This is a genomic window from Streptomyces sp. NPDC051452 (genome assembly GCF_044454765.1).
Classification (GTDB): Bacteria; Actinomycetota; Actinomycetes; order Streptomycetales; family Streptomycetaceae; genus Streptomyces.
Window position 1 is genome coordinate 249,101 of the sequence record NZ_JBITEB010000002.1, and the last position, 90,089, is coordinate 339,189.

Annotated in this window: 76 protein-coding genes and 1 pseudogene; 27 read left to right on the forward strand and 50 right to left on the reverse strand. The window is 73.3% G+C overall.

Annotated elements, in window-relative coordinates:
- Positions 1-213: 213 nt before the first annotated feature.
- Complete coding sequence (locus ACIBA9_RS06385) at positions 214-1,059, reverse strand: LLM class F420-dependent oxidoreductase (protein ID WP_399360193.1); 846 nt, start codon at positions 1,057-1,059, stop codon at positions 214-216.
- A gap of 128 nt (positions 1,060-1,187) precedes the next feature.
- Between ACIBA9_RS06385 and ACIBA9_RS06390 the strand changes: the two genes are divergently transcribed.
- Entirely contained in the window at positions 1,188-2,582 is a 1,395-nt protein-coding gene (locus tag ACIBA9_RS06390; protein WP_399361232.1) for a CehA/McbA family metallohydrolase, read from the forward strand.
- A gap of 305 nt (positions 2,583-2,887) precedes the next feature.
- Positions 2,888-3,283, forward strand: a complete 396-nt coding sequence (locus ACIBA9_RS06395) for a nitroreductase family deazaflavin-dependent oxidoreductase (RefSeq protein ID WP_399360195.1) — start codon at positions 2,888-2,890, stop codon at positions 3,281-3,283.
- A gap of 34 nt (positions 3,284-3,317) precedes the next feature.
- On the opposite strand, the gene ACIBA9_RS06400 is transcribed toward ACIBA9_RS06395, so the two are convergent.
- The 6 genes from ACIBA9_RS06400 to ACIBA9_RS06425 all read right to left on the reverse strand — a co-directional run bounded on the left by ACIBA9_RS06400 (position 3,318) and on the right by ACIBA9_RS06425 (position 10,698).
- Positions 3,318-4,769 carry an aldehyde dehydrogenase family protein gene (locus ACIBA9_RS06400; RefSeq protein WP_399360197.1) on the reverse strand — a complete coding sequence of 484 codons (1,452 nt, stop codon included), beginning with the start codon at positions 4,767-4,769 and terminating at the stop codon, positions 3,318-3,320.
- Positions 4,766-6,496, reverse strand: coding sequence for a D-aminoacylase (locus ACIBA9_RS06405; protein WP_362158471.1), 1,731 nt, complete (start codon positions 6,494-6,496; stop codon positions 4,766-4,768). Before ACIBA9_RS06405 ends, ACIBA9_RS06400 begins: the two co-directional genes overlap by 4 nt.
- A 32-nt stretch (positions 6,497-6,528) precedes the next feature.
- Positions 6,529-7,647 carry an LLM class flavin-dependent oxidoreductase gene (locus ACIBA9_RS06410; protein WP_399360199.1) on the reverse strand — a complete coding sequence of 373 codons (1,119 nt, stop codon included), beginning with the start codon at positions 7,645-7,647 and terminating at the stop codon, positions 6,529-6,531.
- Positions 7,648-7,757: 110 nt separating this feature from the next.
- Positions 7,758-8,528, reverse strand: a complete 771-nt coding sequence (locus ACIBA9_RS06415; RefSeq protein WP_399360201.1) for an SDR family NAD(P)-dependent oxidoreductase — start codon at positions 8,526-8,528, stop codon at positions 7,758-7,760.
- Positions 8,529-8,545: 17 nt separating this feature from the next.
- Complete coding sequence (locus ACIBA9_RS06420; RefSeq protein ID WP_399361234.1) at positions 8,546-9,484, reverse strand: TIGR03619 family F420-dependent LLM class oxidoreductase; 939 nt, start codon at positions 9,482-9,484, stop codon at positions 8,546-8,548.
- Positions 9,466-10,698 (reverse strand): amidohydrolase family protein, encoded by a 1,233-nt coding sequence (locus ACIBA9_RS06425; RefSeq protein ID WP_399360203.1) that lies wholly within the window; start codon positions 10,696-10,698, stop codon positions 9,466-9,468. Before ACIBA9_RS06425 ends, ACIBA9_RS06420 begins: the two co-directional genes overlap by 19 nt.
- A 189-nt stretch (positions 10,699-10,887) precedes the next feature.
- Here ACIBA9_RS06425 and ACIBA9_RS06430 point away from each other — a divergent pair, with 189 nt between their 5' ends.
- Positions 10,888-13,878 (forward strand): AfsR/SARP family transcriptional regulator, encoded by a 2,991-nt coding sequence (locus ACIBA9_RS06430; RefSeq protein ID WP_399360205.1) that lies wholly within the window; start codon positions 10,888-10,890, stop codon positions 13,876-13,878.
- Positions 13,879-14,089: 211 nt separating this feature from the next.
- Positions 14,090-14,314 carry a hypothetical protein gene (locus ACIBA9_RS06435; RefSeq protein ID WP_399360207.1) on the forward strand — a complete coding sequence of 75 codons (225 nt, stop codon included), beginning with the start codon at positions 14,090-14,092 and terminating at the stop codon, positions 14,312-14,314.
- 77 nt (positions 14,315-14,391) lie between these two features.
- On the opposite strand, the gene ACIBA9_RS06440 is transcribed toward ACIBA9_RS06435, so the two are convergent.
- A complete protein-coding gene (locus ACIBA9_RS06440; RefSeq protein WP_399360209.1) occupies positions 14,392-15,987 on the reverse strand; it encodes a FadD3 family acyl-CoA ligase in 1,596 nt (531 codons plus the stop codon).
- Between the two features lie 83 nt (positions 15,988-16,070).
- Here ACIBA9_RS06440 and ACIBA9_RS06445 point away from each other — a divergent pair, with 83 nt between their 5' ends.
- Genes ACIBA9_RS06445 through ACIBA9_RS06455 form a run of 3 tightly spaced genes read left to right on the forward strand, consistent with a single transcriptional unit; the run spans position 16,071 to position 18,404 of the window.
- On the forward strand, positions 16,071-17,225 hold the full coding sequence (locus ACIBA9_RS06445) for a lipid-transfer protein (protein WP_362158489.1): 1,155 nt from the start codon (positions 16,071-16,073) through the stop codon (positions 17,223-17,225).
- Between the two features lies 1 nt (position 17,226).
- A complete protein-coding gene (locus tag ACIBA9_RS06450; protein ID WP_362158491.1) occupies positions 17,227-17,634 on the forward strand; it encodes an OB-fold domain-containing protein in 408 nt (135 codons plus the stop codon).
- 32 nt (positions 17,635-17,666) lie between these two features.
- Complete coding sequence (locus ACIBA9_RS06455) at positions 17,667-18,404, forward strand: enoyl-CoA hydratase/isomerase family protein (RefSeq protein ID WP_399361237.1); 738 nt, start codon at positions 17,667-17,669, stop codon at positions 18,402-18,404.
- On the opposite strand, the gene ACIBA9_RS06460 is transcribed toward ACIBA9_RS06455, so the two are convergent.
- From ACIBA9_RS06460 to ACIBA9_RS06470, 3 genes are all read right to left on the reverse strand, one after another.
- On the reverse strand, positions 18,401-18,997 hold the full coding sequence (locus ACIBA9_RS06460; protein ID WP_399360212.1) for a hypothetical protein: 597 nt from the start codon (positions 18,995-18,997) through the stop codon (positions 18,401-18,403). The two genes, ACIBA9_RS06455 and ACIBA9_RS06460, sit on opposite strands and share 4 nt — an antisense overlap.
- A gap of 19 nt (positions 18,998-19,016) precedes the next feature.
- Positions 19,017-21,359, reverse strand: a complete 2,343-nt coding sequence (locus ACIBA9_RS06465) for a PQQ-binding-like beta-propeller repeat protein (RefSeq protein ID WP_399360214.1) — start codon at positions 21,357-21,359, stop codon at positions 19,017-19,019.
- A 169-nt stretch (positions 21,360-21,528) separates the two neighbouring features.
- Positions 21,529-22,263, reverse strand: coding sequence for a VOC family protein (locus ACIBA9_RS06470; RefSeq protein WP_362158499.1), 735 nt, complete (start codon positions 22,261-22,263; stop codon positions 21,529-21,531).
- Between the two features lie 134 nt (positions 22,264-22,397).
- On the opposite strand from ACIBA9_RS06470, the gene ACIBA9_RS06475 reads away from it, so the two are divergent.
- A complete protein-coding gene (locus tag ACIBA9_RS06475; protein WP_362158823.1) occupies positions 22,398-23,033 on the forward strand; it encodes a TetR family transcriptional regulator in 636 nt (211 codons plus the stop codon).
- 79 nt (positions 23,034-23,112) lie between these two features.
- Here ACIBA9_RS06475 and ACIBA9_RS06480 read toward each other — a convergent pair whose 3' ends face one another.
- The 3 genes from ACIBA9_RS06480 to ACIBA9_RS06490 all read right to left on the reverse strand — a co-directional run bounded on the left by ACIBA9_RS06480 (position 23,113) and on the right by ACIBA9_RS06490 (position 25,330).
- On the reverse strand, positions 23,113-23,565 hold the full coding sequence (locus ACIBA9_RS06480) for an Lrp/AsnC family transcriptional regulator (RefSeq protein ID WP_362158502.1): 453 nt from the start codon (positions 23,563-23,565) through the stop codon (positions 23,113-23,115).
- 101 nt (positions 23,566-23,666) lie between these two features.
- Entirely contained in the window at positions 23,667-24,146 is a 480-nt protein-coding gene (locus ACIBA9_RS06485) for a nitroreductase family deazaflavin-dependent oxidoreductase (protein ID WP_399360216.1), read from the reverse strand.
- Positions 24,146-25,330, reverse strand: coding sequence for an acyl-CoA dehydrogenase family protein (locus tag ACIBA9_RS06490; RefSeq protein ID WP_399360218.1), 1,185 nt, complete (start codon positions 25,328-25,330; stop codon positions 24,146-24,148). The genes ACIBA9_RS06485 and ACIBA9_RS06490 overlap by 1 nt, the downstream gene beginning before the upstream one ends.
- 128 nt (positions 25,331-25,458) lie before the next feature.
- Here ACIBA9_RS06490 and ACIBA9_RS06495 point away from each other — a divergent pair, with 128 nt between their 5' ends.
- Positions 25,459-26,631: a thiolase C-terminal domain-containing protein gene (locus ACIBA9_RS06495; RefSeq protein ID WP_399360220.1), complete on the forward strand. Its 1,173-nt coding sequence runs from the start codon at positions 25,459-25,461 to the stop codon at positions 26,629-26,631.
- A gap of 163 nt (positions 26,632-26,794) precedes the next feature.
- The gene (locus tag ACIBA9_RS06500; protein WP_399360222.1) at positions 26,795-27,463 is read left to right on the forward strand and encodes a pyridoxal 5'-phosphate synthase; all 669 of its coding nucleotides are present in this window, start codon (positions 26,795-26,797) and stop codon (positions 27,461-27,463) included.
- Between the two features lie 28 nt (positions 27,464-27,491).
- On the opposite strand, the gene ACIBA9_RS06505 is transcribed toward ACIBA9_RS06500, so the two are convergent.
- Together ACIBA9_RS06505 and ACIBA9_RS06510 are read right to left on the reverse strand one after the other, a co-directional pair.
- Positions 27,492-27,881, reverse strand: a complete 390-nt coding sequence (locus ACIBA9_RS06505) for a Zn-ribbon domain-containing OB-fold protein (protein ID WP_399360224.1) — start codon at positions 27,879-27,881, stop codon at positions 27,492-27,494.
- A complete protein-coding gene (locus ACIBA9_RS06510) occupies positions 27,878-28,330 on the reverse strand; it encodes a DoxX family membrane protein (protein WP_399360226.1) in 453 nt (150 codons plus the stop codon). Before ACIBA9_RS06510 ends, ACIBA9_RS06505 begins: the two co-directional genes overlap by 4 nt.
- Before the next feature lie 145 nt (positions 28,331-28,475).
- On the opposite strand from ACIBA9_RS06510, the gene ACIBA9_RS06515 reads away from it, so the two are divergent.
- From ACIBA9_RS06515 to ACIBA9_RS06525, 3 genes are all read left to right on the forward strand, one after another.
- Positions 28,476-29,654: a flavin-containing monooxygenase gene (locus ACIBA9_RS06515; RefSeq protein WP_399360228.1), complete on the forward strand. Its 1,179-nt coding sequence runs from the start codon at positions 28,476-28,478 to the stop codon at positions 29,652-29,654.
- Between the two features lie 106 nt (positions 29,655-29,760).
- Positions 29,761-31,989: an acetate--CoA ligase family protein gene (locus tag ACIBA9_RS06520; protein ID WP_399360230.1), complete on the forward strand. Its 2,229-nt coding sequence runs from the start codon at positions 29,761-29,763 to the stop codon at positions 31,987-31,989.
- Positions 31,980-32,771 (forward strand): enoyl-CoA hydratase/isomerase family protein, encoded by a 792-nt coding sequence (locus tag ACIBA9_RS06525; RefSeq protein WP_399360232.1) that lies wholly within the window; start codon positions 31,980-31,982, stop codon positions 32,769-32,771. Before ACIBA9_RS06520 ends, ACIBA9_RS06525 begins: the two co-directional genes overlap by 10 nt.
- A gap of 23 nt (positions 32,772-32,794) precedes the next feature.
- Here the strand turns inward: ACIBA9_RS06525 and ACIBA9_RS06530 are convergent, their stop codons facing one another.
- Positions 32,795-33,544, reverse strand: coding sequence for a helix-turn-helix domain-containing protein (locus ACIBA9_RS06530; RefSeq protein ID WP_399360234.1), 750 nt, complete (start codon positions 33,542-33,544; stop codon positions 32,795-32,797).
- 284 nt (positions 33,545-33,828) lie between these two features.
- Here ACIBA9_RS06530 and ACIBA9_RS06535 point away from each other — a divergent pair, with 284 nt between their 5' ends.
- Positions 33,829-34,437, forward strand: a complete 609-nt coding sequence (locus ACIBA9_RS06535) for a flavin reductase family protein (protein WP_399361240.1) — start codon at positions 33,829-33,831, stop codon at positions 34,435-34,437.
- A 23-nt stretch (positions 34,438-34,460) separates the two neighbouring features.
- Here ACIBA9_RS06535 and ACIBA9_RS06540 read toward each other — a convergent pair whose 3' ends face one another.
- The gene (locus ACIBA9_RS06540) at positions 34,461-35,765 is read right to left on the reverse strand and encodes an MFS transporter (RefSeq protein WP_399360235.1); all 1,305 of its coding nucleotides are present in this window, start codon (positions 35,763-35,765) and stop codon (positions 34,461-34,463) included.
- 71 nt (positions 35,766-35,836) lie between these two features.
- Between ACIBA9_RS06540 and ACIBA9_RS06545 the strand changes: the two genes are divergently transcribed.
- The gene (locus ACIBA9_RS06545; protein WP_399360237.1) at positions 35,837-36,925 is read left to right on the forward strand and encodes a GlxA family transcriptional regulator; all 1,089 of its coding nucleotides are present in this window, start codon (positions 35,837-35,839) and stop codon (positions 36,923-36,925) included.
- Here the strand turns inward: ACIBA9_RS06545 and ACIBA9_RS06550 are convergent.
- The 3 genes from ACIBA9_RS06550 to ACIBA9_RS06560 all read right to left on the reverse strand — a co-directional run bounded on the left by ACIBA9_RS06550 (position 36,847) and on the right by ACIBA9_RS06560 (position 40,074).
- Positions 36,847-37,896: a Zn-dependent alcohol dehydrogenase gene (locus ACIBA9_RS06550; protein WP_399360239.1), complete on the reverse strand. Its 1,050-nt coding sequence runs from the start codon at positions 37,894-37,896 to the stop codon at positions 36,847-36,849. The two genes, ACIBA9_RS06545 and ACIBA9_RS06550, sit on opposite strands and share 79 nt — an antisense overlap.
- Positions 37,896-39,044, reverse strand: coding sequence for an acyl-CoA dehydrogenase family protein (locus ACIBA9_RS06555; protein ID WP_399360241.1), 1,149 nt, complete (start codon positions 39,042-39,044; stop codon positions 37,896-37,898). The genes ACIBA9_RS06550 and ACIBA9_RS06555 overlap by 1 nt, the downstream gene beginning before the upstream one ends.
- Positions 39,045-39,159: 115 nt before the next feature.
- The gene (locus tag ACIBA9_RS06560) at positions 39,160-40,074 is read right to left on the reverse strand and encodes an SDR family NAD(P)-dependent oxidoreductase (RefSeq protein WP_399360243.1); all 915 of its coding nucleotides are present in this window, start codon (positions 40,072-40,074) and stop codon (positions 39,160-39,162) included.
- A gap of 86 nt (positions 40,075-40,160) precedes the next feature.
- On the opposite strand from ACIBA9_RS06560, the gene ACIBA9_RS06565 reads away from it, so the two are divergent.
- Positions 40,161-41,087 (forward strand): cyclase family protein, encoded by a 927-nt coding sequence (locus tag ACIBA9_RS06565; RefSeq protein WP_362158541.1) that lies wholly within the window; start codon positions 40,161-40,163, stop codon positions 41,085-41,087.
- A 268-nt stretch (positions 41,088-41,355) separates the two neighbouring features.
- Here ACIBA9_RS06565 and ACIBA9_RS06570 read toward each other — a convergent pair whose 3' ends face one another.
- The 4 genes from ACIBA9_RS06570 to ACIBA9_RS06585 all read right to left on the reverse strand — a co-directional run bounded on the left by ACIBA9_RS06570 (position 41,356) and on the right by ACIBA9_RS06585 (position 45,663).
- Entirely contained in the window at positions 41,356-41,829 is a 474-nt protein-coding gene (locus tag ACIBA9_RS06570) for an ATP-binding protein (protein WP_362158828.1), read from the reverse strand.
- A 552-nt stretch (positions 41,830-42,381) separates the two neighbouring features.
- Positions 42,382-43,257, reverse strand: coding sequence for an acyl-CoA dehydrogenase family protein (locus ACIBA9_RS06575; RefSeq protein WP_399360245.1), 876 nt, complete (start codon positions 43,255-43,257; stop codon positions 42,382-42,384).
- Positions 43,258-43,315: 58 nt separating this feature from the next.
- Complete coding sequence (locus tag ACIBA9_RS06580; RefSeq protein ID WP_399360247.1) at positions 43,316-44,446, reverse strand: acyl-CoA dehydrogenase family protein; 1,131 nt, start codon at positions 44,444-44,446, stop codon at positions 43,316-43,318.
- Positions 44,446-45,663: an amidohydrolase family protein gene (locus ACIBA9_RS06585; RefSeq protein WP_399360249.1), complete on the reverse strand. Its 1,218-nt coding sequence runs from the start codon at positions 45,661-45,663 to the stop codon at positions 44,446-44,448. Before ACIBA9_RS06585 ends, ACIBA9_RS06580 begins: the two co-directional genes overlap by 1 nt.
- 47 nt (positions 45,664-45,710) lie before the next feature.
- On the opposite strand from ACIBA9_RS06585, the gene ACIBA9_RS06590 reads away from it, so the two are divergent.
- On the forward strand, positions 45,711-47,258 hold the full coding sequence (locus ACIBA9_RS06590) for a class I adenylate-forming enzyme family protein (protein WP_399360251.1): 1,548 nt from the start codon (positions 45,711-45,713) through the stop codon (positions 47,256-47,258).
- Here ACIBA9_RS06590 and ACIBA9_RS06595 read toward each other — a convergent pair.
- On the reverse strand, positions 47,237-47,749 hold the full coding sequence (locus tag ACIBA9_RS06595; RefSeq protein WP_393900799.1) for an EF-hand domain-containing protein: 513 nt from the start codon (positions 47,747-47,749) through the stop codon (positions 47,237-47,239). The two genes, ACIBA9_RS06590 and ACIBA9_RS06595, sit on opposite strands and share 22 nt — an antisense overlap.
- A 132-nt stretch (positions 47,750-47,881) precedes the next feature.
- Positions 47,882-48,262 carry an STAS domain-containing protein gene (locus ACIBA9_RS06600; protein WP_362158558.1) on the reverse strand — a complete coding sequence of 127 codons (381 nt, stop codon included), beginning with the start codon at positions 48,260-48,262 and terminating at the stop codon, positions 47,882-47,884.
- A 337-nt stretch (positions 48,263-48,599) separates the two neighbouring features.
- Here ACIBA9_RS06600 and ACIBA9_RS06605 point away from each other — a divergent pair, with 337 nt between their 5' ends.
- Together ACIBA9_RS06605 and ACIBA9_RS06610 are read left to right on the forward strand one after the other, a co-directional pair.
- On the forward strand, positions 48,600-49,169 hold the full coding sequence (locus tag ACIBA9_RS06605) for a sigma-70 family RNA polymerase sigma factor (RefSeq protein WP_399360254.1): 570 nt from the start codon (positions 48,600-48,602) through the stop codon (positions 49,167-49,169).
- Positions 49,166-50,494: a maleylpyruvate isomerase N-terminal domain-containing protein gene (locus ACIBA9_RS06610; RefSeq protein ID WP_399360256.1), complete on the forward strand. Its 1,329-nt coding sequence runs from the start codon at positions 49,166-49,168 to the stop codon at positions 50,492-50,494. Before ACIBA9_RS06605 ends, ACIBA9_RS06610 begins: the two co-directional genes overlap by 4 nt.
- Positions 50,495-50,763: 269 nt before the next feature.
- Here the strand turns inward: ACIBA9_RS06610 and purU are convergent, their stop codons facing one another.
- Both purU and ACIBA9_RS06620 read right to left on the reverse strand, forming a co-directional pair.
- Positions 50,764-51,642 carry a formyltetrahydrofolate deformylase gene (purU, locus tag ACIBA9_RS06615; RefSeq protein ID WP_399360258.1) on the reverse strand — a complete coding sequence of 293 codons (879 nt, stop codon included), beginning with the start codon at positions 51,640-51,642 and terminating at the stop codon, positions 50,764-50,766.
- 46 nt (positions 51,643-51,688) lie between these two features.
- A complete protein-coding gene (locus tag ACIBA9_RS06620; RefSeq protein ID WP_362158567.1) occupies positions 51,689-52,189 on the reverse strand; it encodes a hypothetical protein in 501 nt (166 codons plus the stop codon).
- Positions 52,190-52,306: 117 nt separating this feature from the next.
- Between ACIBA9_RS06620 and ACIBA9_RS06625 the strand changes: the two genes are divergently transcribed.
- Positions 52,307-53,632, forward strand: coding sequence for an ABC transporter substrate-binding protein (locus ACIBA9_RS06625; protein WP_399360260.1), 1,326 nt, complete (start codon positions 52,307-52,309; stop codon positions 53,630-53,632).
- Between the two features lie 71 nt (positions 53,633-53,703).
- Here the strand turns inward: ACIBA9_RS06625 and ACIBA9_RS06630 are convergent, their stop codons facing one another.
- Together ACIBA9_RS06630 and ACIBA9_RS06635 are read right to left on the reverse strand one after the other, a co-directional pair.
- Complete coding sequence (locus ACIBA9_RS06630) at positions 53,704-55,305, reverse strand: hypothetical protein (RefSeq protein ID WP_399360262.1); 1,602 nt, start codon at positions 55,303-55,305, stop codon at positions 53,704-53,706.
- A 200-nt stretch (positions 55,306-55,505) separates the two neighbouring features.
- A complete protein-coding gene (locus ACIBA9_RS06635) occupies positions 55,506-56,891 on the reverse strand; it encodes a transcriptional regulator (RefSeq protein WP_399360264.1) in 1,386 nt (461 codons plus the stop codon).
- Between the two features lie 295 nt (positions 56,892-57,186).
- Between ACIBA9_RS06635 and ACIBA9_RS06640 the strand changes: the two genes are divergently transcribed.
- From ACIBA9_RS06640 to ACIBA9_RS06650, 3 genes are all read left to right on the forward strand, one after another.
- Positions 57,187-57,852 carry a bifunctional DNA primase/polymerase gene (locus ACIBA9_RS06640; protein WP_399360266.1) on the forward strand — a complete coding sequence of 222 codons (666 nt, stop codon included), beginning with the start codon at positions 57,187-57,189 and terminating at the stop codon, positions 57,850-57,852.
- A 62-nt stretch (positions 57,853-57,914) separates the two neighbouring features.
- The gene (locus ACIBA9_RS06645) at positions 57,915-58,691 is read left to right on the forward strand and encodes an ABC transporter ATP-binding protein (protein WP_362158578.1); all 777 of its coding nucleotides are present in this window, start codon (positions 57,915-57,917) and stop codon (positions 58,689-58,691) included.
- Entirely contained in the window at positions 58,688-60,277 is a 1,590-nt protein-coding gene (locus ACIBA9_RS06650; protein WP_399360268.1) for a transporter, read from the forward strand. Before ACIBA9_RS06645 ends, ACIBA9_RS06650 begins: the two co-directional genes overlap by 4 nt.
- Here ACIBA9_RS06650 and ACIBA9_RS06655 read toward each other — a convergent pair.
- Positions 60,264-61,133 (reverse strand): class I SAM-dependent methyltransferase, encoded by an 870-nt coding sequence (locus ACIBA9_RS06655; protein ID WP_399360270.1) that lies wholly within the window; start codon positions 61,131-61,133, stop codon positions 60,264-60,266. The genes ACIBA9_RS06650 and ACIBA9_RS06655 overlap by 14 nt on opposite strands.
- Before the next feature lie 212 nt (positions 61,134-61,345).
- Here ACIBA9_RS06655 and ACIBA9_RS06660 point away from each other — a divergent pair, with 212 nt between their 5' ends.
- Positions 61,346-62,548 (forward strand): IS110 family transposase, encoded by a 1,203-nt coding sequence (locus ACIBA9_RS06660; protein ID WP_399360272.1) that lies wholly within the window; start codon positions 61,346-61,348, stop codon positions 62,546-62,548.
- A gap of 5 nt (positions 62,549-62,553) precedes the next feature.
- Here the strand turns inward: ACIBA9_RS06660 and ACIBA9_RS06665 are convergent, their stop codons facing one another.
- Together ACIBA9_RS06665 and ACIBA9_RS06670 are read right to left on the reverse strand one after the other, a co-directional pair.
- Entirely contained in the window at positions 62,554-63,543 is a 990-nt protein-coding gene (locus ACIBA9_RS06665) for an alpha/beta fold hydrolase (RefSeq protein ID WP_399360274.1), read from the reverse strand.
- A gap of 292 nt (positions 63,544-63,835) precedes the next feature.
- The gene (locus ACIBA9_RS06670; protein WP_362158587.1) at positions 63,836-64,528 is read right to left on the reverse strand and encodes a metal-dependent transcriptional regulator; all 693 of its coding nucleotides are present in this window, start codon (positions 64,526-64,528) and stop codon (positions 63,836-63,838) included.
- A 271-nt stretch (positions 64,529-64,799) separates the two neighbouring features.
- Here ACIBA9_RS06670 and ACIBA9_RS06675 point away from each other — a divergent pair, with 271 nt between their 5' ends.
- Positions 64,800-65,555, forward strand: coding sequence for an SIS domain-containing protein (locus ACIBA9_RS06675; RefSeq protein WP_399360276.1), 756 nt, complete (start codon positions 64,800-64,802; stop codon positions 65,553-65,555).
- A gap of 61 nt (positions 65,556-65,616) precedes the next feature.
- On the opposite strand, the gene ACIBA9_RS06680 is transcribed toward ACIBA9_RS06675, so the two are convergent.
- Together ACIBA9_RS06680 and pdxH are read right to left on the reverse strand one after the other, a co-directional pair.
- Positions 65,617-67,026 carry a PAS domain-containing protein gene (locus tag ACIBA9_RS06680; protein ID WP_399360278.1) on the reverse strand — a complete coding sequence of 470 codons (1,410 nt, stop codon included), beginning with the start codon at positions 67,024-67,026 and terminating at the stop codon, positions 65,617-65,619.
- A 446-nt stretch (positions 67,027-67,472) separates the two neighbouring features.
- A complete protein-coding gene (gene pdxH, locus ACIBA9_RS06685; protein ID WP_399360280.1) occupies positions 67,473-68,159 on the reverse strand; it encodes a pyridoxamine 5'-phosphate oxidase in 687 nt (228 codons plus the stop codon).
- Between the two features lie 177 nt (positions 68,160-68,336).
- Here pdxH and ACIBA9_RS06690 point away from each other — a divergent pair, with 177 nt between their 5' ends.
- Positions 68,337-69,437 (forward strand): citrate synthase 2, encoded by a 1,101-nt coding sequence (locus tag ACIBA9_RS06690; protein WP_399360282.1) that lies wholly within the window; start codon positions 68,337-68,339, stop codon positions 69,435-69,437.
- A gap of 106 nt (positions 69,438-69,543) precedes the next feature.
- On the opposite strand, the gene ACIBA9_RS06695 is transcribed toward ACIBA9_RS06690, so the two are convergent.
- From ACIBA9_RS06695 to ACIBA9_RS06755, 13 genes are all read right to left on the reverse strand, one after another.
- On the reverse strand, positions 69,544-70,575 hold the full coding sequence (locus ACIBA9_RS06695; RefSeq protein ID WP_399360284.1) for an isopenicillin N synthase family dioxygenase: 1,032 nt from the start codon (positions 70,573-70,575) through the stop codon (positions 69,544-69,546).
- A gap of 254 nt (positions 70,576-70,829) precedes the next feature.
- Entirely contained in the window at positions 70,830-71,462 is a 633-nt protein-coding gene (locus tag ACIBA9_RS06700) for a TetR/AcrR family transcriptional regulator (protein ID WP_393900810.1), read from the reverse strand.
- A gap of 49 nt (positions 71,463-71,511) precedes the next feature.
- Entirely contained in the window at positions 71,512-72,249 is a 738-nt protein-coding gene (locus ACIBA9_RS06705; RefSeq protein WP_399360286.1) for an enoyl-CoA hydratase family protein, read from the reverse strand.
- Positions 72,246-73,814, reverse strand: coding sequence for a 4-coumarate--CoA ligase family protein (locus tag ACIBA9_RS06710; protein WP_399360288.1), 1,569 nt, complete (start codon positions 73,812-73,814; stop codon positions 72,246-72,248). Before ACIBA9_RS06710 ends, ACIBA9_RS06705 begins: the two co-directional genes overlap by 4 nt.
- 26 nt (positions 73,815-73,840) lie before the next feature.
- The gene (locus ACIBA9_RS06715) at positions 73,841-75,004 is read right to left on the reverse strand and encodes an acyl-CoA dehydrogenase family protein (protein ID WP_399360290.1); all 1,164 of its coding nucleotides are present in this window, start codon (positions 75,002-75,004) and stop codon (positions 73,841-73,843) included.
- Positions 75,001-76,878, reverse strand: a complete 1,878-nt coding sequence (locus ACIBA9_RS06720; RefSeq protein WP_399360292.1) for a biotin carboxylase N-terminal domain-containing protein — start codon at positions 76,876-76,878, stop codon at positions 75,001-75,003. The genes ACIBA9_RS06715 and ACIBA9_RS06720 overlap by 4 nt, the downstream gene beginning before the upstream one ends.
- Positions 76,879-76,886: 8 nt before the next feature.
- Positions 76,887-78,485: an acyl-CoA carboxylase subunit beta gene (locus tag ACIBA9_RS06725; RefSeq protein WP_399360294.1), complete on the reverse strand. Its 1,599-nt coding sequence runs from the start codon at positions 78,483-78,485 to the stop codon at positions 76,887-76,889.
- The gene (locus ACIBA9_RS06730) at positions 78,482-80,158 is read right to left on the reverse strand and encodes an acyclic terpene utilization AtuA family protein (RefSeq protein ID WP_399360296.1); all 1,677 of its coding nucleotides are present in this window, start codon (positions 80,156-80,158) and stop codon (positions 78,482-78,484) included. Before ACIBA9_RS06730 ends, ACIBA9_RS06725 begins: the two co-directional genes overlap by 4 nt.
- Positions 80,155-80,949 carry a TIGR03084 family metal-binding protein gene (locus ACIBA9_RS06735; RefSeq protein WP_399360299.1) on the reverse strand — a complete coding sequence of 265 codons (795 nt, stop codon included), beginning with the start codon at positions 80,947-80,949 and terminating at the stop codon, positions 80,155-80,157. The genes ACIBA9_RS06730 and ACIBA9_RS06735 overlap by 4 nt, the downstream gene beginning before the upstream one ends.
- Positions 80,950-81,031: 82 nt before the next feature.
- Positions 81,032-82,744, reverse strand: a complete 1,713-nt coding sequence (locus tag ACIBA9_RS06740) for an NAD-dependent malic enzyme (RefSeq protein WP_399360301.1) — start codon at positions 82,742-82,744, stop codon at positions 81,032-81,034.
- 189 nt (positions 82,745-82,933) lie between these two features.
- Positions 82,934-83,878 (reverse strand): EamA family transporter, encoded by a 945-nt coding sequence (locus ACIBA9_RS06745; RefSeq protein WP_399360303.1) that lies wholly within the window; start codon positions 83,876-83,878, stop codon positions 82,934-82,936.
- A gap of 195 nt (positions 83,879-84,073) precedes the next feature.
- The gene (locus tag ACIBA9_RS06750) at positions 84,074-85,195 is read right to left on the reverse strand and encodes a lipid II:glycine glycyltransferase FemX (protein WP_399360305.1); all 1,122 of its coding nucleotides are present in this window, start codon (positions 85,193-85,195) and stop codon (positions 84,074-84,076) included.
- 383 nt (positions 85,196-85,578) lie between these two features.
- Positions 85,579-88,497 (reverse strand): FAD-binding and (Fe-S)-binding domain-containing protein, encoded by a 2,919-nt coding sequence (locus tag ACIBA9_RS06755; protein ID WP_399360307.1) that lies wholly within the window; start codon positions 88,495-88,497, stop codon positions 85,579-85,581.
- Between the two features lie 156 nt (positions 88,498-88,653).
- Between ACIBA9_RS06755 and serC the strand changes: the two genes are divergently transcribed.
- Positions 88,654-89,772, forward strand: coding sequence for a phosphoserine transaminase (gene serC / locus ACIBA9_RS06760; protein WP_399360309.1), 1,119 nt, complete (start codon positions 88,654-88,656; stop codon positions 89,770-89,772).
- Between the two features lie 62 nt (positions 89,773-89,834).
- Here the strand turns inward: serC and ACIBA9_RS06765 are convergent.
- Positions 89,835-90,089: pseudogene (locus ACIBA9_RS06765) on the reverse strand (hypothetical protein); the annotation flags it as partial.

A 90,089-nucleotide genomic window follows, 5' to 3' on the forward strand; every position in this document is an offset into this window, starting at 1 on the left:
AGACGACCCGGCAGAACCCACCCGGACGAGGGCCCCGCGCGGCCCGGGGACTCCCACGGTTCCGGGCGCTCCGCCCGGTCCGGGGGCCGCACGATCCCGCGCCCGCGCGGTGCCAAGGCCCCTGTGGGCCGGGACACCGCGCGATCCCTCGGCCGCGCGGGTCGAGGTCCCGTGTCGGAGGCGTCGCACGGTTCGAGTAGCCGCCGCGGGGGGCTAGATGAACGGCGCGTATGCGTCGAGGGCGTCCAGGACCTCCTTCTCGCTCGAGGAGGGGAGTTGGAGCACGACCTCCTCGATGCCCAGTTCGGCGTAGTGGGCGAGCTTGCCCGGGGTGGGCAGCACGGCGTACGGGACGACCTGGAGGGCGTCGGGGTCGCGTCCGGCGTCCGCCCACACCGAGCGCAGCGCGGGGATCGACTCGGACAGTCCCCGTCCGCCGATGGGCAGCCAGCCGTCGGCGTACTCGGCGATGTGCGCGAACAGCCGGGGCCCGGCGGCCCCGCCGACCAGGGTGCGGGGACCGGTCACCGGCCCGCGCGGCTCCCGCACCGGCTTGGGGTGGGCGAAGCTCGCCCGTACGCTCCCGAACTCGCCGTCGTAGGCGACGGGTTCGGGCGACCACAGCGCCTGCATGAGGCGTACCCGGTCCCGGACCAGCTCCCGCCGGCTGCGCCAGGCCACGCCATGGTCGGCGGCCTCCTCCACGTTCCAGCCATAGCCGAGGCCGAGGGTGAAGCGGCCGCCGGACAGATGGTCGAGGGTGGCGATCTGCTTGGCCAGGTCGATGGGGTCGTGCTGGGCCGCGAGAGTGATACCGGTGCCGAGGCCGAGCCGCTCGGTGACGGCGGCCGCCTGGCCGAGCGCGACGAAGGGGTCGAGGGTACGGCCGTACTCCCGGGGCAGGTCGCCGCCCGCCGGGTACGCGGTGGTCCGCTCGACCGGGATGTGGGTGTGCTCGGGCAGATACAGACCGGCGAAGCGGCGCGCCTCCAGTTCCCGGGCGAGCCGGACGGGGGTGATGGTCTCGTCGGTGAGAAAGATCGTGACGGCGATACGCATGGCCCATCTGTACCGGGTACGGCCTCAGGTGTCCATACCGACCGGTCGGCATTCGACCACGCGGAACACGTCCCGAATCCCACCTGCCCGGGCCCCCAGGGTGCGCCTACCGTGGCCGTGTGACGACGATGCGCGGCACGCTCGCACCCGGTTCCCCCGACTACGTCTACCTGCCCTTCACGGTCCCGCCCGGAACCGCCGCACTGCGCGTCTCCTACACCTACGACAAGCCCTCCGTGCCCCCCGGCACCCCCGGCAACGCCCTCGACATCGGGCTCTTCGACGAGCGCGGCACCGAACCGGGCGGCCGCGGCTTCCGGGGCTGGTCCGGGGGCGCCCGCACGGAGTTCGTCGTGCGGGCGGACGAGGCGACGCCCGGCTATCTGCCCGGCCCCCTCCACCCGGGCACCTGGCACATCGCGCTGGGCCCCTACACGGTGGCGCCGCGGGGGCTGGCGTACGAGGTGACGGTCACCCTGACGAGCGGCGCGCCGGGGGGTGAGGCGCCCCGGCCGGTGTATCCGCCGCCGCGCGCCCGGGGCCGGGGCCGGGCCTGGTACCGGGGCGACTGCCATCTGCACTCCTGGCACTCCGACGGGCGCCGCACCCCGGCCGAGATCGCCGCGCTGGCCCGCGCGGCCGGGCTGGACTTCATCAACAGCTCCGACCACAACACCATCGCCTCGCACCCCCATTGGGCCGACGCGGCGGGCGAGGACCTGCTCGTGCTGCTCGGCGAGGAGGTCACCACCAGGAACGGGCACGTCCTGGCCCTCGGCACCGATCCGGGGACGTTCGTCGACTGGCGCTACCGGGCCCGCGACCACCACTGGGCGCACGCCGCCCGGGAGATCCACCGGGCGGGCGGCTTGGTCGTACCGGCCCATCCGCACGCCGACTGTGTGGGCTGCGCCTGGAAGTTCGGGTACACCGAGGCGGACGCGGTCGAGGTGTGGAACGGGCCGTGGACACCGGACGACGAGGTGACCCTGGCCGACTGGGACGGCCGGCTCCTCGCGTCGGCGCGCGAGGGCGGGGCGTGGCTTCCGGCGATGGGCGACAGCGACGCCCACCGCGACCCGGACGTGGTCGGCCACCCGCAGACGGTCGTCCTCGCCGACGATCTGACCCGCCAGGCGGTCCTGGGCGGCCTGCGGGCGGGCCGGTCCTATGTGGCCGAGTCGCGGACGGTGTCCCTGGCGTTCGCCGTGCGCGCCGAGGGGGGCGCACGGGCCGGCATCGGCGAGCGGCTCGAGCTGCCCGCCGACACCCCGGTGACGGTCCGCCTGGAGGCCTCGGGCGCTCCGCGCTGCTCGGTCCGCCTCGTCACCGACCAGGGCGTGGTGTTCACCGGCGGTCCGCTGCCGGTGTCGGGCGCGGGCGTGGTGGAGTGGCGTACGACGGCGGCCGGTGCGGCGTATGTGCGCGCGGAGTTGCGGCACGAGACCGCCCTGGGCCCGCTGCCCGGGCCGATGGCCGCGTTCACCAACCCCGTCTTCCTGACCGCTGCCCGACCGGCGTGAGGGTGCCCGGTCCGGCGGCGACCGGCCTCGCGGTCACCGCTCCCCACGCGGGTCCCCACGGCCAGGCGCGCCGTGTGCGCGATCAGCCCCGCCCGGTGCGCCGCGCGTCGCACCGGGCGGGGCTGATCGCGTCGCGGATCGGATACGCCCGTCGCGCTCACCCGTTGCGCCGGATCCTGATCGCGGGGGAGGCTGACACATGGCGGTCGTACGGGCGCCGACGTCATCACACGCCCCGCGCGGGTGGGCACAGCCCTTCACGGGGCGGTGCCCGCCGCGGCCGGGGAGAGCGGGAGAGCCTGAACATGTCAGACCGTGCCGACCTCAAGCAGCGTCTCGTGACCCGCTTCCAGCGGCATCTGGCCAACCCGCTCAACCGGCGCCTGCCCTTCCAGACGCTCCTGGAGACCACCGGCCGCACCTCGGGCCTGCCCCGCACGACGCCGGTGGGCGGACGCCGGGTCGGGGACTCCTTCTGGCTGGTCTCGGAGTTCGGGTACAAGTCGCAGTACGTGCGCAACATCCAGGCCGACCCGAGGGTCCGGGTCCGGACCGGCGGCCGCTGGCACCACGGCACCGCCCACCTCCTGCCCGAGGACGACGCCCAGGCCCGGCTGCGCGCCCTGCCCCGCTTCAACAGCGCGGCGGTCCGGGCGTTCGGCACGGACCTGCTGACGGTGCGCGTGGACCTGACGGACTGAGCCCCCGCGGGCCGGCCCGGCGGCCCCGGCCGGTTCAGCCCGGCCACACCAGGGCCTGCACCTCGCTGTACGCGTGCAGGGCGTACACGCCGACGTCCCGGCCCACCCCGCTCTTCTTGAACCCGCCGAACGGCGCCTCCATGTTGCGGCCGACGGTGTTGACGCCCACGCCACCGGCCCGCAGCCGCCGCGCCACCCGGAAGGCCCTGGCCACGTCACCGGACCAGACGTAGTCCACGAGCCCGTAGTCGGAGTCGTTGGCGAGGGCCACCCCTTCCTCCTCGTCGTCGAAGGGGATCACCACCACCACGGGCCCGAAGATCTCCTCGCGGGCCACCCGCATGTCGTTGCCGCAGTCGGCGAGGACCGTCGGCCGGACGTAGAACCCGCGCTCCAGCGGCGGGCGTTCACCGCCCGCCACGACGGTGGCCCCTTCCTTCCGCCCGAGTTCGACGTACGCCTCCACGCGCGCCCGGTGCTCATGCGAGATCACCGGACCCACGACGGTGTCCGGCTCCCGTGGATCGCCGACCGTCAAACGCTCGGCGTAGGCGGACAGTTGCTCCACCAGGCGGTCGTACACCCCGCGCTGGGCCAGCACCCGGGTCGGCGCGGTGCAGATCTGTCCGCTGTAGAAGGAGAAGGTGGTGCCGATGCCGGCGACCGCCGAGGCGAGGTCGGCGTCGTCGAGAACCACGGCCGCCCCCTTCCCGCCCAGCTCCAGCAACTGCCGTCTCATGTCCCGCCCGCACACCTCGGCGATGCGCCGGCCGACGGCCGTGGAACCGGTGAAGCTGACCATGTCGACGTCCTCGCAGGCCACGGCCGCCTCTCCCACCGCCACATCCCGCCCCGAGACGACGTTCACCACGCCGGGCGGCACTCCGGCCGCCTCCAGCGCCTCCGCCATCCGGTAGACGGACAGGGGGTCCTGGGGGGCGGGCTTCACCACCACCGTGTTGCCCATGGCCAGCGCCGGGGCGATCTTCCCGGCGGGGTTGGCCCAGGGGTTGTTGTAGGAGGTGACGCAGGTGACGACCCCGACGGGCTGGCGTATCGCCAGCGCCCCCAGCACGGCCGCCCGGCCCATCGGGCCCGCCTCGCTGATCTGCGGCGGGATCGCCCACTCCGCGGGCTCGACCGTGGCATACCGGCGGAAGCGGGCGGCGGCCACACCGACCTGCATCGCGCGGGCCGTCCCGGTCGTCGCCCCGGTCTCGGCGCGGGCCAGGTCGGCGTACGGCTCCAGGGAATCGCGGATGATCCCGGCGGCCCGGCCGAGCACCGCCGCCCGCTCCTCGGGGCGGGTGCGCGACCACGCCCCGAACGCCTCCCGGGCCGCGGCGCAGGCGGCCCGCGCCTGTGCCGGGGAGGCTTCGGGCGCCCAGCCGACGAGCCCCTCGGTGGCCGGGTCGGTCACCGGGTAGTGCCCGCCGTCCGGCTCGATCCACTCCCCGCCGACGAACAGCGGCTGCCCCTGGCTCACCGGGTGCTCACGGTCCGCGTGTCCCGGCCGGAGCGCAGCACCCTGCCGGGTACGGCACCGGTCACCACGTCGTCCCGGATCGCCTCGACGCCGTTGACCCACACGGCCCGTACGCCGAGCGCCCGGGAGTCCAGCCGGGGGCTGCCACCGGGCAGGTCGTGCACCAGCCGGGCCTGGCCCGCGTCGATCCGCTCGGGGTCGAGGAGGACGAGGTCGGCGTGCCAGCCCTCCCGGATCCGGCCGCGCTCGCGCAACCCGAACAACCGCGCCGGGTCGTCGGTCAGCATCCGCACCGCCCGTTCCAGCCCGACCAGGGCGCGCCCGCGCAGACAGTCCCCGAGAAACCGGGTGGTGTACGGCGCCCCGCACATGCGGTCCAGATGGGCGCCCGCGTCGGAGCCGCCGAGCAGGACGTCCTCGTGCCGCCAGGTCTCGGCGCGCAGCGCCCAGGACGCGGGGTCGTTGTCGCTCGGCATGGGCCACAGCACGGTGCGCAGCCCGTCGTTGGCGCAGATCTCCACCAGGCAGCCGAACGGGTCCTGACCGCGCTCGGCGGCGATGTCCCGCACCACGCGTCCGGTCAGCCCGCTGTTGGCCTCGCTGTAGGTGTCGCCGATGACGTACCGGCCGAAGTCCGCGAGCCGCCGGAAGACGCCCGCCTCCTTCGAGCCGGCCCGGCGCAGCAGCTCCGCCCGGACGTCCCGGTCGCGCAGCCTGGCGATCCGCTCGGGCACGGGCAGCGCCAGGACCGGCCCCCAGCCCGGGATCAGGTTCAGGGCGCAGAAGGTGCCCAGGGACATGTTCATCGGGGTGAGGATCGGCATGGTGAGGGCCACCACCCGCCCGCCGGCCTTACGGGCGCGTTCGCTCGCGCCGAGCTGCCGGGGCACGCGCTCGGGTACGGCCGCGTCGATGGTGAGGACGTTCCAGTTCAGGGGCCGCCCGGCGACCGCGCTCATCTCCACGAGCAGGTCGATCTCGGCGTCGCTGAACTGGTCCAGGCAGCCGGCGACGATCGCCTCGATCTGGGTGCCCTCGTGCTCGCCGACGGCTCGTGACAGCGCCAGCAGTTCCTCCGGGCGGGCGTGCCGGGAGGCGACCGGCTGTCCGTCGCCGTCGGAGTGCGTGGCGGACTGAGTGGTGGACAGCCCCCAGGCGCCGGCGTCCATGGACTCGTGGAACAGCCGGAGCATCCGCCCGAGCTGCTCCCGGCTCGGCTGTCCGCCGACGGCGTCCGGACCCATCACGTACCGCCGCAGCGCGCAGTGCCCCACCATGAAGCCCGCGTTGACGGCGATGCGCCCTTCGAGCGCGTCCAGGTACTCCCCGAAACCGCTCCAGTTCCAGGGCGCCCCCTCCTCCAGCGCGACCAGGGACATCCCCTCCACCTTGGACATCATCCGCCGGGTGTAGTCGGCGTCCTCGGGCCGGTCGGGGTTGAGTGGCGCGAGGGTGAAGCCGCAGTTCCCGGCGGCGACGGTGGTCACCCCGTGGTTGAGGGAGGGGGTGGCGTAGGGGTCCCAGAAGAGCTGGGCGTCGTAGTGGGTGTGCGGATCGACGAAGCCCGGGGTGAGGACGAGTCCGGCGGCGTCCTCGGTGCCGCGGGCCGCGCCGGTGACCTTCCCGACGGCGGCGATACGGCCGTCGCGTATGCCGACGTCGGCGGTGAAGGAGGGCGCGCCCGTGCCGTCCACGACGGTGACGCCCTTGATGAGGTGATCGAGCATGAGGTCCCCTTCTCAACTCACGCGGACGGGGCTCACACGGCCGCCCGGAATCGCGAGGTCCGGTGCACGGGGTCCGTGTCGATCCTCGGGATCACGTGCTCCCCGATCAACCGGATCGTCTGCAGCGTCTGCTCCTTCGGCACCCCCACCGGCAGCCCGAAGCTCAGCTGGTCCGCCCCGGCCTGCTCCCACCGCTTGCACTGCCGTGTCACCTCGTCGGGGTCGCCGCAGATCAGCAGCTCCTCCTCGATCAACAGCTCGACGAACTCCGGCGTGTACGCGGGCAGGGTCTGCGGCCACTCGGGGAAACCCTCGGGACGGGGGAAGGTGTCGTGGTAGCGGAAGACCAGCGAGGGCAGGTAGTGCAGGGCGCCGCCCACCGCGATCTCGATGGCCTCCGCGTGTGTCGGCGCGCAGATCGCCGTGGTCGTCACCATCACGTTGTCGTTCACGAAGTCCCCGACGGGCTCCGCGTTCACGACCGCCGTCTTGTACTGCTCCAGCACCCACTCCATGTCGGAGACCTTCTGGATGCTGAAGCCGAGCACGCCGAGCCCCTTCTTCGCGGCCATGGCGTAGGAGGGCGGTGATCCGGCGGCGTACCACATCGCCGGGTGCGACTTCCCGTACGGCTTCGGCAGGACCTTGCGGGGCGGCAGCTGCCAGTGCTTGCCCTGGAAGCCGGCGTACTCGTCCTGGAGCCACATCTTCGGGAACTCGGCGATGGTCTCCTCCCAGATCTCCTTCGTGTGATTCATGTCGGTGATGCCGGGCAGGAAGCCGAGGATCTCGTGGCTGCCGGCCCCGCGTCCGCTGCCGAACTCGAACCGGCCCTCGCTGAGGTGGTCGAGCATGGCGACCTTCTCGGCGACCTTCACGGGGTGGTTGACGGGGGCGAGCGGGTTGAAGATGCCGGAGCCGAGATGGATCCGTTCGGTGGCGTGGGCGAGATAGCCGAGGAAGACGTCGTTGGCGGACAGGTGCGAGTACTCCTCCAGGAAGTGGTGCTCGGAGGCCCAGGCGTACTTGAAGCCGGACTTGTCCGCCTGGATGACGTACTCGGTCTCCTCCATCAGCGCCTTGTGCTCGGCCAGCGGGTCGGTCTCGGCGCGCTTGCCCACGTATCCCTGTACGAAGAGCCCGAATTCCACGGCGGTTCACCGTCCTCTGTTTCCTGCCGCGTTTTCTGACGTACCGTCAGATGGTGGTTGTCGGCCGACTGTCGCACCGGTCGCCAAGACCGTCAATAGCTGACGACCCGTCAGAGCACGGAGACACCCGCCAGCCAGCCACCGTCGATCACGAACGGCTGCCCGGTGATGTACGAGGAGTCGTCCGAGCTGAGGAAGAGGGCGAGCCTGGCCACCTCCGCCGGCTGCCCGACCCGTCCGAGCGGCACCAGCTTGCGGTACAGCTCGTCCAGGGCCCGGCTCGTCTCCGCCGGGTCCGCGTCCGGGTCCAGCCGGGCCGGGTTGGACATCGCGGTGTCGATGGCGCCGGGGCAGATGGCGTTGACCCGGATCCGCCGGTCCGCCAGCTCCAGCGCGGCCACCCGGGTCAGCCCGAGCACCGCGTGTTTCGTGGCCGTGTACGTCCCCACGGCCGCCATGCCGGTCAGGGCCGTGTAGGAGGCGGTGTTGACGATCGTGCCGCCGTCGGTCAGCTCCGGCGCCACCGTCTTCATCCCCAGGAAGCACCCGACCTGGTTGACCCGCACCACCTGCATGAACTCCTCCAGCGGGGTGTCCACGAGGGCGTTGAACCGCAGGATGCCGGCGTTGTTGACCAGCCCGTCGATCCGCCCGTACGCCCGCTTGACGGCCGCGACGGCCTCGCGCCACCCGTCCTCCGCGCCCACGTCGAGGTGGACGTAGAGCGCCCCTATCTCCTTGGCCAGCGCCTCTCCCTGGGCGTCCAGCACATCGGCGACGGCCACCCGCGCGCCCTCCTTTCTGAAGAGCCGCGCCTCCTGCTCGCCCTGTCCGCGTGCCGACCCGGTGATGAGGACGACCCGCCCGTCCAGCTTGCCCATGTCCACTCCCTCGCTGCTCAGTCCAGCCGGGGCGCGACCTCCGCCCCGAACAGGTCGATCTGGTCGACGAGTTCGGCGCGGCTCCGGCTGCGGAACCGCACCTGGATCTGGTCCACGCCCATCGCCCGGTAGGCCCGCAGCGACTCGGCGATCGCCTCCGGCGCCCCGGTCAGGGTGCGCCTGCCGACGTCCCAGCCGGGCCTGCCGAGGTACAGCGGCTCGGCGATGGCACCCAGGGTGAAGGGGCCCTCGACGCCGTGCTCCTGACGGAGCCGGCGGATCCGCTCGATCCGCGCCGGCAGCCGGTCCCGGGGGTCGCCCTGCGGCAGCCAGCCGTCACCCTTGAGCGCGGCCCGCCGTACGGCGGCGGCCGAGGAGCCGCCGACCCATACGGGCAGGGCGGCCTGCGCGGGACGGGGACGCTGACCGAGCCCCGCGAAGTCGTAGTACTCACCGTGGTGTTCGGGGAACTCCTCGGGTCCGAGGGCCGCCCGCAGGGCGTCGATGGCCTCGTCGAGCAGCGCGCCACGCCGCTCGAAGTCCACCCCGAGCACCTCGAACTCCTCGCGCACGTGCCCCGCGCCCACGCCGAGGATCAGCCGGCCGCCGCAGAGGTGGTCGAGGGTGGCGTACTGCTTGGCGGTGAGCAGCGGGTGCCGCAGCCCGACCACGGCCACATGGCTGAGCAGCCGGACCCGCTCGGTCAGGGCGGCGAGGTGGGCGAGGGTGGCGACCGGGTCGTACCAGACCGTGCTCATGGCGGGGGCCAGGCGGCGCGGGATCGCCACGTGGTCGCAGCAGGCCAGATAGTCGAATCCGGCGCGATCCACGGCCCGGGCGACCGCGATCAGGTCCTGCGGGCCCGCCGCCGTCTCCCAGGTCTCCGTGTAGAGGGTGCTCTGGGACTGGACCGGCAGCTGGAGGCCGTAGGCGAGGCTCACGCCGGCCTCTTCCAGAGTCCGTCCGGGGTCAGGCCCAGCAGCTCGATGGCGTTGCCCCGGACGATCCGCTCGACCACGCCGGGCGCCAGATGCCCCATCTGCGCCTCGCCGACCTCGCGGGACTTGGGCCAGGTGGAGTCGGAGTGCGGGTAGTCCGTCTCGTAGAGCACGTTGCCGACGCCGATGGAGTCGAGGTTGCGCAGTCCGAAGGCGTCGTCGAAGAAGCAGCCGTACACGTGCCCGGCGAACAGCTCGGACGGCGGCCTGCGCACCTTGTCGGCGACCCCGCCCCAGGCCCGGTTCTCCTCCCACACCACGTCGGCGCGCTCCAGGATGTACGGGATCCAGCCGATCTGCCCCTCGGCGTACATGATCCGGAGGTTCGGGTAGCGCTCGAACTTGCCGCTCATCAGCCAGTCGACCATCGAGAAGCAGCAGTTGGCGAAGGTGATGGTGGAGCCGACGGCGGGCGGTGCGTCGGCGGAGGTGGAGGGCATCCGGCTGCTGGAGCCGATGTGCATGGCGACGACCGTGCCGGTCTCGTCGCAGGCCGCGAGGAACGGGTCCCAGTCGTCGGTGTGGACCGACGGCAGACCCAGGTGCGGGGGTATCTCGGAGAAGGCCACGGCCCGTACGCCCCGGGCGGCGTTGCGGCGCACCTCGGCGGCGGCCAGCTCCGCGTCCCACAGGGGGATGAGGGTGAGCGGTACGAGCCGGCCGCGCGCCTGGGGCCCGCACCACTCCTCCACCATCCAGTCGTTGTAGGCGCGCACGCAGAGCAGGGCCAGCTCGCGGTCGCGGGCCTCGGTGAAGGTCTGGCCGCAAAAGCGCGGGAAGGTCGGGAAGCACAGCGCGGACTGGACGTGGTTGACGTCCATGTCGGCCAGACGGGCGGGGACGTCGTACGAGCCGGCCCGCATCTGCTCGTAGGTGATGACTTCGAGGCGGATCTCGTCGCGGTCGCAGCCGACGGCGGTGTCGAGCCGGGTGAGCGGGCGGCAGAGGTCCTCGTAGACCCACCAGTCGCCGAGTGGGCCGTCCGTGCCGCCGGGTTCACCCATGACGGGGTTGAAGCGCCCGCCGAGGAAGGTCATCTCCTTCAGCGGCGCGCGCACGATCCGGGGCCCGGTGTCCAGGTACTTCCTCGGCAGCCGGTCCCGCCAGACGGTGGCGGGCTCCACGGTGTGGTCGTCGACGGAGATGATCAGCGGGAACTGTGTGGTCTCCATGCCGTCCACGGTAGCGCCGATCTGACGGTCCGTCAGCTTGCGGAACGGACGCAGCGGATGCGAAGACCGTGTGAGGACCTTGTGCGCCGGGATCCGCCGGGCTGTGATCGGCGTCTCCCACGGCTGACGCAACCGCCCCGAACAAGGCAAACTGACGGGGTTGTTCGTGACACCGAGGGGGACGAACGCATGGACGGTGGGCCGCGAGTACCCGAGCAGCGGTGCGCCGGCTCCGTGGCCATGGCCGGGACCGGCGCCATCGCGGAGTCGAAGTCGCAGGCGCTGCGCTTCAGCGTGCTCGGTCCGGTGCGGGCCTGGCGCGGCGAGAGCGCGCTGAACACTGGCTCCCCCCAGCAGCGCGCCCTGCTGGCCGCCCTGTTGCTACGGGAGGGCCGTACGGCCACGGCGGCCGAGCTGATCGACGCGCTGTGGGGCACCGAACCGCCGTCCCAGGCGCTGGCGGCCCTGCGCACCTACGCCTCCCGGCTGCGCAAGGTGCTGGACCCCGACGTCCTGGTGAGCGAGTCCGGCGGATACGCGGTCCGCGGCCTGCGCGAGGGCGCCCTGGACCTGGCGGCGGCCCAGGAGCTGGCCACGCGGGCGGAGAAGGCGCGCGGCGGCAACGATCTCGGCCGGGCCCGGGAGCTGCTGAGGGACGCCCTGGACCTGTGGGACGGCGAACCCCTGGCCGGGGTGCCCGGACCGTACGCGGAGGCGCAGCGGGCCAGGCTGGAGGAGTGGCGCCTGGGCCTGCTGGAGGCCCGCCTGGACATGGACCTGGAACAGGGCTGCCACGCGGAGGCGGTCTCGGAACTGACGGCGCTGACCGCCGCCCACCCGCTGCGCGAACGCCTGCGGGAACTGCTGATGCTGGCCCTGTACCGCGGCGGCCGCCAGGCCGAGGCCCTCGCCGTGTACGCCGACACCCGCCGGCTGCTGGCCGAGGAGCTGGGTGTGGACCCGCGCCCGGGCCTGAGCGAACTCCAGCAGCGCATCCTCCAGGCGGACCCGGCGCTGGCCGAGCCCTCCGCGCCCGCGGCCGAGCCGGCCGCGGCCGTCGTGCGGCCCGCGCAGCTGCCCGCGTCCGTGCCCGACTTCACCGGCCGCGCCACCTTCGTCACCGAGCTGAGCGAGGTGCTGTCCTCGGCCTCGGAGACGGAAGGCCGGGTGATGGCGGTCTCGGCGCTGGCCGGCATCGGCGGCGTCGGCAAGACGACCCTGGCGGTCCACGTGGCCCACCGGGCACGCCCCGCCTTCCCCGACGGCCAGCTGTACGTGGACCTGCAAGGCGCCGGCCCCCGCCCCGCCGAGCCGGAGACCGTGCTCGGCTCCTTCCTGCGCGCCCTCGGCACGGCGGACTCGGCGATCCCGGACTCGCTGGAGGAACGGGCGGCCCTGTACCGCTCGATCCTGGACGGCCGCCGGGTCCTGGTCCTGCTGGACAACGCCAAGGACGCGGCACAGGTACGGCCGCTGCTGCCCGGCACCGAGGGCTGCGCGGCCCTGGTCACCTCCCGGGTACGGATGCTGGACCTGGCGGGGGCGCACCTGGTGGACCTGGACGTGATGGCGCCCGACGAGGCGCTGGCGCTGTTCACGAGGATCGTGGGCGAGGAGCGGGTGGCCGCCGAGCGCGAGGCGGCGCTGGACGTGGTGGCCGCGTGCGGGTTCCTGCCGCTGGCGATCCGGATCGCGGCGTCCCGGCTGGCGGCCCGGCGCACCTGGACGGTGTCGGTCCTGGCGGCGAAGCTCGCGGACGGGCGGCGCCGGCTGGACGAGCTCCAGGCCGGTGACCTGGCCGTCAAGGCCACCTTCGATCTCGGCTACGGCCAGCTGGAACCGGCCCAGGCACGGGCGTTCCGCCTCCTCGGCCTGGCCGACGGCCCCGATGTCTCGCTGGCCGCCGCGGCGGCGGTGCTGGACCTGCCGGCGGAGCAGACGGAGGACCTGCTGGAGTCCCTCGTCGACACCTCCCTGCTGGAATCGGCGGCTCCCGGCCGCTACCGCTTCCACGACCTGGTGCGGCTGTACGCCCGCGCCTGCGCGGAGCGCGAGGAGCGGCCACCGAGCGAGCGGGCGGCCGCGCTGTCCCGGCTGCTGGACTTCTACCTGGCCACGACGGCAGGCGTGTACGCGATCGAGCGGCCCGGTGACCGGCTGGTGGACCATCTGGAGCCCGCCGGCGTTCCCGCGCTGGTCTTCCCCGACCGCCGCGCCGCACAGGACTGGCTCTACTCCGAGGCGGTACCGCTGCTGGCCTGCGTACGCCAGTCGTCGAGCGGCCCGACCCTGCGCCGGGCCGTCGACCTGTTGTGGGCGGCGGTCGATCTCGCCGAGTCGGGCGCGAACTTCAAGGAGTACGAGGCAGCCGGCGCCGCCCTGCGCGACGCCGCCCACTCGGCCCGCGACGGCCGGGCCGAGGGCCGGGCCTTCCTGGTGCTCGCCAACGCGCGCCACTGGTCCGGGCAGTTCGCCCAGGCCGACGAGGAAGCGCGACAGGCGCTCGCCCTCTCGGAAGCGGCCGACGATCCGTTGCCCCGCTGCTGGGCGGCGAACATCCTAGGCGCCTTCTCCTTCTACCAGAGCCGCTACGCCGAGGCCGAGGAGTACCTGGAGCGGGCCATCCGGGAGTTCCGCGCCTGCGGCGACCTCTCCGGCGCGGCGGCCGCGCTGTGCAATCTCTCCCGGCTGCACCTGCAGACCGAGCGCGCCGACAGCGCGGTGCACCTCGCCCGGCAGGGCACCGAGATGTACGAGGAGCTCGGGCACTCCCTCAAGGCCGCCAACGGCCACTACGCCCTGGGGCTGGCCCTCGGTGCGAGCGGACGGCTGGACGACGCCGCCGCCCACCTCGACCAGGCCCTGCCCGTCTTCCGGGCCGGCCGACAGCGCCTGTGGGAAGGGATGACCCTCTTCCGGCTCGCCGAGCTCGACCTGCTCGCCCAGCGCCCCGCCCAGGCCGCCGCCTACGCCGAGATGGCCCTGACCCCGCTCGGCGAGATCGGCGGCGAATGGCGGCGCGGCAATGTGCTCACCGTGCTCGGCAAGGCCCTCGACGGGATCGGACACACCGGCAGGGCCCAGGTCTGCTGGCGGGAGGCGCTGGACATCTACGAGCGGCTGGCCTCGCCGGAGGCGGCAGAGGTGCGGGCCCTGCTGGCACCGGTCAGCGCCGCCTGAGCCCGGCGCCCCGGCGTTCATCGAACGTTTATCGTCCCCCGGCATCCTCTTGGACAGCGGCCGTTGCGTCGGGGGGCACACGGACCGCCGGTGGAGCCGTCACGATCGCGATCTAGAGTGAGCGGCTCCGGTGGCCCATCCGGCCGACCTCGGGGGAGCGACCGGATGGGCCCGCCACAGCCGCGATGCGACATTCCAAGGGGAGCACCTGATGAGCGACACCACCAAGAACGAGCCGATCGTCAAGCCGGACAACACGCACATCACCGACGCCGCGGCGGGCTCGACGGTGAAGCCGCTCAACACCCACATCACCGACGCCGCGGCCGGCACCACGGTGCAGCCGCTCAACACCCACATCACCGACGTCGAGAACGCGGCCGCCGACGGCACGGCCACGCCGGACAACACCCACATCACGTCCAACCCCAGCTAGACCTTTTCCGGACGGGGATCGGCCGCGGCGGCGCGGAGGGGGGCCGCCGCGGCCGAGGTGTGTCCCGGAGGGCCGGGTCAGTGCCCGCGCAGTTTCCCCTTCACCAGCTTGCCGCCGGCGTTGCGGGGGAGGACGGGCAGGAACTCCACCGTTCTGGGGACCTTGTAGTTGGCCATCTCGCGGCGGGCCCAGGCGATCAGGTCGTCGGCGGTCAGGACCGAGCCCGGCCGGCGGACGACGAACGCCTTGCCGACCTCGCCCAGCCGGGCGTCGGGAACGCCGACCACCGCCACGTCCGCCACGTCGGGGTGGACGCCCAGCAGCTGTTCGATCTCCGCCGGGTAGGCGTTGAAGCCGCCGACGATGAACATGTCCTTGATCCGGTCCGTGATGCGCAGATTGCCCGCGGCGTCCAGGACGCCCACGTCGCCGGTGCGCAGCCAGCCGTCGGGGGTCACCGACTCCGCCGTGGCCGCCGGGTCGGCGTAGTAGCCGCGCATCACGTTGAAGCCGCGCACCAGCACCTCCCCGGCGACGCCGGCGGGCACCGGCGCGCCCGAGGCATCCACCACGCGCACCCGGGTGCCGGGGATCGCCCGGCCGGACGTGGCGGCGATCACCGACGGGTCGTCGCCGGGCCGGCACATCGTGACGATGCCGCTCGCCTCGGAGAGGCCGTAGGCGGTCAGCACGGTGCCGATGCCGAGTTCCGCGCGCAGCCGCTCCACCAGGCGCAGGGGGACGACGGCCGCGCCCGTGACCACGAGCCGGAGCGCGGAGAGGTCGTGGGCGTCGCGGGCCGGGTGGTCCAGCAGTGCCTGGTGCAGGGTCGGGGGGCCGGGCAGGACCGATATCCGTTCCGCCGCGATGTTCGCCAGCACCGTGTCCACGTCGAACACCGGCTGCGGCACCATCGTCGCCCCGCGCAGCAGACAGGCGATCACGCCCGCCTTGTAACCGAAGTTGTGGAAGAAGGGGTTGACGATCAGATAGCGGTCGGTGGTGCGCAGTCCGGCGAGGTCCGCCCAGATCCCGTACGCCCGGAGGGTCTGCGCGTGGGTGATCATCACGCCCTTGGGGCGGCCGGTCGTCCCGGAGGTGAAGACCAGGTCCGAGACGTCGCAGCCGGACAGGCCGTCGGCCCGCGCGCGCACCTCGCGGGCCGGCACGCCCTCCCCCGCCGCCAGGAAGTCCTTCCAGGTGGCGAAGTCGGGCGGCGCGTCCGGCGCCAGGACCACCACCCGCTCCAGCGCCGGCAGTCCGGGCAGCGGGCCCGGGCCGTCCGCCGCCCCCGCGCCCGCCGCCCGGCGCAGGGAGGCCACGTACGAGGTGCCGAGGAAGGTGCCCGTCACGAACAGCAGCCGGGCCCCGCTGCGGCGCAGCACGTCGGCCGCCTCCGCGCCCTTGAAGCGGGTGTTCAGCGGGACCAGCACCGCGCCCGCCGACACCGCGCCGAGCGCCGCGACGATCCAGTCCAGGGAGTTGGGCGCCCAGACGGCGACCCGGTCGCCCACCTCCACTCCGCCGGCGAGGCAGGCCGCCGCCGCGCGCTCGACGCGGGCGCCGAGTTCGGCGTAGGTGATGCGCGTACGGCCCTCGACCACGGCCTCGGTGTCGGCGTACCGCTCGGCCGAGGCCCGCACCAGCTCCGGGATGGTGCCCCAGTCGTCCACAGCAGGCCTCCCGTCACCCACGCAGCTGACTGTCCGTCAGATTAGCGGTAACCTGACGGCCTGTCAGGAGAAGGGGGCCGCACATGGCAGGATCGGGACTCAAGGACGCCACCGCCATCGTCGGGATCGGGCAGACCGCGTTCGCCAAGCACCTTGCCGAGGACGAGAAGACGCTCGCCTGCCGGGCCGTGCTCGCCGCGCTCGACGACGCCGGGATCGCGCCCGGCGAGGTCGACGCCCTGGCCTCCTACACGATGGAGGCCACCGACGAGGTGGAGCTGGCGAAGGCGGCCGGGTTCGGTGATCTGACCTTCTTCGGCAAGGTGGGGTACGGCGGCGGCGGGTCCTGCGCCACCGTCGCCCACCTCGCCGCCGCCATCGCCGCCGGACAGGCCACGGTGGGGGTGGCCTGGCGGTCCCGCAAGCGCGGCAGCGGCCCCAGGCCGTGGACCGACACCACCGTCCAGCTGCCCACGCCGGCCCAGTGGACCCGGCCCTTCGGGCTGCTGCGGCCGGTCGACGAGATCGCCATGCTGGCCCGCCGATACATGCACGAGTACGGCGCCACCCGGGACCACCTGTTCCACGTGGCCCTCGCCTGCCGCAACCGGGCCAACCAGAACCCGGCGGCCGTCATGTACGAACGCCCGCTCACCCGCGAGATGTACATGACCTCCCGGTGGATCAGCGAGCCGCTGTGCCTCTTCGACAACTGCCTGGAGACGGACGGGGCGTTGGCCTGCGTGGTGGTCGGCAGCGAGCGGGCGCGGGACTGCGCGAGGAAACCCGTGTACGTCCACTCCGCCGCCCAGGGGCTGCCCGCCCAGCACCACGGCATGGTCAACTACTGGAACGACGACCCGCTCACCGGTCCCGCCTGGACCGCCGCACGGCATCTGTGGAAGCACGCCGACGTCACACCGGACGACGTGGACGTGGCACAGATCTACGACGCGTTCACCGCTCTCGTCCCGCTGTCGCTGGAGGGCTACGGCTTCTGCGGCAGAGGGGAGGGGGGCGCGTTCACCGAACAGGGCGCCCTGGAGATCGGCGGACGGCTGCCCATCAACACCGGGGGCGGCGGGCTCAGCGAGGCCTACGTGCACGGCTTCAACCTCGTCAACGAAGGGGTGAAGCAGCTGCGCGGGACCAGTACCGCGCAGGTCCCCGGCGCCTCCGTCTGCCTGGTCACGGCCGGCGAGGGCGTCCCCACCTCCGCGCTGCTACTGAGGAGCTGACATGCTCAAGCCCGTCACCGACGCCGACGGCGCGCCCTTCTGGGAGTACGCGGCCCGCGGCGAACTGCGCGTCCAGGCCTGCGCCGACTGCGCCGAACCCCGGTTCCCGCCCCGGCCCTGCTGCCCGCACTGCCAGTCCTTCGCGAGCGAGTGGCGGCAGGTGTCGGGGCACGGGCGCGTGTGGTCGTACGTCGTGCCGCACCCGCCGCTGCTGCCCGACTACGCGGCGCTGGCCCCCTACAACGTCGTCGTCGTGGAGCTGGACGAGCTGCCGCGGATACGGCTGGTCGGGAATCTGGTGACCGGCCCGGGGGCGCCGTTGGACTCCCTCGATCCGGGGCGCGTGCGGATCGGCGCCCGGGTGCGGGCGGTCTTCGCGGACGGCCTGGTGAGCTGGGTCCTCGCGTGAACACGGTCCGCCTCGACGTCGACGCGGACACCATGGTCGCCGTCGTCACGCTGAACCGGCCCGCGCGACTGAACGCCATCGACGCCGAGATGGCACGCGAACTGGTCGCCGTGTGGCGGGGGTTGCGGTTCGACGACTCGGTGCGGGCGGTCGTGCTCGCCGGGGCCGGCGAGCGGGCCTTCTGCACGGGCGTCGACCGGGACACGGTCGTCCCGCAGCCGTCGTCGCCGTATATGCAGGACGATCCGCTGCTCGCCGTCGGGCCGAAGGCGAACGACCTGTGGAAGCCGGTCGTCGCCGCCGTGCGCGGGATGGCCTGCGGTGGCGCCTTCTACCTGCTCGGGGAGAGCGAGTTCGTCGTCGCCGACCCGACGGCCGTCTTCTTCGACCCGCACACGGCCTACGGGATGGTCAGCGCCTACGAGTCCGTGCTGATGGCGCACCGGATGCCCTACGGGGAGGCGGCCCGGATGATGCTCATGGGCACGGCCGAGCGGATCTCGGCCCGGCGCGCCCACGACATCGGGCTGGTGTCCGAACTCACCGAGGAGGGCGCCGCGTTGGACGCGGCCGTGCGGTGTGCCGCGGTCGTCGCCGCGCAACCGCCGCAGGGGGTGCAGGGGACCGTGCGGGCGCTGTGGGCGGCGAAGGAGGCGGCGCGGGCGCAGGCGTACGCGCAGGCGCCGCACCTCATCGCCCTGGGCAACCTGCCGCCCGAACGCCAGGCGGAGCTGTTCGCCGCCAGGCACGGTGATTTCCGGGTGCGCTAGGTCGTGTCCGGCCGGGCCACGCGGTCCGCCTCGCAGCGGTGGACCTGCCGCGCGACGCGCTCGCCGACCGCCACCCGGGTGGTCGCCCTGCCCTTCGCGGGCACCTTGACGTACGAGGAGGCGCTGTCGAGGATCTCGGCGCCTTCGTCGTCGTAGAAGGTGACCCGGGTCCGGAACTTTGCGTCACGGTCGTTCGGGTTGCCGATCTCGACCGTGGCGTACCGCCTGTTCGGGGTGGCACAGCTGATCAGCCTCACCGTGCCGTCCCGCAGCGGCCTGGCACCGCCACCCGAAGGAGTGGCCGTGGCCCGGTGGGTGGGGCGCCGTCCGTAGTGGCTCCCGCCGGTCGTACCGGTGCTGGCGTAGGAGTGGTCGTCCGGGTCGTCGTAGGAGCCGCCGCCCGAGGTGGACCCCGACGTGGACCCCGACGTATACCCCGAGGTCGAGGTGTCGTGGTCCTGATGGGAGCTGCCGCAGCCACCGCCTCCGCTCCCGTGGTGGCCGCCGTGCCGTCCCGTCGAGAAACCCGTGAGGCCGAGGACCACGAAGGCCAGCACGGCCGTGAACCTGAGTGTGCGCGTCCGTGTATGCATGTGCATGCCAGCACCCTACTCAGGCGGTACGCGCCGTGCCCGTGCCTTTCTCCGCGTCCAGCGCGTACACGCACCGGTCCTTGCTGCACGCGTACACCACGCCGTCCTTGACCACCGGGGAGCCGGTGATCTCGCCACCGGTGGCCAGCTTCCAGCGCAGCCGGCCGTCGTCGGCCTTCAGGGTGTACAGCAGATGGTCGGTGGAGCCGAAGTGGATACGGCCCTCGGCCACCGCGGGGGAGCCCACGACGTCGCCGCCCGCCTGGAAGCGCCACTTGGGGGTGCCGGTGACCGCGTCCAGGGTGTAGAGGCCCTTGCCGCTGCCGACGTGGACGTGACCGGCGGCCACCAGGACCGGCTCGACGGAGGAGCGGGCCTCGGTGGCGATGCGCCAGCGGTCGCGGCCGTCGGTGGCGTCCAGGGCGTAGACCGTACCGAGGTAGTCCGCGAGATAGACACCGCCTCCGGTGACCGCGGGGCCGGGGGCGAAGGCCGGCGGGCTGAGGAAGACCGCGGGCGCCTCGAAGTGCCAGCGCACCCTGCCGCTCGCCACCTCGACGGCGAGGACGCGGGTGCCGGCGCTGATGTAGACGTGGCCGTCGGACGCCGGGGTCAGCCGGACCGGGACGCCGCCGCAGGAGGCCGCGTCACCGATGGGGTACGACCAGCGCTCCTCGCCGGTGCGGGCCTCCAGGGCGCGCAGCCGGGCGTCCTGCCAGACGTAGACGGTGCCGTCGTGGACGAGGGGGCCGGACTCGGGGGACTCGAAGTCCGTCTGGCAGCCGCTGATCTCCCACAGCTTCTGCCCGCTCACCGCCTCCCAGGCCTGTACGCCGCCGCCCCGGGTGCCGGTGACGACCGTGCCGTGGTCGGCTTCGAGGGAGTACACCCAGGCCTCGGTGGACAGCCGCCACAGGTCGCTGCCGGCGCGGGCGTCCAGGGCGAACAGGGTGGGGCCGTCGGAGGCGTGGATCCGGCCGTCGGCGACCGCCATGGACCAGGCCACGTCCCGGGTCTTGAAGCGGCGCCGGCCCGTGCCCACGTCCAGGGCGTGCACCTCGAAGGAGGTGACGTAGACCAGGTCGCCGTCGACCGACGGGGTGCCCCAGACGTCGTTGGACATGCGGAAACGCCAGGGCCGCCAGCCGCTCGCGGTCTCCGGGGGCGCGGTCGGGACGGGCGGTACGGCGGGGTCGGCGCCGCCCGCGCCCGGGCGGGGGCGGGACCAGCCGGCCACCAGGCCGGCCTCCGGCGGGGGTGCCTTGACGGCGGCGGCGCGGGCGTCCGCGACCCGGGGGCCGGGGCCGATCGGCACCTGGGCGCCGGCCAGCCGGACCGGGCCGCTGTCGGGGGCGCCGACCGGCGCGGGGGCGGGCACCGGCGGGTCGTACGGGGGCGGCGGGGGCACGGCCGCGCGGCCGCCGCTGCGCGGGCCGGGCGCGGTGGGGGCGGGCTTGATCGCGGGGCGGCCGCCGCGGCGCGTCTCGATGAGGCCGACGGCCTTCTCCGGCAGCCAGGCGGAGGCGGTGCCGCTGTCGTCGGAACCGGAGCCGAACAGGTGCGGGGCGAGCTGGGCCTGGAGGTCGGCGGGGCTGGGCCGGCCGGACGCCTCCATCTGCATACAGACCTCGATGAGCGGGCGCAGCTCGTCGGGCAGGCCGGTGAGGTCGGGGCCCTCGCGCAGCAGCATGAAGACGGTCTCGACCGGGTTGGCGCCGTGGAAGGGCGGGTGGCCGGTGGCCGCGAAGACCAGCATGGAGCCGAGGGAGAAGACGTCACTGGCGCCGGTGACGCTGCGGGAGTCCTTGGCCTGCTCGGGGGACATGTAGGCGGGGGTGCCGACGGCGACGTTCGTCATCGTCAGCCGGGTGTTCGAGACACCGGAGGCGATACCGAAGTCGATCACCCGGGGGCCGTCCTCGACGACCAGCACGTTGGAGGGCTTCAGGTCGCGGTGGACCAGCCCGGCGCCGTGGATGGACTGCAGGGCCTCCGCGACGCCCGCCGCGAGCCAGCGCACGGCCTGGGCCGGGAGTGGCCCGCACTCGTTCACTATCTCCTCGAGCGAGGGCGCGGGGACGTAGGCGGTGGCCAGCCAGGGCACCGCGGCACGCGGGTCGGCGTCGACCACGGCGGCCGTGTAGAACCCCGAGACCGCGCGGGCCGCCTCCACCTCGCGGGTGAAGCGCACCCGGAACAGCTGGTCCTCGGCCAGCTCGGTGCGCACCGTCTTGATCGCCACGCGCCGGCCGGACGCCGAGCGCGCGAGATAGACCAGCCCCATGCCGCCGGCACCCAGCCGGCCCAGCACCTCGAACGGCCCGATCCGCCGCGGATCGTGCTGCGTCAGCTGATCCACCACTTGCCTGCCACCTCCCCGTACGAGCCGCGTCACCCACGTATGTACGCGGCCGAAGTGCAGCGTCTCACCACCGCACCGCCATGGCGGCACGCACCCCGATTCTTCCTGGCCGGAGCGCCGGTGGCGAACCCGGCGCCAAACCGGGGTGTCTCCCGCCAAAACGGACGCATCAGCGCTGCAGCAGTGCGAACGACGCCCCTTGATTGTCGGTGACGACGGCCACGAGTCCGTACGACGTGTCGAAGGGCGGCACCTGCACCCGCCCGCCGAGCCCGCGCACGGCCTGGAGGGCGTCGGCGATGTCCGTGACCCGGAAGTGGGTGAGGAAGTGCGGGGGCATCTCGGCCGGGAAGACCTCGGTGACCTCCGCGCGGCCGAAGTCGGGCTCGGCACCGGCGCCGAACAGGGCGTCGTGGAAGAGGTCGCCGTAGAAGGCGTTCGCTGCGGCGGTGTCCCGGGTGTACAGCTGGGCCCAGGCGAAGGTGCCGGGCTCGCGCCGCCGCCCGAACCCCCGGTGGTCGCCGGCCTGCCACAGCCCGAACACCGCGCCGCCGGGATCGGCGGCGAGGGCGGCGGTGCCGAGGTCCCCGACCGGGATCGGCGGCAGCACGAGCTGCCCCCCGGCCGCGGTGATCCGCCGCCCCAGCGCCCGGGCGTCCGGGGTGGCGAAGGAGACCGTCCAGACGGTGGGCATGCGGCCGTCCGTCTTGGGGGCGAGGGCCGCGACGGGCTCCCCGCCCAGCCGGGCCCACACCGAGGAGCCGTGCGCCTCCTCGAAGGACCACCCGAAAAGCTCACCGTAGAACCGCTTGCCCGCCTCGACGTCGGCGAGCTGGGCGTCCACCCAGCAGGGGACGCCCTCCTCGAAAGCCTCTTCGTGCACGGATGCCCTGTTTTCGGCCATGTCGTCAAAGTAACCGGGCCGCGCGCACCCCGCAGACCAGGCACACCACCCCCGGAGCACCCGTGCACCCCATTTGCAGTCGGCCGAATCGCGCTCCGATCCCCCCTCGGTAAGCTGACGGCATGACAGGACAAGTGCGTACCGTCGACGGCCGCGTGGCCGGCCGGCGTGGGCAGGCGACCCGGCAGAAGCTGCTCGACTGCCTCAGCGAGATGCTCAGCTCCTCCCCTTACCGGGACGTCAAGGTCATCGATGTCGCCCGGAAGGCGGGCACTTCGCCCGCGACCTTCTACCAGTACTTCCCGGACGTCGAGGGCGCCGTCCTGGAGATCGCCGAGCAAATGGCGGCCGAGGGCGCCGGATTGACCGAACTCCTCGAAGGGCGCAGCTGGGCCGGCAAGGCGGGCTGGGTGACCGCGCAGGAACTCGTGGACGGCTTCCTGGACTTCTGGCGCAAGAACGACGCGATCCTGCGCGTGGTCGACCTCGGAGCGGCCGAGGGGGACAAGCGGTTCTACAAGCTCCGCATGAAGATCCTCAACTCGGTCAACAACTCGCTCGCGGACGCCATCACGGAGCTGCAGTCCAAGGGCAGGGTGGACAAGGACGTGAACCCCGCGGCGGTGGCCGGCTCGCTGGTCGCGATGCTCGCGGCGGTGGCGTCCCACCAGAAGGGTTTCTCGTCCTGGGGTGTGAAGCAGGCCGAGCTGAAGCCGAACCTGGCGCTGCTGGTACATCTCGGCGTGACCGGCAAGAAGCCGAGCAAGTAGCGCCGGCACTCCTTTTTCCAGATCCCAAGTCCTGTCTCGCAGGCGGTGGTTCACCGGACGTGAACCACCGCCTGCGCCACTATGCGGGCAGCGGCCGGCCCCGCACGACGTGCTTCATCACCAGGGTCGACGTCAGCCGCCCCACCCCCGGCAGGGTCGTCAGGCGCTCGTCGTACAGCCGCTGGAAGGCGGCGAGGTCGGCGGTGGCGATCCGCAGCAGATAGTCGGGCTCGCCGAACAGCCGCTGGGCGTCCAGCACCTGATCCAGTTCGCTCACCGCCCGCTCGAAGTCGACGACCGTGGCCCCGTCCTCCTGTCGCATCGAGACGAAGACCAGTGCCTCGAAGGCCAGACCGAGCGCCGCCGCGTCCACCACCGCCCGGTACCCCTGGATGGCACCGGAGCGCTCCAGCTCGCGCAGCCGCCGGTGGCAGGGCGAGACGCTCAGGCGCACCCGCGTGGCCAGCTCGGTCACGGTCAGCCGCCCGTCCCGCTGGAGCTCGGCAAGGATTTTCCGGTCCACTTCGTCCACAGAGAAGGAATTTGCCCGATTGCCGCGATCATGGGCAAACTCCGGGAGCACTTTCGGGCCAACCCGCCCGAACAGCACATCCGGGCCCGCCGCGCCCCGCCTCAGGGCGTCGCGGTGATCCGGAACAGGCGGATCTCCCGGGCCACCCGCGCCTGATAGGTGGCGTACGGCGGCCAGAACCGCAGGAGGACCGTCCAGGCCGCCGCTCGCTCCGCTCCCGTCAGCAGCCGGGCCGTGACCGGGATGTCCCGCCCCTGCCAGCTGATCGAGGCGTCCGGACGGGCCAGGAGGTTGTGGGTCCAGGCGGGGTGGCCGGTCCGGCCGAAGTTGGAGCCGACCAGGAGCCAGCTCGCACCGCCCTCCTCGGGCATACAGGCCAGCGGTGTCCGGCGCGGCGCCCCGCTGCGGGCCCCGGTGGAGGTGAGGATCACGCCGGGCAGCAGCCGGGTACTGAGCAGGTGCCGCCCCCGGGTGAGCCGGTGCACGGCCCGGTCGAGCGCCGGGATCACGTGCGGGGCGACCTTCGCGAAGGCGCGGGTGGACGACACCCGCCACACCATCCGCACACCGGGCCCGGCCATCAGACGGCCACCTCGTCCCGCGCGAACAGGCCGGCGGCCTCCGCGGCCCGGTCCCGCAGCCGGTGCGCCGGGCCGAACAGCAGGGCGTCCCCGGCGGCCCGCTTGAAGTACAGATGGGCGTCGTGCTCCCAGGTGAACCCGATCCCGCCGTGCAGCTGGATCCCCTCGGCGGCGGCGGCCCGCAACGCCTCCAGCGCCTGGGCGAGCGCCAGAGCGCCCACCCCGTCCCCCCGGGTGGTCGCCCAGGCGGCGTAGTAGGCGGCCGACCGCGCCGCCTGGACGCCCACGTAGACGTCGGCCAGCCGGTGCTTCACCGCCTGGAAGGACCCGATGGGCCGCCCGAACTGCTCCCGCTGCCCGACGTACTCCACGGTCCGCTCCAGCGCCCGGTCGGCGGCGCCCACGGCCTCGGCGGCGAGCACGGTGGCGACCGGGTCCCCGAGCGCGGCGAGCGCCGGACGCACGTCGGTGTCGTCCTCGCCCAGCAACTCGGCCGGTGTGTTGCGCAGTTGCACCCGACCCTGCGGGCGGGTGGCGTCGAGGGCGGTCTGCCGGATCCGGGTGAGCCCCACCGCGTCCTCGGCCACCAGGAACAGGCAGGTGCGGGACCGGGCGAAGCCGCCGGTGTGCGCGGCGACGAGCAGCAGTGCCGCGCTGTGCCCGTCCAGCACCTGGTCGGTCTGCCCGTACAGGGTCCAGCCGTCGGCGGTCCGCCGGGCCTGGACACCCCCGGCCCGGCCGCCGCCGGCGCGGTAGCCGGTGTTCGGGCCGGTCAGGGCGAGGGCCGTGGCGAGGGCGGGGCCGGGGACGGCGAGCGCTGCGGTGAGGTGTCCGGCAGCCAGCCGGGGCAGCAGATCGGCGCGCTGGTCGCGGGTGCCGAGGGCGAGGATCAGCGGGGCGGCGAGGACCGAGGTGGCCAGCAGCGGCGAGGGCGCCAGGGCGCGGCCCGTCTCCTCGCAGGCGAGGGCGAGTTCCGTCGTCGAGCAGCCGACGCCGCCGTACCGCTCGGGGAGGGCGAGCCCCGGAAGGCCGAGCCGGCCGGCGAGGGCGGACCACAGCAGGGGGTCGTGTCCGGCCGGGCTGTCGACGGCCGACCGCAGCTCCTCGCGGCCACAGCGCCTGCGCAGCAGCTCGCGCAGGGCCCGGCGGATCTCGTCCTGCTCGGCGGTGAGGCGCGTGTCCATGGCTGGTCCTCCCGGATCCCGTCCCTCCGACCGATACCTGACGGAGCGTCATATTAGGGCCGCGCGGCGGGGATGCCCAGAGACGCGACCCTGCCGCCCTTCGCGTGATCTGATGTACCGTCAGATTTATGAACCCAGGGAGCAGGAAAGTCGCCGTGGTGGGCGTGGCCCTCTCCGACTGCGGCCGCGTGACCGACACGACCCCGTACGCCCTGCACGCCCAGGCGGCTCGCCGCGCCCTCGCGGACGCCGGCCTGGACCGCGCCCGGGTGGACGGGTTCGCCTCGGCGGGCCTCGGCACACTGGCGCCGGTGGAGGTCGCCGCACATCTGGGCCTGCACCCCACCTGGGTGGACTCCACCTCCGTCGGCGGTTCGACCTGGGAGGTCATGGCGGCGCACGCGGCCGACGCGATAGCCGCGGGCCACGCGAACGCGGTCCTCCTCGTCTACGGCTCGACGGCGCGGGCGGACATCAGGGCCGGCCGCAGAACGGGCGACCTCTCCTTCGGCGCCCGGGGCCCCCTGCAGTTCGAGGTCCCCTACGGGCACACGCTGATCGCCAAGTACGCGATGGCGGCCCGCCGCCACATGATCCAGTACGGCACCACGACCGAGCAGCTGGCACAGGTCGCCGTGCAGGCGCGGGCGAACGCGTCCCTGAACCCCGACGCCATGTACCGCACGCCGATCACGACCGACGATGTCCTGTCCGGCCCGCTGATCGCCGACCCCTTCACCAAGCTGCACTGCTGTCTGCGCTCGGACGGCGGGGCGGCGGTGCTGCTGGCGGCCGAGGAGTACGCGCGGGACTGCCGTACGGCGCCGGTCCGGATCCTCGGCACCGGCGAGTACGTCTCGCACGCGTCGATGTCCGAGTGGGAGGACTTCACGGTGTCCCCGGCGGCGGTCAGCGGACGGCTGGCCTTCGAGCGGGCCGGGGTGCGACCGGACGAGATGGACTTCGCCGAGATCTACGACGCCTTCACCTACATGACCCTCGTGACCCTGGAGGACCTGGGGTTCTGCGCCAAGGGCGAGGGCGGCGCGTTCGTGGAGGAGGGCCGCCTGCTGACCCGGGGCGGCCGGTTGCCGGTCAACACGGACGGCGGCGGCCTCTCGGCCCAACACCCGGGTATGCGCGGCCTGTTCCTGCTGGTGGAGGCGGTACGCCAACTCCGGGGCGAGGCCGGCGCCCGCCAAGTACGCACCCCCGCGGGCGACCTGCCCCGCCTGGGCGTCGCCTCGGGCACGGGGGGCTGGTTCTGCTCGTCGGGGACGGTGGTGTTGGGGCGGGGGTGAGCGGGGGCGGGACCGAGCGGTCGTACCGCCGGATCCGGCAGCCGGGAGCGCTCGCCGTGGCGCGGGGCGGGTGACGCGGCGGGCCCGGTGGAGGGCCCGGTGGAGGGCCCGGTGGAGGGGTGCCGCCGGGTGTGGGCCGGTGGGTGGGGTGATACTCGGCTGCATGGCACAACAGGATCTTCACGAGATGCTCCGGTCGGCGCGGGTCTGGGCGCCCGGGACGACCGAGCTGCGTCCGCTCGACCCGCAGACGGCTCCGCCCACCCCGTTGGCCCTGTTCACCGGCTGGTTCGCGGATGCGGTGGCGGCGGGCCAGCCGGAGCCGCACACGATGTCGCTGGCGACGGTGGACGAGGAGGGGCTGCCGGACGTACGGATCGTGATGCTGCACGGCGCCGACGCGGACGGCTGGGCCTTCGCCACCCACGCCACGAGCCGCAAGGGCCGCGCCCTGCAAGCGCACCCGCACGCCGCCCTCGCCTTCTACTGGCCGCTGCTCGGACGCCAGGTCCGGGTGCGGGGGCCGGTCACGGCCGCGCCCTCGGGGGAGAGCCAGGCCGATCTGCACGCCCGGTCCACGGGTGCGCTGGCCGCCGCGCTGACCGGACGGCAGAGCGAGGACCTGGCCTCCCTGGAAGACCTGCGGCAGGCGTCGGAGGCGGCCTGGCGGCGGGCCCGGGAGAACCCGGCGGAGCCCTCCCCCACCTGGACCCTGTACCGGTTGCACCCGCGGACGGTGGAGTTCTTCCAGGGGGACGCGGACCGGCGGCACGTACGCCTGGAGTACCGGAGCACCGGCTTCGGCTGGAGCCGGTCGCTGCTGTGGCCCTGAGGGGGCCCGGGCGGCGTCGCGGCCGGGATCACGGCCCGAAGACCGGGGCGCCCTCCCGGAACCGCACCCGCAGCGGCATGCCGGCCACCAGTTCCGTCGCCGCGCACCCCACCACCTCCGTCATCATCCGCGGCCCCTCCGCCAGATCGACCACGGCCGCGGTGTAGGGGGTGCGGGCGCCGAAGGGGCGCAGGTCGTTGCGGTGGACCGTGGACCAGGTGTAGAGGGTCGCGCGACCGCTCGCCTCCTCCCACACCACCGCCTCGCTCCAGCAGTGCGGGCAGAACTCCCGGGGGTAGTGGTGGGCCCGCCCGCACGCCCCGCAGCGCCGGATCAGCAGCCGGCCGCGCGCGGCCGCCTCCCAGTACGGGCGGGTGAAGGCGTCGGGCTCCGGGATGTCGTGGCGCCCGGCACTCACCGGAACCACCCCAGCCACGCGTCCACCGACCACGTCTGCCACGCCATCGCGAAGAGGCCGGTCACCGAGATCAGCGCCATCATCGAGTTCTGGCCCTGCTCCGCCCAGTCGTGGACCATGAGGACGAAGTAGAGCGCGTTCAGCAGCAGGCCGCCGACCAGGGCCACCGGGGTCAGGAAGCCGAGGATCAGGCCGAGGCCGAGGGACAGCTCGGCGTAGGCCACCACGTACGCCATGAGCCTCGGACGCGGCGTGACCACCGCGTCGAAGCCCGTCCGGACCGGCGCCCACCGGTGCCGCGCCGCCACGCCGGCCGCCCAGGCGATGCCGCTCCCCCGCTCGAACCAGGCCTTCTTGTCCTTGTGCCGCCAGCTCTCCAGCCACCACAGCCCGAGTCCTATGCGCAGCACGGCCAGCCACTGCGCGCCGTCCAACCCTATGGAGTCCATAAATCTGACGGTACGTCAGATACCGTGCCTTGCCGAGCCCCCCGTCGCGGCCCGGTACGACGGCACGACGAGGCGTGATCAATCCGCAACCAATTCCGGTCTTGACCGAGACCCATCAAGCCGGTGGATGATTACGCTCCCGCTCATGGCAGCCTTCCGTCCCGCGTCCGTGCACCTCTCCCCCACCCCGGCGGACCGCCCGGTCTACGTCATCGGCGGCGGTCCGGGCGGCCTGGCCGCCGCGTACGCCCTGCGGGCCCGGGGTATCCGCGCGGTGGTGCTGGAGAAGGCCGACCACGTGGGCGCCTCCTGGCGCCGGCACTACGACCGGCTCCGCCTGCACACCACCCGGCGGCTGTCCGCGCTGCCGGGCCTGCCGATACCCCGCAGGTTCGGGCGCTGGGTGGCCCGGGACGACGTGGTGCGCTACCTGGAGAAGTACGCCGAACACCACCGGCTGGAGATCGTCACCGGCGTGGAGGTGCACCGCGTCGAGCGGACCGAGGACGGCACGGGCTGGCTGCTGCACGCCTCCGGCGGCCGGGAGCTGACCGGCAGCGCGGTGGTCGTCGCCACCGGCTTCAACCACACCCCCCGCATTCCCGACTGGCCCGGCCGGGAGGGCTACGCGGGCGAGTTCCGGCACGCGGGCGAGTACCGCGACGCCGCGCCGTACGCCGGCCGTGACGTGCTGGTCGTCGGCGTCGGCAACACCGGCGCGGAGATCGCCGTGGACCTGGTGGAGGGCGGCGCCGCGCGGGTGCGGCTGGCCGTGCGCACCGCCCCGCACATCCTGCGCCGCTCGACCCTGGGCTGGGCCTCCCAGTACACCGGCGTGCTGGTGCGGCGGCTGCCGGTGCGGCTCGTGGACCGGCTCGCCGGTCCGGTGGCCCGGATCAGCGTGCCGGACCTGTCCGCCCACGGGCTGCCCCGGCCGGACACCGGCCTGTACAGCAGGGTGCGGCAGGGCGCGATCCCGGTCCAGGACGTCGGTCTGGTCGACGCCGTGCGCCGGGGGAAGGTGGAGGTCGTGGCGGCCGTCGAGGCGTTCGAGGACGGCAAGGTCGTCCTCGCCGACGGCGGCCGGATCTCCCCGGACGCGGTGATCGCGGCCACGGGGTACGTCCGCGCGCTGGAGGAACTGGTCGGGCATCTCGGGGTCCTGGACGAGCGCGGCAGACCGACGGTGCGCGGCGGCCGCACCCCGTCCCAGGCCCCCGGTCTGTATTTCACCGGTTTCACCAACCCCATCAGCGGAATGCTCCGGGAGATGGCGCTCGACGCCGAGAAGATCGCCAAGTCGGTGGCGAAGCGGCTGCGCTAGCCCGTACGGCAACTTTGCCGTGACAACCCATTCCTGACGCTCCGTCAGTTCAGTAACCTGACTGAGCGTCAGTTTTGTTGGCTGTCTCACAGGAGCGGGCGGACCGATGCTTGGATCAACCCACGGCACCCTCACCACCGACTCCCGCCGGGCCCGGGTCATCGCCTGCGGCGAGCAGCGGCCCGGCCCCGCCGTCCACGGCCGCGCCGACGAGGCCGACGACCTGGACGTCAGCGGGCGCCCGCTGTACGCGGACGTACCGGACCTCGCCCGCTTCTTCCGCCCGGAGTCCGTCGCCGTGATCGGCGCCTCGGACGCCGAGGGGCGGCCCAACACCGGGATCACCCGGCAGCTGCTGGCCTGGGCGGAGCGGGTCGGCGCGCGGGTGCACCCCGTGCATCCCACCCGGTCCACGGTGTTCGGCCTCCCGTGCGCCGGCTCCGTCGCCGAGCTGCCCGAACAGGTCGACCTCGCCGTCCTGCTGGTCGCCGACCCGCTCCCCCTCGTCGAGGAACTGGCCGAGGCCAAGGTGCGGTTCGCCGTGGCCTTCGCCTCGGGTTTCGCGGAGACCGGCGAGGCGGGCGCCGAGGCCCAGCGGCGGCTCTCGGACGCCGTGCGCCGCTCGGGCCTGCGACTGCTCGGACCCAACACCAACCTCAACGCCTTCGAGCACTTCCGGGAGGACCTGACCGGTCCGGCCATCGCGCTGATCACCCAGTCCGGGCACCAGGGCCGGCCGGTCTTCGCCCTGCAGGAGCTGGGCATCCGGCTCTCGCACTGGGCCCCCACCGGCAACGAGGCCGATCTGGAGTGCGCCGACTTCATCTCCTGGTTCGCCGAGCGGCCCGAGGTCGGCGCCATCGCCTGTTACCTGGAAGGCCTGAAGGACGGCCGCGCCTTCCTGCTGGCCGCCGACCGCGCCGCCCGCCGGGCGGTCCCGGTGGTCGCCGTGAAGGTGGGGCGGACCGAGGCCGGGGCCCGTACGGCCGCCTCGCACACCGGCAAGCTCACCGGCGCCGACGACGTGGTGGACGCGGCCATGCGCCAGTACGGCGTGATCCGCGTCGACGGCCTGGACGAACTCCAGGACACCGCCGCTCTGTTGGCCCGCGCCCGCGCCCCGCGGGCGGACGGCGTCGCCATCTGCTCCATCTCCGGCGGCACCGGCGCCCATGTCGCCGACCTCGCCACGGCGGCCGGGCTGCGGCTCCCGCGCCTGTCCGAGGCCAAACAGGCCGAACTGCACCAGTGGATAGCGGAGTACCTCGGCGTCGCCAACCCGGTGGACAACGGCGGCCACCCGGTCGGCGACGAGCGCGGCCGGAAGATCATCGACGCGATCCTGGCCGACCCGGCCGTCGGGGTGCTCATCTGCCCGGTCACCGGGCCCTTCCCGCCGCTCAGCGACAGACTCGTGGCCGACCTCGTCCAGGCCGCCGAGGAGACCGACAAGCTGGTGTGCGTGGTGTGGGGGTCGCCGGTGGGCACCGAGCCCGCGTACCGGGAGGTGCTGCTGGGCTCCTCCCGCGTGGCCACGTTCCGGACCGTCGGCAACTGTCTGACCGCCGTCCGCGCCTGGCTGGAGCACCACCGCTTCGCGAGCCGCTACCGCTCCCCCTTCGACGAGGCCCCGCGCACCCTGTCCCCCTCCTTCCGCAAGGCAGAGGCGCTGATGCGGCCGGGCTGTCAGCTCAGCGAGCACGCGGCCAAGCAGCTGCTGCGCGCCTACGGCATCCGGGTGCCCCGCGAACAGCTGGTGACCAGCGCGGCGGCGGCCGTCCGGGCGGCCGCGCAGGTCGGCTACCCGGTGGTCATGAAGGCCTCGGGCGGCCGGCTCGCCCACAAGACCGAACTGGGCCTGGTGAAGATCGGACTGACCTCGGCCAGCCAGGTCCGGGACGCCTACCGCGAGCTGACCGACATCGCCCGCTACGAGGGTGTCCCGCTGGACGGCGTCCTGGTGTGCCAGATGGTCGAGCAGGGCGTGGAGATGGTGGTGGGGGTGACGCACGACGAGCTGTTCGGGCCGACCGTGACCGTCGGGCTCGGCGGGGTGCTGGTGGAGGTGCTGCGCGACGCGGCGGTCCGGGTTCCGCCCTTCGGCGAGGACCAGGCCCGGGACATGCTCGACGACCTGCGCGGCCGGGCCCTGCTGGACGGGGTCAGGGGCCGGCCGCCGGCCGACCGGGAGGCACTGGTGGAGGTGGTCCTGCGGGTGCAGCGCATGGCGCTGGAACTGGGGGACCACATCGACGAGCTGGACATCAACCCGCTGATGGTGCTGCCGCACGGACAGGGCGCGGTGGCACTGGACGCGCTGGTGGTGTGCCGGTGAGCGGGATCGCGCACGAGGTGCGCGAGCACGTCTCGTACATCACTCTCGACCGTCCGGAGGTCCTGAACGCGCTCACGCCCGCCCTGCGCGACCGGCTCGTCGGGCTGCTGGCCGAGGCGTCCGCGGACCCGGCCGTGCGGGCGGTGGTGCTGACCGGCACCGGGCGCGGCTTCTGCGCCGGAGCCGATCTGCGCGGGTCCGCCGGCTCCGGTGAGCGGGTCGCGGGTGACGTGGCCCGCACCCTGCGCCTGGGTGCCCAACGCCTGATCGCGGCCGTACTGGACTGCGAGAAGCCGGTACTGGCCGCCGTCAACGGCACGGCGGCCGGGCTCGGCGCGCATCTGGCGCTCGCCTGCGACCTGGTGCTGGCCGCCGAGTCCGCCCGGTTCATCGAGGTGTTCGTGCGGCGCGGTCTGGTGCCGGACGGCGGGGGCGCCTATCTGCTGACCCGGCTGGTGGGCCCGCAGCGGGCGAAGGAGCTGATGTTCCTCGGGGACGCGGTCCCGGCGGCGGACGCGCACCGGCTGGGACTGGTCAACCGGGTGGTGGCGGACGGCGAGCTGGCGAAGACCGCCCGGGAGTGGGCGACCCGCCTGGCCGCCGGCCCGACCCGGGCCCTGGCCCTGACCAAGCAGCTGGTGAACGCCTCCCTCGACGCCGACCGCCCGGCCGCCTTCGTGGCGGAGGCGTGGGCGCAGGAGCTCAACATGACGACCCGGGACGCCCGGGAGGGCCTGCGCGCGTTCGCCGAGCGCGGGGAGCCGGAGTTCCGGGGGCGGTGAGGGCCCGGCCCAAGGGCCACTTCTCAGCGGTGCTCGGGCGGGGCGGTGCCCTCCCCGGCCGCCCCGGTCTTGGTGTGGAGGACCTCGCGGGCCTGGTCGGCGGCGCGGGTGATGCTCTCGCTGATGAAGTCGAGGAAGCGGGCGATGTTCTCCAGGCGGGCGGCGGCCGGGGTGCTGGGGCCGAGGACGGCGACGCCCTGGCGTGCGGTCGCGACGAGGCGGTCGTTGGCCCGGGCGCTGGCGATCGTCGCCTGGTAGAAGAGTTCGTCGTCGACGACGTACCGGTCGCGGCGGCGTTCGTCGCGCTCCCGGCGGACGAGGCTCTGACTCTCCAGGAAGCTGATCGCCTTGGAGATGGAGGCCGGGCTGACCTGGAGGCGCCCGGCGAGCCCGGACGCGTTGAGGCTGCCCTCGTCGGTGGTGAACAGGCAGGTCAGCACCCTCGCCGCCATCTTGGGCACACCCGAGGCGATCAGGACCGCGGTGAGCGTCTCCTCGTACTCGGCCACGGCCTCCGCGTCGCGTCCGTGCGGCTGGGGGGCGGACTCCGCGCCGCGGGTGGCGGCGGGCCTGCGCCGGTGGGCGCGGCGTTCGGTGGCACGGTGGGCCAGGTCGGCGCGGTAGGCGGTGGGGCCGCCGTTGCGCATCACCTCACGTGTGATCGTCGAGGTGGGGCGGTCGAGGCGCCGGGCGATCTCGGCGTAGGCGAGGCTGTCGGCCAGCCCGGACGCGATCTGCTGGCGTTCCTGCTGGGTGAGCCTGCCTCCCGGCATCGCGGGTCTCCTCGGTGATCCTCCGTGACGGTCCCTGTCCGCCCCACCCTAGCGTTCACTTCTCGCTCATTGCAATGATCGCGATGGCGGTTGTTGCGTTACGGGCAGAAGCACTTTCCACGAATAAGCTGGCGTTACGTGGCTACAGTGCAACATGTGTATTGCCGTCACTTGGAACGCAACGTAGCGTTTTCATCATCAGGAAAGCCAAGCGAGCGACCGCGTCGATCCGGCCGGTCATCGGCCTTGTTACCTGACGCGGCGTCAGCTTCAATGGGACGGTGATGGGACACGCTGGGGCGGCCGCCGCCGCCGTTCGTCATCTCGGGTCGGCTCCGCCGGCTCCCCGGCCCGTGGAGGCCTTGCCCCGCCCGGAGTTGCGATGCGTACGCGACGGTGAGCGGGCGCCGGTGGAGCAGGGTGAGTTCCGGCGGGTGCTGGGGGCCTTCCCGACCGGCGTCACCGTGATCACCGCGCCGGCGGCCGACGCCTCGCCGCCCGCCGGGTTCGCCTGCCAGTCCTTCTCCTCCCTCTCCCTCGATCCGCCCCTGGTCTGCTTCATGGTGGGCCGTACGTCGACGACCTGGCCCCGCATCGCCCGGGCGGGGGTCTTCTGCGTCAACGTCCTCGGCGCCGGCCAGGGCGACCTGTGCCGCGCCTTCGCGGTCAGCGGTGCCGACAAGTTCGCCGGGGTGGCGTACGACCCGGCGCCCGTCTCCGGCTCCCCCCGCCTCGCCGGTGCCGCCGCCTGGATCGACTGCGCCGTCCACGCCGTGCACACCGGCGGCGACCACCTCGTCGTCGTGGGCCGGGTGACCGCACTCGGCGCCGAGGAGCCGGTCGAGCCGCTGCTGTTCCACCGCGGACGGTTCGCCCGGCTCGGCACCGGCTGAGCCGCCGGCCGGGACACGGCCGCTCAGGACACGGCCGGCAGCGCGGTCCCCCGGGTCCGGCGGATCACCAGGGACATCAGGGCGGCCGCCGCGCACAGGGTGCCGGAGGCGTACCAGACCGGGTCGTAGGTGCCGAAGACATCGTGGGCGAGACCGCCGAGGTAGGCGACGAGCGCCGCGCCGACCTGGTGCGAGGCGAGCACCCAGCCGAAGACGATGGCGCTGTCCTCGCCGTACTGCTCCCGGCACAGCGCCAGGGTCGGCGGCACGGTCGCCACCCAGTCGAGGCCGTAGAAGACGATGAAGAACAGCATCGGCGGATGCACGGCCGGGCCCAGCAGCATCGGCAGGAACACCAGGGAGACACCGCGCAGGGCGTAGTAGACGGCGAGCAGGCGGCGCGGTTCGAAGCGGTCGGTGAACCAGCCGGAGGCGACCGTGCCGACCACGTCGAACACACCGATGACCGCGAGCAGCGAGGCCGCCGTGGTGACCGGCATCCCGTGATCGTGCTCGGCGGGCACGAAGTGGGTCTGGATCAGGCCGTTGGTGGAGGCGCCGCAGATCGCGAAGGTGCCGGCGAGCAGCCAGAAGGTGCCCGTGCGCACGGCGGAGGACAGGACCGTCAGGGTGCGGCGGGCGGCGCCGGTGACCGGCGCCGGCTTGGGCACGAACTCCCGGGAGCCGTAAGGCTTCTGCGCGACGTCGGCCGGGTGGTCGCGCAGCAGGATCCAGACGAAGGGGACCACGGCGAGCGCGGCCAGGGCGACCGTGACGGCGGCCGGGCGCCAGGTGTGGCGCTCCACGATCCAGGACAGCAGCGGCAGGAAGATCAGCTGGCCGGAGGCGGACGCGGCGGTGAGGATGCCGCTGACCAGACCGCGCCGGGTGGTGAACCACCGGTTGGTGACGGTCGCCGCGAAGGCGAGGGCCATCGAGCCGCTGCCGAGGCCGACCAGCAGGCCCCAGCACAGCCACAGCTGCCAGGGCCGCGTCATCCACACGGTCAGACCGGAGCCGAGCGAAATCACCGTCAGCGCCACCGCGACCACCCGGCGGATGCCGAAACGGTCCATCAGCGCGGCGGCGAAGGGGGCGGTGAGGCCGTACAGCGCGAGGTTGACGGAGACGGCCGCGCCGATCGTGCCGCGCGACCAGCCGAACTCCTCGTTCAGCGGGTCGACGAGCAGTCCGGGCAGGGAGCGGAAGGCGGCCGCTCCGATGATCGTGACGAAGGTGACGGCGGCGACGAGCCAGGCGCGGTGCACGCGGCGGTGCCGGTCGGCCGGTTCCTGGACGGGGGCGGCGGCTGCGGTTGTCTGAGACACATCATCCAGGGTCCGGTTTCCGTTCCCGCGCATCGAGTGGCCCGAAGGACAGCATTCGTTAGGATCGGGCCATGGCTCTCACCGAGGGGTTCCGTCCGCACCGGGTCGTCGTCCTGGCCCTCGACGGGCTGCTGCCCTTCGAGCTGGGCATCCCGCACCGCATCTTCGGCCGTCCGACGGACGCGCGGGGGCGGCGGCTGTACGAGGTGGTCACCTGCTCCGTCCGGCCGCCCGGCCCGGTCGAGACGGACGCCGACTTCGCCCTGCACGTCGCGCACGGCCCGGAGGCGCTGGCGGACGCCGACACGGTGATCGTCCCGGCGTCGTACGAGCTGGGACCGGTCTTCGAGGAGGGCCGGCTCACCGGCGAACTGGCCCGAGCGCTCGCCCGGGTCCGCCCCGGCACCCGGCTGGCCTCCATCTGCACCGGTGCCTACGTCCTCGCCGCCGCGGGCTTTCTCGACGGCCGCCCGGCGACCACGCACTGGGCCGACGCCGTGCGCTTCCAGCGGATGTTCCCGCGGGTCCGGGTCGACGCGGACGTGCTGTTCGTCGACGACGGTGACGTGCTCACCTCGGCCGGGGTCGCCGCGGGGATCGACCTGTGCCTGCACATGGTGCGCCGCGACTTCGGCACGGCGGTCGCCAACGAGGTGGCCCGGCGTACGGTCGTACCACCGCACCGCGACGGCGGCCAGGCCCAGTACATCGAACGCCCGGTACCCGACCCGCAGTTGGCCACCACCACCGCGGCCCGCGCCTGGGCGCTGGACCGTCTGCACGAGCCGATCCAGCTGCGGGACATGGCCGAGCAGGAGGCCATGTCGGTGCGCACCTTCACCCGCCGGTTCCGCGAGGAGGTCGGCGTGAGCCCCGGCCGGTGGCTCTCCCGGCAGCGGGTGGAACGCGCCCGCCACCTCCTGGAGTCCAGCGACCTGACCATGGACCAGGTGGCCCGCGAGGCCGGCTTCGGCACGGCCCAGTCGATGCGCCAGCATCTCCAGCAGGCGCTCGGGGTGACCCCCACGGCCTACCGGCGGACCTTCCGGACGGCGGCGAACGGGGCCGGGGACCCGTGCGGTCAGAAGGTGAGCACCGCCCGCGCCACCCGGCCCGCCTCCGCCTCCGCGCGGGCCTTGGCGAAGTCCTCCACGGGATAGACGGCCGTCACCAGCTCGTCGAGCAGCAGCCGGCCCTCCCGGTACAGCTCGGCGTACAGGGCGATGTCGGCCTGGGGGCGCGAGGAGCCGTAGCGGCAGCCGAGGACGGACTTGTCCAGGTAGAGCGAGGAGACCAGGAAGGACGCCTCGGCCGTGGCGGGCGGCACGCCGAGCAGGACGGCCTGGCCGTGCCGGTCGAGGAGGTCGATGGCGGCACGGATCAGCTCCACGCGGCCGACGCACTCGAAGGCGTGGTCGGCCCCCGTGGGCAGGAGGTCCCGCACGGCGTCCACCGAGGTCAGGAAGTCGGTCGCGCCGAACCGCCGGGCCACCGCCGCCTTGGCCGGATTGCTGTCCACGGCCACGATCCGCAGGGCGCCCGCGAGTCGCGCGCCCTGGAGCACGTTCAGTCCGATCCCGCCCGTACCGATCACGACGAGACTGTCCCCGCGCTCCACCCGGGCCCGGTTCAGCACCGCCCCCACGCCGGTGAGCACTCCGCACCCGATCAGCGCGGCGGACGCCGGCGGGATGTCCGCGGGGATCCGCACCGCCTGTACGGCCTTGACGACCGTGCGTTCGGCGAAGGCCGAGTTGGCGGCGAACTGGTACACCGGCGCCCCGCCCCGGGTGAACGGCGTGCCCGGGCGTCCGATCGCCCGCCGGCACATCGTCGGCCGCCCCCGGTCGCAGTCGGCGCAGGTGCCGCAGTTCGCGAGCGTGGACAGCGCCACGTGGTCGCCGGGCGCGACATGCGTGACCCCGGCCCCCACCGCCTCGACCACCCCCGCGCCCTCGTGGCCCAGCACCACCGGCACCGGGAAGGGGATGGTGCCGTCCACCACGGACAGGTCGCTGTGGCACAGCCCGGCCGCCGCTATCGCCACCAGCACCTCGCCGGGCCCCGGCTCGCGCACCGCCAGGTCGTCCACCACCAGGACCTCGCCGCCGTCGAACACCACGCCACGCATCACACAGCCCCCTTGGGCTCTCTGGGCAGACCGAGCACGCGCTCGGCGACGATTCCGCGCTGGACCTGGTCCGAGCCGCCGTAGACGGTGTCGGCCCGGGAGAAGAGGAACAGGTGCTGGGCCGCGTCGAGTTCGTACGGCGCGGCGGGCGACCAGTCCGCCGGCCCGGCCGTGGCCGCCGCGCCCCGCACCTGTACCGCCAGCTCGCCCAGCCGCTGGTGCCAGCCCGCCCACAGCAGCTTGGCCACGCTGGGCGCGCCCGGGTCGGCGAGGCCGCCGAGGGTGCGCAGGGCGTTCCAGCGCATGGTCCGCAGCTCGGCCCACTGCCGGACGAGCCGCGCGCGCACGACCGGGTCGTGCACGGCCCCGCTCGCCCTCGCCGCCCGCACCACCCGGGCCAGCTCCTCGGCGAACCCGATCTGCTGGGCCAGGGTGGACACGCCGCGTTCGAAGCCGAGCAGGCTCATCGCCACCCGCCAGCCCTCTCCCGCGCCGCCGACGAGGTGCTCGGCGCGCGCGTACGCCCCGTCGAAGAAGACCTCGTTGAAGTCGCTGGTGCCGGTCAGCTGGCGGATCGGGCGGACCTCGACGCGACCCGGCTGGTCCATCGGGACGAGCAGGAAGCCCAGCCCGTGGTGGCGGCGGGAGTCCGGGTCGGTGCGGGCAAGCACGAAACACCAGTCGGCGTCCCGGGCCAGCGAGGTCCAGGTCTTCTGCCCGGTGATCCGGTAGTGCGGGCCGTCGGGCACCGCCACCGTGCGGACGCCGGCGAGGTCGGAACCGGCGCCCGGTTCGCTGTAGCCCTGGCACCACAGTTCCTCGCCGGCCGCGATCGGGGGCAGGAAACGGGCCTTGTGCGCGTCGGTGCCGTGGGCGAGCAGGGTGGGGGCGAGCAGGTTCTCGCCGATGTGCCCCGAGCGCGGGGGCGCGGACGAGCGGGCGTACTCCTCCGCCCAGGCGACCTGCCGGGTGAGGCCGGCGGTCCGGTTGCCGTACCCCGCCTCCGGCCAGCCGAGGCCGATCCAGCCGGCCTTGCCCAGGGTCCGTTCCCAGGCGCGCCCCCCGGTGTCCGTGCCGGCGTGCGCGGCCAGCCAGGCGCGAGCCTCGACGCGGAACGCCTCGTCCTCTTCGCTGAACCCGAAGTCCATGCCATCCGCCTTGGATCGAGTGCCCGTCACCACCGGGCCGGCGGTCGCCGGCCCGTGAACCGTTCCGCGGTGCGCGCATGGCATCGCGCGGCAGACGCGAATTGTCAGACGGTTCCTAGCCGGCGTTCGGCCGGGATCCGCTGCGCGCCGCCTCCTCCATCGCCGCGAGCCGGGCGAGCATCGGCATCGGGTCCACGCCGACCGACCCCGGCAGCGACTGCGCGATCCGCTCCGGTGTCCAGGTCCCCTCGCCGTACAGGGCGCGCAGTTCGCGCGGCTGGGCCCACACCGCGATCTTGGGTCCGGCGACCGTGTACACCTGCCCGGTGACCCCGTGCTCCTTCGCCCGGTCGGACAGCAGGTAGACCACCAGCGCGGCGACGTCCTCCGGCTCGCCGATCTCGCTCAGCTCCGTCGGCACGTTCGCCGACATCCGCGTCCGGGCCACCGGGGCCACGGCGTTCGCGGTCACCCCGTACTTGTGCAGGCCCAGCGCGGCGCTGCGCACCAGCGAGATGACGCCGCCCTTGGCCGCGCTGTAGTTGGCCTGGGAGACCGAGCCCTGGTGGTTGCCGCTGGTGAAGCCGATGAGGGTGCCGCACTTCTGGGCGCGCATGACGGCGGAGGCGGCCCGGAAGACGGTGAACGTGCCCTTGAGATGGGTGGCGAGGACCGGGTCCCACTCCCGCTCGGTCATGTTGAACAGCATGCGTTCGCGCAGGATGCCCGCCACGCACACGACCCCGTCGAGGCGGCCGTACGAGTCCAGGGCCGTGTCCACCACCCGCTGCCCGCCGGCCATCGTGGAGATGTCGTCGGCGACCGCGACGGCCTCGCCGCCCGCCGCCTCGACCTCCTTGACGACCGACTCGGCGACCTCGGCGGCCGGTGCGGTGCCGTCGGTGGAGACCCCGTAGTCGTTGACGACGACCTTCGCGCCCGCGGCCGCCGCGGCGAGCGCGACGGCCCGTCCGATGCCGCGTCCGGCGCCGGTCACGGCGACCACCTTGCCTGCCAAGAAGTTCCCCACACCCGGCCCCTTCCCGCGGTTTCTGACGGTCCGTTAGATTTTATGGCGCGCAGGACGCGCGGACACAACCCCCGGGGAGGAACCGGATGGCACTGCCCGAGGAGTTCCACGAGATCGCCGGGCGCGTGAACAACTGGGGGCGCTGGGGCACCGACGACGAGATCGGCACGCTGAACCTCATCACCGACGAGGTGGTGCGCCGGGCGGCCGCCGAGGTGCGCTCCGGCCGCCGCGTGCCGCTGGCGCTGCCGCTGAGCCAGGACGGGGTGCAGACCGGGGTGATCCCGGGCAGGGTCAATCCGCTGCACGTGATGGTGCAGATCAACCAGGAGCTGTTCGGCCCCGGCACGGTCGCGTGCAGCGACGACGCGGTGACCATGGGGCTGCAGGCGGGCACCCACTGGGACGCGCTCACCCACGTCTCGCACTCGGGCACGCTCTACAACGGCCGGCCGGCGCACACGGTCACCGCGCACGGGGGCGCCGGGTTCGGCGGCATCGACAAGGCCCGGCACATCGTCTCGCGCGGGGTGCTGCTGGACGTGGCCCGGGCGCGGGGCACCGACCGGCTGGAGGGCGGGCACGCGGTGACGCCGGAGGACCTGCGGGCCGCGGAGGAGTTCGGCGGGGTCCGGGTGCGCCCCGGGGACATCGTGCTCGTGCGCACCGGCCAGCTGCGGGTGTACCTGTCCGGGGACCGGCACGGGTACGGCTATCCGTCACCGGGTCTCTCCGTGCGCTGCCCGGAGTGGTTCCACGCGCGCGATGTGGCGGCGGTCGCGAACGACACGCTCACCTTCGAGATCTTCCCGCCCGAGATCGAGGACCTGTGGCTGCCCGTGCACGCCCTGGACCTGGTGGAGATGGGGATGCCGCAGGGCCAGAACTGGAATCTCGAAGAGTTGTCCACAGCCTGTGGAGAAGAGGGGCGGTACGCGTTCCTGCTGTCGGCGATGCCGGAGCCGTTCGTCGGCGCGACGGGGACGCCGGTGGCGCCGGTGGCGATCCTGTGAGGCGCCCGCGCCCGCCGCGGGGTCCGCGGCGCCGGTCGGTGGCGCGCTCCCCCCACCGCTGTGCGCACGCGCCACCGACCGCTACGACCCACACTCGACGAGGACCGCCGTCATCCGGGCCCTCGCCGTCCCCTCGCGGCGAATCGACGCCCACCAGCGTGATCAGGCCAGGACGAGTCGTCAACGCCGGAACGGTGATATGTCGCGTACGTCCCGGGCACGGCGCCCGCGCACGGGTGCACCCCCGGCGCATCCGCGCACCGGGGGTCTACACGGCCTCGAAGGCCAGTCCCTCGTAAGCGGACAGTCCGCACCCGTACGCCATCGCCGCGCTCTCACCGGGCTTCGCGCAGCGGTCCAGTTCGCACCAGATGCTCTTGCCCGCGCCCTCGGCACTCCAGCCCCAGCGGTCGGCCAGGCAGTCCACGAGCGCCAGGCCGCGGCCGCCGGTCGCCTCGTCGCCGGCGCACCGCGGCACGGGGGCGCGGGAGCTGGTGTCGGCCACCTCCACGCGCACCGGGGCCGAGGGCGCGGCACGGGTCGCCGGGTCCGGCAGGGAGAGCCGCAGCACGGCCGGCCGGCCGGTGTGCACCACGGCGTTGGTCACCAGCTCGGAGACGAGCAGGATCAGGGTCTCGGCCAACGGCTCGTCGGCCCCTATCCCAGACCCGGCGAGCCGCGAGCGGGCCCACCTCCTGGCCCGTCCCACCTCCGCGGGGTCGGGCCGGATCTCCAGCTGCACTTGAAGCACCTGCACCGCTCACACCATCCGAACCGGCGGACACATGAACCGACGCCACCCCGGCGACACGGCGCGAGCCGTGACGAGCGGCACGACGAGGGCCACGATCGTAGCCATTTTCTGCATGGCCAGGACAACGGCCAGAGCAAGGGTCACGGAACGTGATTCCCTTACGCGACAGCATGGTTGACGTACAGTCACCCCAACAAGCGCTTCGGGCATATTCCAGCGCGAAGGAGTACGCGTGAGGCATACTGTGCGACGCTCGCGTCGGGGAGTCGAACAGGCGGCGACACAGGCCCTGACCGCCCCGCGAACAGCGGCGCGCACCGCGCGGACCGGCATCACCCCAGGGGCGCCACCGGCACGGCCCGTGCTCGCAGCCACTCGCATCCCACACAAGGTACCGGAGCGGGCCCCCGACTCCAGGCCGTGACGAGTCGCGAAAGGGACACAACCCGGTATCGACGCTCCGTGATTCCAAGGCGCCACGATCCGTGACATCTTGGGCCATTGCTTTTCGGGTGGCGGGAGGGCGGGCCCGGCGGCCGGTCAGCGGGCCAGCCGCGCGGCCAGAAGCTCCTCGCTCACCGCGCTCCCGCCACCGCGCCGGGCCCGCACCCAGGCCCGCTTCAGATGCAGATGTACGTCCGCCTCCCAGGTGAACCCCATGCCGCCGTGCACCTGGAGGCAGTCACGGGCCCCGCGCACGGCGGCCTCATCGGCGAGCAGCCGGGCGGCGGCGATGTCGGCGTCGTCGGCGGTCACGGCGGCGGCGTAGACGGCGACGCGGGCGGTCTCGTTGCGCACCAGCAGGTCCGCGCACAGGTGTTTGACGGCCTGGAAGGCCCCGATCGGCCGGCCGAACTGCTCACGCGTCCGGGCGTGTTGCACGGCCAGTTCGCACACCCGGACGGCCGTGCCGAGCTGCTCGGCGGCGCCGAGGAGGCAGGCCACGGGATCCTCGGGCGCACCGGCCACGGCACCCGGCACCCGGTGCAGGGGCGTGAGCGGGTCCACCGACCGCAGCGGCAGGGCACCGCCGGCGTCCCCGAGGACCACGTCGGCCGCCTCCAGCCACTCCACCAGCGGACCGTCCACGGCCGTCACGACCGTCTCCCCGGCGGCGGCGCCGGGCACGGAGCCGGCCGCCAGGTGGGTGGCCACGAGCGGCCCCGGGAGCAGGGCCCGGCCCGCCTCCTCGAAGGCCAGCACCGCCTCGGGCAGACCCAGTCCGACCCCGCCGTCCGCCTCCGGCAGCCGCAGGGCGAAGAACCCCGCCGTGCCCAGCGCCCGCCACAGGGCCCGGTCGATCCGGCCCGGCGCGTCGACGGCCGTCCGCAGCTGCTCCCGGCCGAAGCACCGCTCCAGCAGCTCCCGCACGCCGGCCCGCAACGCGCGCTGACCCTCGTCGAGTTGGAATCGCACGCTCGGCTCCTTCGGGCGGACCGGGGCTTTCGGGCCAGGCCGGCGGCGGACATGGCCGTCATCGCCTGGGCAGGCCGAGGATGCGCTCGGCCACGATGTCGCGCTGGATCTGCGAGGTGCCGGCGGCGATCGTGTACGACAGGGCGGACAGCCGCTCCAGCACCCAGGGGCGGTCCAGATCGAGGCCCTGCGGACCGAGGACCTCGGCGGCCGCGTCGTACAGCTCCTGGCGGGCGTGGGAGTAGCGCAGCTTGAAGACCGAGCCCCCGGTCCCCGGCACCCCGCCGCTCGCCTCCGCCTCGCTCACGTTCCACTGCACCAGCCGCCACAGCGCCCGGAACTCGGCGTCGAGCCGGCCGAGGCGGCGGCGCAGCACGGCGTCGTCCCAGCGGCCGTTGTCGCGTGCCGTCCGGGCCAGCTCGGCGAGGGTGCGGCGGCAGGCGACGACCTCCCCGACGAAGGCCGTGCCGCGCTCGAAGGAGAGGGTCACCATGGTCACCCGCCAGCCGTCGTTCTCCGCGCCGACCCGGTTGGCGACCGGCACCCGCACCTCGTCGAGGAACACCTCGGCGAACTCGGCCGACCCGGCGAGCGTGCGCAGCGGCCGAACGGTGACGCCGTCCGCGTCCATCGGCAGGGCGAGCCAGGTGATGCCCCGGTGCCGGGGCGCGTCCGGGTCGGTGCGAACCAGCAGTTCGCACCAGTCGGCGACCTCGGCGTGCGAGGTCCAGATCTTGGACCCGGTCACCACGTAGTGGTCGCCGTCGCGCCGAGCGCGCGTGCGCAGCGCGGCCAGGTCGGAGCCGGCGCCGGGCTCGCTGAACCCCTGGCACCAGACCTCCTCACCGCGCAGGATCGGCGACAGCCAGCGCGCCCGCTGCCCGGGGGTGCCCTCGGCGGCGATGGTGGGCCCGGCGTGCAGCAGCCCGACGAAGTTGGCCCCGACGTAGGGCGCGCCCGCCCTCTCGGTCTCCTCCAGGAAGATCAGCCGCGTGGTCGGGGAGGCGTCCCAGTGGACGTCGGCGTACCCGGCGTCGTACAGCATGCGCTGCCAGCCGAGGTCGTAGGCGCGGCGGCCGGGCCAGTCGTCGGGCGAGGGCCGGGCCGGCAGGGTGGGCAGCGCCTTGCCGAGCCACTCCCGCAGCCGGGCCCGGAACTCCTCCTCCTGCGGTGTGCGGGAGAGGTCCATCACCCGCGCCGCCGGTCGAGGTCCCGGTCCAGGTCCAGGCCCAGCATGCGGATGGCGTTGCCCCGCATGAGCTTGTGGACCGTCTCGTCGTCGAGGCCCTTGACGTGGTCCAGGGCGACCTCCCTGGTGTGCGGGAAGGTCGAGTCGACGTGCGGGTAGTCGGTCTCGAAGGTGGCGTTGTCGCGGCCCACGGCGTCGATCGAGGCGACGCCGTGCTTGTCGCGGAAGAAGCAGCAGAAGATCTGCCGGTAGTAGTACGTCGACGGCGGCTCGGGGACCAGGTCGCGCACCCCGCCCCAGGCCCGGTGCTCCTCCCACACGTCGTCGGCGCGCTCCAGGGCGTACGGCACCCAGCCCATCTGGCCCTCGGAGTAGGCGAGGGTGAGCCGCGGGAACCTCACCAGGACCCCGCTGAAGAGGTAGTCCATCATCGAGGCCATCGCGTTGTTGAAGCTGAGCGAGGCCTGCACGGCGGGCGGCGCGTCCGGCGAGGCGGCCGGCATCTGGGAGCTGCTGCCGATGTGCATGTTGACGACCGTTGCGGTCTCCTGGCAGACGGCGAAGAACGGGTCCCAGTAGCCGGAGTGGATCGAGGGGAGCCCCAGGTGGGTGGGGATCTCGGAGAAGGTGACGGCCCGCACCCCGCGCCCGGCGTTGCGCCGGATCTCGGCGACGGCCAGGTCCACGTCCCACAGCGGGATCAGGCACAGCGGGATCAGCCGGCCCCCGCTGTCCCCGCACCACTCCTCCACCATCCAGTCGTTGTAGGCGCGTACACAGGCGAGGGCGACCTCCTTGTCGTGCGCCTCGGCGAAGGTCTGCCCGCAAAAGCGCGGGAAGGTCGGGAAGCAGAGACTGGCCTCGACGTGGTTGAGGTCCATGTCCGCCAGGCGGGCCTTGGGGTCCCAGCAGCCGCGCCGCATCTGCTCCCGGGTGATCCCCTCCAGCGTCATCTCGTCCCGGTCGAAGCCGACGGCGGCGATGTTCCGCTTGTACGGGAACTTCAGGTCCTCGTAGATCCACCAGTCCGTCGGCTGCCCCTGCGGGTCCATGGTGATCTGGTACTTGCCGGCGACGTAGGCCAGTTCCCCGATGCCCGCGGTCAGCGGCCGGGGTCCCCGGTCCCGGTACCGGGCCGGCAGCCAGGTCTCGAAGAGGTGCGCCGGCTCGATCACGTGGTCGTCGACGCTGATGATGCGGGGCAGTTCGGTCGCCATGGGTCCCCTCCGCCGGACGGTACTTATCTGATGGTGCGTCAGATAGCATGTCACCTGACGAGCCGTCAGCCAAGGAGGGGGCATCCGTGAACGAGACCCCGCACTCCCTGAGTTCCGCCCGCACCCTGTGGGACCTGCTCGTCCGCCGGGCCGGGCTCTCCCCCGACCTCCCGGTCCTGCTCCAGGGCGGGCGCCGGCTCACCTTCGGCGCCCTGCGCGAGCGCGCCGAACGCGTCGCCGCCGGCCTGTACGGCATGGGCGTGCGCCCCGGCACGGTGGTCGCCTGGCAGCTGCCCACCCGGATCGAGACGGTCCTGCTCTCCTTCGCGCTGGCCCGCCTGGGCGCCGTACAGTCCCCCGTCATCCCCTTCTACCGGGACCGGGAGGTCGGCTTCGCACTGAGGGAGTCGAGGGCGGAGTTCTTCGCGGTCCCGGGTGTGTGGCGGGGCCACGACCACACGGAGATGGCCCGCCGTCTGGGCGCCGAGGGGGTCTTCGAGGCGTACGACCGCCTCCCGGACGGCGACCCGGCCGTGCTGCCCGCGCCGCCCGCCGAGGGCACCTCGGTCCGCTGGATCTACTGGACCTCGGGCACCACCTCCGACCCCAAGGGCGTGCTGCACAGCGACCGTTCACTGATCGCGGCCGGCTCCTGCCTCGCCCACGCGCTGCGGCTGACACCGTCCGACGTCGGTTCGATGGCCTTCCCCTACGCCCACATAGCCGGCCCCGACTACACCGTCATGCTCCTGCTGCACGGCATCCCGGCGGTGCTGTTCGAGCACTTCGCGCTGCCCGGCGCGCTGGCGGAGTACCGGCGGCACGGGGTGACGGTGGCCGGCGGCTCCACGGCCTTCTACTCCATGTTCCTGGCCGAGCAGCGCAAGCGTCCCGGCGAGAAGGTGATCCCCTCCCTGCGGCTTCTCGCGGGCGGCGGCGCCCCCAAGCCGCCGGAGCTGTACCACGCGGTGGTCCGCGAGATGGACGTCCAGCTCACCCACGGCTACGGCATGACCGAGGTCCCCATGATCACCATGGGCGACCCGGAGGACAGCGCCGAGCACCTCGCCACGACCGAGGGGCGGCCACCGCGGGACATGGAGATCCGGATCGTCGACGGGGAAGTGCGGCTGCGCGGCGAGGCCGTCTGCCAGGGCTATCTGGACCCCGCGCAGTCGGCGGCGGCCTTCGACGCCGACGGCTTCCTGCGCACCGGCGACCTGGGCCGGCTGACGGACTCCGGCCATCTGGTCCTCACCGGCCGACTGAAGGACGTGATCATCCGCAAGGGCGAGAACATCTCCGCCAGGGAGATCGAGGACCTGCTCGCCGCGCACCCTGCGGTGGGGGACGCGGCGGTGATCGGCCTGCCGGACCCCGAACGCGGCGAGCTGGTCTGCGCGGTGGTGGAACAGCCGCCGGGCGCACCCGAGTTGACCCTGGCGGGCATCGTCTCCCACCTCCGCTCGGCGGGTCTGTCCGTGCACAAGCTGCCGGAACGCCTGGAGGTGGTGGCGGCGCTGCCCCGCAACGACACCCTGCGCAAGGTGCTCAAGTACCGGTTGCGCGAGCGCTATTCGGGCACGGTGAAGTAGCGGGCGAAGGCGGGGACGATGTCCTGCTCGGCGACGCTGCCGTCGCCGTCGGCGTCGAGGGCGCCCGCGGCCGCCTCGGCGACGCTCTCCGGCACCCGCAGGACCCGCAGCACCCGCGCGGTGTCGCTCACGGTGAGCCGGCCGTCCCCGTCCGGGTCCGCCACGGCCAGCGCCGCGTGCAGGAAGGGGCGGGCGATCTCGGCGAAGCCGTCGGGGTTGTCGCGCAGGCGCTTGACCGCGCCGGTGACGAACTCCGCGCGGGTGATGCGCTGGTCGCCGTCCCGGTCCGCGATGCCGGCCATGCCCTGCCAGAAGGCCTCCGCGCCGGCGTACAGCGCCTGCCCCTTGTCGGAGCGGGCGGTCACGGCGAACTCGGCGAGCAGCGCCTTGGCCGCCGCGCTGAAGTCCTCGCGGTCGATGTATCCGTTGCCGTCCTGGTCGAAGGTGGCGAACCGGGCGGCGATCCTGCGCTCGTACTCGGTGCTGACCATGTCTGTTCGGGCCGCCTTACCTGTGGAGGGGTCGCTGTGGCAGGGAGCGTACGACGCGGGCGGCCGGCAGACGGCGGGAAACCGGTGGTTGTGCCCGGACCGGGGGAATTCCGCGACCCCGGCGTGGCATCGTCAGGCCGAGAGGGGGCCCGCCTCGTCCGTGGTCGCGGAGTCCAGGTCGGGGTGGACGTCGAAGAGGCGGCGGACGCCGAGCGCACCGAGGACCCGGTTGACGTGCGAGCCGTCCTCGGCGCCCCGGTCCGGCAGGATCAGCCGCAGCCGGCCCTGGCAGGAGCGGATCAGCCGACGGGCGGCGATCAGGACGCCGACCCCGCTGGAATCGCAGAAGAACACGTCGGAGAGGTCCACCACCAGACTGTGGTGGCCCTCGGCGACGACGTCGTGCACCCGTTGGCGCAGCAGCGGCGACGTCATCAGGTCCAGCTCCCCGGAGACCCGGAGCACGGCCCACTCGCCCAGTTCGTCGCCGTTCACGTGAAATGCCACGGCCATGCCCCTCCGCTCGCCGGACCTCCCGGAACCGCCCGGAAACGGAGGCAGTTCCTACGGTTCTTTCCGCGCGGCTGCCCAGCGGCCGTTCCCTGAAACGTCGCGGGACAAACCGTCGGCGATCGACAACGGGCCTATTTTGGTCACTACCGATCCTGTTCGATCGTGGATGTGCGCGCTTTGTGTGAAGGTTGCGTGAAGAGGGCACTATCACCTGCGGTGCTTCAGGGGGCGCACATTGACACAAAGGGGCGTGCACTGTCACAGGTGCCGACTACATTCGAGGGGACGGCACCGACAGGCTGGCCGGGCCGGGACAGGCGCGAGGGGAGGGGACCACATGGCGAAGAAGGACGTACCGCCCCGCTGGGACCGCAAGATGCAGCAGCGGCTGGCCCGCGGCGAGGCGGCCGCCCTCGGCGAGCTGTACGACCGGTTCGCCTCGCTCGTCCACAGCCTCGCCCACCGCGTCCTCGGGGACGAGCGGGCCGCCGACACCGTCACCCGTGATGTCTTCGCCCATGTCTGGGAACACCCCGAGACCTACGACCCCAAGCAGGGGCCGCTGCGCTCCTGGGTCGCCGCCGTGACCCACCGGCTGGCCGTGCAGCGGCTGCGCGACAGCGAGACCGCGGCGTTGCCGCGCGGGGGCGGCTCGGCGGAGGAGCTGGAGCGCAAGGTGCGCCGCGCCTCGGTCGCCGCCCGTGCCGACTACATCGTCCACTCGATGCCCGCCCCGCTGCGCGCGGCCCTCGAACTGGCCTACTTCCAGCGCCGCGACTACCGCCAGACAGCCGGCGACCTCGGCGTCACCGAGGACGAGGCCCGCCGCCGGCTCCGCCTCGGACTGCAACTGCTGTCCACCGCCCACGACGCCGGGACACCTCCCGGGTACGGGGGAGCGGCGTGAGCGGCGCGGGACGGTTCGTTTCGCCCGGCGAGGACGGCGGACCGGGCGAGGACACCGGTTCGGGTGGGGTGCCGCACGGCACCGGCGGCCCCGCGCCCGCCGGGTCCCGGCGCATACCGCTGCCCCGCGCCTCCGTCGAGGACAGCGGGCTTTCGCTGCTTTCGCCGCCCGACCTCGCCGATCCGGGGGAGCCCGCGCCCGTGCCGCTCGACCTGTCGCACGATGTCCTGAAGTCGCTCCTCGGCGCCTGGGCACTGGCCGCCTGCTCGGCGGCCGAGACCGCCGCCGTGGAGGACCACCTGGGCGCCTGCGGGAGCTGCGCCGACGAGGCCCGCCGGCTGCGCGAGGCGGTCGGACTGCTGCACCAGCCGGAGAGCCTCGACCTGAACCCGGGGCTGCGCACCCGCGTCCTGGCCAACTGCCTGGACCGCCGGCCGCCGCTCATCCCGCTACCCGGCTGGGCCGCGCCGTACGACGCCGAGACCGCGCGCCTGGACGCGCTGCTCCAGGACTTCGGGGACGCGGAGTGGCACGCGCCGGTCCGGCTGCGCTGGTTCGACGCCGACGCGCCCACGAGCCGGCGTACGACGGTCGCCGGGGTGATCGCCCATCTGCTGTCGGTGGACGGGCTGATCGCGACCGCGCTCGGCCTGGAGGACCCGCTCGTCGCGGTCCCCGCGGCGGCCGAGGGCGCCGGGCCGGCCGGACGCACCGAGGCGTTCTGGCGGGCCTCGCACTTCCCGCCCACGCGCTCGGTGCGCGCGCCCTGGCGGGAGCAGAGCCACAACCTGGTGCGCACGGTGTCGTTCACGGGCAGCCACTCGGGCGGTCTCGGGGTGTCGTACGGCACCTTCGAACTGCCGCTGCACGACGCGATGCTGGACCGCGCCTTCGAGTGCTGGGTGCACGCGGAGGACATCGCGGAGGCGGTGGACTACCCCTACGAGCCGCCCGCGCCACGCCATCTGAACCAGATGATCGACCTCGCGGCGCGCATGCTGCCGGTGGCGCTCGCCGAGCGGCGCCGCGCCGGGCTGTCCGCGCCCGGCACGACCCCGCACCTCGTCAGCGCCGGCGCGCCCGGCCGCAGCCTGCGGCTGGAGATCGAGGGCGCGGCGGGCGGCGAGTGGCTGATCCCGCTGGACTCACCGGCGGCGGTGGGCTCCGCGGACCTCGAGGTGGCCCATGTCGCCCTGGACGGCGTGGAGTTCTGCCGACTGGCGGCGGGCCACATCCCGCCGGAGGAAGCGGCGGCAGGGCAGTCCGGCGACCGGGAGGCGATCAAGGCCGTACTGTTCGCGGCGGCGGGACTGAGCCGGATGTAGCGAGTAGACCCGGTTCGGTCGCCGACCGGAGAACCGACGGGAGACCGTTCACACAGTCCCCCGCACCCCTTCGGCCGCCCCACCGGCCCACCCCCAGGAGCGCGGGGAACTGCGCGACCGACCACGACAGGCCCGCTGCCAACGAACAACGCGAGCCCCGGGACCGCTCAGGCGAACACCACGGTGGCCCCACCCCCAGGGGCGCGGGGAACTGCGCGACCGGCCACGACAGGCCCGCGGCCGAGGGGCAACGCACGCCCCGGGACCGCTCAGGCGAATACCACGGTGCGTCGGCCGTTGAGCAGGATCCTGCGCTCCGCGTGCCACTTCACCGCTCGTGCCAGCGCCTGGCACTCCACGTCGCGGCCGATGGCGACCAGCTGGTCCGGGGTCACGTCGTGGCCGACCCGCTCGACCTCCTGCTCGATGATCGGCCCCTCGTCGAGGTCCGCCGTGACGTAGTGCGCGGTCGCGCCGATCAGCTTCACGCCCCGGGCGTGGGCCTGGTGGTAGGGCTTGGCGCCCTTGAAGCTCGGCAGGAAGGAGTGGTGGATGTTGATGACGCGGCCACTGAGCCGCTTGCACAGATCGTCCGAGAGGACCTGCATGTAGCGGGCGAGGACGACCAGTTCGACGCTCTCCTCGCGCACCAGCTCCAGCAGCTTCGCCTCGCCCTCCGCCCTGGTGTCCTTCGTCACCGGAATGTGGTGGAAGGGGATGTTGTAGGAGCCCACCAGCTCCTCGAAATCGGTGTGGTTGGAGACCACGCCCACGATCTCCACGGGGAGTGCCCCGATCCGGGCCCGGAACAGCAGGTCGTTCAGGCAGTGCCCGAACTTGCTGACCATCAGCAGGACGCGCATCTTCGCGTCCGCCTGGTTGATCTGCCAGTCCATGTGGAAGGAGTCGCCGATCGCGGCGAAGCTCGCCCGCAGCTTCTCCACCGTCACCGGCGCCTCGGCCGAGAAGTGGACCCGCATGAAGAACAGACCGGTGTCGTGGTCGCCGAACTGCTGGCTGTCCTCGATGTTGCAGCCGGTCATGAACAGATAACTGGACACGGCGTGCACGATGCCCTTTTTGTCGGGGCACGAGAGGGTGAGGACGTACTGGTCGGCCGGGGCGGCGGCCGCGGACTGCTCGTTCATGCGCTACAGGGTCCCACACCGGCCCCGCGCCACGGGCCGCCGTCCGCTAAGCGGACCTGGTCATGATCCGCAGGACGTCCAGGGTCCGGGGCACGGCGTCCGGGTCGTCACCGTCGCTCGCGGCGAGGCGCAGATGCGCGTCCCGGGCCGCCCGCACCGCCTCCGGCCACCCGTGGTGGTCCAGGTAGACCGCGACCGGCGCGTCCGGGCCGACCTGGTGCATGATCCGCAGCACCCGCAGTACGGCGGTGTCGACGAGCGCCGCCTCCTGGGAGTCCCGGAATATCGTGCCGACGTACTTCTCCGCCGACCAGTTGTCCAGCCAGGTGTCCTCCACCAGCCGGTACACCGCGTCGGTGACGTCGCCGTAGCCGTCGACGCCGGCCAGCCAGACGTCGCGCTGGAACACCGGATCCGAGAGCATGTGCAGCGCCGAGCGCACGTTGCTGCGCCAGCGCCACCACGGCATGTCGTTCAAGGGCATGCCGCCCATGGTGGAGGAGCGACGGCCGCGACGGGAAGAGTTCTCCGAACCTTGCACGGTCATCGATCGTACGTTCCTCGTCACGGGGGCCTCGCCGCCCCCCGCAATTCACCCGGACGTCACTTTTCGTTGATGGTGGGTCACTCTCGGGTTAGTGGTGTGAGGGAATCGTGTGTGTCCATGACCGGCAGGCGACGCACCAGCACCCTTGCTCCCTTACTCCCCCGGCCCGTCAGGGGCGCCGCACTCGCGGCGGGCGCCCTGGCCCTGTGTGCGTCGCTCACCGCCGGCTGCGGTGTCGTCCCCGGCACCTCGTCCGGCTCCGGGGCCGCCGCCTCGGTGAAGGTGATGACCTGGGCGCCGCAGGAGACCGACGCCACCAACAAGCCCGGCATGCCCGCGATGGCCCGCGCCTACGCGAAGTGGATCAACTCCCACGGCGGTGTGCACGGCCGCAGGCTGGACGTCCTGACCTGCAACGACCACAACGACAGCGTGGGCGCGGCGAAGTGCGCCCGGCGCGCGGCGGACGAGAACGTGGTCGCCGTCGTCGGCTCCTACAGCCAGTTCGGGGACTCCTACCTCGCCCCCCTGGAAGGCGCCGGCATCCCCTACATAGGCGGCTACGGCGTCACCAACGACGAGTTCACCGGTTCGATGTCGTACCCGGTCAACGGCGGCCAGCCCGCCCTGCTGGCGGGCCTGGGCCAGGCCCTCGCGGCCGACTGCGGCAACGTGGCCCTGGTGCGCCCCGACAGCATCGCGGGCGACGAGCTGCCCGCGATGCTCGACTCGGGGCTGAAGGCGGGCCGGCACGCCGTCGCCGGTGACCAGCTGGCCGCCGAGGACGCCACCGAGTACAGCGGCCAGGTCGGCCGGGCGCTGCGCTACGCGACCAAGGACCTCACGCGCGAGGGCTGCGTGGTACCCGCGCTCGGCGACCGCACCGACACCTTCATGGACTCCTTCCGGCGGTCCCGGGACGAGTTTCCCAAGGTGCGCACGGCGACCGTGATCGGCAGCGTCGACCAGACGGTGATCAACGCCACGGGCGGGGCGTCCGGGCCGTACGAGGGGGCGTACATCACCGGCTGGTACCCGCCGGCGTCGGACGGGCGGTGGGACGCGATGAAGAAGGTGATCAACGAGGAGGCCTTCGGCGACAACCGCATCGACCCCGCGGACGCCGGAGTGCAGACGACGTGGATCGCCTACACCGTGCTCCGGGCTGTGCTGGAGAGGATCGGCGACGGCGAGGTGAGCGCCGACAGCGTGCGCCACACCCTCGACGACGGCCTGCGGGTCCGCACCGGTGGCCTGACCCCGACCCTGCACTGGCCGTACGAGGGCAAGCTCGCCGGCGTGGGCTTCCCACGGCTGGTCAACGCGAACGTGACCCTCCAGGTGGTCCGGGGCGGCGAGCTGGTCGCCGCCCGCGAGGGCATCGGCGGCAGCAACGGGGTCGCCGACATGACACGGACCCTCGAGGACGCGGACGTGCAGTGACCCGGTGACCCGGGGCGGTGCCGCGCCGAGCCGTACGGCCGCCCTGTGCGGTGGCCGTACGGCTCGGGGCGTCAGAGCTGGGTCGGCTGGCGCTGGGTCAGCCCGTACTTCCTCGCGATCGCGTTCCACAGACCCGCCGCCTTGGCCTTCTGCGCGCTGGCGGTACCGCTCTCCCGGTTGCCGGCCTGGGTCTCACCGGTGGTGCGGGCGTGGCCCTTCCGGCAGCTCTTGTGGGCACCCTTGGTCTGGTCGGCCCACGCCGCGTAGTGGCTGTCGGCCGCGGCTGACGCCTGCCACGCCTTGGTCAGCGCGGCCGTGAGATCACCGCTGGAGGGCAGTTTGTCCACGGACAGCCCGCCGAGCCGGGTGACCAGCTGGCCGCGCTGCTTGGCCGCGCCGCGCAGGCTGGAGGCGGCCTGGTCGAGGTTGCCGCACCGCTTGACGTCGGCCACCGCCTGGATCACCGAGGCACGGCTGCTGCCGCTGTCGGCGAGCAGCTTGTCGAGCGCGACGGCCTGCTGCCGGGCGGGGTCGGCGGCCGGCGAGGCGGAGTCCCGCGCGGCCGGGGAGGAGGCGGCGACCGTCTTGCCGTCGTCGGCCTGGCCCTTGGAACCACCGCCGCTGAGCAACGCGCCGGCACCCACGCCGAGGACGATGATGCCGACCCCGACGGCCGCGATCAGCGGCACCCGCGACCGGCCCCCGCGCCGCCCCTCGTCGTCCCGCCCCGAACCGTAGGGGGAGGGCGCCGGGGCGTGCGAGGAGGGCGGGGAGCCGTACGGCGACTGCGCCGGAGCGGCGTAGGCGTCCGGCTGCTGGACGCGCGGGAGCTGCTGGGTGGAACCCGGCGGGTCCTCGTCGTTCCCGGGGCCGCTGCGGAAGAGGTTGTCGAACTCGGCCGGCGGCTGCCGGTCGCCGCCCTGGGCCTGGCCGGTGTAGGGCGGGATGTACTGGGTGGCCTCGGCGTCGGAGTGTCCGGCCGCCGGCTGCCCCGGCGTCCGACCGGGGTAGGGCCTCTGCTCGCCCGCCGACTCCGGCGGCAGCGCACCGGCCGCCACCGGCGGGAGGTACTGGGTGGCGCCCTCCGTCGACGCGGGCGGCACGGGCGGGAGGTACTGGGTGGCGCCCTCGTCACCCGGCACGGCCGGGATCGGTGGGATGTACTGGGTGGCCGCGTCGGCCGTCGGCGGCAGCGGGGCGCCCGCCGCCGGGTACGCCTGGTGCTGCTGCGGTACCTGAGGCTGCTGGGGTGACTGGTGGTGCTGCTGCGACTGGTGCTGGTGCTGGTGCTGCTGCGACTGGTGCTCGTGCTGCTGCTGGTGCTGCTGGTACGGGTCCGAGGCGCCGTACGCGGGCTGCCGGCCGTCGCCGTAGCCGCCGTACTGCGGTTCCTGGCCACCGGAGCCGTACGCGGGCGCCTGGCCGCCGTACGAGGGTGCGGCGCCCTCGGGCGGCAGTGGGCCCGGGGCCCAGCCCTGGCCCTGGTCCTGCTGGGGGGCCTGCCGCTCGGGGCCCCATGAACCGCCCCAGGCCTGCCCGCCGGCCGGGGTGGCGGAGGCGGGCGCGCCGGTCATGCCCGGCAGCAGGGGTTCGCCTCCGTCGGAGGGCAGCACGATGCCTTCGTGCGCGGGCCGCGCCGAGGGCTCCTCGCCGCCCTGTCCGCTCTGCGTCACCGGGACTCCTACCAATGGGGGACCTTGTGAATCGTCGGCTCACGCTACCGGGTCCCCCGAGCCGGGTGCCACGCAGCTCAGGGCGCGATCTTCTTCCCTGTGACAGCGGTAACAGAACCGCCCCGCGAGGCGCTGATCACGGCACCCGGCGCACACCCGGGTGCCGTTCCCCTCACCGTCACCGTCCGCGGGGCCGGTGTTCAGGCGGCCGGCTGCAGTTCGAGGCGCGCCCCGAACTCCCTGACCACCGCCTCGTCCCGGAAGGGCTCCAGCCGTTGCTGAAGGTCCTCCAGATACTCCGCACCCCGGTTGGAGCGGAGCGTCCCCAGCAGTTCCACCGCCTTCATGCCGGTACTACAGGCCTGTTCGATCTCGCGCTGCTGCACCTGGGCCGTGGCGAGCAGCACATACCCGATGGCGCGCCGGCGGGCCCGCGACTCGGGATGCCCCGCCAGTGACTGCTCGGCGTACCGGGCCGCCGTCTCCGCCTCCCCCAGATCACGGTGGCAGTGCGCCAACTCGTCGGCCAGATAGGCTTCGTCGAAGTGAGCGATCCACGCCGGGTCGTCGCCCGACGAGGCGTCCGCCGCCTCCATCGCGCCGACCGCCCGGCCACCGGCCGCCTGCGCCGCGCGCGCGTCGCCGAGCAGGGCGTGGCCGCGCGCCTCGGCCGCGTGGAACATCGCCTCCGCGCGCGGGGTCACCTGCCCCCGCGCCCCTTCCTGCGCGGCCCGCGCCAACTGGGCGATCTCCCGCGGGTTTCCGAGCTGTGCGGCGAGATGGCTCATGGAGGCGGCAAGGACATAGCCGCCGTATCCGCGGTCCCCGGCGGCCTGTGCGAGCCGCAGCGACTGGATGTAGTACCGCTGGGCCAGGCCCGGTTGGCCGGTGTCGACGGCCATGTACCCGGCCAGTTCGGTCAACCTCGCCACGGTGGCGAACAGTTCACGCCCGACCGCCTCCCGGTAGGACCCCGCGAGCAGCCCGGAGACGACACTGTTGAGGTAGTGCACGACGACCGGGCGCACATGCCCGCTGCCGTACTGGTGGTCGAGGTCCACCAGCGCCTGGGTCATGGACCGTACGGCGGCCACGTCGGACAGACCGACCCGCGGTCCCGCCTGCCGGGCCACCTGGGCGTCCGGCACCGAGATCAGCCAGTCCCGGCTGGGCTCGACCAGCGCGGAGGCGGCGACGGAGGAGCCGGACAGGAAGTCCCGGCGCCCCACGTCGCTGCGCCACAGCTCGCAGACCTGCTCGATGGCTCCCAGTACCGTCGGCGAGAACTGGAGACCGACACCCGAGGCGAGGTTCTTGCCGTTGGCCATGCCGATCTCGTCGATCGTGACCGTACGGCCGAGCTTGCGTCCGAGCGCCTCGGCGATGATCGCCGGGGCCCGGCCCCGCGGCTGCTGGCCACGCAGCCAGCGCGCCACGGACGTCTTGTCGTAGCGCAGGTCGAGTCCGTGCTCGGCGCCGCACATGTTGACCCGCCGGGCCAGCCCGGCGTTGGAGCACCCCGCTTCCTGGATGAGTGCCTGCAGCCGTTCGTTCGGCTGCCTCGCCACGAGAGGCCTTGCGGCCATGTGCTTACCCCCTGCGTTGCGATCCCCTGGAGCGTGAAATTCCGGTCGGGAGGTTCCGGCCGAGACGATCCGGTCGGGAAGATCACTGCCCAGCCGACATACCGTCAATGCACGACATGTGCGGTTTGCCGGGGTAAAGGCTGGTGCCACCCCACCGCTGATTACCCACCTCGCGTCCTGCTTCCTCCCGCGCGCCCCCGGGTGTGCATCCGTGCGCCCCGATCGCGGGCGCGATGCTCCTCCCCCGCGCGCGTTATGGCCGTAACCCCCGGTGACACCGGGAGTTGAGAGGGGCGTGGAAGAGACGATCGCGGGCGCCCAGAACACTCAGATTGCCGGTCAGATTCCGCAGCAGCGCGGGGAAACGCTGCTGGAGACCGCCGTACGCTACGCCGAGGAGCGGCACTGGGACGTGTTCCCGGGCACCTGGCTGGAAGCGGTCGACGGGACGCAGCGCTGCTCGTGTGGCGACGCCTCCTGCCCTGCGCCGGGGGCGCACCCCGCGCGCCCCGACTGGGCGACCCAGGCGACCGGCAGCGCGACCGTCGCCCGCCGGATGTGGCAGAAGCAGCCGACGGCGTCGATCCTGCTGCCCACGGGGCGGACCTTCGACGCGCTGTCCGTTCCCGAGAGCGCCGGGTTCCTGGCGCTGGCCCGGATGGAGCGGCTGGAGTCGACCCTCGGGCCGGTCACGCTGAGCCCCGACCGCCGGATGTGCTTCTTCGTGCTGCCGGGCGCGGCCGCCAAGGTCCCCGACCTGGTGCGGAAGCTGGGGTGGTCGCTGTCGTCCCTCGACCTGGCCGTCCTGGGGGAGGGGGGCCATGTCGCCGCCCCGCCCACCCGGTTCGGCTCCCGGGGCGCCGTGCAGTGGGCGTGCCGGCCGACCCCGGCGAACCGGTGGCTGCCGGACGCGGAGGAGTTGATCTCGCCGCTGGCCTACGCGTGCGGCCGGGACCGGTAGCCGTTCGCCCGGCCGCCCCGGCGCCCCCTTCCGGCCGGGGCCGCCCCGCGTAGGGTGCGTGCATGACCGAATCTGCCGTACGTGTGCGGGGGCTCTGGAAGCGGTTCGGGCAGCACGTCGCTGTCGGGGGAATCGATCTGGAGCTGCCCGCCGGGAAGTTCATCGGACTGGTCGGGCCGAACGGGGCCGGGAAGACCACCACCCTGTCCATGGTCACCGGGCTGCTGCGCCCCGACGAGGGCACCGTGGAGGTCGTCGGGCACGACGTGTGGCGGGATCCGGTGGCCGTCAAGGCGCGGATCGGGGTGCTGCCCGAAGGCCTGCGCCTGTTCGAGCGGCTTTCCGGGCGGGAACTGCTGGCGTACTCGGGGCGGTTGCGCGGACTGCCGGGAGACGAGGTCGACAAGCGGGCCACCCAGCTGCTGGACGTGCTGGACCTGGCCGGTTCCCAGCACAAGCTCGTCGTCGACTACTCCACCGGCATGCGCAAGAAGATCGGGCTCGCCGCGGCGCTTCTGCACAACCCCGAGGTGCTCTTCCTGGACGAGCCGTTCGAGGGCGTCGACCCGGTGTCCGCGCAGACCATCCGGGGCGTACTGGAGCGGTACACCGGCTCCGGGGCCACCGTCGTGTTCTCCTCCCACGTCATGGAGCTGGTCGAGTCGCTGTGCGACTGGGTCGCGGTGCTGGCGGCCGGACGCATCCGCGCGACCGGCCCCCTGGCCGAGGTGCGCGGATCGCACCCCACGCTGCACGCGGCGTTCCTGGAACTGGTCGGGGCGAGCGGCCGGCACACCGGATCCGATCTCGACTGGCTGGGCGGCGGTGCGGCCCGATGACGAGCCCGACTCCCACCCTCGTACGGCTGAAACTGTCGCTGCTGAGGAACGGGCTGCGGCAGTCGGGGGGCCGGCGGGCCGCGTTCGTCGTCTCGGCGGTCCTCGCGGTCCTGTTCGCACTCTCACAGCTGCTGGGGCTGCTCCTGCTGCGCGGACAGGCGCACGCCGACGTGGTGGCCGTGACCGGCACGGCCGTGCTGGCACTGGGCTGGGCGGTCCTGCCGCTGTTCTTCCCGACCGGCGACGAGACCCTGGACCCGACCCGGCTGGTGCTGCTGCCGCTGCGCCCCCGGCCGCTGGTACGGGCCCTGCTCGTGACCTCCCTGGTCGGCATCGGCCCGCTGTTCACCGTGCTGGTCCTCGCGGGCTGCGCGCTGTCCCTGGCGCACGGCCCCGCCGGATACGTCGTCGCGGTCCTCGCCGTCGCCCTCGCCCTGCTGGTCTGCGTGGCACTGGCCCGGGCCGTCGCCGTCGCCAACGTGCGACTGCTGACCAGCAGGAAGGGCCGCGATCTGGCCGTGCTGAGCGGGCTGCTGATCGCAGTCGGGGCGCAGCTGGTGAACTTCGGCGCGCAGCGCCTGGGCTCGGCCGGGCTGGGCCGGTTGCGGCCGGTGGCCGACGTGCTGTCCTGGGTGCCGCCGGCGTCGGCGGTGGGCGCGGTGCGGGCGGCGAGCGAGGGGGCGTACGGCACGGCGGTCGCCCGGCTCGCCCTGTCGGCGGCCCTGCTGGGGCTGCTGGTGGTGGTCTGGGCCCGGAGCCTGACCCGGCTGATGACCGCGCCCGACGGGTCCACGCTGGGGGCCGCCGACGCCGGGACACGCGAGCGCGCCTCCTCCGCCGGACTGGGGCGGCTGCTGCCGGGCGGGCGCACGGGCACCGTGATGGAACGCAGCCTGCGCTACATCTGGCGCGACCCCAAGACCAAGGCCGCGTGGGTGACCTCGCTGGCCATCGGGCTCATCGTGCCGGTGTTCAACGCCGTGCAGGGCACCGGGTCGGTGTACTTCGCCTGCTTCGCCGCCGGGATGCTCGGCATCCAGATGTACAACCAGTTCGGGCAGGACACCTCCGCGTTCTGGATGGTCGCCACGACCGTCTCCTCGGCCCGGGACGCCTACGCCGAACTGCGCGGCCGGGCCCTGGCCCTGCTGCTCATCACCCTCCCGTACGCCGTCCTCGTGACCGTCCTGACGACCTGGCTGCTGGGCTCCTGGGCGCGGCTGCCGGAGGTGCTGGGGCTGTCCCTGGCACTGCTCGGGGCGATGCTGGCCACCGGTGCGTGGACCTCGGCCCGCTTCCCGTACTCCATCCCGCAGGAGGGCCACAAGAACGTGGCCCCCGGGCAGGCCGGCCTCGCCTGGATCTCGATCTTCGGCGGCATGGTCGCGGCGGCCCTGCTGTGCTCACCCGTCATCGCGCTCTCCATCTGGGCCAACGTCAGCGAGCACGGCGACGAGTGGAGCTGGCTGCTGCTGCCGGCGGGCGCGGCCTACGGAACCACGCTCACCTTCCTGGGCCTCCGTCTGGCAGCCCCCCGGACGGCGGGCCGCCTCCCGGAGATCCTGACGGCGGTCAGCAAGGGGTAACCGATCCGAGCGGCTTTCGGTCGAGGGTGGCCGTGACGACGTGGGCGCGGAAGTGGCAGTCCAACGCGGCGCCCGAGGGGGCGAGGCGGGCGGCGCGGGCGAGGAAGGCCACCCGCAGGGCGGCCAGCGCGGGGGCGTCCAGGGCGGCGAAGTCGTAGAGGCCGGAGAGGGCCGCCCAGACCCGCTCGGGCCGGCCGCTCAGGTCGAGGCTCACCGTCTCCCGGTCCCGGGTGCGGAATCCGGCCGTGGCGAGCAGGCCGGCGAGGTGCTCGGGGTCCCGGGTACGGCGGTCGCCCAGCGCGGGCATGCGCCGGTCGGCCGGGGCCTGTTCCAGCGCCTCCGGCAGCAGCTCGCCGAGCAGCGCGTAGCCCGCGCCGCCACCGCCCGCTCCGGTCAGACAGGCAAGCACTCCCCCGGCCGTCAGCACCCGGCCCAGCTCGGCGAGGACCTGCTCGACGTCGGCCATGAGCATCAGGGTCAGATGGGAGACGCAGGCGTCGAATCCGTCGTCCGGGAAGGGCAGCAGCTGGGCCCGGGCCTCGACCAGGACGGCCGACGACAGGGCCGGCCGGCGGCGCGCCAGGGACAGCGACTCCGGGGAGATGTCCACACCGGCGAGTTTCCGGCCGGGGGTGCGGGCGAGCAGCTCCAGCAGCGCACCGTCGCCGCAGCCGAGGTCCAGGACGCGCCGGCGGCCGGACACCCGGTCGCGGAGGTTCTCGTAACCGGAGCGGCCGTCGGCGGCGCGCGCCTCGCCGAACGCCTCCGTCGTCACCGCGGGGCGCGCCGCGTGAAAGGCCTTCAAAAACGCCTCCTGCTCCGCCGCGGCCGCGCTCGCCGTCATCGCCGTGGTCATGGGGCCTCCGTAAGTTGTTAGGCGGCCCGGGAGGGCCGGATGTGGCTGATGGGGTCTTGCCAGTCGTGGCTCCGCAGGAGTGGCCGTCCGGCTCTCCGGGGCGCCCTGGCTGCTGATTGAGATGTGCGCGCTTCGTGCGGTCGCTGATTACGGAGATGACAGCGGGGTGTTCCTCGGGCCGGCGGGATGCCAAACGGCGCGAGGAGGGGCGGATGAGCAGGCGGAAGGCCCAGGTCTGGGTCGGTGTCGACGCAGGTAAAGGCCACCATTGGGCTGCTGTGGTCGACGAGACCGGCGCGACCTTGTGGTCGAAGAAGATCGACAACGACGAGTCGGCGATCCTGGCCGCGCTGGGCGAGATCCTGGGCCTGGCGGACGAGGTTCACTGGGCGGTGGACATCTCCGGCACGTCCTCGGCTCTGCTGCTGGCCCTGCTCGCAGCCCACGGCCAGCAGACCGTCTACGTTCCCGGCCGCACGGTCAACCGCATGTCGGGTGCCTACCGGGGCGAGGCGAAGACCGATGCCCGCGACGCCTATGTCATCGCCGAAACCGCCCGCCACCGCAACGACTTCGCCGCGATCGACGTACCTGCCCAGCTGGCTGCCGACCTCGCGCTGCTGACCGCTCACCGGTCCGATCTGGTGGCCGATCGAGTGAGACTCATCAACCGGCTGCGCGACGTGCTGACCGGAATCTTCCCCGCACTGGAACGGGCCTTCGACTACAGCTCGCAGAAGGGCGCGCTTGTCCTGCTGACGGGTTACCAGACCCCCGCCGGGATCCGCCGCCGTGGCCGGGCCCGCCTGACGGCCTGGCTGGCCAACCGCGGCGTCCGAAGCGCGGACGCGGTCGCCGAGACCGCGCTGGAGGCGGCCCAAGCCCAGCAGACCGCGCTGCCCGGCGAGGACGTCGCCGCCGAGATCGTCGCCGACCTGGCCGCGCAGATCCTGGCCCTGGACGACCGGCTGAAGCGGATCGACAAGCAGATCCGCGAGACGTTTCGCAGCCACCCGCAGGCGGAGATCATCGAGTCCCTGCCCGGCATGGGCCCGATACTCGGCGCCGAGTTCGTCGTCGCCGCCGGGAACCTCTCGGCCTACACCGATGCCGGCCATCTGGCCTCGGCGGCCGGGCTTGTGCCCGTCCCGCGTGATTCCGGCCGCCGCACCGGCAACCTCCACCGGCCCAAGCGCTACAGCCGCCGCCTGCGGCGGGTCTTCTACATGTCCGCACAGACCAGCATCATCCGCGAAGGACCCAACCGGGACTTCTACCTCAAAAAGCGCGGCGAAGGCTGCAAGCACGTCCAGGCCGTCATCGCACTGGCCCGCCGACGAGCGAGTGTGTTGTGGGCCCTGCTGCGCGACGGACGGGTGTTCACCTCCACCCCGCCGGTCACGCAGGCGGCTTGACTTCGTCATTGAGACTCCTGCTCTCCGCTCGCCGCTCGCCGCTCGCCGGCCCGGGTGGTGGGGGTGGTGGGGGTGGCCTGGGTGGTGGGCGTGGGCGGGTGGGGGCGGGTGGTCAGGACCCGGTCCAGGAACGGTTCGACCGCGGTGCGCCAGGCCTCCGGCTGGTCGTAGTGGACGAGGTGGCCGGCGTCGGTGATCTCGGCGTACTCCCCGTGCGGCAGCACGCGGACCATCTCCTGGGCCTCGGCGCGCCCCAGTTCGCCGTCCAGGCCGCGTACGACCAGCGCGGGGCAGCGGACCTGGGCCAGTTCCTCCCAGTGGGCGTCGTACACCCACGTCTCACGGGAGGCGAGCATCCGCTCCGGATCGAACACCGGGCGCCAGCCGTCGGGGCCCTCCTGCATGACCTCGGCGTAGAACGCGCCGCGGGAGGGGTTCGGGCGCTCCACCCAGGGGTCGTCCTCGCCGAACCACTTGCGGACGTCGGCGAGCGTGGCGAAGGGGACGGGCCAGGACCGGAACCAGTCGGCCCACTCGCGCTGCGAGGCCGCGCCGAGCGCGGAGGCCCGCATGTCGCAGACGACCAGGCCGCACACGAGGTCGGGGCGCTTGGCGGCGAGCTGCCAGGCGGTCAGCGCGCCCATGGCGTGGCCGATGAGGACAACGGGGGCCAGGCCCAGCTGTTCCAGGGCGGCCTCGGCGTCCTCGACGTACGCCTCCCGGGTGTAGGCGGCCTGTGGGGGCTTGTCGCTCTGTCCGTGGCCCCGCTGGTCGAGGGCGACGGCGCGGTGGCGTTCACCGAGCCGGCGCGCGGTCGCGGCCCAGTGGGAGGCACGACCCATCAGGCCGTGGAGTAACAGCACGCCCGGTGCGCCGGGCGCCGGATCGGTCCCGTAGACGGCCGTGTCCTGCGGGTCCTCCTTGGGTGGGTCGGCGAACTCCCAGGCGGCCAGCCGCAAGCCGCCCGCTCCCGTCACGTCGATACGCCGTGCCATGGGCCTGGTACCCCCCCAGCTCCGCCTGCCTCGCACCGGTGTTCCACCGGCGAACTGCCGCCGCAGACTATCGAATACCCATTCGAGAAAAGTGTCCCTGTGGGCAACACCCCTCGTTCGAGTGACACCCCCCAAGGAATGATCGCCGCCACCGAGGGGATCTCTTCAGGCGGGAGGGCGGACCGCTCGGGGAAAGACGGTCCGAAGGGAATGACCTTGAGAGCTCGGGGCTCCAGGTCAGCACAGGGGAGGACAGGCCCCGGCGCCACAAGGCGCCGGGGCCCTCTCGCTCTCAGCGCTTGGCGACGAACACATGCGAGGCGATGTCCGGCTCCAGCTCGGCCGCCTCACCACCGCTGCCCACCAGCACCCCGCCGGCCGACTCCGTCACGCTCACCACGGAACCGGGCTGCACGCCCGCCCGCCGCAGCGTGTACATCAGCTGCGCGTCCGTCTGGATCGGCTCGCCGATCCGACGCACGACGACCGTCTTCCCGTCCGTGCCCGGGTCCAGGTCGGCCAGCGAGACCATGCCCGCGTCCAGGAACGGATCGGCCCCGTCCTTCTCGCCCAGCTCCTCAAGGCCCGGGATCGGGTTGCCGTACGGCGACTCGGTCGGATGGCGCAGCAGTTCCAGCACCCTGCGCTCCACGGCCTCGCTCATCACGTGCTCCCAGCGGCAGGCCTCCGCGTGCACCTGCTCCCACTCCAGGCCGATCACGTCCACGAGGAGACACTCGGCGAGGCGGTGCTTGCGCATCACGCGCGTCGCCAGCCGGCGGCCCTCGTCCGTGAGCTCCAGGTGACGGTCGCTGGCCACGGAGACCAGGCCGTCCCGCTCCATCCGCGCCACCGTCTGGCTCACCGTCGGCCCGCTCTGGTCGAGCCGCTCCGCGATGCGGGCGCGCATGGGCACGACGCCTTCCTCTTCCAGCTCGAGGATGGTGCGGAGATACATCTCCGTGGTGTCGATCAGTCCGGACATACGTGCCCCTCGATTACCTCTGCCGGCGAGCCCGGCCGCGTGCGCTGGCCCTGACCCCAATTCTGCCGGATCCCACTGACAAGCGGGGGGCACCGGGAAAAGGCGGGGCCGTCGGCCGTCCGGGACGGCCCCGGGCCCTGACTCCGGGCCGGGCCGCGCGCGATCCGATCACGCCGTTGACCGCGCCCCCTCCGCCTCGCGGCCGTATTGACACCGCACTGGTCCAGACCGCACGGTGATCCGCGACACAGACGCTGCGAAGGGGCACCGCATGAGCGACGGCACGCCTGCCGACCTGTTCTTCGACGCCGCCATCGGCCTGTTGCAACGGGTCCGCGAGGAGGAGGCCGAGGCGATCACCGCGGCCGGCACCCTGCTCGCCGACACCGTCGCCACCGGTGGCCGCCTGTTCGCCTTCGGCGCCGGGCACTCCTCCCTGGCCGCCCAGGACGTCGTCTACCGCGCGGGCGGCCTCGCCCTGATGAACCTGCTCGCCGTGCCCGGCGTCGTCGGCGTCGACGTCACCCCGGCCACCCTCGGCTCCGCCCTCGAACGGGTCGACGGCCTCGCGAGCGCCGTCCTCGACACCTCCCCCGTCCGGGCCGGCGACGCCCTGGTGATCATCTCCCTCTCCGGCCGCAACGCCCTGCCCGTGGAGATGGCCGTGAACGCCCGGGCCCTCGGGGTGCGGGTGATCGGCCTGACCTCGGTGGCCTACGCCTCGGAGACCAAGTCCCGGCACACCTCCGGCACTTTCCTGAAGGACCACTGCGACATCGTCCTCGACTCCAAGATCGCGGTCGGCGACGCGGAACTCACCCTCGACACCATCCCGGCGCCCTTCGCCCCCGCCTCCACCGTCGTCACCACGGCCATGATGCAGGCCGTGGTCGCCACCGCCGCGGCCACCCTGGCCGACCGGGGCATCGAGCCCCCGCTCCTGCGCTCCGGCAACGTCGACGGCGGCCACGAGTGGAACGGCCGGGTGATGCGGGAGTACGGCGACCGGATCTTCTACCGCCACTGAACCCGTCCGGGGGCCGGGCGGGGTGCGGTACGACGGCACCGCGCCCGGTCGGCGCGGTGTCCTACCGGCCGCCGTCCGTCCCCGCGCGTGCCGCCTCCGCCAGGTCCAGGGCCGCCGCGATGCGTCCGGCCACGTCCTCCGCATAGGCGGTGTCGGACCGTTCGAAGCGGCCGCGGGCCGCCCCGCGCAGGAACGTCACCACCCCCAGCGTCCGCCCCCGGCTGCGCAGCACCGCGCACAGCCCGTGCGCCGCGTCCCCGGGCCACTGCCGCTCCGCCGCCCAGGCGCCGGCCCGCTCCGCCGAGACCGACCCGGCGTCCGCGCGCACGGTTCCGGCCCGCTCCACGCACTGCAGCGCCGGATGCCCCTCCTCGTACCGCACGGGCAGCCCGGCCGCGCCGGTGAGCAGGCTCGGGCCCGGCGCGCCGGCCGGCGTCTCGGCGAGCCGCACCAGCCGCGGTGGACCGGGCGCTTTCTCGTCCGCCGTGCTCGAGACGGCCGCGACCCGGTCGATCAGCGCGTGGTCGGCGAAGCCGGCGAGCGCGAAGTCCAGATGGACGGTGGCCGCCTCCGCCGGGTTCTCGCACTCGGCGGCGGCCCGGGCCGCGCGGTGCAGCTGGTTGGTGCGGAACCGCAGCAGGGCCGCGTCCTGCTCGCCCTGCTTGGCCTCGGTGACGTCCTGGAAGAGCCAGCCGACCCCGAGCGGCACGGGTTCCTCCGCGAGCGGCGAGGCCAGCCGCAGGAAGCCGCTGCGCCAGCAGCGCCGCTTCTCGCCCTCCGGGCCGCGCACGCTCACCCACATCTCGGCGGGCGCCGGCGGCGCGCCCTCGGACAGCACGTGGGTGAGCGCCGCCTCCAGCTCCTCCACACCCTGCGCCAGCAGCTCGCCGAGCGGCCGCCCCAGCGCGGACGTGCGCCGGATGCCCAGCGTGCGGGCGGCGTACGCGTTCACCACGGCGGGCCGCAGGTCCGCGTCGACGAGCACGACGCCCCACGACGCGTCCTCCAGCAGCGCCTCGCTCAGCGCGATCGACCGCTCCAGGTCGATCTGCGCGTGCACCTCGCTGAACGCGCAGTACACGCCCGCCGGCTTGCCTTCCGGCCCGCGCACGGCGGCGGTCTGGGTCCGGACGAGGATCCGGCCGCCGTCCTTGGTGACGAGAGCGAACTCGTGCACCTGGCGCCCCGGCGCGTGCATCGCGGACATCAGCCGGGTGTGCACCTCCTCGGCGTCGGCGCTGCGCACCGCCCACCCGGCGAAGCCGTGCCGCCCGACGGCCTCGGCGGCCGTCCAGCCGAGGATCCGCTCGGCCTCCCGGTTCCAGTGGGTCACGACCCCGTCGGCGTCGAAGGCACACAGTGCCGCGTCCATGCCGTCCAGCAGGGCGGCGAGCAGGTCGGAGCCCCCGGACTCGCCGGGCTCGTCGGGGCCCAGCTCATCCGTGGTCCCACTCCGCCGGGAAGTATTCACCTGGACCCCCTGGAGGCTGCGTTCGCGCACGCACGCGCTCGGTTCGGCTCACTGGCTTTCATTCAACTCGAACGTGACGCAGCACACATCATGTTCCGGCAAGTTCGCGACAGTCAAAACGCGCCGCCCGGCCACGGCCCGGGGTCGGACCGCACGCGGGAACGTACGGAAAAATAATCGGTTGAGCCGCGCCTCCTCGTTTCCTAGGGTGTGGAGTACACGAGAAGGGAGGTGGTTCGGCAAATGTATGAGAACCGGACGCGTGAGGTGGCTGCGGGCTAGCGCCCGACACCCCATCCAGTGCGGTGCCGGACCCGCGTGTGACACACGCGTGCAGCCGGCCCAATCCCAGGCAGTCACCCGACCCGCGAGCTCGCCGGTACGTCCGGCCGGCCTTCCGCCGACAGGCGGAGGACCAGAGCTCGCGGGTCGTCTGCGTTTCCGCGTCAGGGGCTGAGGCGTTCCACCCGCCAGGTCCCGGCCGGCTCGCAGACGTAGCGCAGCCGGTCGTGGAGGCGGTTCTGGCGGCCCTGCCAGAACTCGACCGTCTCGGGTGCGACGCGGAAGCCGCCCCAGTGCGGCGGGACCGGGACCTGCTCGCCCTCGGGGTAGCGGGCCTCCAGGTCGGCGTACGCCGCGTCGAGTTCGGCGCGGGAGGCGACCACCGTGGACTGGGCGCTGGCCCAGGCGCCCAGCTGGGAGCCGTGCGGCCGGGTGCGGAAGTAGGCGGTCGTCTCGTCGCGGCCGGTACGGCGGGCGATGCCGGTGACGATGACCTGGCGGGCGATCGGGTGCCAGGGGAAGAGCAGCGAGACGTACGGGTTCTGCGCCAGGTCGCGGCCCTTGCGGGAGTCGTAGTTGGTGTAGAAGACGAAGCCGTCGGTGTCGAACTGCTTCATGAGGACCGTGCGCGAGCTGGGCCGGCCCGTGGCGTCCGTCGTGGAGACGACCATCGCGTTGGGTTCGTAGAGCGTGCCGTGCAGGGCCGCCCGCGCGGCGTCCTCGAACCAGCCGGCGAACTGGTCCATCGGATGTGTGGCGAGGTTCCTCTCGTCCAGTCCCGCCGCCCGGTACTGCTTGCGCATGGCAGCGGGATCGAGGAGAGGGTCCAGGAGGGGTTCGCGGTCGGTCACGCGGTCATCTTGCCGTATCGAACGCTTCTGGCACTCGGTGTCGCAGGGGCTCCCCAACGGTGGCACCGGGAGTTATCGTGCTGGTTCCCTTCGTGGATCGGCCGGCCACGGGTGACCTCCGGCCGACGGGGGCATCACCGGGGTGACCGCAGCCGACACATCACTAGGAGCCGCCTGATGTCCGATTTCGTACCCGGGCTCGAAGGAGTCGTCGCGTTCGAGACGGAGATCGCCGAACCCGACAAGGAGGGCGGTGCCCTGCGCTACCGGGGCGTCGACATCGAGGACCTGGTCGGACACGTCTCCTTCGGGAACGTGTGGGGGCTGCTGGTCGACGGCGCCTTCAATCCCGGCCTGCCGCCCGCCGAGCCGTTCCCGATCCCGGTGCACTCCGGTGACATCCGGGTGGACGTGCAGTCGGCGCTGGCCATGCTCGCGCCGGTGTGGGGTCTGAAACCGCTGCTCGACATCGACGTGGAGCAGGCCCGCGCCGACCTCGCCCGGGCCGCCGTGATGGCGCTGTCCTACGTCGCCCAGTCCGCGCGGGGTCAGGGGCTGCCGATGGTGCCGCAGCGGGAGATCGACAAGGCGCACTCGGTCGTGGAGCGGTTCATGATCCGCTGGCGCGGCGAGCCGGACCCGAAGCATGTCGCCGCCGTCGACGCGTACTGGACGTCCGCGGCCGAGCACGGGATGAACGCCTCGACCTTCACCGCGCGGGTGATCGCCTCCACCGGCGCCGACGTCGCCGCCGCCCTCTCGGGCGCGGTCGGCGCGATGTCCGGCCCGCTGCACGGCGGCGCGCCGTCCCGGGTGCTCGGGATGATCGAGGAGATCGAGCGCACGGGCGACGCCGAGGCGTACGTCAGGCAGGCCCTGGACCGGGGCGAGCGGCTGATGGGATTCGGGCACCGGGTGTACCGGGCCGAGGATCCGCGGGCGCGGGTCCTGCGGCGTACGGCGCGCGAGCTGGGCGCTCCCCGGTTCGAGATCGCCGAGGCGCTGGAGAAGGCCGCGCTGGAGGAGCTGCACGCCCGCCGGCCCGACCGGGTGCTCGCGACCAACGTGGAGTTCTGGGCCGCGATCATCCTGGACTTCGCGGAGGTTCCGGCGCACATGTTCACGTCGATGTTCACGTGTGCGCGTACCGCGGGGTGGTCGGCGCACATCCTGGAGCAGAAGCGGACGGGGCGTCTGGTGCGGCCCTCCGCGCGCTATGTGGGACCCGCGCCCCGCAAGCCCGAGGAGATCACCGGGTACGCGGACATCGCCCACTAGTCCCCTTGGTCCCCTCGCGTTCCCATGAGCGGCGGGAGCGGCGGGAGCGGCGCGGCGGGTGGGCGGCGGCCCGGGCCTCCCACCGCCGCCGCCCGCCCCGTTCGCCTCACGCCGCCGTCAGCAGCTCCGCGTGATGCCGCTCCGCCACCAGGGGGTGGGCTCGCACCTTGCCCTTCAACTCGTTGTAGCCGTACTCGGCGTACAGGGGGTTGGACGGGTCGGTCGTGATGCCGGGGGCCGTCGCCGCGTGGGGGAACGGCAGCGGCTCGATCCGCGCGTCCAGGCGGGGGTTGTAGAAGAACGGGACCGAGAAGCGTTCCGTCGCCCCGGGCGGGCTGACCACACGGTGGTTGGTGGCGAGGAGATAGCCGTTGGTCGCCACCTCCAGCAGTTCGCCGAGGTTCACCACGAAGGCCCCGGGCAGCGGCGGCACGTCGTGGAAGAGGCCGTCCTCGCGCAGGACCTGAAGGCCGCCGACGGTGTCCTGCAACAGCAGGGTCAGGAAGCCGTAGTCCTTGTGCGCGCCGACGCCCTGGTCGGTGCCGTCGCCCGCGCTGCCGGGGTAGCGGACGAGCTTGAGGTGCGGGTGGGCGTGGGCGCCGAAGACCGGGTCGTAGAAGTCGGCCGGGGCGCCGATGGCGGTCAGGAGTTCGCGCAGCAGGCGCTGGGCGACCGCACTCAGCTCGGCGATCCAGCCCAGCGCCGCCGTACGCAGTTCGGGGAGCGCGGCCGGCCACTGGTTGGGGCCCTGTAGCCACCAGTACGGGGGCTCGCCGGGCCCGGGGACGCGGGCGGGGCGTTCGGCGCCGATGTCGAGCTGATCGCGCCAGTCGCGGGCGCCGCCGGTGCGCTCGTCGCCGGTGCGCGTGTAGCCGCGGAAGTGCGGGGAGTTCACGTTGTCCAGGGCGAGCCGGTCGGCCTCGGGGAGGGCGAAGAAGGCCCGCATGGCGGCGAGCAGCGCGTCGGTGCCGGCCCGCGACACTCCGTGCCCGACGAGCTGGAAGAAGCCCACGTCGTGGGCCGCGCTGTGCAGTTGGGCGTGGAGCAGGGCACGGGCCCGGGGCCCGCGGTCGGCGGCCGACAGGTCGATGATCGGGAGCTGGTCGTACGACGGGGTCGTCGCGCTGTGCGAGGTCATGGCACGTCCGCAGGGTGTACGGGGCAGGGGTGGCCGCCGAGGGTGGAGCGGCCCCGGTGCCGGAAAAGGAGAGAGCGAGGAGGAGACAGGGGGCTGTATCAGGCGGAGAAGCGCCGACAGCCCATGCTCGTGACGCGCACGTAGTCCACGTGGCGGCGTCGGACGAGCATCGGAAGCATGGGCCCAGGGTACTGCGCACCCCGCCATACGCCTGTGGCCCCCGTCACAGCCCGCGGGAGGTCCCCGGCGGGCCTTCAGTCGAGCGCCCGCTCCAGCAGCGCGGCCCACTGGGCGACGACCCGTTCGCGGCGGGCGGTGTCGTCGGTGAGGAGGTTGGCGAGGCCGAGCCCGCGGGCCATGTCCAGCAGGCCCTGCACGGTCTCGCGGACGCCGGGGCGCGACTCGTCGGCGTCGAGCAGGTCCACGGCGATGCGGTGGGTCTCGCGGCCGACGCGGGCCTCCAGCTCGGTCACCCGCCCCCGCAACTGCTCCTCGTCGCAGGCCGCCACCCACAGGTGCAGGGCGGCCCGGAAGAGGGGGCCGGTGAAGAGGTCGACCAGTGCGGCGACGACGGCGCCGCGGTCGGCGGCCCCGTCCGGGAACAGGTCCCTGAGCGCGGTGGAGCGTTCCTCGGCGACGTACTCGACGGCCGCGGTGAACAGGTCCTCGCGGGTGGGGAAGTGGTGCTGGGCGGCGCCCCGGGAGACACCGGCGCGTTCGGCGACGACGGAGACCGTGGAACCCGCCCAGCCGTGCTCGGCGAGACAGGCCACGGCGGCCTCAAGCAACCGCTGCCGGGTGGCCCGGCTGCGATCCTGCTTGGGACTGCGATCGGGCCTGACCTCGGACTTCACGCCCGCCCCCGCCCCGGGCCCGGCCCACGGCATCGGTTCCCGCTCGCGCACCGGGTCGCCTTCCGCCGTCGCGCTCACGTCCTCACACCACCCATGCCGCGTCCCGTCGCTCCAGGAATGCCGTCATCCCCTCCCGGGCCTGGTCGGAGGAGAACAGCCGGGCCGAGAGCGCGGACAGCTCCGCCGCGTCCCGGTCGAATGTCTCCAGCACCCTAGCCGTGAGCAGCCGCTTCGTCTCGGCCAGGGCCTGCGGGGCGGAGCGGCGCAGACCGTCGAGCATCGGTGCGAGCGCGTCGTCGACGTCGTCGGCCGCGGTCGTGAGCAGGCCCAGCCGTACCGCCTCCGGCGGGTCGAAGCGCTCGCCGGTGAGGTAGTAGCGGGCCAGGGCGCGCGGGTCGGTGCGCGGGAGGACCGGCAGGGAGATCACCGCGGGGGCCACTCCGATGCGGACCTCGGTGAAGGCGAAGGTGGCGGCGGTGGAGGCGGCGGCGAGGTCGCAGGCGGCGAGCAGGCCGAGGCCCCCCGCGCGGACGTGGCCGGTGATCCGGGCGACGACCGGCTTGGGCAGCTCCACGAGCTGCCGCAGCACCCCCACCAGCGCCTCGGGGTGGGGCGGGTCGCGCAGGTCGGCGCCGGCGCAGAAGGTGGTGCCGGTGTGGGTGAGGACGACGGCCCGGACTTCCGGGTCCTTCGCGCTCCGCGCCAGCGCCGCGGCGAGTTGCCCGACCAGGTCGGCCGACAGGGCGTTGCGGGTGTCGGGGGAGTCCAGGCTCAGGGTCTCCACGGCACGCGTGCGCGTGCGTGCGATCAGTGTGGTCACGGGTGCTCCTTGAGCTGTCGTCGCAGGATCTTCCCGGAGGCGGCGCGGGGCACGTCCTGGATGAAGGTGACCTGGCGGACGCGTTTGTAGGGGGCGACGCGTTCGGCGACGTACAGCATGATCTCGTTCTCGGTCAGCTCGGCGGCGGTGGGCCGGCGGACGACGAAGGCGTGCGGGATCTCGGTGCCGTCCTCGCCGGGCGTGCCGAGGACGGCGGCGTCGGCGATGCCGGGGTGGGTGAGCAGCAGGGCCTCCAGCTCGGCGGGGGCCACCTGGAAGCCCTTGTACTTGACGAGTTCCTTCACCCGGTCGACGACGAAGAGCCAGCCGTCGGCGTCGACCCGCCCCACGTCACCGGTGTGCAGCCAGCCGTCGGCGTCGATCATGGCCGCGGTGGCGTCGGGGCGGCCGAGGTAGCCCTTCATCACCTGGGGTCCGCGGATCAGGATCTCGCCGCGCTCACCGGTGGGGAGGTCCTCCCCGGGGTCTTCCAGGGACACGATCCGCATCTCGGTGCCGGCGATGAGCCTGCCGACCGTGCCGGCCGGGGCCCGGTGCAGCCGGTCCAGGGGGACGACATGGGTGCCGGGCGACAGTTCGGTCATGCCGTAGGCCTGGCCGATCGGGGGCAGCCCGAGACGTTCGGAGCAGGCGCGGGCCAGATGCGCGTCCAGTGGTGCGGCGGCGCTGATGACGTAGCGCAGCGAGGAGAGGTCGTAGCGGGTGACGGCCGGGTGCTTGGCCAGGGCGAGGACGATGGGCGGGGCGACGTACAGCCCGGTGATGCGGTGGGCCTCGATCGCGGCGAGGAACGCCTCCAGGTCGAAGCGGGGCAGTACGACGACGGTGGCCCCCTGGCGCAGCGGGGCGTTCATGAGGGCGGTCAGGCCGTAGATGTGGAAGAACGGCAGGACGGCGAGGATGCGGTCGCCGGGGCCGGTCGGGACGGCGGGCTCCAGCTGGGCGAGGTTGGTGGCGATCTGCCGGTGGGTGAGCATCACGCCCTTGGGGACGCCGGTGGTGCCCGAGGAGTACGGCAGCGCGGCCACGTCCTCGGCCGGGTCGAGGTCGACGCGGGGCTCGGGGGCGGTGGTGGCGAGCAGGTCGACGAGCGAGCGGTGCCCGGGCGCGCTGTCGCACACGAAAATCTCCCGTACGCCGCCGGCGAGTTCGGCGGCCCGGCGGGCGGACGCAAGCAGCGGGGAGACGGTGACGATCCAGCGGGCCCCGCTGTCCTTCAGTTGCCCCGCGAACTCCTGCGGCGTGGCGAGCGGGTGCACCGTGGTGACACGGGCACCCGCGCGCGTGGCCGCGTAGAAGGCGGTCGGGAAGACGATCGTGTTGGGGCTGTGCAGGGCGAGGACGTCGCCCTTGCGGACGCCCGTGTCGGCGAACGCGGCCGCCAGGCGCCGGTGGAACCGGTCCACCTGCTCGTAGGTGAGGGTGGTGCCGTCCGTGCCGTCGATCAGCGCGGGCAGCGCACCGAACTCTGCGGCCCGGCCCAGGACGGCCTCGTGGATGGGCAGTTCCACGGGCGGGACGTCTGCGTACTCGCTGCGGAACACGGTGCCTCCAGCACGATTCGCGATTCCTAGTACGACTTGGGCAGGCCCAGGGTCTGGTGGGAGACGTAGTTGAGGATCATCTCCCGGCTCACCGGGGCGATGCGGGCCACCCGCGCGGCCGTGATCAGCGAGGCGAGCCCGTACTCCCGGGTGAGGCCGTTGCCGCCGAGGGTGTGCACGGCCTGGTCGACGGCCCGGACACAGGCCTCCCCGGCCGCGTACTTGGCCATGTTGGCGGCCTCGCCCGCGCCGATGTCGTCGCCGGCATCGTAGAGGGTGGCCGCCTTCTGCGTCATCAGCCGGGCCAGTTCCAGGTCGATGTGCGCCTGGGCGAGAGGGTGCGCGATGGCCTGGTGGGCGCCGATGGGGGCCTTCCAGACGGTGCGGTCGCGGGCGTAGTCGACGGCCTTGGCCAGCGCGTAGCGGCCCATGCCGATCGCGAAGGCCGCCGTCATGATCCGCTCGGGGTTGAGTCCGGCGAACAGTTGCAGCAGACCGGCGTCCTCTCCCCCGCCGACGAGCGCCTCCGCGGGCAGCCGCACGTCGTCCAGGACCAGCTCGAACTGCTTCTCGGCGGCAGCGAGTTCCATGTCGATGGGCCGCTTGTGGAAGCCCTCGGCATCCGTCGGGACGATGAACAGACAGGGCTTGAGGCGTCCGGTGCGGGCGTCTTCGGTGCGGCCGACGATCAGGACGGCGTCGGCCATGTCGACACCGGAGATGAAGACCTTGCGGCCGGTGAGGACCCAGTCGGCGCCATCCCTGCGGGCCGTGGTGGTGATGCGGTGGCTGTTGGAGCCGGCGTCGGGTTCGGTGATGCCGAAGGCCATGAGGCGGGTGCCGTCGGCGATCCCGGGGAGCCACTGCCGCTTCTGGGCCTCGGTGCCGAAGCGGGAGATCACCGTCCCGCAGATGGCCGGGGACACCACCAGCATGAGCAGGGGACAGCCGGCGGCCCCCAACTCCTCCAGGACTATGGAGAGTTCGCCGATGCCACCACCTCCGCCGCCGTACGCCTCGGGCAGGTTGACGCCGAGGTAGCCGAGCTTGCCCGCCTCGGACCACAGCTCGGTGAGGGGCTTGCCCTCCGCGACGGTGCGGGTGAGGTACTCGCGGCCGTAGCGCCTGCCCAGGGCGGCGACGGCGGCGCGGAGTGCCTTGTGCTCTTCGGACTCGATGTGCGTGGTCATCGGACTCCTTGGGACTGCGGGTGATCCGTGGCTGGGTGCACCACCGCGAGCAGCGTTCCCGGCTCCACCTGCTGTCCGGGCCGGGCGTGCAGGACCGTCAGCGTGCCGGTGGCCGGTGCGGTGATCTGGTGCTGCATCTTCATCGCCTCCAGCCAGATCAGGGGCCGGCCCGCCTCGACGGACACCCCCTCCGCCAGGCCTTCGGCGACGCGTACGACCGTGCCCGGCATCGGGGCCAGCAAGGAGCCCGGTGCGACCTGGGCGGTCGGCTCGGAGAAGCGGGGCAGCTCGGTCAGGGCGGTGGAGTCGACGTAGACCCGGTCGCCGTAGCGCGCCACCCGGAACTTGCGCTGGACGCCGTCGACTTCGAGTACGACATCGTGGTCGTCCGCGTGCACGACCCGCACGCCGTCGGCCGCGAGGCCCTCCCTGGTGTGCCGGTAGCGGACCTCGTGCTCCTCGCCCGCCAGCTCGTACCGCTTGACCTGCGGCTGCGAGGGCAGGTTGCGCCAGCCGCCGAACCGGGAGCGGGAGCGGGCGCCGGCGAGGGCCGCGGCGAGGGGGGCGTAGGGGTCGGCGGCCGGTGCCGTCAGAGCGGTCAGATGACGGTCGTAGAAGCCGGTGTCCATCCGGGCTGCTGTGAACTCCGGGTGCCGCAGGGAGCGCACCAGCAGGTCGCGGTTGGTGACCGGGCCGTGCAGCGTCGCCCTCTCCAGGGCGCCGGCGAGCCGGCGGACCGCCTCCGCGCGGGTGGGGGCGTGGGCGACGACCTTGGCGAGCATCGGGTCGTAGTGCACGCCGATGGCGTCGCCGTCGGTGTAGCCGGTGTCCAGCCGGACGCCGGCCGGTACGGCGAGGCGGTGCAGGGTGCCGGTCTGCGGGGCCCAGTCGCGGGCGGGGTCCTCGGCGTACAGCCGGGCCTCGACGGCGTGTCCGCGCGCGCGGGGCGGCTCGGCGGGCAGCGCGTGGCCCTCGGCGACCCGGATCTGCTCGGCGACCAGGTCGATGCCGAACACCTCCTCGGTCACGGGGTGTTCGACCTGGAGGCGGGTGTTCATCTCCAGGAAGTGCGCGCGGCCGTCGGCGACCAGGAACTCGACGGTGCCCGCGCCGACGTAGGACACCGCGCGGGCGGCGCGTACGGCCAGCGCGTACAGCTCCTCGGTGAGCGCGGCCGGCAGGCCCGGCGCGGGGGCCTCCTCGACGACCTTCTGGTGGCGGCGCTGCAGGGAGCAGTCGCGGGTGCCGAGCGGCTGCACGGTGCCGTGGGTGTCGGCGAGGATCTGCACCTCGATGTGGCGGCCGTCCTCGATGTACGGCTCCACGAAGACCTCGCCGTCGCCGAAGGCGCTCGCGGCCTCGTCGCGGGCGGCCTCCAGCGCGGCGGGCAGCTCCGCCAGGCTGCGCACGATCCGCATCCCGCGTCCGCCGCCGCCCGCGGCCGCCTTCACCAGGACCGGCAGGTCGGCCTCGGTGACCTCGGCCGCGTCGAGGGGCGCGAGACCCATCAGCTCCTTGGCCCGGGTCTTGGACGCCATGGCCTCGATGGCCCGCGGCGGCGGTCCGATCCAGACCAGGCCGGCGTCGAGGACGGCGCGGGCGAAGTCGGCGTTCTCGGAGAGGAAGCCGTAGCCGGGGTGCACGGCGTCGGCGCCGGCGGACAGGGCGGCCTTCACGATCAGGTCGCCGCGCAGATACGTCTCCGCGGGCGCCGCGCCCGGCAGTCGTACCGCCGTGTCGGCCACGCGCGTGTGCAGCGCGTCGCCGTCCGCGTCCGAGTGCACGGCGACGGTCCGGATGCCCAGCGCACCACAGGTGCGGAAGATCCGGCAGGCGATCTCGCCCCGGTTGGCGACGAGCACAGAAGTGATCACTGGGTTCCTCACATCCGGAAGACGCCGAAGCCGCCGCGCGCGCCCTCGTAGGGCGCGGTGTGCAGGGCGGACAGGCACAGGCCGAGGACGGTGCGGGTGTCGCGCGGGTCGATGACACCGTCGTCGTAGAGCCGCCCGGACAGGAACATGGGCAGCGACTCGGACTCGATCTGCTGCTCCACCATGGCCCGCAGGGCGGCGTCCGCGTCCTCGTCGTACGGCTGCCCCTTGGCCGCCGCCGACTGCCGGGCGACGATGGACAGCACGCCCGCGAGCTGCTGCGGCCCCATGACGGCGGACTTGGCGCTGGGCCAGGCGAACAGGAAGCGCGGGTCGTAGGCCCGCCCGCACATGCCGTAGTGGCCGGCGCCGTACGACGCCCCCATGAGGACGGACAGGTGCGGGACGCGGCTGTTGCTCACCGCGTTGATCATCATGGCGCCGTGTTTGATGATGCCGCCCTGCTCGTACTCCTTGCCGACCATGTAGCCGGTGGTGTTGTGCAGGAAGAGCAGCGGGATGTCGCGCTGGTTGGCCAGCTGGATGAACTGGGCGGCCTTCTGGGACTCGGGGCTGAACAGGACACCCTGCGCGTTGGCCAGGATGCCCACCGGGTAACCGTGCAGGCTCGCCCAGCCGGTGACGAGGCTCGTGCCGTACAGCGGCTTGAACTCGTCGAAGTCGGAGCCGTCGACGATCCGGGCGATGACCTCGCGCGGATCGAAGGGGACCTTCAGGTCGCCGGGGACGACGCCGAGGAGTTCGTCGGGGTCGTGACGGGGCGGCTCGGCCGGGCCGGGGTCGGGGTGGGCCTTGCGGTGGTTGAGGCGGGCCACGACCCGGCGCGCCTGCCGCAGCGCGTCCCGCTCGTCCACGGCGAAGTAGTCGGCGAGGCCGGACACGCGCGCGTGCATCTCGGCGCCGCCCAAGGACTCGTCGTCGCTCTCCTCGCCGGTCGCCATCTTCACCAGCGGCGGCCCGCCGAGGAAGACCTTGGCGCGCTCCTTGACCATGATCACGTGGTCGGACATGCCGGGGACGTAGGCGCCGCCGGCGGTGGAGTTGCCGAAGACGACGGCGACGGTCGGGATACCGGCGGCGGAGAGCCGGGTGAGGTCCCGGAAGATGGCGCCGCCCGGGATGAAGATCTCCTTCTGCGAGGGCAGGTCGGCGCCCCCCGACTCCACCAGGCTGATGCACGGCAGCCGGTTGGCGAGGGCGATGTCGTTGGCGCGCAGGGCCTTCTTCAGGCTCCACGGGTTGCTGGCACCGCCGCGCACGGTGGGGTCGTTGGCGGTGATCAGGCACTCCACGCCCTCGACCACGCCGATGCCGGTGACCAGGGACGCGCCGACGGTGTACTCGCTGCCCCAGGCGGCCAGCGGTGACAGCTCCAGGAAGGGGGTGTCCGGGTCCAGCAGCAGTTCGACGCGCTCGCGTGCGAGCAGCTTGCCGCGGGCGCGGTGCCGGCCGACGTATTTCTCACCGCCGCCCGCGAGCGCCTTGGCCTGCTCGGCCTCCAGCTCGGCGAGCCTGCCGAGCATGGCCTCGCGGGCCTCCCGGTAGTCGGCGCCCGCGGGGTCGAGCGAGGTGGGCAGAACGGTCACAGGAGGGCCTCCGGGATGTCCAGGTGGCGGGAGCGCAGCCATTCGCCGAGGGCCTTGGCCTGCGGGTCGAAGCGGTGCCGGGCGGCGACGCCGGCGCCGAGGATGCCCTCGACGACGAAGTTCACGGCGCGCAGGTTGGGCAGCGGGTGCCGGCTGACGGGCAGGTCCCGGGTCTCGGGGAGGAGCTGCCGGAACCGTTCGGTGGTCAGCTCGTGGGCGAGCCAGCGCCAGGCGTCGTCGGTCCGCGCCCAGACTCCGACGTTGGCGTCGCCGCCCTTGTCCCCGCTGCGGGCCCCGGCGACCAGTCCGAGCGGCGCCCGTCGGGTCGGCCCGGGCGGCAGGGGCGGGGGCGGCGGCGGCTGCGGTACGGCGTCCAGGGCACGGGTCTCGTGGGGCGGCGGCACGGGGATACGGCGTCCGTCGTGGAGGACGGCCACATGGTCGACGGCACCATGGGGCACGTACACATCCTCGAAGACCCCATAGGGCGAGCCTTTTCCGGGTGGGGAGAGCACATGGAATCCCGGATAGCTGGCGAGGGCGAGTTCCACGGCGGCCCCGCTCAGCGCCCGTCCCACCACCTTCTCGTCCGTGTCCCGTACGACGAGTCGCAGCAGGGCGCTGGCCGTCTCCTCGGTGCCGGCGTCGGCACGGTCGGTGCGGACGAGGTCCCAACGGACCTCGGCCGGCGGTGCCTTGGCCAGGGCGTCGGTGAGCTGGGCGCGCACCAGCTCCGCCTTGGCCTCGATGTCGAGTCCGGTGAGGACGAAGACGACCTCGTTGCGGAAGCCGCCGAGCCGGTTGAGCCCGGCCTTCAGGGTGGGCGGCGGCGCCTCCCCCCGCACCCCCTCGATCCGCACCCGGTCCGGCCCGTCCTGGCTCAGCCGTACGGTGTCCAGCCGGGCGGTGACGTCGGGTCCGGCGTACCGCCCGCCGCCGGTCTCGTACAGCAGTTGCGCGGTGACCGTGCCGACGTCCACGAGGCCGCCGGTACCGGGGTGCTTGGTGAGGACGCTGCTGCCGTCGGCGTGGATCTCGGCGAGCGGGAAGCCGGGCCGGCGCATGTCCCCCTCGCGGAAGAAGGCGTAGTTGCCGCCGGTGGCCTGCGTCCCGCACTCCAGCACGTGCCCGGCGACGACGGCGCCGGCCAGCGGGTCGTACTGCGTGGGCCGCCAGCCGAAGTGGGCGGCGGCGGGCCCGGTGACGAGGGCCGCGTCGGTCACCCGCCCGGTGACGACGATGTCCGCGCCGGCCCGCAGACACTCGGCGATACCGAAACCGCCAAGGTAGGCGTGGGCGGCGAGGGCGCCGGGGTGGGCGGTGGTCAGGTCGTCGCCCTCGACGTGTGCGACGCGCACGGGGATACCGAGGCGCTCCGCCGACTCCCGTATGTGGTGGGCGAGTCCGGCCGGGTTGAGACCGCCCGCGTTGGTGACGATCCGTACCCCGCGCTCATGGGCGAGGCCGAGGCAGTCCTCCAGCTGGCGCGGGAAGGTGCGGGCGTACCCGGCGCCAGGGTCCTTCAGGCGGTCGCGGGCGAGGATCAGCATGGTCAGTTCGGCGAGGTAGTCACCGGTGAGGACGTCCACCTCGCCGCCGGTGAGCATCTCGCGCAGGGCGTCGAAGCGGTCGCCGTAGAAACCGGAGAAGTTGCCTATGCGCAAGGGGGTCACCGCTCGGCGCCCTTCGGCGCGCGGCCGGCGCCGGGTGGTCCCGCGAAGGCCTGCGCGATGTCGAGCCAGCGGTCGGCGTCCGGGCCGGCGGCGGTCAGGGCGAGGTCGCGGCGGTGGGCGCGCTGGGTGACGAGCAGACAGAAGTCGAGGGCGGGGCCGGTGACGCGCTGGGCGGCGCCCTCGGGACCAAAGGCCCACAGCTCCCCCGAGGGTGCGGTCAGTTCCACCCGGAACTCGTCGGCGGGCGGGGTGAGGCCGTGCACGGTGTGGGCGAAGTCGCGGGTGCGGACCCCGAGTCGGGCCACATGCCGCAGACGGTCGCTGGGTGGCCGGACCACACCGAGGGCTTCGGCGATGTCCAGACTGTGGGCCCAGGTCTCCATAAGACGAGCGGTTGCCATGGAGGCGCCGGACATGGGCGGGCCGTACCAGGGGAAGCGGGCGCCCGGTGGTGCGGCGCGCAGCGCCCGGTCGAGGGCGGTGCGCCCCGCGCGCCAGGCCGACAGCAGCTCCGCGGGCGGGAGCCGCGCGCCCTCCTCGGCACCCTCGTCCACGAACGAGTCCGGGGCGGTGAGCGCCTTCTCGACCAGCGTCTGGAAGGCGTCGGGGTCGGTGACGGCCAGCAGCGCGGAGCGGTCGGTCCAGGCGAGGTGCGCGACCTGGTGGGCGACGCTCCAGCCGGGGGCGGGAGTGCTCAGTGCCCACTGCTCTGGACTCAACTCGCCTACCAGCAGATCGAGTTCATCACTCTCGGCACGCAGGTCGTCGATGACGGGCGTCGGGTCGGCCATGGGGGGAGCATGGCAGCGGGGCAGGAAACAATCAAGCGTGCTTGCATGAATTGGCCGAGAGACGGTCGGTGTGCCGGACCGCTCAGACCGCCTCCACCGGCGGGTACACCGGCTCCCACACCGCCGCTCGCACCGCCGACTCGACGTCGTCGAGGTCGGCGCGGGCGACGCCCTCCTCCACCGCCGTGCGGGCGACGGCCACGGCGACCGCCGTCGAGGTGCGGCGCAGGTCGCGGATGGGTGGCAGGAGCGGGGCGTTCCGCCGGGCCACGTCCGTGTCGTCGGTCTGCCGGGCCACCGCGTCGGCTGCCGCGCGCAGCATGCGGTCGGTGATCCGGGAGGCGCGGGCGACGATCGCGCCGAGGCCGAGGCCGGGGAAGACCAGGGCGTTGTTGGCCTGCCCGACCTCGTAGGTCGTGCCGTCCCGCTCGACCGGGTCGAAGGGGCTGCCGGTGGCGACCAGGGCCTTGCCGTCGGTCCAGTCGAGCAGGTCGGCGGGGGTGGCCTCGGCGAGGTCGGTGGGGTTGGACATGGGCAGGATGATCGGCCGCCCGGTGTGGCCGGCCATCTCGCGGACGATCGCCTCGGTGAAGGCGCCGCCCTGGCCCGAGGTGCCGATGAGGATGGTCGGGCGGACGCGGCGCACCACCTCCTCCAGCGGGATGCCCGGCAGGTCCTCGTCGCGACGCCAGTCCCGGACCTCGCCGGCGGGGCGGGCGTAGGGCTTCTGGAAGTCGCGGAGCCTGTCGCCCTGGTCGTCGGTGAGCAGGCCGTAGCGGTCGACGCACCAGAAGCGGGCGGTGGCCTCCTCGGTGGACAGCCCCTCGGCGACGAGGGCGTCGCGCAGTTGGTCGGCGACGCCGATGCCGGCCGTTCCGGCGCCGAAGACGACGACGCGGTGCTCGCGCAGGGGCAGGTCGGCGGCCCGTACCCCGGAGAGGACGGCCGCGAGGTTGACGGCGCCTGTGCCCTGGATGTCGTCGTTGAACGTGCAGACCCGGTCGCGGTAGCGCTCCAGGATGCGGCGGGCGTTGGCGGTGCCGAAGTCCTCCCAGTGCAGCAGGGCGTTCGGGAAGAGTCCGGTGGCGGTGGTGACGTAGGCCTCGATGAAGGCGTCGTAGGTGTCGCGGTCGGGGCGGGGGTGGCGGTTGCCGAGGTAGAGGGGGTGGTCGAGGAGTTCCCGGCGGTTGGTGCCGACGTCGAGCATGACGGGCAGGGTGCGGCTCGGGTCGATGCCGGCGGCGGCCGTGTAGACGGCGAGCTTGCCGACCGCGATGTCGATGCCGCCCACGCCCCAGTCGCCGATGCCGAGGATGCCCTCGCCGTCGGTGGCCACGATCAGGTCGACATCGTCGGCGCCGAGGCCGCCGGCGCGCAGGGAGCGCTCGATGTCGTCGGGGGCGTCGACGGAGAGGTAGATGCCGCGCGGGCGGCGGTACTCGAAGCTGTAGCGCTCGATGGCCGTGCCCACGGTGGGGGTGTACACGATGGGCAGCATCTCCTCGAGGTGGTCGGCGACGAGCCGGTAGAACAGCACCTCGTTGCGGTCGTGCAGATTGGTCAGGTTGACGCTCTTGGCGAGGTCTCCGGGCTGCTCCCGGTACTGGGCGTAGGCACGCCGCGCCTGCTCGTCCTGACTGAGCACTCGGGACGGGATCAGACCGACGAGGTCCAGGGCCCGGCGCTCGGCCTCGGTGAACGCGGTGCCGCGATTGAGCCGGGGATCACCGAGGACGGCCCGGCCCCGGGCGGTGGTCTTCAGCGGACGGGGTGCGCTCGCACTGTTACCGGTCACCGAACCCGCCTTTCCGGTCTGCCGTGCCCCCATGCAGGAGTGTGCGGGAGGACCGGGAGATCCGCAGGACGACCGTCGGAAAAGAATGACGGCCCTGGGGACACCGGGCGCAGTAGCGTCGCAGGTTGGTCGATGGGGCAGCATGTGTCGGTGCGGGCGAAGCCTGTCGGCCGACCCTCCCGAGGTGGGTCAGGCCTCGGGTGCCGGGGCCGGGACCGGGGCCTTGCCGCGTCCCACCTGCGTGCGTACGGCTCCGATGCTCGCCGCGATGACCAGGGCGATCGCCGCGGCCTCCGTGGCGGACAGGGCCTGGCCGAGGATCAGGAAGCCGGCCGTCGCCGCGATGGCCGGCTCCAGGCTCATCAGGATGGCGAAGGTGGAGGCGGGCAGCCGGCGCAGGGCCAGCAGTTCGAGGGTGTAGGGCAGCACCGAGGAGAGCAGCGCCACCGAGGAGCCCAGGGCGAGGGTGGTGGGGTCGAGGAGGCGGCTGCCGGCCGAGACCACGCCGATGGGCAGGAACAGCAGGGCCGCGACCGCCATGGCCAGGGCCAGTCCGTCCGCCTGCGGGAAGCGGCGGCCCGTTCGCGCGCTGAACACGATGTACGCCGCCCACATGGCGCCGGCGCCCAGGGCGAAGGCGACACCGGTGGGGTCGAGGTCGCTGAAGCCTCCGCCTCCGAGCAGGAACACGCCCGCGAGCGCGAGGCCCGCCCAGAGCGCGTTGATCGCCCGCCGGGAGGCCAGGACCGAGAGCGCCAGGGGGCCGAGGACCTCCAGGGTGACCGCCGGGCCCAGCGGGATGCGGGCGACCGCCTCATAGAAGAGGCCGTTCATCCCGCCCATGGCGATGGCGAACACGATCACCGTGCCCCAGTCGGTGCGGGAGTGTCCGCGCAGCCTGGGCCGGCATACGACCAGCAGGACCACGGCCGCCGCGAGCAGGCGCAGGGCGACCACCCCGAGCGCGCCGGCCCGGGGCATCAGCGTCACCGCGAGGGCGCCGCCGAACTGCACCGAGACGCAACCGGTCAGCACCATCCCGAGGGGGCCGAGGGAGCCGAGGCGGCGCGGGGAGCCACCCGGTGCTGCGGGCGCGTGCTGCGTCGCGGGGGCGGTGGCGCTGGGGGTGCTCACGGGCGGTCCTGGGGCTGGCTCGGAAATCACGTCAGGTCGGGTCGGACCAGATCGGGTCGGGATCGAGAGGATCTGATCTCATGTGCATCTCGATGTACTGCCGAGTCCAGGGTAGTGGACTGTGTCAGGAGTGTGAACCCATGACGCGCCTGTTTTGGATGCTGAGATGTGCGGTGCCCGAATGCCGGAAGCGGCTCAGCGCCGGGCCATGTACACATCGAGCGCCTTGTGCAGCAGCCGGTTCAGCGGGAAGTCCCACTCCCCCACGTACTCCACGGCCTCCCCGCCCGCGCCCACCTTGAAGCGGAGCAGACCGAGCAGATGGTTCGACTCCTCCAGGGTGTCGGTGATGCCGCGGAAGTCGTAGACGTGGGCGCCGAGTTCATGGGCGTCGCACATCATCCGCCACTGCATCGCGTTGTTGGGCTGCACCTCACGCCTGCGGCTGGTCGAGGCGCCGTAGGAGTACCAGACGTGGCCGCCGACGATCAGCATCGTGGCCGCCGCGAGCACCTCACCGTCGTGATGTGCCAGGTACAGCCGCATCCGGTCGGGGTGTTCCGCGCCGAGCGCGCTCCACATCCGCTGGAAGTAGGCCGGCGGGCGCGGGATGAACCGGTCCCGCTCGGCCGTCTCGGTGTACAGGCGGTAGAAGACCGGCAGGTCGTCCCGGCCACCCCTGACGATCTTCACGCCCGCCTTGTCGGCCTTCTTGACGTTGCGCCGCCACTGCTGGTTGAGGCCGCCCTGGACGTCCTCCAGGGAGCGCCCGGCGAGCGGCACCTGGCACACGTACCGGGGTTGTCCGGCGGCGAAGCCGTCCTCCGCGCCGGCCTCGCTGCGCCGCCAGCCCATCGCCCGCAACCGGTCGGCGAGGTCGAGGGCACCCTGGTCGTACGACGTCGGCTCCACGTCTCCCAGCCGGTGCGCGCCGGGGTCGGCGATGGCGGCCTTGACCGCCTCGGGGCTCCATCTGCGCGCCACCACGGGCGGCCCCATCTTCACCGAGAAGGCGCCCCGGCGCTTCAGCCGGGCCAGCATCGGCTCCAGCCACCGCTCCAGGCCCGCCGCCTCCCAGTCGATGACCGGGCCCTCGGGAAGGTAGGCCAGATACCGCTTCAGCCCGGGCAACGGCCGAAGCAGCACCAGGCCCACCCCGACCAGCCGCCCGTCCGCCTCGAACCATCCAAGGCTCTCCGCCTGCCAGTCCGACTTCACATCCCCCCACGACGGCAGCTGAAGATGGCTGACGGAGGGCCGGCGGTCCACGAAGGCGAGGTGCTCGGCGCGGCCGATCGGGCGGACGGTGAGGCTCATGCGCGGACTCCTTGGGACTCGGACGGCTCGGACGATCTCGGGTCAGCTCACCCTACGAATCACTCCCTGCCGTCCTTCGGTGCCCACGCCGCCGGCACGCGCGTGTCGGTCGCCCCGCGCGGGGAGGGGAAGCGGCCGGCCCGATCGGCGATGTCCCGGTGGCCGCACCCGCGGACCGGAGGAGCCGTCGCCGTCGGCATGTCGTACGGCGGGTACGCGCGGGCCGGCGCCCGGCCCGAGGCGGCACCAGGGGGTGCCCGGGCGGCCGTAGGGGATGCCCGACGCCGCCGGGATCGACCACCGGGCGGCCGTGGGTGAGCCGGACACGACGCATGTGGATACGGCCGCGGACGACCATGCCACCGTGCTCCTCGGTCACCTCCTCACCCCTCCCGCCCCCGCCCCGGGGCCCGCGCCGGCTCGTCCAGGGCCTGGGCCAGTACCTCCGCCAGATGCCGGCCGCGTATCCCGGCCAGCTGTTCCAGCTGGGTCCGGCAGGAGAAGCCGTCGGCGAGGACCACCGTCCCCTGCGGCGCCTCGCGCACCGACGGCAGGAGCTGTTCCTCCGCGCAGGTCCGCGACACCGCGAAGTGGCCCTTCTCGAAACCGAAGTTGCCCGCGAGACCGCAACAGCCTCCGCTCAGCTCGCCGGTGAGGCCCGCGGACGCGCGCAGCCGGCGGTCGGGGGCGTCGCCGAGCACCGCGTGCTGGTGGCAGTGCGTCTGGCCGGCGACCGGGCGGCCGACGACGGGCGGAACCCAGTCGGGGGCATGCCGTTCCAGGGTTTCCGCGAAGGTGAGGACCGCCGCTGCCAGGCGCGCCGCGCGGGGGTCGTCCGGCAGCAGCTCGGGCAGGTCCGTGCGCAGGGCCGCCGCGCAGCTCGGCTCCAGGACGACGACCGGGGCCCCGGCTCGCAGGACCGGCTCCATCAGGTCCAGCGTGCGGCGCAGGACGGCGCGGGCGCGGTCGAGCTGGCCGGTGGAGATGTACGTGAGGCCGCAGCAGACCCGGGCCCGGCGGGCGGTGAGCAGCGCGGTCGCCGGCCCCGACCTGCCGTCCCCGATCGCCGCCCCGCCCGGCAGAAGCGTCGGCGGGAGCGCGACGCGCAGCCCCGCGGCCTCCAGCACCCGGACGGCGGAGCGGCCGACGGAGGGCGAGAGGTGCTCGGTGAAGGTGTCCGGCCACAGGACGACCAGCGGGCCGGCACTCCCGGCCGGGTCCGTGGCAGCGCGCACCGGTTTCCGCCGGCGCCACCAGCCGGTGAACGTACGCTCCGCCAGGCGGGGCAGCCGCCGTTCCGGTGCGATCCCGCCCAGGCGTTTCGCCAACCGTGCCAAGGGCTCCACCGAGGCGAGCGCGTTGAGCAGCGGGGCCGTACGCGTGCGCGCGATCCAGCGCAGCCACTGCGGCAGCCGGCCCATGCTGTGGTGGGCTGCGGGGCGGCGGCGGCCGGCGTAGTGATGGTGCAGGAACTCCGCCTTGTACGTGGCCATGTCGACGCCGACCGGGCAGTCCGAGCGGCAGCCCTTGCAGGACAGGCAGAGATCGAGGGCGTCCCGGACCTCGGTGGACCGCCAGCCGTCGGTGACCAGGTCGCCCGCGAGCATCTCGTGCAGCAGCCGGGCCCGGCCGCGCGTGGAGTGCTCCTCCTCGCCGGTCGCCCGGTAGGAGGGGCACATCACGGCGGGGCCGGTCGCCGTGGCCGTACGGCACTTGGCGACGCCGACGCAGCGGCGGACGGCCGCGCGGAAGTCGCCGTCGTCGGCCGGGTAGCCGAAGACCACGTCGACCGGGCGGCGGGGCAGCACCGCGAAACGGAGGTTGGCGTCCAGGGGGGCCGGGCGGACCAGCATGCCGGGGTTGAGCAGGTCGTCGGGGTCCCAGACCGCCTTGGCGCGCTCGAAGAGTGCCACCGTCCGCGCGCCGTACATCCGGGGCAGCAGCTCCGCGCGGGCCTGACCGTCGCCGTGCTCCCCGGACAGCGAGCCGCCGTGTGCCACCACCAGGTCGGCGAGGTTCTCGGAGAAGCGGCGGAAGCGGCCGACCCCGGCCTCGGTGAGCAGGTCGAAGTCGATGCGGACGTGGATGCAGCCGTCCCCGAAGTGGCCGTACGGCGAGCCACGCAGGCCGTGGTCGGACAGCAGGGCGCGGAAGTCGCGCAGATAGGCGCCGAGGCGGGCGGGCGGCACCGCGCAGTCCTCCCAGCCGGGCCAGGCCTCGCTGCCGTCGGGCATACGGGTGGCCGTGCCGCTCGCGTCCTCGCGGATGCGCCACAGGGCGCGCTGGGCTGCCGGGTCGGTCACCACCAGGGAATCGGCGACATCGGCCGCGCGCGCGATCTTCACGGCGCGCGCGTGTGCCTCGGCCGCCGTCCGTCCGCCGGTCTCCACGAACAGCCAGGCGCCGCCCTTCGGCAGCCCGGCCGGTGAGCGCACCAGGTCGGCCGCCATTCCCTCGATGGTCAGCGGGCGGTACGGCAGCAGGCCCGCGGCGGCCTCGGCGGCGGCGCTCTCGTCGCCGTACGCCAGCACCGCGAGGACACGCGCGCGGGGGGCGTCCACCAGCCGTACGACCGCCTCGGTGAGGATGCCCAGGGTGCCCTCCGAGCCGCAGAAGGAGCGGGCGACATCCGCGCCCCGCTCGGGCAGCAGGGCGTCCAGCGCATACCCGGAGATGCGGCGGGGCAGCTCGGGGAAGCCGGTGCGCAGACGGGCCAGGTCGCCCTCCGCCAGCTCCCGCAGGCCCTCCGGTGCCCCCGCCCAGTCCCGCCCCAGCCGCAGCCGCTGGCCGCGCGCGGTGATCACGGACAGCTCCCGCACGCTGTCCGCGGTCGTGCCCCAGGCGACCGAGTGGGAGCCGCACGAGTTGTTGCCGATCATCCCGCCGAGCGTGCAGCGGCTGTGGGTGGAGGGATCGGGGCCGAAACGCAGGCCGTGCGGGGCGGCGGCCTCCTGCAGCCGGTCGAGCACGAGCCCCGGCTGGATCACGGCCGTGCGCGTGCCCGGATCCAGCTCCAGCAGGGCGTTCATATGCCGGGTGAAGTCGAGAACGACGCCCGTGCCGGTCGCCTGCCCGGCGATCGAGGTGCCCCCGCCGCGCGGGACCACGGGCACCCCGCGGGCCCGGCACACCTCCAGCGCGGCTGCCACGTCCTCGGCGTCCCTCGGAGCGACCACGCCCGCCGGGACCCGTCGGTAGTTGGACGCGTCCATGGTGACCAGCGCCCGGGCGGTCACGCCGAAACCGACCTCGCCCCGGACGGCACCCCGCAGCTCGGCCTCGAGACCCGAAAGATCCGTCATGCCTCCAGCATGCATCCGATCACGCACAGTCACCCCGACTTTTCCACAGCCCCACCGAAATCGTCGTACAACCTCACAAGTCCACAGCGCGGCGATCTTGTCTCATCGGACGGACACGCACCCGTCCGGTTTCGCCCAGCGACTACGCTCCGACTCGTGGCCGACATCCAGATTCCCGCTGACATCAAGCCCGCCGACGGTCGTTTCGGCGCGGGCCCCTCCAAGGTGCGCACCGAGGCGCTGGACGCCCTCGCCGCCACCGGTACGTCCCTGCTGGGCACCTCCCACCGCCAGGCACCCGTGAAGAACCTGGTCGGCAAGGTCCGCGAGGGTATCTCCGCGCTGTTCTCGCTGCCCGAGGGATACGAGGTGATCCTCGGCAACGGCGGGTCCACCGCCTTCTGGGACATCGCCACCCACGGCCTGATCGAGAACAAGTCCCAGCACCTCAACTTCGGCGAGTTCTCCTCCAAGTTCGCCAAGGCCGCCAAGCTCGCCCCCTGGCTGGCCGAGCCCACCGTCATCGCCACCGACCCCGGCACCCACCCCGAGGCGCGGGCCGAGGCGGGCGTCGACGTCTACGCCTTCACCCACAACGAGACGTCCACCGGTGTCGCCATGCCGATCAAGCGCGTGGCCGGCGCCGACGACGGGGCGCTCGTCCTGGTCGACGCCACCTCCGGCGCGGGCGGCCTGCCGGTCGACATCGCCGAGACGGACGTCTACTACTTCGCCCCGCAGAAGTCCTTCGCCTCCGACGGCGGCCTGTGGATCGGCGTGTTCTCCCCGGCCGCGATCGAGCGCGCCGAGCGGATCCACGCCTCCGGGCGCCACGTCCCGGAGTTCTTCTCGCTCCCCACGGCGATCGACAACTCCCGCAAGAACCAGACGTACAACACCCCGGCCCTCGCCACCCTCTTCCTCCTGGGCGAGCAGCTGGAGTGGCTCAACGGCCAGGGCGGCCTCGACTGGTCCACGGCCCGCACGAAGGACTCCTCGACCCGCCTCTACTCCTGGGCGGAGGAGTCCAAGCACGCCACCCCGTTCGTCACCGACCCGGCCAAGCGCTCGCAGGTCATCGGCACGATCGACTTCGCCGACGAGATCGACGCCTCCGCCGTCGCCAAGGTGCTGCGCGCCAACGGCATCGTGGACACCGAGCCCTACCGCAAGCTCGGCCGCAACCAGCTGCGCGTCGCGATGTTCCCGGCGATCGACCCGGCGGACGTCGAGGCGCTGACGAAGTGCGTCGACTACGTCATCGAGAAGCTGTAGCGGTTTCCCGCACGACAGCGAAGGGCGCCCGAAAGATCCCCGCCGGGCGCCCTTCGCCGTGCTCACTCCTGGACGAACAACTCCTCGGCCCTGGTCACCGCCAGGGAACGGTCGAGCCAGGCCTCCAACACCTCCAGGTCCAGACAGGCCATGACCCGCTCCCGCACGGACTCGGAAACCTCGACGCCCCGCGCCTCGAGAACCCGAAGCACGGCCTTCGCCTCGCCCCTCGCCTCGCCCCTGGCCTCACCCTTCGCCTCGCCGTCGGCGTGGACCTTGCGCCACGCCTCCTCCATCACCGTGCCGCTGCCGGGGAA

What these genes read in the sequence shown, in the direction of transcription:
- ACIBA9_RS06415 (WP_399360201.1), bottom strand. Translation starts at nt 8,528, where the DNA reads ATGGGCAAGCTGGACGGGCGGGTCGTCCTCATCACCGGGTCGGCACGC.
- ACIBA9_RS06535 (WP_399361240.1), top strand. Translation starts at nt 33,829, where the DNA reads ATGGGACACGCTGGGGCGGCCGCCGCCGCCGTTCGTCATCTCGGGTCG.
- ACIBA9_RS06635 (WP_399360264.1), bottom strand. Translation starts at nt 56,891, where the DNA reads ATGGCCGCAAGGCCTCTCGTGGCGAGGCAGCCGAACGAACGGCTGCAG.
- ACIBA9_RS06495 (WP_399360220.1), top strand. Translation starts at nt 25,459, where the DNA reads ATGAACCCAGGGAGCAGGAAAGTCGCCGTGGTGGGCGTGGCCCTCTCC.
- ACIBA9_RS06395 (WP_399360195.1), top strand. Translation starts at nt 2,888, where the DNA reads ATGTCAGACCGTGCCGACCTCAAGCAGCGTCTCGTGACCCGCTTCCAG.
- ACIBA9_RS06545 (WP_399360237.1), top strand. Translation starts at nt 35,837, where the DNA reads ATGGCTCTCACCGAGGGGTTCCGTCCGCACCGGGTCGTCGTCCTGGCC.
- ACIBA9_RS06490 (WP_399360218.1), bottom strand. Translation starts at nt 25,330, where the DNA reads ATGGACACGCGCCTCACCGCCGAGCAGGACGAGATCCGCCGGGCCCTG.
- ACIBA9_RS06445 (WP_362158489.1), top strand. Translation starts at nt 16,071, where the DNA reads ATGGCAGGATCGGGACTCAAGGACGCCACCGCCATCGTCGGGATCGGG.
- ACIBA9_RS06590 (WP_399360251.1), top strand. Translation starts at nt 45,711, where the DNA reads ATGTCACCTGACGAGCCGTCAGCCAAGGAGGGGGCATCCGTGAACGAG.
- ACIBA9_RS06735 (WP_399360299.1), bottom strand. Translation starts at nt 80,949, where the DNA reads ATGGCCGACCCGACGCCCGTCATCGACGACCTGCGTGCCGAGAGTGAT.
- ACIBA9_RS06550 (WP_399360239.1), bottom strand. Translation starts at nt 37,896, where the DNA reads ATGCGTGGCGTGGTGTTCGACGGCGGCGAGGTCCTGGTGGTGGACGAC.
- ACIBA9_RS06700 (WP_393900810.1), bottom strand. Translation starts at nt 71,462, where the DNA reads ATGCCGTGGGCCGGGCCCGGGGCGGGGGCGGGCGTGAAGTCCGAGGTC.
- ACIBA9_RS06405 (WP_362158471.1), bottom strand. Translation starts at nt 6,496, where the DNA reads ATGCTCGATCACCTCATCAAGGGCGTCACCGTCGTGGACGGCACGGGC.
- ACIBA9_RS06650 (WP_399360268.1), top strand. Translation starts at nt 58,688, where the DNA reads ATGACGAGCCCGACTCCCACCCTCGTACGGCTGAAACTGTCGCTGCTG.
- ACIBA9_RS06455 (WP_399361237.1), top strand. Translation starts at nt 17,667, where the DNA reads ATGGTCGCCGTCGTCACGCTGAACCGGCCCGCGCGACTGAACGCCATC.
- ACIBA9_RS06595 (WP_393900799.1), bottom strand. Translation starts at nt 47,749, where the DNA reads ATGGTCAGCACCGAGTACGAGCGCAGGATCGCCGCCCGGTTCGCCACC.
- ACIBA9_RS06620 (WP_362158567.1), bottom strand. Translation starts at nt 52,189, where the DNA reads ATGACCGTGCAAGGTTCGGAGAACTCTTCCCGTCGCGGCCGTCGCTCC.
- ACIBA9_RS06695 (WP_399360284.1), bottom strand. Translation starts at nt 70,575, where the DNA reads ATGACCTCGCACAGCGCGACGACCCCGTCGTACGACCAGCTCCCGATC.
- ACIBA9_RS06520 (WP_399360230.1), top strand. Translation starts at nt 29,761, where the DNA reads ATGCTTGGATCAACCCACGGCACCCTCACCACCGACTCCCGCCGGGCC.
- ACIBA9_RS06580 (WP_399360247.1), bottom strand. Translation starts at nt 44,446, where the DNA reads ATGGACCTCTCCCGCACACCGCAGGAGGAGGAGTTCCGGGCCCGGCTG.
- ACIBA9_RS06435 (WP_399360207.1), top strand. Translation starts at nt 14,090, where the DNA reads ATGAGCGACACCACCAAGAACGAGCCGATCGTCAAGCCGGACAACACG.
- ACIBA9_RS06600 (WP_362158558.1), bottom strand. Translation starts at nt 48,262, where the DNA reads ATGGCCGTGGCATTTCACGTGAACGGCGACGAACTGGGCGAGTGGGCC.
- ACIBA9_RS06485 (WP_399360216.1), bottom strand. Translation starts at nt 24,146, where the DNA reads ATGGCCGGGCCCGGTGTGCGGATGGTGTGGCGGGTGTCGTCCACCCGC.
- ACIBA9_RS06450 (WP_362158491.1), top strand. Translation starts at nt 17,227, where the DNA reads ATGCTCAAGCCCGTCACCGACGCCGACGGCGCGCCCTTCTGGGAGTAC.
- ACIBA9_RS06470 (WP_362158499.1), bottom strand. Translation starts at nt 22,263, where the DNA reads ATGGCCGAAAACAGGGCATCCGTGCACGAAGAGGCTTTCGAGGAGGGC.
- ACIBA9_RS06500 (WP_399360222.1), top strand. Translation starts at nt 26,795, where the DNA reads ATGGCACAACAGGATCTTCACGAGATGCTCCGGTCGGCGCGGGTCTGG.
- ACIBA9_RS06555 (WP_399360241.1), bottom strand. Translation starts at nt 39,044, where the DNA reads ATGGACTTCGGGTTCAGCGAAGAGGACGAGGCGTTCCGCGTCGAGGCT.
- ACIBA9_RS06755 (WP_399360307.1), bottom strand. Translation starts at nt 88,497, where the DNA reads ATGACGGATCTTTCGGGTCTCGAGGCCGAGCTGCGGGGTGCCGTCCGG.
- ACIBA9_RS06390 (WP_399361232.1), top strand. Translation starts at nt 1,188, where the DNA reads ATGCGCGGCACGCTCGCACCCGGTTCCCCCGACTACGTCTACCTGCCC.
- ACIBA9_RS06715 (WP_399360290.1), bottom strand. Translation starts at nt 75,004, where the DNA reads ATGACCACGCACATCGAGTCCGAAGAGCACAAGGCACTCCGCGCCGCC.
- ACIBA9_RS06565 (WP_362158541.1), top strand. Translation starts at nt 40,161, where the DNA reads ATGGCACTGCCCGAGGAGTTCCACGAGATCGCCGGGCGCGTGAACAAC.
- ACIBA9_RS06665 (WP_399360274.1), bottom strand. Translation starts at nt 63,543, where the DNA reads ATGGCACGGCGTATCGACGTGACGGGAGCGGGCGGCTTGCGGCTGGCC.
- ACIBA9_RS06645 (WP_362158578.1), top strand. Translation starts at nt 57,915, where the DNA reads ATGACCGAATCTGCCGTACGTGTGCGGGGGCTCTGGAAGCGGTTCGGG.
- ACIBA9_RS06675 (WP_399360276.1), top strand. Translation starts at nt 64,800, where the DNA reads ATGAGCGACGGCACGCCTGCCGACCTGTTCTTCGACGCCGCCATCGGC.
- purU (WP_399360258.1), bottom strand. Translation starts at nt 51,642, where the DNA reads ATGAACGAGCAGTCCGCGGCCGCCGCCCCGGCCGACCAGTACGTCCTC.
- ACIBA9_RS06690 (WP_399360282.1), top strand. Translation starts at nt 68,337, where the DNA reads ATGTCCGATTTCGTACCCGGGCTCGAAGGAGTCGTCGCGTTCGAGACG.
- ACIBA9_RS06510 (WP_399360226.1), bottom strand. Translation starts at nt 28,330, where the DNA reads ATGGACTCCATAGGGTTGGACGGCGCGCAGTGGCTGGCCGTGCTGCGC.
- ACIBA9_RS06530 (WP_399360234.1), bottom strand. Translation starts at nt 33,544, where the DNA reads ATGCCGGGAGGCAGGCTCACCCAGCAGGAACGCCAGCAGATCGCGTCC.
- ACIBA9_RS06750 (WP_399360305.1), bottom strand. Translation starts at nt 85,195, where the DNA reads ATGAGCCTCACCGTCCGCCCGATCGGCCGCGCCGAGCACCTCGCCTTC.
- ACIBA9_RS06430 (WP_399360205.1), top strand. Translation starts at nt 10,888, where the DNA reads ATGGACGGTGGGCCGCGAGTACCCGAGCAGCGGTGCGCCGGCTCCGTG.
- ACIBA9_RS06660 (WP_399360272.1), top strand. Translation starts at nt 61,346, where the DNA reads ATGAGCAGGCGGAAGGCCCAGGTCTGGGTCGGTGTCGACGCAGGTAAA.
- ACIBA9_RS06605 (WP_399360254.1), top strand. Translation starts at nt 48,600, where the DNA reads ATGGCGAAGAAGGACGTACCGCCCCGCTGGGACCGCAAGATGCAGCAG.
- ACIBA9_RS06625 (WP_399360260.1), top strand. Translation starts at nt 52,307, where the DNA reads ATGACCGGCAGGCGACGCACCAGCACCCTTGCTCCCTTACTCCCCCGG.
- ACIBA9_RS06655 (WP_399360270.1), bottom strand. Translation starts at nt 61,133, where the DNA reads ATGACCACGGCGATGACGGCGAGCGCGGCCGCGGCGGAGCAGGAGGCG.
- ACIBA9_RS06425 (WP_399360203.1), bottom strand. Translation starts at nt 10,698, where the DNA reads ATGGAGACCACACAGTTCCCGCTGATCATCTCCGTCGACGACCACACC.
- ACIBA9_RS06515 (WP_399360228.1), top strand. Translation starts at nt 28,476, where the DNA reads ATGGCAGCCTTCCGTCCCGCGTCCGTGCACCTCTCCCCCACCCCGGCG.
- ACIBA9_RS06460 (WP_399360212.1), bottom strand. Translation starts at nt 18,997, where the DNA reads ATGCATACACGGACGCGCACACTCAGGTTCACGGCCGTGCTGGCCTTC.
- ACIBA9_RS06385 (WP_399360193.1), bottom strand. Translation starts at nt 1,059, where the DNA reads ATGCGTATCGCCGTCACGATCTTTCTCACCGACGAGACCATCACCCCC.
- ACIBA9_RS06670 (WP_362158587.1), bottom strand. Translation starts at nt 64,528, where the DNA reads ATGTCCGGACTGATCGACACCACGGAGATGTATCTCCGCACCATCCTC.
- ACIBA9_RS06585 (WP_399360249.1), bottom strand. Translation starts at nt 45,663, where the DNA reads ATGGCGACCGAACTGCCCCGCATCATCAGCGTCGACGACCACGTGATC.